Origin of the sequence: Phyllobacterium sp. CCNWLW183 (assembly GCF_037203775.1) — a bacterium.
Lineage (GTDB): Bacteria > Pseudomonadota > Alphaproteobacteria > Rhizobiales > Rhizobiaceae > Phyllobacterium > Phyllobacterium ifriqiyense.
Genome location: NZ_JBBCBN010000004.1, coordinates 114,293 through 224,848, shown reverse-complemented (window position 1 = coordinate 224,848; position 110,556 = coordinate 114,293). Strand labels below are relative to the sequence as shown.

General features: G+C 53.4%; 127 protein-coding genes, 1 tRNA gene and 1 riboswitch (1 of these 129 running past the window's edge). Of the genes, 51 read left to right on the top strand and 77 right to left on the bottom strand.

Features of this window, described 5'->3' with window-relative positions; all coding sequences use genetic code 11:
- Positions 1 to 987, top strand: partial view of a CaiB/BaiF CoA transferase family protein gene (locus tag V9K95_RS11530; RefSeq protein WP_336440907.1) — the 3' portion only. It extends 90 nt beyond the left edge of the window; 987 of the gene's 1,077 nt are visible here — the last part of the coding sequence; the start codon falls outside the window, past its left edge; the stop codon is at positions 985 to 987.
- 109 nt (positions 988 to 1,096) lie between these two features.
- Here the strand turns inward: V9K95_RS11530 and V9K95_RS11525 are convergent, their stop codons facing one another.
- A complete protein-coding gene (locus V9K95_RS11525) occupies positions 1,097 to 1,696 on the bottom strand; it encodes a superoxide dismutase (protein ID WP_336440906.1) in 600 nt (199 codons plus the stop codon).
- Positions 1,697 to 1,850: 154 nt separating this feature from the next.
- Positions 1,851 to 2,729: a branched-chain amino acid aminotransferase gene (locus V9K95_RS11520; protein WP_307283557.1), complete on the bottom strand. Its 879-nt coding sequence runs from the start codon at positions 2,727 to 2,729 to the stop codon at positions 1,851 to 1,853.
- Positions 2,730 to 3,083: 354 nt separating this feature from the next.
- Here V9K95_RS11520 and V9K95_RS11515 point away from each other — a divergent pair, with 354 nt between their 5' ends.
- On the top strand, positions 3,084 to 3,794 hold the full coding sequence (locus V9K95_RS11515; RefSeq protein ID WP_115052201.1) for a L,D-transpeptidase: 711 nt from the start codon (positions 3,084 to 3,086) through the stop codon (positions 3,792 to 3,794).
- A 218-nt stretch (positions 3,795 to 4,012) separates the two neighbouring features.
- Here the strand turns inward: V9K95_RS11515 and V9K95_RS11510 are convergent, their stop codons facing one another.
- Positions 4,013 to 5,545, bottom strand: a complete 1,533-nt coding sequence (locus V9K95_RS11510; protein ID WP_336440905.1) for a helicase HerA-like C-terminal domain-containing protein — start codon at positions 5,543 to 5,545, stop codon at positions 4,013 to 4,015.
- 287 nt (positions 5,546 to 5,832) lie between these two features.
- On the opposite strand from V9K95_RS11510, the gene V9K95_RS11505 reads away from it, so the two are divergent.
- Positions 5,833 to 6,198 carry a DUF2267 domain-containing protein gene (locus V9K95_RS11505; protein WP_115051976.1) on the top strand — a complete coding sequence of 122 codons (366 nt, stop codon included), beginning with the start codon at positions 5,833 to 5,835 and terminating at the stop codon, positions 6,196 to 6,198.
- Between the two features lie 56 nt (positions 6,199 to 6,254).
- Here the strand turns inward: V9K95_RS11505 and V9K95_RS11500 are convergent, their stop codons facing one another.
- Positions 6,255 to 7,019 carry an SDR family oxidoreductase gene (locus V9K95_RS11500; protein ID WP_336440904.1) on the bottom strand — a complete coding sequence of 255 codons (765 nt, stop codon included), beginning with the start codon at positions 7,017 to 7,019 and terminating at the stop codon, positions 6,255 to 6,257.
- A 188-nt stretch (positions 7,020 to 7,207) separates the two neighbouring features.
- Here V9K95_RS11500 and V9K95_RS11495 point away from each other — a divergent pair, with 188 nt between their 5' ends.
- Genes V9K95_RS11495 through corA form a run of 3 tightly spaced genes read left to right on the top strand, consistent with a single transcriptional unit; the run spans position 7,208 to position 11,772 of the window.
- On the top strand, positions 7,208 to 8,641 hold the full coding sequence (locus V9K95_RS11495) for a methylmalonyl-CoA mutase subunit beta (RefSeq protein WP_336440903.1): 1,434 nt from the start codon (positions 7,208 to 7,210) through the stop codon (positions 8,639 to 8,641).
- Between the two features lie 4 nt (positions 8,642 to 8,645).
- Positions 8,646 to 10,778 carry a methylmalonyl-CoA mutase gene (scpA, locus tag V9K95_RS11490; protein WP_115051979.1) on the top strand — a complete coding sequence of 711 codons (2,133 nt, stop codon included), beginning with the start codon at positions 8,646 to 8,648 and terminating at the stop codon, positions 10,776 to 10,778.
- Position 10,779: 1 nt separating this feature from the next.
- Complete coding sequence (corA, locus tag V9K95_RS11485; protein ID WP_115051980.1) at positions 10,780 to 11,772, top strand: magnesium/cobalt transporter CorA; 993 nt, start codon at positions 10,780 to 10,782, stop codon at positions 11,770 to 11,772.
- A gap of 262 nt (positions 11,773 to 12,034) precedes the next feature.
- Here corA and V9K95_RS11480 read toward each other — a convergent pair whose 3' ends face one another.
- Together V9K95_RS11480 and V9K95_RS11475 are read right to left on the bottom strand one after the other, a co-directional pair.
- A complete protein-coding gene (locus tag V9K95_RS11480; protein WP_336441010.1) occupies positions 12,035 to 12,508 on the bottom strand; it encodes a GreA/GreB family elongation factor in 474 nt (157 codons plus the stop codon).
- Between the two features lie 91 nt (positions 12,509 to 12,599).
- Positions 12,600 to 13,622, bottom strand: a complete 1,023-nt coding sequence (locus V9K95_RS11475; RefSeq protein WP_115051981.1) for an asparaginase — start codon at positions 13,620 to 13,622, stop codon at positions 12,600 to 12,602.
- Between the two features lie 92 nt (positions 13,623 to 13,714).
- On the opposite strand from V9K95_RS11475, the gene V9K95_RS11470 reads away from it, so the two are divergent.
- Complete coding sequence (locus V9K95_RS11470; protein WP_307286451.1) at positions 13,715 to 14,452, top strand: DUF3750 domain-containing protein; 738 nt, start codon at positions 13,715 to 13,717, stop codon at positions 14,450 to 14,452.
- A gap of 133 nt (positions 14,453 to 14,585) precedes the next feature.
- Positions 14,586 to 15,257 carry a class I SAM-dependent methyltransferase gene (locus V9K95_RS11465; protein WP_336440902.1) on the top strand — a complete coding sequence of 224 codons (672 nt, stop codon included), beginning with the start codon at positions 14,586 to 14,588 and terminating at the stop codon, positions 15,255 to 15,257.
- Positions 15,258 to 15,266: 9 nt separating this feature from the next.
- Here V9K95_RS11465 and V9K95_RS11460 read toward each other — a convergent pair whose 3' ends face one another.
- Positions 15,267 to 16,433, bottom strand: a complete 1,167-nt coding sequence (locus V9K95_RS11460) for an acetyl-CoA acetyltransferase (protein ID WP_336440901.1) — start codon at positions 16,431 to 16,433, stop codon at positions 15,267 to 15,269.
- A gap of 153 nt (positions 16,434 to 16,586) precedes the next feature.
- Here V9K95_RS11460 and betI point away from each other — a divergent pair, with 153 nt between their 5' ends.
- The 4 genes from betI (at position 16,587) to betB (ending at position 21,991) form a co-directional block, all read left to right on the top strand.
- Entirely contained in the window at positions 16,587 to 17,189 is a 603-nt protein-coding gene (gene betI / locus V9K95_RS11455; RefSeq protein WP_307283527.1) for a transcriptional regulator BetI, read from the top strand.
- Entirely contained in the window at positions 17,186 to 18,706 is a 1,521-nt protein-coding gene (gene betC / locus V9K95_RS11450; RefSeq protein ID WP_336440900.1) for a choline-sulfatase, read from the top strand. Before betI ends, betC begins: the two co-directional genes overlap by 4 nt.
- 7 nt (positions 18,707 to 18,713) lie before the next feature.
- Positions 18,714 to 20,363 carry a choline dehydrogenase gene (betA, locus tag V9K95_RS11445; protein WP_336440899.1) on the top strand — a complete coding sequence of 550 codons (1,650 nt, stop codon included), beginning with the start codon at positions 18,714 to 18,716 and terminating at the stop codon, positions 20,361 to 20,363.
- Between the two features lie 164 nt (positions 20,364 to 20,527).
- Positions 20,528 to 21,991, top strand: a complete 1,464-nt coding sequence (gene betB / locus V9K95_RS11440) for a betaine-aldehyde dehydrogenase (protein ID WP_336440898.1) — start codon at positions 20,528 to 20,530, stop codon at positions 21,989 to 21,991.
- Between the two features lie 76 nt (positions 21,992 to 22,067).
- Here the strand turns inward: betB and V9K95_RS11435 are convergent, their stop codons facing one another.
- On the bottom strand, positions 22,068 to 24,314 hold the full coding sequence (locus V9K95_RS11435; protein ID WP_307283516.1) for an AGE family epimerase/isomerase: 2,247 nt from the start codon (positions 24,312 to 24,314) through the stop codon (positions 22,068 to 22,070).
- A 188-nt stretch (positions 24,315 to 24,502) separates the two neighbouring features.
- Here V9K95_RS11435 and V9K95_RS11430 point away from each other — a divergent pair.
- The 7 genes from V9K95_RS11430 (at position 24,503) to V9K95_RS11400 (ending at position 27,358) form a co-directional block, all read left to right on the top strand.
- Positions 24,503 to 24,579 (top strand) — tRNA-Pro (locus V9K95_RS11430).
- A gap of 72 nt (positions 24,580 to 24,651) precedes the next feature.
- Positions 24,652 to 25,002, top strand: a complete 351-nt coding sequence (locus tag V9K95_RS11425) for a hypothetical protein (RefSeq protein ID WP_336440897.1) — start codon at positions 24,652 to 24,654, stop codon at positions 25,000 to 25,002.
- Positions 25,003 to 25,005: 3 nt separating this feature from the next.
- Positions 25,006 to 25,728: an SOS response-associated peptidase gene (locus V9K95_RS11420; RefSeq protein WP_336440896.1), complete on the top strand. Its 723-nt coding sequence runs from the start codon at positions 25,006 to 25,008 to the stop codon at positions 25,726 to 25,728.
- A 56-nt stretch (positions 25,729 to 25,784) separates the two neighbouring features.
- Positions 25,785 to 25,967: a hypothetical protein gene (locus V9K95_RS11415; protein WP_336440895.1), complete on the top strand. Its 183-nt coding sequence runs from the start codon at positions 25,785 to 25,787 to the stop codon at positions 25,965 to 25,967.
- 174 nt (positions 25,968 to 26,141) lie between these two features.
- Positions 26,142 to 26,648 carry a hypothetical protein gene (locus tag V9K95_RS11410; protein WP_336440894.1) on the top strand — a complete coding sequence of 169 codons (507 nt, stop codon included), beginning with the start codon at positions 26,142 to 26,144 and terminating at the stop codon, positions 26,646 to 26,648.
- Positions 26,649 to 26,720: 72 nt separating this feature from the next.
- Complete coding sequence (locus tag V9K95_RS11405) at positions 26,721 to 27,002, top strand: DUF982 domain-containing protein (RefSeq protein WP_336440893.1); 282 nt, start codon at positions 26,721 to 26,723, stop codon at positions 27,000 to 27,002.
- Between the two features lie 173 nt (positions 27,003 to 27,175).
- A complete protein-coding gene (locus tag V9K95_RS11400; RefSeq protein WP_336440892.1) occupies positions 27,176 to 27,358 on the top strand; it encodes a hypothetical protein in 183 nt (60 codons plus the stop codon).
- A 139-nt stretch (positions 27,359 to 27,497) separates the two neighbouring features.
- On the opposite strand, the gene V9K95_RS11395 is transcribed toward V9K95_RS11400, so the two are convergent.
- From V9K95_RS11395 to V9K95_RS11330, 14 genes are all read right to left on the bottom strand, one after another.
- Complete coding sequence (locus tag V9K95_RS11395; protein ID WP_336440891.1) at positions 27,498 to 28,259, bottom strand: hypothetical protein; 762 nt, start codon at positions 28,257 to 28,259, stop codon at positions 27,498 to 27,500.
- A 426-nt stretch (positions 28,260 to 28,685) separates the two neighbouring features.
- Positions 28,686 to 29,540: a glycoside hydrolase family 108 protein gene (locus V9K95_RS11390; RefSeq protein ID WP_336440890.1), complete on the bottom strand. Its 855-nt coding sequence runs from the start codon at positions 29,538 to 29,540 to the stop codon at positions 28,686 to 28,688.
- Between the two features lie 377 nt (positions 29,541 to 29,917).
- Entirely contained in the window at positions 29,918 to 31,051 is a 1,134-nt protein-coding gene (locus V9K95_RS11385) for an acyltransferase family protein (RefSeq protein ID WP_336440889.1), read from the bottom strand.
- Between the two features lie 71 nt (positions 31,052 to 31,122).
- Entirely contained in the window at positions 31,123 to 32,871 is a 1,749-nt protein-coding gene (locus tag V9K95_RS11380; RefSeq protein WP_336440888.1) for a hypothetical protein, read from the bottom strand.
- Positions 32,871 to 33,089 (bottom strand): hypothetical protein, encoded by a 219-nt coding sequence (locus V9K95_RS11375; RefSeq protein WP_336440887.1) that lies wholly within the window; start codon positions 33,087 to 33,089, stop codon positions 32,871 to 32,873. Before V9K95_RS11375 ends, V9K95_RS11380 begins: the two co-directional genes overlap by 1 nt.
- Before the next feature lie 53 nt (positions 33,090 to 33,142).
- A complete protein-coding gene (locus V9K95_RS11370; protein WP_336440886.1) occupies positions 33,143 to 33,460 on the bottom strand; it encodes a hypothetical protein in 318 nt (105 codons plus the stop codon).
- On the bottom strand, positions 33,457 to 33,930 hold the full coding sequence (locus V9K95_RS11365) for a hypothetical protein (RefSeq protein WP_336440885.1): 474 nt from the start codon (positions 33,928 to 33,930) through the stop codon (positions 33,457 to 33,459). The genes V9K95_RS11370 and V9K95_RS11365 overlap by 4 nt, the downstream gene beginning before the upstream one ends.
- Before the next feature lie 3 nt (positions 33,931 to 33,933).
- Positions 33,934 to 34,386 carry a hypothetical protein gene (locus V9K95_RS11360; RefSeq protein ID WP_336440884.1) on the bottom strand — a complete coding sequence of 151 codons (453 nt, stop codon included), beginning with the start codon at positions 34,384 to 34,386 and terminating at the stop codon, positions 33,934 to 33,936.
- Positions 34,387 to 34,737: 351 nt separating this feature from the next.
- Positions 34,738 to 35,166 carry a hypothetical protein gene (locus V9K95_RS11355; protein WP_336440883.1) on the bottom strand — a complete coding sequence of 143 codons (429 nt, stop codon included), beginning with the start codon at positions 35,164 to 35,166 and terminating at the stop codon, positions 34,738 to 34,740.
- A gap of 6 nt (positions 35,167 to 35,172) precedes the next feature.
- Positions 35,173 to 37,791, bottom strand: a complete 2,619-nt coding sequence (locus V9K95_RS11350) for a phage tail protein (RefSeq protein WP_336440882.1) — start codon at positions 37,789 to 37,791, stop codon at positions 35,173 to 35,175.
- 36 nt (positions 37,792 to 37,827) lie between these two features.
- Positions 37,828 to 38,262, bottom strand: a complete 435-nt coding sequence (locus tag V9K95_RS11345) for a GNAT family N-acetyltransferase (RefSeq protein ID WP_336440881.1) — start codon at positions 38,260 to 38,262, stop codon at positions 37,828 to 37,830.
- Entirely contained in the window at positions 38,262 to 38,942 is a 681-nt protein-coding gene (locus tag V9K95_RS11340) for a hypothetical protein (protein ID WP_336440880.1), read from the bottom strand. The genes V9K95_RS11345 and V9K95_RS11340 overlap by 1 nt, the downstream gene beginning before the upstream one ends.
- Positions 38,943 to 40,052: a carbohydrate binding domain-containing protein gene (locus V9K95_RS11335; protein WP_336440879.1), complete on the bottom strand. Its 1,110-nt coding sequence runs from the start codon at positions 40,050 to 40,052 to the stop codon at positions 38,943 to 38,945. It abuts the gene before it with no gap.
- Positions 40,053 to 40,059: 7 nt separating this feature from the next.
- Positions 40,060 to 42,252, bottom strand: coding sequence for a tape measure protein (locus V9K95_RS11330; protein ID WP_336440878.1), 2,193 nt, complete (start codon positions 42,250 to 42,252; stop codon positions 40,060 to 40,062).
- 14 nt (positions 42,253 to 42,266) lie between these two features.
- Here V9K95_RS11330 and V9K95_RS11325 point away from each other — a divergent pair, with 14 nt between their 5' ends.
- Entirely contained in the window at positions 42,267 to 42,443 is a 177-nt protein-coding gene (locus V9K95_RS11325; RefSeq protein ID WP_336440877.1) for a hypothetical protein, read from the top strand.
- 202 nt (positions 42,444 to 42,645) lie between these two features.
- Here the strand turns inward: V9K95_RS11325 and V9K95_RS11320 are convergent, their stop codons facing one another.
- The 15 genes from V9K95_RS11320 to V9K95_RS11250 all read right to left on the bottom strand — a co-directional run bounded on the left by V9K95_RS11320 (position 42,646) and on the right by V9K95_RS11250 (position 53,226).
- Complete coding sequence (locus V9K95_RS11320) at positions 42,646 to 43,005, bottom strand: gene transfer agent family protein (protein WP_336440876.1); 360 nt, start codon at positions 43,003 to 43,005, stop codon at positions 42,646 to 42,648.
- Positions 43,005 to 43,457 (bottom strand): phage tail tube protein, encoded by a 453-nt coding sequence (locus V9K95_RS11315; protein WP_307280155.1) that lies wholly within the window; start codon positions 43,455 to 43,457, stop codon positions 43,005 to 43,007. The genes V9K95_RS11320 and V9K95_RS11315 overlap by 1 nt, the downstream gene beginning before the upstream one ends.
- A gap of 23 nt (positions 43,458 to 43,480) precedes the next feature.
- Entirely contained in the window at positions 43,481 to 43,885 is a 405-nt protein-coding gene (locus tag V9K95_RS11310) for a DUF3168 domain-containing protein (protein ID WP_336440875.1), read from the bottom strand.
- On the bottom strand, positions 43,882 to 44,289 hold the full coding sequence (locus V9K95_RS11305) for an HK97-gp10 family putative phage morphogenesis protein (protein WP_336440874.1): 408 nt from the start codon (positions 44,287 to 44,289) through the stop codon (positions 43,882 to 43,884). Before V9K95_RS11305 ends, V9K95_RS11310 begins: the two co-directional genes overlap by 4 nt.
- Positions 44,289 to 44,636, bottom strand: coding sequence for a phage head completion protein (locus V9K95_RS11300; RefSeq protein WP_336440873.1), 348 nt, complete (start codon positions 44,634 to 44,636; stop codon positions 44,289 to 44,291). Before V9K95_RS11300 ends, V9K95_RS11305 begins: the two co-directional genes overlap by 1 nt.
- Positions 44,620 to 44,802, bottom strand: a complete 183-nt coding sequence (locus tag V9K95_RS11295) for a hypothetical protein (RefSeq protein ID WP_336440872.1) — start codon at positions 44,800 to 44,802, stop codon at positions 44,620 to 44,622. Before V9K95_RS11295 ends, V9K95_RS11300 begins: the two co-directional genes overlap by 17 nt.
- Before the next feature lie 30 nt (positions 44,803 to 44,832).
- Positions 44,833 to 45,498 carry a hypothetical protein gene (locus V9K95_RS11290; protein ID WP_336440871.1) on the bottom strand — a complete coding sequence of 222 codons (666 nt, stop codon included), beginning with the start codon at positions 45,496 to 45,498 and terminating at the stop codon, positions 44,833 to 44,835.
- Between the two features lie 26 nt (positions 45,499 to 45,524).
- On the bottom strand, positions 45,525 to 45,818 hold the full coding sequence (locus V9K95_RS11285) for a head-tail connector protein (RefSeq protein ID WP_336440870.1): 294 nt from the start codon (positions 45,816 to 45,818) through the stop codon (positions 45,525 to 45,527).
- Complete coding sequence (locus tag V9K95_RS11280; RefSeq protein WP_336440869.1) at positions 45,818 to 46,828, bottom strand: hypothetical protein; 1,011 nt, start codon at positions 46,826 to 46,828, stop codon at positions 45,818 to 45,820. Before V9K95_RS11280 ends, V9K95_RS11285 begins: the two co-directional genes overlap by 1 nt.
- Positions 46,828 to 48,177, bottom strand: a complete 1,350-nt coding sequence (locus V9K95_RS11275; protein WP_336440868.1) for a phage portal protein — start codon at positions 48,175 to 48,177, stop codon at positions 46,828 to 46,830. The genes V9K95_RS11280 and V9K95_RS11275 overlap by 1 nt, the downstream gene beginning before the upstream one ends.
- A gap of 3 nt (positions 48,178 to 48,180) precedes the next feature.
- Complete coding sequence (locus V9K95_RS11270) at positions 48,181 to 48,423, bottom strand: hypothetical protein (RefSeq protein WP_336440867.1); 243 nt, start codon at positions 48,421 to 48,423, stop codon at positions 48,181 to 48,183.
- A gap of 69 nt (positions 48,424 to 48,492) precedes the next feature.
- Entirely contained in the window at positions 48,493 to 50,460 is a 1,968-nt protein-coding gene (locus V9K95_RS11265) for a phage major capsid protein (RefSeq protein ID WP_336440866.1), read from the bottom strand.
- A gap of 11 nt (positions 50,461 to 50,471) precedes the next feature.
- Positions 50,472 to 52,148, bottom strand: a complete 1,677-nt coding sequence (locus tag V9K95_RS11260) for a terminase large subunit (protein ID WP_336440865.1) — start codon at positions 52,146 to 52,148, stop codon at positions 50,472 to 50,474.
- A complete protein-coding gene (locus V9K95_RS11255) occupies positions 52,145 to 52,549 on the bottom strand; it encodes a hypothetical protein (RefSeq protein ID WP_336440864.1) in 405 nt (134 codons plus the stop codon). The genes V9K95_RS11260 and V9K95_RS11255 overlap by 4 nt, the downstream gene beginning before the upstream one ends.
- 302 nt (positions 52,550 to 52,851) lie before the next feature.
- A complete protein-coding gene (locus tag V9K95_RS11250) occupies positions 52,852 to 53,226 on the bottom strand; it encodes a hypothetical protein (protein ID WP_336440863.1) in 375 nt (124 codons plus the stop codon).
- 403 nt (positions 53,227 to 53,629) lie between these two features.
- Between V9K95_RS11250 and V9K95_RS11245 the strand changes: the two genes are divergently transcribed.
- Positions 53,630 to 53,812, top strand: a complete 183-nt coding sequence (locus tag V9K95_RS11245; RefSeq protein ID WP_336440862.1) for a DUF2158 domain-containing protein — start codon at positions 53,630 to 53,632, stop codon at positions 53,810 to 53,812.
- Positions 53,813 to 54,006: 194 nt separating this feature from the next.
- Here V9K95_RS11245 and V9K95_RS11240 read toward each other — a convergent pair whose 3' ends face one another.
- From V9K95_RS11240 to V9K95_RS11150, 19 genes are all read right to left on the bottom strand, one after another.
- The gene (locus tag V9K95_RS11240; RefSeq protein ID WP_336440861.1) at positions 54,007 to 54,198 is read right to left on the bottom strand and encodes a hypothetical protein; all 192 of its coding nucleotides are present in this window, start codon (positions 54,196 to 54,198) and stop codon (positions 54,007 to 54,009) included.
- The gene (locus tag V9K95_RS11235) at positions 54,195 to 54,407 is read right to left on the bottom strand and encodes a hypothetical protein (RefSeq protein WP_336440860.1); all 213 of its coding nucleotides are present in this window, start codon (positions 54,405 to 54,407) and stop codon (positions 54,195 to 54,197) included. The genes V9K95_RS11240 and V9K95_RS11235 overlap by 4 nt, the downstream gene beginning before the upstream one ends.
- Positions 54,408 to 54,636: 229 nt before the next feature.
- Complete coding sequence (locus V9K95_RS11230) at positions 54,637 to 55,287, bottom strand: DUF6362 family protein (protein WP_336440859.1); 651 nt, start codon at positions 55,285 to 55,287, stop codon at positions 54,637 to 54,639.
- The gene (locus tag V9K95_RS11225; RefSeq protein WP_336440858.1) at positions 55,284 to 55,538 is read right to left on the bottom strand and encodes a hypothetical protein; all 255 of its coding nucleotides are present in this window, start codon (positions 55,536 to 55,538) and stop codon (positions 55,284 to 55,286) included. Before V9K95_RS11225 ends, V9K95_RS11230 begins: the two co-directional genes overlap by 4 nt.
- Positions 55,535 to 55,990, bottom strand: coding sequence for a hypothetical protein (locus V9K95_RS11220; protein WP_336440857.1), 456 nt, complete (start codon positions 55,988 to 55,990; stop codon positions 55,535 to 55,537). The genes V9K95_RS11225 and V9K95_RS11220 overlap by 4 nt, the downstream gene beginning before the upstream one ends.
- A complete protein-coding gene (locus V9K95_RS11215) occupies positions 55,983 to 56,156 on the bottom strand; it encodes a hypothetical protein (RefSeq protein WP_336440856.1) in 174 nt (57 codons plus the stop codon). Before V9K95_RS11215 ends, V9K95_RS11220 begins: the two co-directional genes overlap by 8 nt.
- Entirely contained in the window at positions 56,153 to 56,488 is a 336-nt protein-coding gene (locus tag V9K95_RS11210) for a hypothetical protein (RefSeq protein ID WP_336440855.1), read from the bottom strand. The genes V9K95_RS11215 and V9K95_RS11210 overlap by 4 nt, the downstream gene beginning before the upstream one ends.
- Positions 56,485 to 56,790: a hypothetical protein gene (locus tag V9K95_RS11205; protein ID WP_336440854.1), complete on the bottom strand. Its 306-nt coding sequence runs from the start codon at positions 56,788 to 56,790 to the stop codon at positions 56,485 to 56,487. Before V9K95_RS11205 ends, V9K95_RS11210 begins: the two co-directional genes overlap by 4 nt.
- Positions 56,787 to 56,912 carry a hypothetical protein gene (locus V9K95_RS11200; RefSeq protein WP_336440853.1) on the bottom strand — a complete coding sequence of 42 codons (126 nt, stop codon included), beginning with the start codon at positions 56,910 to 56,912 and terminating at the stop codon, positions 56,787 to 56,789. The genes V9K95_RS11205 and V9K95_RS11200 overlap by 4 nt, the downstream gene beginning before the upstream one ends.
- A gap of 401 nt (positions 56,913 to 57,313) precedes the next feature.
- Positions 57,314 to 58,777 (bottom strand): replicative DNA helicase, encoded by a 1,464-nt coding sequence (locus V9K95_RS11195; protein WP_336440852.1) that lies wholly within the window; start codon positions 58,775 to 58,777, stop codon positions 57,314 to 57,316.
- Positions 58,774 to 59,451: a hypothetical protein gene (locus V9K95_RS11190; RefSeq protein WP_336440851.1), complete on the bottom strand. Its 678-nt coding sequence runs from the start codon at positions 59,449 to 59,451 to the stop codon at positions 58,774 to 58,776. Before V9K95_RS11190 ends, V9K95_RS11195 begins: the two co-directional genes overlap by 4 nt.
- Positions 59,452 to 59,482: 31 nt before the next feature.
- On the bottom strand, positions 59,483 to 59,695 hold the full coding sequence (locus V9K95_RS11185) for a hypothetical protein (RefSeq protein WP_336440850.1): 213 nt from the start codon (positions 59,693 to 59,695) through the stop codon (positions 59,483 to 59,485).
- A gap of 109 nt (positions 59,696 to 59,804) precedes the next feature.
- Positions 59,805 to 60,125, bottom strand: a complete 321-nt coding sequence (locus V9K95_RS11180; protein ID WP_336440849.1) for a hypothetical protein — start codon at positions 60,123 to 60,125, stop codon at positions 59,805 to 59,807.
- On the bottom strand, positions 60,122 to 60,553 hold the full coding sequence (locus tag V9K95_RS11175) for a LexA family protein (protein ID WP_336440848.1): 432 nt from the start codon (positions 60,551 to 60,553) through the stop codon (positions 60,122 to 60,124). The genes V9K95_RS11180 and V9K95_RS11175 overlap by 4 nt, the downstream gene beginning before the upstream one ends.
- A gap of 5 nt (positions 60,554 to 60,558) precedes the next feature.
- Positions 60,559 to 61,134 carry a hypothetical protein gene (locus V9K95_RS11170; RefSeq protein WP_336440847.1) on the bottom strand — a complete coding sequence of 192 codons (576 nt, stop codon included), beginning with the start codon at positions 61,132 to 61,134 and terminating at the stop codon, positions 60,559 to 60,561.
- A 12-nt stretch (positions 61,135 to 61,146) separates the two neighbouring features.
- Positions 61,147 to 61,509, bottom strand: coding sequence for a hypothetical protein (locus tag V9K95_RS11165; protein WP_336440846.1), 363 nt, complete (start codon positions 61,507 to 61,509; stop codon positions 61,147 to 61,149).
- Positions 61,510 to 61,821: 312 nt separating this feature from the next.
- Positions 61,822 to 62,253 (bottom strand): hypothetical protein, encoded by a 432-nt coding sequence (locus tag V9K95_RS11160; protein WP_336440845.1) that lies wholly within the window; start codon positions 62,251 to 62,253, stop codon positions 61,822 to 61,824.
- A gap of 3 nt (positions 62,254 to 62,256) precedes the next feature.
- A complete protein-coding gene (locus V9K95_RS11155; protein ID WP_336440844.1) occupies positions 62,257 to 62,940 on the bottom strand; it encodes a hypothetical protein in 684 nt (227 codons plus the stop codon).
- A complete protein-coding gene (locus tag V9K95_RS11150) occupies positions 62,937 to 63,131 on the bottom strand; it encodes a transcriptional regulator (protein ID WP_336440843.1) in 195 nt (64 codons plus the stop codon). The genes V9K95_RS11155 and V9K95_RS11150 overlap by 4 nt, the downstream gene beginning before the upstream one ends.
- 30 nt (positions 63,132 to 63,161) lie before the next feature.
- On the opposite strand from V9K95_RS11150, the gene V9K95_RS11145 reads away from it, so the two are divergent.
- From V9K95_RS11145 to V9K95_RS11025, 25 genes are all read left to right on the top strand, one after another.
- Entirely contained in the window at positions 63,162 to 64,043 is an 882-nt protein-coding gene (locus tag V9K95_RS11145) for an XRE family transcriptional regulator (protein ID WP_336440842.1), read from the top strand.
- Positions 64,040 to 64,240, top strand: coding sequence for a hypothetical protein (locus tag V9K95_RS11140; RefSeq protein WP_336440841.1), 201 nt, complete (start codon positions 64,040 to 64,042; stop codon positions 64,238 to 64,240). The genes V9K95_RS11145 and V9K95_RS11140 overlap by 4 nt, the downstream gene beginning before the upstream one ends.
- Positions 64,240 to 64,719: a hypothetical protein gene (locus V9K95_RS11135; RefSeq protein ID WP_336440840.1), complete on the top strand. Its 480-nt coding sequence runs from the start codon at positions 64,240 to 64,242 to the stop codon at positions 64,717 to 64,719. Before V9K95_RS11140 ends, V9K95_RS11135 begins: the two co-directional genes overlap by 1 nt.
- A 527-nt stretch (positions 64,720 to 65,246) precedes the next feature.
- Positions 65,247 to 65,612: a hypothetical protein gene (locus tag V9K95_RS11130; RefSeq protein ID WP_336440839.1), complete on the top strand. Its 366-nt coding sequence runs from the start codon at positions 65,247 to 65,249 to the stop codon at positions 65,610 to 65,612.
- On the top strand, positions 65,609 to 65,863 hold the full coding sequence (locus V9K95_RS11125) for a hypothetical protein (protein WP_336440838.1): 255 nt from the start codon (positions 65,609 to 65,611) through the stop codon (positions 65,861 to 65,863). The genes V9K95_RS11130 and V9K95_RS11125 overlap by 4 nt, the downstream gene beginning before the upstream one ends.
- Positions 65,860 to 66,063 carry a hypothetical protein gene (locus V9K95_RS11120; protein WP_336440837.1) on the top strand — a complete coding sequence of 68 codons (204 nt, stop codon included), beginning with the start codon at positions 65,860 to 65,862 and terminating at the stop codon, positions 66,061 to 66,063. Before V9K95_RS11125 ends, V9K95_RS11120 begins: the two co-directional genes overlap by 4 nt.
- The gene (locus V9K95_RS11115; RefSeq protein WP_336440836.1) at positions 66,060 to 66,242 is read left to right on the top strand and encodes a hypothetical protein; all 183 of its coding nucleotides are present in this window, start codon (positions 66,060 to 66,062) and stop codon (positions 66,240 to 66,242) included. Before V9K95_RS11120 ends, V9K95_RS11115 begins: the two co-directional genes overlap by 4 nt.
- Before the next feature lie 142 nt (positions 66,243 to 66,384).
- Positions 66,385 to 67,362 (top strand): PD-(D/E)XK nuclease-like domain-containing protein, encoded by a 978-nt coding sequence (locus V9K95_RS11110; RefSeq protein ID WP_336440835.1) that lies wholly within the window; start codon positions 66,385 to 66,387, stop codon positions 67,360 to 67,362.
- Positions 67,363 to 67,364: 2 nt separating this feature from the next.
- On the top strand, positions 67,365 to 68,747 hold the full coding sequence (locus V9K95_RS11105; RefSeq protein WP_336440834.1) for an AAA family ATPase: 1,383 nt from the start codon (positions 67,365 to 67,367) through the stop codon (positions 68,745 to 68,747).
- Positions 68,744 to 68,953 (top strand): hypothetical protein, encoded by a 210-nt coding sequence (locus V9K95_RS11100; RefSeq protein ID WP_336440833.1) that lies wholly within the window; start codon positions 68,744 to 68,746, stop codon positions 68,951 to 68,953. Before V9K95_RS11105 ends, V9K95_RS11100 begins: the two co-directional genes overlap by 4 nt.
- Positions 68,953 to 69,342, top strand: coding sequence for an HNH endonuclease (locus V9K95_RS11095; protein ID WP_336440832.1), 390 nt, complete (start codon positions 68,953 to 68,955; stop codon positions 69,340 to 69,342). The genes V9K95_RS11100 and V9K95_RS11095 overlap by 1 nt, the downstream gene beginning before the upstream one ends.
- Positions 69,339 to 69,965 carry a DnaJ domain-containing protein gene (locus V9K95_RS11090; protein ID WP_336440831.1) on the top strand — a complete coding sequence of 209 codons (627 nt, stop codon included), beginning with the start codon at positions 69,339 to 69,341 and terminating at the stop codon, positions 69,963 to 69,965. Before V9K95_RS11095 ends, V9K95_RS11090 begins: the two co-directional genes overlap by 4 nt.
- On the top strand, positions 69,962 to 70,153 hold the full coding sequence (locus tag V9K95_RS11085; RefSeq protein ID WP_336440830.1) for a hypothetical protein: 192 nt from the start codon (positions 69,962 to 69,964) through the stop codon (positions 70,151 to 70,153). The genes V9K95_RS11090 and V9K95_RS11085 overlap by 4 nt, the downstream gene beginning before the upstream one ends.
- Positions 70,150 to 70,410, top strand: coding sequence for a hypothetical protein (locus V9K95_RS11080; RefSeq protein ID WP_336440829.1), 261 nt, complete (start codon positions 70,150 to 70,152; stop codon positions 70,408 to 70,410). The genes V9K95_RS11085 and V9K95_RS11080 overlap by 4 nt, the downstream gene beginning before the upstream one ends.
- Before the next feature lie 4 nt (positions 70,411 to 70,414).
- A complete protein-coding gene (locus V9K95_RS11075) occupies positions 70,415 to 70,747 on the top strand; it encodes a hypothetical protein (protein ID WP_336440828.1) in 333 nt (110 codons plus the stop codon).
- Between the two features lie 229 nt (positions 70,748 to 70,976).
- Complete coding sequence (locus tag V9K95_RS11070) at positions 70,977 to 71,588, top strand: hypothetical protein (protein WP_336440827.1); 612 nt, start codon at positions 70,977 to 70,979, stop codon at positions 71,586 to 71,588.
- Positions 71,585 to 72,301: a DNA cytosine methyltransferase gene (locus tag V9K95_RS11065; RefSeq protein ID WP_336440826.1), complete on the top strand. Its 717-nt coding sequence runs from the start codon at positions 71,585 to 71,587 to the stop codon at positions 72,299 to 72,301. The genes V9K95_RS11070 and V9K95_RS11065 overlap by 4 nt, the downstream gene beginning before the upstream one ends.
- Positions 72,302 to 72,330: 29 nt before the next feature.
- Positions 72,331 to 72,894 carry a hypothetical protein gene (locus V9K95_RS11060; RefSeq protein ID WP_336440825.1) on the top strand — a complete coding sequence of 188 codons (564 nt, stop codon included), beginning with the start codon at positions 72,331 to 72,333 and terminating at the stop codon, positions 72,892 to 72,894.
- Complete coding sequence (locus V9K95_RS11055; RefSeq protein WP_336440824.1) at positions 72,894 to 73,160, top strand: hypothetical protein; 267 nt, start codon at positions 72,894 to 72,896, stop codon at positions 73,158 to 73,160. Before V9K95_RS11060 ends, V9K95_RS11055 begins: the two co-directional genes overlap by 1 nt.
- On the top strand, positions 73,157 to 73,333 hold the full coding sequence (locus V9K95_RS11050; protein WP_336440823.1) for a hypothetical protein: 177 nt from the start codon (positions 73,157 to 73,159) through the stop codon (positions 73,331 to 73,333). The genes V9K95_RS11055 and V9K95_RS11050 overlap by 4 nt, the downstream gene beginning before the upstream one ends.
- Positions 73,330 to 73,917: a hypothetical protein gene (locus V9K95_RS11045; RefSeq protein WP_336440822.1), complete on the top strand. Its 588-nt coding sequence runs from the start codon at positions 73,330 to 73,332 to the stop codon at positions 73,915 to 73,917. The genes V9K95_RS11050 and V9K95_RS11045 overlap by 4 nt, the downstream gene beginning before the upstream one ends.
- Entirely contained in the window at positions 73,910 to 74,167 is a 258-nt protein-coding gene (locus V9K95_RS11040; protein WP_336440821.1) for a hypothetical protein, read from the top strand. Before V9K95_RS11045 ends, V9K95_RS11040 begins: the two co-directional genes overlap by 8 nt.
- On the top strand, positions 74,168 to 74,317 hold the full coding sequence (locus V9K95_RS11035; protein WP_336440820.1) for a hypothetical protein: 150 nt from the start codon (positions 74,168 to 74,170) through the stop codon (positions 74,315 to 74,317).
- Positions 74,310 to 74,780 (top strand): hypothetical protein, encoded by a 471-nt coding sequence (locus V9K95_RS11030; protein ID WP_336440819.1) that lies wholly within the window; start codon positions 74,310 to 74,312, stop codon positions 74,778 to 74,780. Before V9K95_RS11035 ends, V9K95_RS11030 begins: the two co-directional genes overlap by 8 nt.
- A gap of 193 nt (positions 74,781 to 74,973) precedes the next feature.
- A complete protein-coding gene (locus V9K95_RS11025; RefSeq protein ID WP_336440818.1) occupies positions 74,974 to 76,107 on the top strand; it encodes a tyrosine-type recombinase/integrase in 1,134 nt (377 codons plus the stop codon).
- 460 nt (positions 76,108 to 76,567) lie between these two features.
- On the opposite strand, the gene V9K95_RS11020 is transcribed toward V9K95_RS11025, so the two are convergent.
- From V9K95_RS11020 to V9K95_RS10985, 9 genes are all read right to left on the bottom strand, one after another.
- A complete protein-coding gene (locus V9K95_RS11020; RefSeq protein WP_115051992.1) occupies positions 76,568 to 77,254 on the bottom strand; it encodes a response regulator in 687 nt (228 codons plus the stop codon).
- Positions 77,251 to 79,941 (bottom strand): sensor histidine kinase KdpD, encoded by a 2,691-nt coding sequence (locus tag V9K95_RS11015; protein ID WP_336440817.1) that lies wholly within the window; start codon positions 79,939 to 79,941, stop codon positions 77,251 to 77,253. The genes V9K95_RS11020 and V9K95_RS11015 overlap by 4 nt, the downstream gene beginning before the upstream one ends.
- 13 nt (positions 79,942 to 79,954) lie before the next feature.
- On the bottom strand, positions 79,955 to 80,524 hold the full coding sequence (gene kdpC, locus V9K95_RS11010) for a potassium-transporting ATPase subunit KdpC (protein WP_336440816.1): 570 nt from the start codon (positions 80,522 to 80,524) through the stop codon (positions 79,955 to 79,957).
- An 11-nt stretch (positions 80,525 to 80,535) separates the two neighbouring features.
- The gene (gene kdpB, locus V9K95_RS11005) at positions 80,536 to 82,584 is read right to left on the bottom strand and encodes a potassium-transporting ATPase subunit KdpB (protein ID WP_336440815.1); all 2,049 of its coding nucleotides are present in this window, start codon (positions 82,582 to 82,584) and stop codon (positions 80,536 to 80,538) included.
- An 11-nt stretch (positions 82,585 to 82,595) separates the two neighbouring features.
- Positions 82,596 to 84,305, bottom strand: coding sequence for a potassium-transporting ATPase subunit KdpA (gene kdpA / locus V9K95_RS11000; RefSeq protein WP_336440814.1), 1,710 nt, complete (start codon positions 84,303 to 84,305; stop codon positions 82,596 to 82,598).
- A 171-nt stretch (positions 84,306 to 84,476) separates the two neighbouring features.
- Positions 84,477 to 84,563, bottom strand: a complete 87-nt coding sequence (locus tag V9K95_RS23690; protein ID WP_115052002.1) for a potassium-transporting ATPase subunit F — start codon at positions 84,561 to 84,563, stop codon at positions 84,477 to 84,479.
- A 217-nt stretch (positions 84,564 to 84,780) separates the two neighbouring features.
- Positions 84,781 to 85,977, bottom strand: a complete 1,197-nt coding sequence (locus tag V9K95_RS10995) for an extracellular solute-binding protein (protein ID WP_370878813.1) — start codon at positions 85,975 to 85,977, stop codon at positions 84,781 to 84,783.
- A gap of 31 nt (positions 85,978 to 86,008) precedes the next feature.
- Positions 86,009 to 87,025 (bottom strand): amidohydrolase family protein, encoded by a 1,017-nt coding sequence (locus tag V9K95_RS10990; protein ID WP_336440813.1) that lies wholly within the window; start codon positions 87,023 to 87,025, stop codon positions 86,009 to 86,011.
- Entirely contained in the window at positions 87,022 to 87,759 is a 738-nt protein-coding gene (locus V9K95_RS10985; RefSeq protein ID WP_336440812.1) for a glucosamine-6-phosphate deaminase, read from the bottom strand. Before V9K95_RS10985 ends, V9K95_RS10990 begins: the two co-directional genes overlap by 4 nt.
- A gap of 116 nt (positions 87,760 to 87,875) precedes the next feature.
- Between V9K95_RS10985 and V9K95_RS10980 the strand changes: the two genes are divergently transcribed.
- Positions 87,876 to 89,069 carry an ROK family protein gene (locus tag V9K95_RS10980; RefSeq protein WP_336440811.1) on the top strand — a complete coding sequence of 398 codons (1,194 nt, stop codon included), beginning with the start codon at positions 87,876 to 87,878 and terminating at the stop codon, positions 89,067 to 89,069.
- Between the two features lie 79 nt (positions 89,070 to 89,148).
- Positions 89,149 to 89,511, top strand: a complete 363-nt coding sequence (locus tag V9K95_RS10975; protein WP_115052010.1) for a DUF427 domain-containing protein — start codon at positions 89,149 to 89,151, stop codon at positions 89,509 to 89,511.
- 6 nt (positions 89,512 to 89,517) lie between these two features.
- On the opposite strand, the gene V9K95_RS10970 is transcribed toward V9K95_RS10975, so the two are convergent.
- From V9K95_RS10970 to V9K95_RS10930, 9 genes are all read right to left on the bottom strand, one after another.
- Complete coding sequence (locus V9K95_RS10970) at positions 89,518 to 90,297, bottom strand: ABC transporter ATP-binding protein (protein WP_336440810.1); 780 nt, start codon at positions 90,295 to 90,297, stop codon at positions 89,518 to 89,520.
- Positions 90,294 to 91,088 carry an ABC transporter ATP-binding protein gene (locus tag V9K95_RS10965; protein ID WP_336440809.1) on the bottom strand — a complete coding sequence of 265 codons (795 nt, stop codon included), beginning with the start codon at positions 91,086 to 91,088 and terminating at the stop codon, positions 90,294 to 90,296. The genes V9K95_RS10970 and V9K95_RS10965 overlap by 4 nt, the downstream gene beginning before the upstream one ends.
- Positions 91,085 to 91,879, bottom strand: coding sequence for an ABC transporter permease (locus tag V9K95_RS10960; protein WP_336440808.1), 795 nt, complete (start codon positions 91,877 to 91,879; stop codon positions 91,085 to 91,087). The genes V9K95_RS10965 and V9K95_RS10960 overlap by 4 nt, the downstream gene beginning before the upstream one ends.
- A complete protein-coding gene (locus tag V9K95_RS10955) occupies positions 91,876 to 92,856 on the bottom strand; it encodes an ABC transporter permease (RefSeq protein WP_336440807.1) in 981 nt (326 codons plus the stop codon). Before V9K95_RS10955 ends, V9K95_RS10960 begins: the two co-directional genes overlap by 4 nt.
- A gap of 191 nt (positions 92,857 to 93,047) precedes the next feature.
- Complete coding sequence (locus V9K95_RS10950; protein ID WP_336440806.1) at positions 93,048 to 94,661, bottom strand: ABC transporter substrate-binding protein; 1,614 nt, start codon at positions 94,659 to 94,661, stop codon at positions 93,048 to 93,050.
- Between the two features lie 12 nt (positions 94,662 to 94,673).
- The gene (ppaT, locus tag V9K95_RS10945) at positions 94,674 to 95,792 is read right to left on the bottom strand and encodes a pyridoxamine--pyruvate transaminase (RefSeq protein WP_336440805.1); all 1,119 of its coding nucleotides are present in this window, start codon (positions 95,790 to 95,792) and stop codon (positions 94,674 to 94,676) included.
- 168 nt (positions 95,793 to 95,960) lie between these two features.
- Complete coding sequence (locus tag V9K95_RS10940) at positions 95,961 to 96,839, bottom strand: transglutaminase family protein (protein WP_336440804.1); 879 nt, start codon at positions 96,837 to 96,839, stop codon at positions 95,961 to 95,963.
- A gap of 15 nt (positions 96,840 to 96,854) precedes the next feature.
- On the bottom strand, positions 96,855 to 99,269 hold the full coding sequence (locus V9K95_RS10935) for a circularly permuted type 2 ATP-grasp protein (RefSeq protein WP_336440803.1): 2,415 nt from the start codon (positions 99,267 to 99,269) through the stop codon (positions 96,855 to 96,857).
- A 166-nt stretch (positions 99,270 to 99,435) separates the two neighbouring features.
- Complete coding sequence (locus V9K95_RS10930) at positions 99,436 to 102,771, bottom strand: transglutaminase family protein (RefSeq protein WP_336440802.1); 3,336 nt, start codon at positions 102,769 to 102,771, stop codon at positions 99,436 to 99,438.
- Between the two features lie 543 nt (positions 102,772 to 103,314).
- A riboswitch (cobalamin riboswitch) is annotated at positions 103,315 to 103,528 on the top strand.
- A 270-nt stretch (positions 103,529 to 103,798) separates the two neighbouring features.
- Here V9K95_RS10930 and V9K95_RS10925 point away from each other — a divergent pair.
- Genes V9K95_RS10925 through V9K95_RS10915 form a run of 3 tightly spaced genes read left to right on the top strand, consistent with a single transcriptional unit; the run spans position 103,799 to position 106,566 of the window.
- Positions 103,799 to 104,608, top strand: coding sequence for an ABC transporter ATP-binding protein (locus V9K95_RS10925; RefSeq protein ID WP_336440801.1), 810 nt, complete (start codon positions 103,799 to 103,801; stop codon positions 104,606 to 104,608).
- Entirely contained in the window at positions 104,605 to 105,552 is a 948-nt protein-coding gene (locus V9K95_RS10920) for an ABC transporter substrate-binding protein (protein ID WP_336440800.1), read from the top strand. The genes V9K95_RS10925 and V9K95_RS10920 overlap by 4 nt, the downstream gene beginning before the upstream one ends.
- Positions 105,553 to 106,566 carry a FecCD family ABC transporter permease gene (locus V9K95_RS10915; RefSeq protein ID WP_336440799.1) on the top strand — a complete coding sequence of 338 codons (1,014 nt, stop codon included), beginning with the start codon at positions 105,553 to 105,555 and terminating at the stop codon, positions 106,564 to 106,566.
- Between the two features lie 131 nt (positions 106,567 to 106,697).
- Here the strand turns inward: V9K95_RS10915 and cysQ are convergent, their stop codons facing one another.
- Genes cysQ through cysD form a run of 3 tightly spaced genes read right to left on the bottom strand, consistent with a single transcriptional unit; the run spans position 106,698 to position 110,383 of the window.
- Complete coding sequence (gene cysQ / locus V9K95_RS10910) at positions 106,698 to 107,516, bottom strand: 3'(2'),5'-bisphosphate nucleotidase CysQ (RefSeq protein ID WP_336440798.1); 819 nt, start codon at positions 107,514 to 107,516, stop codon at positions 106,698 to 106,700.
- Positions 107,517 to 107,528: 12 nt separating this feature from the next.
- Entirely contained in the window at positions 107,529 to 109,478 is a 1,950-nt protein-coding gene (gene cysN / locus V9K95_RS10905; RefSeq protein WP_336440797.1) for a sulfate adenylyltransferase subunit CysN, read from the bottom strand.
- Entirely contained in the window at positions 109,478 to 110,383 is a 906-nt protein-coding gene (gene cysD, locus V9K95_RS10900) for a sulfate adenylyltransferase subunit CysD (RefSeq protein ID WP_115052206.1), read from the bottom strand. Before cysD ends, cysN begins: the two co-directional genes overlap by 1 nt.
- Between the last annotated feature and the right edge of the window lie 173 nt (positions 110,384 to 110,556).

Below are 110,556 nucleotides of genomic sequence, written 5' to 3'. Positions count from 1 at the left end.
CTTCTGGCAGATCTTGGTGCAGATGTTGTGAGAATTGAGCGGTTGGGAGGCAATGGCTGGCCCAACCCCGTTCAAGATCGTGGCCGTCGCATTCTGCAACTGGATATACGTGCTGATTCGGGGCGCACTCGGTGTCTCGAACTAGCGGCAAAAGCGGATGTGCTTATTGAGGGTTATAGGCCCGGCGTGATGGAACGGCTTGGCCTTGGACCAGATATTTTGCGAGCTCACAATCCCCGTCTGGTTTATGGCCGCATCACGGGCTGGGGACAGACTGGCCCGCTCGCTCAGACCGCCGGACACGACATCAATTATATCGCTCTTGCGGGGGCGCTTGCTTCGATGGGCACGAGCGGCCCTCCTCTGCCGCCACTCAATCTGGTTGGCGATTATGGCGGCGGGTCGATGCTTCTGGCCTTCGGTGTTCTTGCTGCACTGATCGAGCGGCAAAGTTCAGGCAGAGGACAGGTTATCGATGCCGCGATTATAGATGGCGTCTCGTCCCTGATGAGCCTTTTTACCGGGCTTGCAGCGACGGCAAGCCTTTCCATGGAGCGTGACAGAAATCTTCTCAACGGAGCGGCGCCCTATTACCGCAGCTATGCCTGTTCTGATGGACGCCACATTGCTGTTGGGGCGTTAGAGCCGAAATTCTTTGCCGAATTATTGGAAAAGCTGGGCATGGATACACGGTGGCTGGCATTGCAGAACGCCTATGAAAACTGGCCCGAACTTGAAGCGGAATTTACCCGAATCTTTGCCATGCGAACGCAGGCAGAATGGTGCACATTGCTCGAATCCACGGATGCCTGTTTCGCACCGGTGTTGACGTTAAGCGAGGCACCGCATCACCCGCATATGCAGGCGCGCAAGACCTATATTCAAATGGATGGACAGCAGCAATCTGCACCGGTCCCCAGATTCTCCCGAACACCGGGCGAAGCAAGGTCTTCGGTTACGCTGAAGCCGGAAGATGATATTTGGTAATTTCAGGCTTGCGCTGAATTGCCGTTGCGGTTCGCCAAACCAAAACAGACAGCTCAAAATAAAACGGCCCCGATAAACGGAGCCGTTTCAGACCGTTTATGAAACTGGTTTATCTGGCTTTTTCGTAAAGCTCGGCAACATAGTCCCAATTGATCAGGCTATCGACAAAGGCTTCCAGATATTTTGGACGGGCATTGCGATAATCGATGTAATAGGAATGTTCCCACACATCGACGCCTAGAATTGGCGTTGCGCCGTGAACCAGCGGGTTTTCGCCGTTTGGTGTCTTGGAAATTTCGAGCTTGCCGTCTTTGACTGAAACCCATGCCCAACCCGAGCCGAACTGTGTTGTGCCAGCTGCGATGAAATCCGTGCGGAACTTGTCATAGCCGCCAAGGTCGGATTCAAAAGCCTTTTCCAGAGCGCCGGGAAGCTTCTTGCCGCCGCCGTCTTTCTTCAGCCAGTTCCAGAAATGCAGATGGTTGTAATGCTGACCGGCATTGTTGAACAGGCCAGCGTTCTTTCCATAGGATTGCTTGACGATTTCCTCAAGGGAAAGGCCCTCAAGACCGGCTTCGGCAGCCAGTTTGTTGCCGTTATCGACATAAGCCTTGTGGTGCTTGTCATGGTGATATTCGAGCGTTTCGCGGGACATAAAGGGTGCGAGCGCGTCATAATCATACGGCAGTGCGGGCAATTCGAAAGCCATGGAAGTCTCCTCTTCGATCTATATCTGTGACGGGATAGGCTGCCCGTTCGGGTGATGACCTATCCTGACAAAACCTGCCTTGGTTACATAGGTCCGTATTTGTTCGGGAGCAATGCGAAACGGATCAATATTTCGGCTTGACCGCATTATCGGGTCAAATTTTCGGCCCGGCATGGGCGAACTCCCAATAAAGCTCTCTCGCCTTGCGGGCTATCGGACCGACTTGCAGCTCACGGTCCTCAATTTTGATAACGGGCACAACCTTCGAATGGTTCCCCGTGGAGAAAATCTCGTCCGCCTGAAGGAAATCCTGAACCGTCAACGTCGTCTGCGTGGTACGGAAACCATAGTCAGCCAGAACATCGATAATACGCGAACGGGTAATGCCTGAAAGGAACGTGCCGTTTGGTGCCGGGGTGAAAATATGCCCGTCCTTGACCATGAATATATTGGAGCTGGCCGTTTCAGCCACATTGCCCAGCATGTCGAGAACCAGCGCATTGTCAAAACCGCGCGAACGCGCTTCCAAAATGGCCCTGCCATTGTTCGGATAAAGGCAACCGGCCTTGGCATTGGTCGGCATGGTTTCAAATGTGGGGCGGCGGAAGGGCGAAACGCTTAGCGAGAAGCCGGTCGGTTCAAGCATGGGCGCTTCGTAAATGCTCAGGCAAAAGCGGGTGGACTCAGGATCGGCCGGTACGCCCATATAGCCGCCATGTTCGCCCCAATACATGGGCCGGATGTAGACCGCTGTCTTGCCATCGAATTTTTTCAGGCCATCATGGGTCAATCCGACGATTTCGTCGGCACTCATCGTCGGCTTCAGCCCCATGGCAATGGCTGAAGTGTTGACGCGGGCGCAGTGCAGATCGAGATCGGGCGCCACGCCCTCAAACCAGCGCGCGCCATCAAACACGGTAGAAGCCAGCCACATGGCATGGGTGCGCGGACCAATCAGCGGCACGTTTCCCTCATACCAATCCCCGTCGACATAGGTCCAGGTTGCGGTTTGCGCTGCTGAATTAACTGCCATGATGCTGATTCCGTTCGTGCTGATTGTGTTGAAGCAACGAAAAGCCATTTAGCGCTGAGGTCAATAGCCGTAATCGACTGCCCCACCAATAAACGGATTGCATTGATGTGATGCGTGGTTCGCGAACCACGCACAATATTAATGCAATCACCTTTCCTCACGAAGTGTTTATCATCAGACAAGCTTGGAAAGCAGCGGATGCACCGCGTTTCTGTTGCCCGCGCGCAACAGTTGTGAGCTTGCCTTGTTTATGCCCTATTGCTAACGGTTCATCGCCATATTCTTTGTGCGTTTAGAGCATGTTACCAATAGTGACTGCGTGCTGAACTTTCCCGCCACCAACCTGGTTTAATGATGCAAAACACACTTACACGTCGCGGCTTCCTCACGGCAATGACTGCAACTGCAGCAGCCGGCCTCGCAGGATGTGCACAGATCCGCGGTGATATGCCGGTCATCAAGGTCGATGATTATGGCAATCCGCTAAGACCCGGAACTGACGTTGATCCGGCTTTGGGCTCCTATGAGGCCATGTATTCAGCACGCGAAGATGGCGGCTTCCAGCTACCGGCCATACCGGTAAAAAAGATGGACCCGCGTTATCTGCGCCAGATCGTGCGCGATCCCACGGGCGAACAGCCGGGAACCATCGTCGTCGATACAAACACAAAATTTCTTTATCTGGTGCGCGAAAATGGCGAGGCCATCCGTTACGGCGTTGGTCTTGGTCGTGAGGGTTTTGCATGGTCAGGCCGCGCCATTGTTCAGTGGAAGCGCCATTGGCCCAAATGGACTCCACCGGATGAGATGATTGCCCGCCAACCGGAATTGGCTCAATATAGCTCTGCAAATGGTGGCATGGCGCCGGGTCTGAACAATCCACTGGGCGCGCGCGCGCTTTATATTTTCCAGAACGGCGTGGACACGCTCTACCGCCTGCATGGATCACCGGAATGGTGGACAATCGGCAAGGCGGTTTCGTCAGGCTGCGTGCGCTTCATCAACCAGGATATCATCGATCTTTATGATCGCGTTCCAAACAAGACGCCGATTCTCGTTATTTAAGTTTATGCCGCTCAAACAAAGGCCGATGGAGCAATCCATCGTCCTTTTGGGTGCTGATGACAGTACTGTTACACTAAGGTCCTGCCTCGGTGTTCAGCAGTTAAAAAACTGCACTACTGCAATCGAGCATCATCACAGGCCCAGGAGGGGTTCGCGGGAGGGGCGCAATCGCCCACTCACCATCTTTGCGCGTGTTCGGAATTCCGAAGGCGTTGAAACTAGCGTTTGCTGAGGCTTCCCAAAATCCCTCGGACCAGCGCGCGTCCGAGCGAGGAGCCGACGGAGCGGACAACGGATTTCATCGCGGCTTCCGCTACAGTTTGGCGACCACGGATCTGGCCACCGCGCGGACCGGTCTTGGTTTCACCGCCGAGAAAATCGGGAAGCTTCCAGCCGCCTGTACTATCAGCCTCTGCCTGCTGCGTTTGCGCCTCTTCTTCGGTTTTCGTCTGCACTGCCTTCTTCTGCAAAAGCTCATAGGCGGATTCGCGGTCGACCATTTCATCATAGATACCGGCAACTGGGCTGGCATTGATGAGTTTCTGACGCTCATCAATATTCAACGGACCGATGCGCCCCGATGGCGGGCGGATCAATGTCCGCTGGACCATGGAAGGCACGCCCTTTTCAGCCAGCGTGGAAACCAAGGCCTCGCCCGTGCCGAGATTGGTGATTGCTTCGAATGTGTTGAAGTCCGGATTGGCGCGGAATGTATCGGCAGCCGTCTTTACGGCATTCTGCTCGCGCGGCGTATAGGCGCGCAAAGCATGCTGCACGCGGTTACCAAGCTGTGCCAGCACCGTTTCAGGCACGTCCAGCGGGTTCTGCGAGATGAAGAAGACACCAACGCCCTTTGAGCGAATCAACCGGACAACCTGCTCAACGCGTGTGAGCAGAGCTTTGGGCGCTTCATTAAAAAGAAGATGCGCCTCGTCGAAGAAGAAGACCAAACGCGGCTTTTCCGGATCGCCGATTTCCGGCAATTCCTCAAAAAGCTCGGAGAGCAGCCAAAGCAGGAACGTCGAGTAAAGGCGCGGATTCATCATGAGCTTGTCAGCTGCAAGAATGCTGACCTGCCCGCGCCCATCGGTTCCGGTACGCATAATATCGGTGATTTTCAGTGCGGGTTCTCCGAAGAACTTCGTGCCGCCCTGCTGTTCGAGCACCAGTAGCGAACGCTGGATCGCTCCAACCGAAGGCTTGGTCACATTGCCGTAGCGTGCCGAGATTTCCTCAGCCCGCTCCGCAATATTAACCAGCAGCGATTGCAGGTCCTTCATGTCGAGAAGCAGAAGCCCTTCTTCATCGGCGATCTTGAACGCGATATTCAAAACGCCTTCCTGCGCTTCCGTCAGATTCATCAGGCGCGAGAGAAGAAGCGGACCCATTTCAGAAATAGTCGCGCGGATCGGATGACCCTGCTCGCCGAAAATATCCCAGAAGATAACCGGCGACGAAGCCATTGTGTAAGGATCGAGTTTTACGTCAGCTGCGCGTTTGACGAGAAAATCCTTCTCCTCGCCTTTGGCTGCGATCCCCGACAGATCGCCTTTGATGTCCGAGCAGAAAACCGGCACTCCGGCTGCGGAGAAGCCTTCAGCCAAAACTTGCAGCGTGACGGTCTTACCAGTGCCGGTTGCGCCCGTGATCAGACCATGGCGATTACCGAATTTGAGCAATAACGACTCGGCCTGATTATAGCTGTCATCCGGCTTGCGGCTTGCACCAAGGAAAATACTGTCTGCGGCCATGTCGTTCTGTCCTCGTCACTGTCGTCACTTGACCCATGGTATAAACAGCCAAATCCCGTGCGACAATGGCAGAACGTCGATGTTACAGAAAAGCACAAAATGGTGAGCGTCCCCTTCAATGCCGATGCGATTACGGGAAAACAGGCGATGCAAGAGAATCTTCACCTGCAATTACATTTAGTTGTGTAGGGTTGAAAACATGCCCCAGATGAAAACGAACACTTGTGTGATATGAATTTCACGCATATTACGTAAACGTAATTCAAGCCAGTTGGGAGATTGCACTTATGGATGAACTTATCGCTCGTATTACCGCCAATGTCGGCACCGACCCTGAAACCGCGCGCAAGGCGGTCGGCCTCATTCTGGCGTTTTTGCAGAAGGAAGCCCCTGCCGATAAGGTTGATCTGCTGATTGCTGGCGTACCCGGCAGCGAAGAGGCAATTGCTGAAGCCAAGGGTAGCGGCGGGTTGCTTTCCGGCCTTATGCCCGGCGTTATGGGCCTTGGGTCGAAGCTGATGGGTATCGGTCTCGGCATGGGCGAAATCAGCGGCATTTCCAAGGAAACCATTGCGTTTGCACGTGAAAAGGCTGGAAGCGGCCCGGTCGACGAGGTCGTCAATTCAATTCCGGGTCTTAGCCAGTTCGTTTAAAACGGTCATTTTCGGACGCCGTGAAAACGCGCGCTTTAAAGCGCGCGTTTTCGTTTTTACGTGCGGTTGATCGATACGCCGCCATCAACAAGCATGGCCGAGCCTGTTGTAAAACTGGACGCATCAGAAGCGAGATAAAGCACAGAGCGAGCGATCTCCGCTGGCATTGCCCTTCGCTTAAGCGCATGCAGCCCTTCCACAAAGGAGAGTTTTTCCGGCGTATCCACCCAAGCTTCCGCCATTGTTGTTTCTGTGCCGCCGGGCAGAATCGCATTGACGCGAATACCTTGCGGTCCAAGTTCAGCAGCCAGCGATTTCATCAAGCCAATGACGCCCGCCTTGCTTGCGCCATAAGCAGCCGTTCCGGGAAATCCCACGGTGTAACCGACAAAGGTCGACGTAAAAATCAGCGAACCAGCCCCACGTTTCTGCATCGCCGGAATTTGGTATTTCGCACCCAGAAAGGCGCCTGTGAGATTGACGTTCAGCGTGTCTTGCCAGCCTTTCAATGTGATGTCGGGGGTCGCTCCCATCTCGCCATTGATACCCGCATTATTAAATCCGATATCCACCCCGCCAAAAGTGTCCTCCGCCAGCTCCACCAATGCCTTGGCATAGGGTTCGTCTGCAACGTCTCCCGCAAGAGCAACCGCTTTGCCGCCCGCAGCTTCGATTTCCGCAACAAGCTTATAAAGCTCGTTTTGACGTCTTGCTGCCACAACAATATTCGCACCTTCGCTCGCCAGGAGCTTTGCTGTTTCATAGCCGATGCCGGAACTTGCACCTGTGATAATGGCCGTTTTTCCGTTGAGGATTTTCATAATTTAAACCTTTCGCCTGTTCGTGACGGCCAAGCTTTCATGGATCACCAATGCCAGCCACCCGAAACCGGCGGAGAGGAAAATTCATTTTATTTTCAGTGCGTTGCGCTAGCGGCACTTTGCTTTGTTGCGAAGCAGCATGGTTCCACCTAAAGTCACAAACAAAGAACAGACTGCCGGGAGAAAGCATGGACGCGTCACTGCTCAAGGAAACTGAATTTGCGCAGACGACCCACGAAAAATGGGTCAAACTTGCGCAGAAAGCCTTGAAAGGCGCTGATTTCAACGAAACCCTGGTTTCCCGCACCGATGATGACATTGCTGTCGGCCCATTGTATCAGCGCGCCAGTAAGGCGCAGCTCACTCCGCGCAAAAACCCCTCCCAAGTCTGGCACATCGTACAGCGCATTGATGATCCAGATCCTGCCCGGGCAAATAAGCAACTATTGGAAGATCTGGAAAACGGCGCGACGGGAATCGCACTGGTTTTCGAAGGCGCACCCAATGCTTTCGGATATGGACTGCCAGCCACCCGTGAAGCTGTTGATCAGGTTTTGCGAGGCGTCCATCTCGACATGATTCACCTGCGGATGGACGTTCATCCAAAAAGCCGCGCCTGTGCTGACTGGTTCGTCGACTATATGCGGCCACGCGATGTCAATCCGAAGACACTGAGCTTTTCCTTGGGTATCGATCCGGCCGCAACTTTGGCGGGAACGGGGCGTTTGCGCATGAGTATCGCCGCGCTGAAAGCTTCGCTGCCGCAGGCACTTGCCGGATTTTTCTCCGATGATCTCCCCGGTATTGTGCTGGAAGCCGATGGCCGCGTTTATCACAATGCCGGAGCCACCGAAGCGCAGGAGCTTGGTGCCATGCTCTCCATTGCTGCGGGGCATTTCCGGTTGTTTGAGGAAGCCCGCCAGCCCATTCACTATGCCGCGCCGCATATCGGTTTTGCGCTGTCAGTCGATCAGGATCAGTTTATTTCTATCGCTAAAATACGCGCGCTGCGCCGTCTCTGGGCGCGCTTGCAGGAGGCCTGCGATATCACCCCGTCTGCGGCGATGATCCATGCGGAAACCTCGATGCGCATGATGACGAAGCTTGATCCGGAAACCAATATTCTGCGTACCACCATAGCGTCCTTGGCCGCCGCTATCGGCGGTGCAGATACGATCGCTATTCTCCCGCACACCATTACGCACGGGCTGCCGGATGGCTCTGCGCGCCGCCTTGCCCGTAACACCCAGCTCGTTCTTGCGGACGAAAGCAACCTTGCTTTTGTTGCCGATCCTGCCTGTGGTTCCGGTGCAGTCGAAAGTCTGACCGAAGCGCTATGCGAGGCAGCATGGAAAGAATTTCAAACCCTCGAACGTGAGGGCGGCATTCTGCAAAGCCTTGTTGACGGCAAGCTCCAGGAGCGCATCGTCAATGCTCGCCATGCCCGGGCCGAGCGGTACAAATCCGGCGAGCGTTCGATCATCGGCACAACCGTCTTCCCGGCCGCCACCGAACGCCCTGTGAAAGTGCTGGACGCTCCGCACATGCCATTGCCAACGGACGGCGTGGTGCACTGCGAACCGCTGACATTTCCGCGCATCGACGAAACACTGCAGGCTTGAACCGATGAGAATTCCCGATTTTACCAAGATCGATTGGCAAGCACCGAAAAGCGCAGCCGCAAAGCCGGATGCTGCTGTCTGGAAAACGCCTGAAGATATCAAGGTCAGGCGCTCTTATGGCGATACGGCCTTGCGTGGCCAGCCACACCTTGATTCATTTCCCGGCGCTGCGCCCTTCATACGCGGCCCCTACCCGACCATGTATGTTCAGCAGCCCTGGACCATTCGGCAATATGCTGGGTTTTCGACGGCAGAAGAGTCCAATGCCTTTTATCGCCGTAATCTGAAAGGCGGACAGAAAGGGCTTTCCGTTGCCTTCGATCTCGCAACACATCGCGGGTATGATAGCGACCACCCCCGTGTCGCGGGCGATGTTGGCATGGCGGGTGTGGCCATCGATTCCATTCTCGATATGCAACAATTATTCGACGGCATTCCGCTAGGCGAGATGACTGTTTCGATGACCATGAATGGCGCAGTGCTTCCCATTCTGGCGCTTTACATCGTTGCTGCGGAAGAACAGGGCGTGCCACAGGAAAAGCTCGCCGGGACCATTCAGAACGATATTCTGAAAGAGTTCATGGTGCGCAATACCTACATCTATCCGCCCCAGCCATCCATGCGGATCATTTCCGATATTTTCTCCTACACATCGGAGAAGATGCCGAAATTCAATTCGATCTCGATTTCCGGTTATCATATGCAGGAAGCCGGAGCGACGGCAGATCTCGAGCTTGCCTACACCATTGCCGATGGCATTGAATATGCCCGCGCTGGCGTCGCTGCCGGTCAGGACATTGATACATTTGCGCCAAGACTTTCATTTTTCTGGGCAATCGGCATGAACTTCTTCATGGAAGTGGCCAAGTTGCGGGCGGCACGACTGCTTTGGGCTGTTTTGATGAAGAAGAACTTCAATCCCAAGGATGAGCGTTCGCTATCGCTGCGGACCCATTCGCAGACATCAGGCTGGTCGCTCACGGCGCAAGATCCGCACAACAACATCATGCGCACCATGATTGAGGCGATGGCTTCAACGCAGGGGCATACGCAGTCTTTGCATACAAATTCCTTTGACGAAGCCCTGGCTTTGCCAACCGACCATTCCGCACGCATAGCGCGTAATACGCAGCTGATCCTGCAAAAGGAGTCCGGAACAACCCGGATTATCGACCCGTGGGGTGGATCGGCCTATGTTGAACGGCTGACCTATGATCTGGCGCGGCGCGCCCTTTCGCATATTGAAGAGATCGAAACGCTGGGCGGCATGGCCAAGGCCATTGAACAGGGCATTCCTAAAATGCGTATCGAAGCAGCCGCAGCCCGCACACAAGCGCGTATCGATAGTGGCCAGCAACCGGTGATCGGCGTCAATTCCTACCGCCCTACCGAAGACACGCTGGTCGATGTGCTCAAGGTCGACAATGCCGAGGTGCGCGCGCGCCAGCTTTCCAAGCTTCAGCAACTCAAAGGCACGCGTGATGTTGCAGCCGTCGATGATGCGCTTTCCGTGCTGACTTCGGCTGCCAAATCAGGAAGGGGCAATCTGCTTGATTTGGCGGTTAAAGCCGCTCGTGCAAGGGCAACAGTGGGTGAGATCTCACTGGCGCTGGAAAAAGCCTATGGCCGTCATGTTGCAACCATTCACACGATTTCCGGCGTTTACCGCAAGGAAGTTGGAAAGAGCGAAGTTGTTGACCGCGTTCAGGCCAAGTGTGCAGCCTATGAAAAGCGGACCGGTGAAAAGCCCCGCATTCTCGTTGCTAAAATGGGGCAGGATGGGCACGACCGCGGCCAGAAGGTTATCGCCACCGCGTTTGGTGATCTTGGTTTCGATGTGATCGTTGGAGCGATGTTCCAGACGCCCGAGGAAGTTGCGGAACTGTCAGCGGAAAGCAATGTGCATATTGTTGGCGTTTCATCGCTTGCTGCCGGACATCTGACTTTGGTGCCTGAACTCAAGGAGTCATTGAAACGTCACGGCCGCGAGGACATATTGGTCATCGTCGGCGGGGTTATTCCGCCGCAGGACTATGAAGCTGTTCTGCAAGCTGGCGCTGCTGCGATTTTCCCTCCAGGGACTGTCATAGGCGAAGCCGCAGAGAAACTGATTGATACGCTGTTGGATTCACTTTGAAATGATTACAATTTATACGCTTGATGGCGACCGTCTCGTCTCTCACATTGCGCAGGCTGGCGATCCGGCACCGGACAATGCGGTCTGGATCGACCTTTTGAATCCAACCCATGAAGAAGATGTTCAGACCGAGAGCTGGACCAAGGCCTCCATCCCGACCAAGGAAGACATGATCGAGATTGAGGAATCCAGCCGGTTTTATGCCGATAATGGCTCGCAATATCTTACAGCATCGATCCTTCACTCAACTGAGAATAAACACCACAGCATTGCGCCGATCACCTTCATACTGACCGGCCCTATGCTCGTCACAGTGCGTTACAGCGAGCCAAAAGCCTTCGCGCTTTACATCAGCCGCGTCAGCAAAGCTGGCAATGGGCTGATCAATGTCAAGTGCAGCGGCGTCACCATTTTGCTCGGCATCATCGAAGCTGTAACGGATCGTATTGCCGATATTCTCGAAGGTGTTGCGGGTGATATCGACCACAATTCATTTGCAATTTTCCGCCGGTCGGAAAAAGACCGGCCAATGACAACCAAGAATTTTCGTGACAGCCTCACCCGTATTGGCGGGCAAGGAGCGTTTCTTTCCAAAATTCGTGAAAGCATAGCGGGTGTAAGCCGTTTGCTGGTCTACATGACGGCAATCACCGACCAGAACACCTACAAGAAAGAAACGCGAGCCTGGATCAAATCACTTGAACGCGATACGCAATCGCTGAGCACTTATGTAGATTTTCTTTCCAACAAGATTACCTTCCTGCTCGACACAGTGGTTGGCCTCATCTCCATCGAGCAAAATGCCATCATCAAGATTTTTTCCGTCGCAGCAGTGGCTTTCATGCCGCCTACGCTGGTGGCCTCGATCTACGGCATGAACTTTCACTTCATGCCCGAACTCGACAAGGTTTGGGGCTATCCCATGGCGCTTGGCGTTATGATCGCCTCCGCCGTTATTCCACTGCTCATTTTCAAGAAGAAGGGCTGGCTTTAGATAATAGCGGTTAGCTTGACGGTTTGATGTATGGTCGCTGTAATCGAGCTTATATGACGGGGCCAAATTTACGTTATTGCAGATGGAGGATGAGTTGGTTTCATCTTTCCTGCAGAAATTATTGCCCGCTATAATTTAAAAGTGGACGACGAGGTGAGATTAATTGAGACGAAAGAAGGGTTTCAACCTACGCCCGTTGCCACACCTTCAAAAGAAACGGAATAAATCCTCTTTGAGAGGGTAGTTCGCGGCTCGCCCATAGTCATTCGTTTATTTGAATTTTCACAATTTCCCACTCATGACCATTCAGCACAAAGCTGTCGCCGATTGATTTGCCAAACATCAGATTGGCAATAGGGGATATATGCGAGATTTTTCCGTGACTTGCATCGGCTTCGTCCTCGCCGACTATCTTCCAAACCTGCTTCTTGTCGTCCTCGTCGGCAATCGTAACCGTCATGCCGAAGCGCACAACATCGCTATCCGGATCAGGAATTGAGAGTTCAGCCGTTTCGCGCCTGGCCGACCAATAGCGCAGATCGCGGGATGCGCGGGCAATTATATTACGGTCTGCCTCGGCGTTTCCCTTTGCCAATTCGCCATGAGCCGCCGCCAGTTCTGCATCAATCATTGCCAATCCTTCGATTGTCACCAGATTACGATGCGTACTTAATGGGCGCTCGCCAAGATCAATCGATGAATTGCTGTCATCTTCTTTGGTAAAAGCTCTACTCATGAGGTTAAAGTAGGTACTGCGAGGGCTACCGACAAGTACGATGAGATAAGCCACCAATCCGTTGGCAAATCTCATCAGTTAGGAAAACAGATCAGTTGATCATCGCATCGGTCAGTGCTGGCGTTGGGCTGACCACACCAAAAGTCACGCCATTCCAGTTGCGCATTTCACGGTCAGCGAAGCGATCGAGCTTCGATTCCAGTTCGCTTTCATTGCGATAGATGCGGGCGAGCACTGTGGCAATGATTGCCTCGGAGGCCCGCGTCGTACCATCATCGCATTTAACGGCGATACCAAGTCCCAGTTCGGGCAGCGCGCCCACAAACACGCCTTCCGCACCAGTCTTGACGAATATGCGGCCCGGAGCCATTTCCATCAGTTTTGTGCAGGCACGCCCGGTTCCAGCAACGTAAAACGGCGCGGCCATGGCAGCGTCGAGCAGCCGCTTTGCAGCCTGTGCGCGGCGGGGCTCAAATCCGGTTCCGGTCGCCATGCGCGCAAACCCATGCGCCAGATTACGCAATGGAATTGCGTAAGTCGGGATGGAACAGCCATCCGTTCCACAATGATCCAGCGTGTGGGCTGCGCCAGTCACGCTTTCCATGGCGTCGCGTACCATGTCCTGCTCGGGCGAACCCAAAGCGGAATAACCCTGTGTTTCGATACCAAGATGCTTGCAGGTGCACAAAAAGCCCGCATGCTTGCCGGAACAATTATTATGCAAAGGCGTTGGCTGTTGCCCGCTTCTGGCAAGGTCAATCAGCACGGATTGTTCAAATGGCCAGTGGGAACCACACTCAAGCGCTGTCGAATCAAGCCCGGCGCGGGACAGCATTTCGCCAGCCTTTGCGACGTGCAATTGCTCACCAGAATGAGAGGCACAAGCCATGGCGAGTTCCTCATTCCCAAAGCCATAGGCGTCCGCAGCACCACTCTCCACGAGTGGCAAGGCCTGTATCGCCTTGATTGCCGAACGTGGAAATGTGGGGCGCTCAATATCGCCGAGCGAGAACACAACCTTGCCATCCCCATCGGTGACAACAACTGCGCCGCGATGGCGGCTTTCTGACGTTTCGCCCCGAAAAACTTCCACCAGAACCGGATTGCTCATGATACCTAAATTTTCCCATCAATAGGGCTGAAATCGGCCCGAATTTATGCCGTTATAGATTGCTCCGTGTATCTTTCCAATGGAGAAACTGCTTGCTGAAGCTCTTCCGCCGTCTTGCGCTGTTTATCTTTGTGATGTTTCTAGCGCCGGCCATGATGGCAACAGGGTGGTGGATGACGCAGACCCACGCGGCGAACTGGCGTGATGCCGACTGGAGTTCAAGCGGTGTTCTGCTGGCTCAGCCTGCCGCCAACGATGCTGCAATCTATATTATGGCGGCGCGGACTGGCGGTCTCAAAGGCGCCCTCTCCCTGCATAGCTGGTTGGTACTGAAGCGGCCCGGGGCTACCAATTATGATCGTTACGATGTCGTTGGCTGGGGTAATCCCGTACGCAAGAACGCCTATGATGCGGACGGAAACTGGTATTCCAACAAGCCCACCATTATTCATGAGATTCACGGCGAGGAAGCGGCATCCCTCATCCCCCGGATTGAGGCTGCTATTACCAACTATCCTTACGCCGCGCACGGCAATTACGTTATCTGGCCCGGCCCCAACTCAAACAGCTTTGTGGCGCATGTCCTGCGAGCCGTGCCGCAAATCGGGATCGTCCTGCCTCCTAATGCAATTGGTAGGGATTTTCCTACGGAAGGCAGGCTTTTTGCTATCGATGATGACTGGCAAAATTTCCACGCAAACCTTTTCGGCTATGCAGGGATTTCAGCTGGCGCTCGCAGCGGTTTCGAGATTCAATTCATGGGCTTAGTTGCAGGTCTGGATATTTTGAATCCGGGACTTAAAGTTCCTGGATTTGGCAGAGTGGGCTTTTAAAGCAACGGGTTTTTTGCAAGGCAATTATTGTCCTCAAAATTCATGCGTCTTGAATATCAGCTTATATGTAACATATATAGTTACATGATTTAGAGTACATTCCTCTTGGCTCTGCTCCCTAAGGAGATTTTGAATGGCATCCTTTTGCGACCCCGATATTGTTTCTGGATATGCGGCAAGAACCGAACAGCTCGTGCCGGGCCTTCGCCATCTGCATAAGATGACCGGCCTGCTTTTGGCGGAAAGGGCTCCTGCCGATGCGCGAGTGCTGGTGCTTGGAGCTGGCGGAGGAATGGAGCTGAAAGCGCTTGCGGAGCTGCAACCGGAATGGCGCTTTGATGGCATTGACCCGTCAGCGGAGATGCTTCAACTGGCCGAAACGAATCTCGGTTCTCTGGCTTCCCGCGTGACATTCCAGGAGGGCTATATCGATAAAGCGCCGGAAGGCCCTTTCGACGCTGCGACCTGCCTTTTGACGCTTCACTTCCTGCCGCGCGGGGAGCGGCTGCAAACATTGCGCGGCATCCAACGTCGACTGAAGCCAGGGGCACCTTTCGTCGCTGCGCACCACAGTTTCCCCACGCAAGGAGCGGAACCAGACAAATGGCTGACGCGCTTTGCGGCTTTTGCATCCTTATCTGGGGTGCTTGCCTTTCAATCTGAAAACAATATCAGGACCATGAAGGAGCGGTTGCCGGTCCTCTCGCCTGAAGAGGATGAAGCCCTGCTTCGCGAAGCAGGGTTCTCCAATATCGAGCTGTTTTATGCTGGACTGACGTTCAAGGGTTGGGTTGCCTATAAATAGCCCGCCCCCCTATTTGATCCGCTCAAGCACCGAAACGTAGTTTGCCACGGCAGCGCCGCCCATATTGAATATGCCGGCAAGCTTTGCGCCCGGCACCTGAATGCCGCCTGCTTCCCCGGTCAGTTGCATCGACGAAAGCACATGCATTGAAACGCCACTTGCGCCAATTGGATGGCCTTTGGCTTTTAGCCCGCCAGATGGGTTGACTGGCAAGCGGCCGCCCATTGCGGTCTGGCCTTCGAGGGCAACCTTTGCACCCTCTCCCGGCTTTGCCAGCCCCATCGCCTCATATTCTATCAGTTCAGCGATGGTGAAGCAGTCATGGGTTTCGACGAAGGACAAATCGTCAATTGTAACCCCTGCCTGATCAAGTGCCCGTTTCCATCCTTCCGCGCAACCTTCAAACTGCAATATGTCGCGCTTGGAGATCGGCAGGAAATCCTGCACATGGGCGGCGGCACGGAAAGCAACAGCACGGCGCATCTTCAAGGCCGTCTGTGTGTCGGTCAGCACCAGCGCCGCGGCACCATCGGATACCAGTGAGCAGTCCGTGCGTTTCAACGGACCGGCGACAAACGGGTTCTTGTCACTCTCCTGACGGCAGAAATCATAGCCCAAATCCTTACGCATCTGCGCATAAGGATTATTGACGCCATTCTTGTGGTTTTTGGCAGCAATAGTAGCAAGGGCATCGGACTGGTCGCCATATTTCTGGAAATATGCCGCTGCAATCTGACCGAACACACCGGCAAATCCCGCTGGAATATCACCTTCTTCCGGCAGGTAAGAGGCCTTCAACAGGTTCTTGCCAATCTCCGGCCCCGGCGTGGAGGTCATCTTCTCAACACCAACAACCAGAACAACTTTTGCAGCACCGGCGCGAATGGTCTTGATACCTTGATGGACGGCCGCCGAACCTGTCGCGCAGGCATTTTCTACCCGTGTAGCCGGTTTGAAACGAAACGCATCGCTGGCTTGCAGAACGAGACTCGCGGTGAAGTCCTGCGGTGAGAAACCCGCATTGAAATGGCCCAGCACGATTTCATCGACATCTTCGGGGCCGATGCCCGCATGATCCAGCGCGCCCAGCGCCGCTTTGACGATTAGCGTTTCCACAGTTTCGCCTTCGAGCTTGCCAAACGGCAAGTGCGACCATCCAACGATGCAGGCTGTCATTTCATTCCTCCACAAAATGTCATGTACTTCAGCTAAACATGGACCTCCAGTCCTTCAAGGTAAATGTCGTATAAACACGTAATATCTGCATAAATTTTTTATTGATTGATCAGTCAATCAAGAATAGTCTTTCTTTCGAACGAGGACACTTTCATGCCAAAAGTCGGAATGGAACCACTGCGAAAACGCGCATTGATCGATGCTGCTATCCGCACGATCGGCGAGCGCGGTTCTTTGGATGTAACGGTGGCCCAGATTGCCCAGGAAGCTGGCGTTTCGGCTGCATTGGCGCATCATTATTTCGGCGGCAAGGAACAGTTGATCCTCGCCACCATGCGGCATTTGCTGAACGAGCTTGGCCAGGACCTTCTTGGCGCGCTACACAATGCACGAACGCCATCGGCACGCATCGCAGCTGTTATCGCTGTCAATTTTTCTGCGGCGCAATTTGCGCCGCAGACTATCGCTGCCTGGCTGACATTCTACGTTCATGCACAGCAGTCCGATGAGACGCGCCGTCTCCTACGGGTCTACGCGCGGCGCATGCATTCCAATCTTGCTTATGCCTTGCAGCAACTGACAGACAGGGAAACCGCGCTCCAGATAGCCGAGGGAACAGGCGCAATGATTGACGGACTTTATATCCGCCACGCGCTACGCAATGGCGCGCCTGAAGCAGCCAAAGCCATAGCCCTCGTGGAAGATTACGTTACCACCAAGCTTGCCGCCTCCGAACGCTCAAGAGCCGCCCTATGAAGCCCAATATTCTTGTCATCATGGTAGATCAACTGAACGGAACGCTGTTTCCTGACGGCCCGGCCGATTTCATCCATGCGCCGCACCTGAAAGCCTTGGCACAGCGTTCGGCACGCTTTGCCAATACCTACACGGCTTCCCCGCTTTGTGCGCCTGCTCGCGCCTCGCTGATGTCTGGCCAATTGCCATCGCGAACCCGGGTCTATGACAATGCGGCTGAATTTGCCTCTGACATTCCGACCTATGCCCACCATCTGCGCCGCGCCGGCTACTATACGGGTCTGTCCGGCAAGATGCATTTTGTTGGGCCGGATCAGTTGCATGGACTTGAAGAACGGCTGACGACGGATATCTACCCTGCCGATTTCGGCTGGACGCCGGACTATCGTAAGCCGGGGGAGCGCATTGATTGGTGGTATCATAATCTTGGCTCTGTCACGGGTGCTGGCATTGCCGAGATAACCAACCAGATGGAATATGATGACGAAGTTGCGTTTCACGCACGCCAGAAACTCTATCAGCTATCGCGCGAGTCCGATGATACGGCCCGCCGTCCGTGGTGCCTGACCGTCTCGTTTACCCATCCGCACGATCCCTATGTGGCGCGGCGCAAATATTGGGACCTGTACGAGAATTCGCCTGCGCTTGATCCGCAAGTCGCAGCGATCCCTTTTGACCAACAGGACCCGCACTCGCAGCGCCTGTTGCATGCCTGCGATCACACGGCGTTTGATATTACCCCTGAGCAGGTGCGCCGTGCGCGGCGGGGTTATCTCGCCAACATCAGCTATATTGATGACAAGGTTGGCGAGCTTATCGAAACCCTTGAAACCACCCGGATGCTTGACGATACAATCATCGTCTTCACCTCCGACCATGGAGATATGCTGGGCGACCGCGGCTTATGGTTCAAAATGAACTTCTTCGAGGGCTCCGCCCGTGTGCCGCTGATGATCGCGGGCAAGGGCATCAAGCCTCAATTAATCAAGCAGCCTGTATCGACCCTCGACCTCAATCCGACTTTGGGCGCCCTTGCCGGCATTGATATTGCTGAAATTCTCCCCTGGACCGATGGCGAGGATTTGACCCCGCTGCTCAGCGGCAAGGATCGCAGCGGACCTGTGCTCATGGAATATGCTGCGGAAGGTTCAAACGCGCCGCTCATATGTATTCGCACCGGCAAATATAAGTTCGTGCATTGCGAGATCGATCCGCCGCAACTCTTTGATCTTGAATCCGATCCGCATGAATTGACAAACCTTGCCGATGACCCGGCCTTCGCTGCCACAGTGGCAAAATTCATGGCTGACGTGCGGGAGCGCTGGAATCTCAAGGCCTTTGACGCTGCTGTGCGCGAAAGTCAGGCGCGGCGATGGGTTGTCTATGAGGCGCTGCGCAATGGTTCTTATTATCCGTGGGATTATCAGCCGCTGCAAAAAGCCTCCGAGCGCTACATGCGCAATCATATGGATTTGAACGTTTTGGAAGAGAACGCCCGCTATCCGCGCGGCGAGTGAGACAGTCGTGGAAGCAGATTTCATTATAGTCGGTTCGGGTTCGGCAGGTTCCGCCATGGCATATCGCCTGTCGGAAGATGGAAAATATTCAGTGCTGGTCATCGAATTTGGCGGCACTGATATCGGCCCGTTCATCCAGATGCCTGCAGCACTCTCATTCCCGATGAATATGAGCACCTATGATTGGGGCTTTACCTCAGAGCCTGAACCGCATCTGGGTGGGCGCACGCTCGTCACCCCTCGCGGCAAGGTCATCGGTGGATCATCCTCCATCAACGGCATGGTCTATGTGCGGGGCCATGCTCATGATTTTGACCACTGGGCCGAAAGCGGCGCAACGGGTTGGTCCTATGCCGATGTGCTGCCTTACTTCAAACGCATGGAGCACTCCCATGGCGGTGAAGCCGGATGGCGCGGAACAGATGGCCCGCTGCATGTCCAGCGCGGACGCCGCGACAATCCCTTATTTCATGCCTTCGTCAAAGCAGGGCAAGAAGCAGGCTTCGAGGTTACTGAGGACTATAATGGTTCCAAACAGGAGGGCTTCGGCCCGATGGAGCAGACCATTCACAATGGTCGCCGCTGGTCGGCCGCCAATGCCTATCTGCGCCCAGCCCTGAAGCGCAAAAATGTGAATCTGATCAATGGCTTTGCCCGGCGCGTGATCATTGAGAATCAACGGGCCGTTGGTGTCGAAATCACGCGGCGCGGCAAGGTTGAAACTATTCGGGCACGACGCGAAGTTATTATTGCGGCCTCATCCATCAATTCGCCAAAGCTACTCATGTTGTCGGGGATCGGGCCAGCCGCCCATCTAAAAGAACATGGTATAAATGTCATTGCAGACCGACCGGGCGTCGGCCAGAACCTGCAAGATCATATGGAAGTCTATATCCAGCAGGAAAGTCTGAAACCGATAACTTTGAACTCCAAGCTTGGGCTGTTTTCAAAGGGACTGATCGGCGCGCAATGGCTCTTCTTCAAGACAGGTGACGGCGCGACCAATCATTTTGAATCCGCAGCTTTCGTGCGGTCCAAACCCGGTATCGATTATCCGGATATCCAATATCACTTCCTTCCTGCAGCAATCCGCTATGATGGGAAGGCCGCGGCCAAAGGCCATGGGTTTCAAGCCCATGTTGGTCCCATGCGCTCCAAATCGCGAGGCAGCGTTACGCTCCGCTCCTCCGATCCATTCGAGAAGCCCAAGATTTTGTTCAACTACATGTCGCATCCCGATGATTGGAAGGACTTCCGCCATGCGGTACGGCTTACGCGTGAGATTTTCGGCCAGGATGCTTTGACGCCCTATCGGGGCCGGGAAATTTCTCCCGGCGCTCATATCCAGTCGGATGATGAAATTGACGATTTCCTGCGCGAACATGCAGAAAGCGCTTTCCATCCATGCGGCACATGCAAGATGGGCGCGACAAGCGATCCAATGGCAGTGGTCGATCCGCAATGCCGTGTGATCGGCGTTGAAGGTCTGCGCGTTGCGGATTCATCCATTTTCCCGCGCGTTACCAATGGCAATCTCAATGGCCCATCGATTATGACCGGGGAGAAGGCCTCAGATCATATTCTTGGCCGCGATCCACTACCCCGTTCCAACCAGGAGCCTTGGATCAATCCACGGTGGAAAGTGAGTGATCGATGATCTTGCAGTACCATTATGCGTGGTTCGACAAGCTCACCATGAGGAAGGTTGATACTTTGCAAGGCGCCGCCGAGTTTTGCTGGTGCCATCATCCACCTTCCTCATGGTGAGCTTGTCGAACCACGCATAACGCCTATGCTACTTTTTAATTCAAGGAGAACATCATGCGCGCGCAGCCAAAGGCATCGCATTTCATCAATGGCCGCTTTGTAGAAGACAAGGAAGGCAAGCCGCTCGACGTGATCTATCCGGCCACCGGCGAAATCATTGCCAAACTGTATGGAGCAACGCCAGCGCTCATCGAACAGGCCGTACAAGCCGCTGCCGCTGCCCAGCCCGCATGGGCTGCTTTAAAACCTGTTGAGCGTGGCCGTATCCTTCGCCGCGCCGCCGACATCCTCCGGGAACGCAATGCAGAAATTGCGCATCTTGAAACCTTGGACACCGGCAAGGCCATTCAGGAAACGCTGGTTGCTGACCCGGCATCTGCCGCTGATGCGCTGGAGTTTTACGGTGGCATCATTGCTGGTTTCAATGGCGAGATGATCGAGCTCGGCGGGTCCTACGCCTATACACGCCGCGAGGCACTGGGCGTATGCGTTGGCATTGGGGCATGGAATTACCCGATTCAGGGTGCAGGTTGGAAATCTGCTCCCGCTTTGGCAGCAGGAAATGCCATGATTTTCAAGCCATCGGAAAATACACCGCTTTCGGCCTTGGCGCTTGCCGAGATTTACAAGGAAGCAGGCTTGCCAGACGGTCTGTTCAACGTCGTCCAGGGCTTTGGCGATGTTGGCTCGCAACTCGTGGATCATCCTCTTGTTGCCAAAGTATCGCTGACGGGCTCCGTGCCGACAGGAAAGCGCGTGCTCGCACAGGCTGGCTCGCATATGAAGCACGCCACAATGGAACTGGGCGGCAAGTCTCCCTTGATCATCTTTAACGATGCAGATGTCGAAAACGCTGTCGGCGGCGCGCTCTTGGGCAACTTCTATTCAACAGGACAGGTTTGTTCCAACGGCACCCGCGTTTTCGTACAAAGCGGTATCAAGGATCAGTTTCTCGACCGGTTGACCACGCGAACAAAAGCTATCCGCCTTGGTGATCCGCTTGATCCGGAAATTCATCTCGGCCCGCTTGTTAATGCTGCACAGCGCGACAAGGTCGTATCCTATATTGAAAAGGGCAAAACTGAAGGGGCGACATTGCATTTCGGTGGCGGCGTGCCTCAGATGCAGGGTTTTGAGGGCGGCTGCTTCGTCGAGCCGACCATTTTCACCAATGTGACTGATAATATGATCATCGCGCGTGAAGAAATATTCGGCCCGGTTATGACGGTGCTGGACTTCACTGAGGAAGAAGAGGTCATTGCCCGTGCAAATGACTCGGAATTTGGCCTTTCCGCTGGCGTTTTCACCAAGGACCTTTCCCGTGCCCATCGAGTGATAAGCCAAATCAAAGCCGGTACCTGCTGGATCAATACCTATAATCTGGCGCCGGTGGAAATGCCCTTTGGCGGCTTCAAGCAATCAGGCGTCGGACGCGAAAATGGCCTGGCAGCACTGTATCACTATAGCCAGATCAAGTCGGTCTATGTCGAGACCGGAAATGTGGAAAGCCCTTACTGAGGATCGTTGCGAGAACTACTAACCTCGCCGTCATCCTCGGGCTTGATCGAGGATGACGGCGAAGTAAGAGTTTAACTTACTGAGGGCGCTTCCCAACATAGTCGACATATTGCGTCAGGGCGCTGACCAGATGATAGAAGATCGAAGCTGGAACCTCTTCGGCTTTGGCTCGCCCTTTCTGATCAATAAGATCAATCCACAACCCCTTCGGCGCAGGCTCAATATGCCAGCGGAAGAGCCGTCCAACACGGGCCTCCACTTCAGGTTTCAGATCGGGCCCGCCATTTCCGTCAAGCGCGATAGCGGCCTTGACGGCTTCCGTTTGCGGCCAGCTGCGAGAGTTGGTGTCAAGTGGCAGGCCATGCCGTGAGACCGCACCATAGGCAAGTTCCGTCGAACGGTTCAGGCCATTGGCAATGGCTGAGGCGTAGAGCTTGCGGGCATAACGGATTGCATCCTTTTGGCCCGAAGATGCGGCGAAGGCCGAGAGCAAATGTGCCCATTCAAAGTGATGGCCCGGCTCGGTCCACTCGCCCTGCTCGCCCGGTGCTCGGTCCCAGTCATTGCTGAAATACTCGCCAAGCGTCCATGTTTCCGCATCGAACATGTGATGACGGAAAAGATCGACGATACGCGCGGCCCGTTGCAGATAATCGCGATTGCCGGTTGCACTATACCAGGCAAGGAAAGCTTCAAGCAGGTGCATATGCGGGTTGGAACGCCGCAGCCCCTTATCGTCAGGCATTTCCAAAAATCCTGTCATGCGCGAATCTGCCAGATATTCGTCGATGAAAGCGAAGGTCTCCGTTGCCAGCCTCAATGCTTGCGGATGCCCTGCCTTATGCGCATGGGCCAGCGCCAGGAGAACGAAGGATTGGTCATAAGTGTCCTCCGAGGCATCAAGAATGCTGCCATCCGGATTGAATGTCTTGACCCAGCCGCCCCGATCCGTGCGCCCTTTGGTAATGAAACTCAGCCCGTGCTCGATAAGGTCATGCGCCGGTCCATCCCAGCCCATTTCCTTGGCCACGGCAAAGGCATATATCTGCCGCGCCATCGTCCGCATGCGCTTGGTCTTGTTGATAGGAATTGCGTCAAACGACATGGCTTCATGAAAGCCGCCATGGCGCGTATCGACGCCCACCGTTGACCAAAGCGGCAATGTTTCGTCAAAAAGCCAATGTCTCACCCGGTTTCCATAAGCGCCAACTTGCGGCAACCGGTCTTGTGAAGGCGTGAATTTGGTTTCCAATCGGCCAGTTTTTTCAAGCTGTTCGACGATTTTCCTGACATTTTGACTCTCATTGACCGGAGCGACGAAGGTCGCGTCGGCGGTTGCTACGACAGCCGTATCGCGCAAGCCGACGGCCGAGAGCAAGCGGCCTTCGCTGCGCAAATAGCTGTGCTCGCAATCAATGGCCACGACATCGCCGACCAGCACATTGCCATTGCCGTCAACCGAGCCCACTTCCAGCAAAGATTGCCAGGAACCAAGATCATTCCAGCGAAACTTTGCTGGTACCAATGCGATATCTTTCGCGTGTTCCATGATTGCGTAATCGACGGATATCGACGGTACGGCGGCATAAAGATCATGCGGCAAATAAGTGCCCGATATATTGGTGCTCGCCTCATTCAAGGCTGCAACAGCCTTGTCCCAAATCTCCGCTGCATGTTGCCGGAAAGCGTCGCGCATCACGCTGGCGCGGAAAAGAAAGATACCAGCGTTCCAAAGGAAGTTTCCCGACGCAAGATATTTCGTTGCAGTCTCCTCGTTCGGTTTTTCAACAAAGCGCACGACATCGCGTGTCTGTGTTGTCTCAGGAGCCACTTCAATATAACCGAATCCGGTTTCCGGGCGATCCGGCTTGATACCGAACACAACAATGCGTCCCGCCTTGGCCGCCTCGACACCGGCTTCAACAGTGTTCCAGAAATCGCGATCGGTTGTTATTTCATGATCGGACGGCACCACAAGCACAAGCTCATCGCCATGTTCGCGCAAGGTTATTTCTGTCGCCAGCACCACTGCGGAGGCTGTGTTACGCCCCATTGGTTCAAGAATGGGACGCCCGCCCGCCAGATCCGTTCCCGCCAGATCCTGATTGATGCGGTCCGAATGACGCTCCGATGCCAACAAATAAACGGGAACTGTCGTGTCGCTGCGTGCCGCCATGCGCTTGATTGTGCGCAGCAGCATGGAGCCCTGACCCGACAAATTGTGAAACTGCTTGGGAAAATCTTCGCGCGACAATGGCCAAAGCCTTGAACCTACACCGCCGCTCATAACAAAGCTGATGATTGTTGCTTTTTCGATTGTCATTTATGCCCCGTTATTTCAGCATTTCAGAACTTCTTGGTCAACGAATACAAGACTTATCCTAATGATCACAGAACTAAAGTCTTAACTAATCACGCCTCACGAATTTCGCGCTTCTATAATTAAAAAAGTGCTTCTGAACCATCTTGCAGCGCTTTAGTGACGGCGTTATATACCGCCCTTACTGGTCGCGGAGTGTAGCGCAGCCTGGTAGCGCACGTCGTTCGGGACGACGGGGTCGGAGGTTCGAATCCTCTCACTCCGACCAGTGTTTTCAGGGGTTCACCCAAACCCGACGCACCACCTTCGCACCAAAACGATTGATTCGAGGTTTTTTGAGGTGAGTTATTCCATCACATGGGAAAGAACTGTCATCGGCGGCGAAACAGCGCCGGGCGACTTTATTGCCATTGTCGAGGGTGAGACTATCGGCAGGATTTTCCCGCACATATCGGGCTGGCGTAAGGACGCTTGGGAGTGGTCGTTCCAACTTGGACATGGTGAGTTTCGCAAAGCGCAGTTGAGAGGGATTGAAGATTCGAAGCAAGGAGCCGCCAATCAGGTCAAAGAGGCCTTTGCTCGCTGGATCGAATACCCGGAAGAAAAAGGTGGCGGGAAAGACCTTCCTGTTGAATTATGGCCCCATGGAGCCAATCGCTTGGCGTGGCGCGCAAAGCACAGAGGGGGATGATTGATGTGCGGGCGATTCACTCAGTTCTACACATGGGCGGAAATTCACGCCATGTATTCGATTATCCCTGCGACGCCGCGAAATCTACAGCCGAGGTATAATATCACGCCAACCCAGCAAGTCGGGGTTATTACTAAAGGCGATGACGGCAGCAATCACTATTCCGAAAAGCGTTGGTGGCTTGTGCCCGGATGGTGGTCAAAGACGCTGAAAGAGGTTCCTGCAACGTTTAATGCCCGCGATGATTCCGTTGCTGAAAAGCCCATGTTCCGTAACGCCTTCAAAAAGCGGCCCTGCCTAATCCCGGCGTCCGGTTTCTTCGAATGGACCGGCCCTAAGACCGATAGACAGCCGTGGTATATTTCGGCAGCAAATGAACGGCCCCTCACCTTTGCAGGACTGCATGAGACTTGGACAGATCGGGTGACAAATGAAGTGATCGAAAGCTGCACTATCATCACAACCGAAGCCAACGACTTCATGAGCAAGATACACACCCGTATGCCGGTCATCCTGGATCCGGCAGATTGGGCAGAATGGCTGCAAGAGCCAAACAAACGGTTCCTGCGACCTGCCCCCGAGGAAACGCTTCAAGCGTGGCCGGTATCGAAGGAAGTCAATAAGAACAGCTATCACGGCACCGATACAACGGTTCCAGTCCAGATCAAGCCTATTGCTCCGCCAGATACGGCAAGCATCACCGATGCAGAGCCGCGACTGTTATGATGGTCATCGTACCCAAGCGGAACGGGCCATACCCGGATCGGGAAACAGATTGCCAAATGGCTGTAGAAGATTTGGTGCTGGAGATTGTAGACGCCGCTCATCTTGCGGGATGGGGGAAGGCTGAAATCCTTGCCGCCATAATAGACGTGGCAGACAACACATCGCTTGCGCTAGATAAGACTGTGGCCGAGTCGGTCAAAATGCATATGTCGAAACTTATGAAGAAACCCGATGTCTGAAACGCCGCCCTCGCCCAAGCCTGAATACCCTGCTCATATGGAATCCGCACCTGCCGGGTTGTTCGTGCATTGGTGCGATCATAAAGACTGCAAGGCGTGGGGGAGCTTTGGTTTCTCAGGGCGGTATGGAATTGTCTGGTACTGCGGCGAGCATAAGCACGAAGGCAAGATATAGTGGATGGTATCTGGGAGGCTATAAAGGGCATCGGCTCAATTGTCGGTCTTCTGACTGGCGGTTTCGTAGTCTGGGACAGGTTTTTAAGCTCAGCTCCGTCAATGATTATTCGTGCAAAACCTCTGCTTACAGGTTCAGTTGAGAAATGGCCGATTCTAGATGTTACGAACAAGGGAGATAGGCCCATTATTATCAGATGGAAGAATGGTGAGCGATTAAATTCTTTCGGATTAGCAAAAGACAATTCCACTCGATCAATAGTAGAATCATTAGTACCGGGTTCGTCCGCTGTGAGCATCGACACTGGTGAGAGCCTCAAGATTGAAATGTTCCTTCCAAGCAACTTGGAGGCGATTGATGACGGCAACCAAATTGAGGTAGAAGTTTTTTGGAGCTTTGCTCAGCCGAAAATCTTCAAGCGCTTTAGAAAGCGTCGCGTCACAATTTCCAAAAGCAATCTTCACGCACTATTGGGGAAGAACAGCCGCTTCAAAGATGATGGGTAATCGCGGAACTGATTCGTCGCAAGAGTCGTTCACTGACTCATGGAAGATTTACCGTTCAGAGAAGTAACCGTTATGACCCGCCAGCTCGGCAAGATGAAGGTAATCACCTCCATAATGCAGGCGGCAGAGTTCATTGTGAACGAATGGCCGGGAACGGATACTGAAAGGCTTGACATCGCCAAGCACGCACTACTGGAATGCTACGATGGCAAACTGTCACCCGGCGTTGCGCGCATGGCTTTCATTGAAGCTGCGAAGGAAGCCGAAATTTACGTCGAGGCGGCAGGCCGTCCGGTATCAACTGGCAAGCTGGAGCGGTGGGGAAAGCGAAAACCTGCGCGGCGCAGGGCTTAGCTCGCCGCACTTCTACCCCCGACCAATCACGTTTTCGAATGACGATTGGCCATTCTTTACTGGACTGGGAAGGTAAAGTGCTTATAGAAAGCCAAGATGCCCTTGGGCAGACCCACGACCGATGTGATATCCCTCAACAGTTCAATCGCAATCCTTGAAGGCCCAAGGAAATCATGAAACTACAGCTCATAGCTCGCCACCTGCGTGATAATGTCGACCATGTCATCGACGAGGTGGACTCTGAATCCAGCATCGATCTCCTTGTCGCCAGTATGAAAACTGAAATCGAGACCAATCATTCAGAACGTTCCAACTGGCGCTACTACATTAAGCCAACTGAGGAAACCTACAATTAAGGTTAGCAAAGTCTTTGAAACATTTGGAAGCGATTTAACCTCGGCACCGTAATAACCACGTAGGAGATCGACACGCCGCCCGTCCGCGAGGACACCGCGGCGGAATTGAACTTGTGCATTCTTGGCACGAGTTGATCAATTACGGCTGGGTAATTCCCTGCCGCCGGTCACGCTCTATTCGCTCCAGCCGATCTAACACTTGCATGTTCAAATCACGCTGACCGAAGAAGCCGGATTGTGTCTGCTTTACCTCATCGAGTTGACGCTGCAAGTTCATGTTGGCAGCAATACGCGCCTCACGATCAGCGGCGAGTTGGGCATCGTAGGATTGCCACACACGCTCATGTTCCTTGCGGGGCACCTGATCATCCTTGATCTTGTCTATATCGGTCCTCATCGATCCGAACTTATCAATGTTCTCTTGGCGAGAAACGATCCTGTTATTTTCATAGGAAGATCGGAAGTCTTGAAAGGCCGCCAATGGAACTGAGTTCTTGGTGATGTCACTCACTGAGGTCTGCACAGCATCGGACAGCTTCGTTATTGCCATCTGAGTTATTTCAGTGCTTTTTATGATGGCAGAGTCCAACCGGGATTGTTCCTTGTTCAAGGTTCCATAGACAAACGTCATGATGGCTGACAGAATGACGAAACAGACGCCGGCAGCAGTCCAGATAACAGGCCATGGGGTTTCCGAGTTCGCCCGCAACTCATTTGATAAAGTGCCGATACTTGCACGCAGCTCGTTTGAGATCGTGCCGATGCTGGCATTTACCGATTGGAACCCGGTATTCATGTTGGAACGAAGGTCAACTATGTCTTTGCCTTGGTTCTCTACCCGCTCCGAGAGCCGGGCATACTGTGCCATTGGATCGAATATTCCATTGTTACTGTTAGGCATGTCCGCCTCCATTCTTCCCATTCCCCATGCCCCGTAAATGCGATGCTATTGCCAGCAGCCTTGGGATTTCCCGAAGCTATTATGTGAAGCAACCTGATTGGCGAATGGCCGGTCGCTCTTGAGGATAGTGACAGTGGTTTCAAGGTTCGGAGTTAGTTTCCCGAATCCGTCGCACACATTCTGCTTGGTCATCGACTGACAACCCGTATTCAGAGCACAAAGCAGAAGCATCGGTAGTAGATACCGTTTCATCGATTTCATTCCTTTTGCGGAGAACTTTGACAGAGGTTTCAAGAGCTGAGACAGCAGCTTGCTGAGTGCCGACACGCTTCCCATAGAGGTATGAACCAGACACGAGTACAAACGCTGCCAGTGCCCAAATCAGTGCGGTTTTGATAGGTCCGGGGATAAGTGCGAGTAGAGCGGTCATAGCGCCACCGGATCAACATCGAGAGCATCCGCAAGCTGAGCCTTCTTGCGCCGCGCATAGATGCCATAGCCAATACCACCGAGCGTGATCACAACCGATGCCACGACAAGGATTGTGTAAATGTTATCGATGATTGAACTGCTGCCAACTATAGGCGCAATCGAATCCTTGGCTTGATCAATACCGGATGCGCCAGAGAAGCCACCAACACCAAGGCCAGCCGCGGCATCGCCGGCCGCACGATTAGGAGCTTTCTTGGCATCAGCAAGAAACGCCTTGCCATCCATGCCATCCTCATAAACAGGCTCGGGACCAACCGACCCGGTTGCCCATGCCTGCCCGATCTTCTTCACCTGAGCAACGCGGGAGGACCAGCCTCGCCCAAAGGTCTTCCATGTCTTCAAAGCCTTCATAAATGCCAGACGATGGGCACAGATACGGGCCACAAGCGCATCATTGTCCCCGATGGACTTGAGCGCTGCCAGAGTCCCAACGCCTATGGAGCCATCTACAGCACCGCTGTATGCCACGCCCAGAGCACGCTGCAGCCATTTGACGGCTTGGCTCACCCCGGAATTAACGGCGCCATCAAACATCGCATAGTCAACGCCGGCCGGAAGCTGGTCGCCTTTGATTGGATCCCAATATTGTTTCTTGTAGATCGCACTGCGCTCTTGAACGCTAATGTTCTTCACGGTCTGGGTTTTCTTGCCAAGACCTTTGCGATATCCATCATAGACGCGCTGTGTAACGCCATACATCGTCGCGCCGCCGGGATCAGCCGGATGATTTGAATAGCCGCCCTCATGGACGAGCACGGCCGCCAGCGCAGCCGGAAACTTCGCTTTCATAACAGATTTCCTTGTTGTGGATTAGCGGCGCACGAAGCGCAGGAGCCATAGGCTCAAGTCACTGTTGAATTTTGAGATGACTATCCGGGCAGATACATCTATAGGATGTCAGTGATTTAATGGTTTAGCGGTACGCAACTCAGAGACGGGAAACCCGATGCTAGATTTCCTGACGTTCCCTTTTCGTATGATCAGGGCTTTCTACAATCCTTTTGGAATCCATAAGGATGGTTTGTGGCACAAGTGCTCTGAACCTCTGTTTGTGAACTTTATGAAGTCCTTTGACGGTACAAAGATGCAGATTGGTGGCCAAGTCTGGCGTCGTTGGAACGGTCAGAAATGGGAATACAAACAAGAGCAAGAAACTCTGGAAGACTTTAGTTGGAGGCAGTGGTAGCCACTGCCGATCTCGTATCAGCGTTCGGCGCGCGATCCATCCAGACAATTGTACTCTTAGGTTCTTTCAAGAGTATTGCCCTAGCGAGCTTCAAGATCGGTCTTTCAATTCTGTAATAACTGAAGAAACCAACACTGATTGCGATAATGATAAACCCAGCGCCGAGCACTTTGCTGGGCACGGAATCCATCCAACCCATTTTTGTACAGGCCATTGCGAGGCATGCGAAGATCATTTGATGCCATATATAGACTGAATATGATGCGTCACCGAGACGTTGCCAGGGCTTGGCAAACGTCCACCCTGATCTCACCTCTACCGCAACAAACCCATAAACGATAAAAGCGCTTGGGATGCCAAAACACGCCATCCGATACCATGATGGCATTGAGAACCAGCCGCCATGCATCCGGAAGAACGCCGCACCGACGAGCAAAGATAAAACACCAATTGCAATAGAGGATATGCCCCATCCTGCAATTTTTCGTTCGATCAGCCAACCAATCGCCATGCCAAACAAAAAGTCATACAGCAAAGAGGTAAACGCCGTCATCAGCATCCAATCCTTGCCGAGGAGAAATGCCAAAGCAATTGCCGCCGTCACCACGGCAAACCATATCGAAAAGCCGAGAACGATATGTCTTGGTAAAATCAGAATTACCAAAGCCGCAACAGCATAGAAGTACATTTCCAGAATAAGTGTCCACGCGGCTAGAATGCGATTATTCGGTTGCGAGACCAGCAAAAACAACTCCAACCACGGCTTCTTTTCAAGCCAATCTGGGGCAAGTTCTACATACCCCATGATCAGTGTCGCTACGCCAAAGGCGATCCAATAGACAGGATAAATTCGGATCAATCTCTTTACGACAAATTCCCAGAAGGCGAAAAACCGACCTTTGGTTTCTGCAACTTTCCCTGACCTTTTGGCCATAAGGTAAATCACAAAACCGGAAATGACGAAGAATAGGTCTACCCCAGCTGGACCAATTGAATCTACAAACTCCTGTGACCAATGGGTTCTAAGAGGAAGGATCGGCCAATATATATGGCTGACTGTAACCATTAGGACGGCAACGGCCCTGAGGCCTTGAATGTTGATATAGGTCTTCACATCAGCCCCTGAACAAACTCTAAGTCGAACGCATACATAATTACATATGATTGTTCAACCTTAGGTGGTGGCTAGTGTTGGTGACCTATAAACCAAGTCCATGCCGATGATCCATGAACGGTTTTGTTGGCTCCTCCGTCAGAACGGGCGTAGACTTGATAGGCATCGGTTCCGTTTGCCACATCCTCTATTGATATTTGCATGCTCTGAAAACCTGTTCCATTCACCACTCCAAGAACCGTCTTAAACTCCACTCCGTTTTTGAAGATGGAAATTCCCATTAATGCGCCATCAACCAATCCTGCGGTGAACGTAACTGCAGCTCTCATACTGACCACGCCTGCTCTAGGAAGGAATCGAGAGTTAGTCGTGTCGTATGCTCCCCCAAGATTATAGGCGGGCGTCGCCAGCGGAATGAAATTCCAAGCGCCGGCGGTTATTGTATAGTCGACAAAATTTCTATGAACTGAGAAACGCGGCCCATAGTCAAACCTGCCCCCACCATCTTCAACGCCAGGAGAATTACCCGGCAAGAAGTTTGGATCATCAGTACCAGTTCGTATCGCTCCACCTAGGTGCGTGAGAAACCGTCGACCGGTTGCCGCACCGCTAAACGTGAGGTTGACCAATGCGATCATTGATTTGGCACACCCGGCAAACTGTCCCGTAAATGCTGGAGTTCCCGTCAGCGTTACGGTTCCAGATGCGCCCGTGAACTTTATGTTGCCGCCTTCTGTAGCGTGATAATGATTTAATGCCCCGCCTGTAATTGGGTATCCGGTGTCGAAAGTTACGACCGAGCCAAGCTGGGAGAATATGTGATCAGCAGAGGAAGCACCAAAACTCCAATTACCAAAGTTGACATTGGTCCCTGAATCTTCCGTGAAAATATGATAGCCATCAGATCCGGTTGTTACGGTTCTAAATCCGTGCAGGTCTACACCCGCTCCACTATTGGCGGTGATGCATTTGCCGCTGGATGGAGCAATCACCACGTTTGCTGGCGTGCCAGTATCTCCGGTTAAATAAATCGGGAATTTCTGACCAGACTTGCCCGCCCATGCTGGACGGCCAGAGAAGGTAAGATTTTCTACGTATGTGCCAGCGCGCACCACGATAAAAACTGTAAAATTGCGAAGGTCTTGCTTAGAGTACGCTGCATTGATTGCGGCGTTGATTGTGAGGAACGCACCAGTATTGTTGTCGGCAAGTCCCGTATTGGTGTCATTGCCATCCTTGCGCACATAATAGGTACGATTGGCGGCAAGTTGTTCTGGCAATCCAAGAACCGCCAACTGAGCTAAAGCGCTAGTTGCGCCAACTAACCCCCGGCCCGCAGGGGTCAGATCGAACAGCGCAGCGGTATTTGCATCTGTGAAATAAACGCCATTGTTTGCAGCAGGTGTCAGAGAAAGAAACGAAAGCGCCCAAGTCTTAAAGTCGGCGAGCGCCATTGTCGTGGCACTGGTGAAATAAGGAATCTTGTTGGCGGCGCCTGTAACAGCTTGTAGCGCAGCCAATGACCCGCCGCCAATTGCAGTAACCAAATCGCGAAGAGCCGCAGTAAATCGCGAGCCATCGGGCTGATATCGGATCCGGTATTGTGCGGCAGCGAGCGTCGCACCAGTCCATGGTGAGGCAAGCGTAATGGACGTGGCGCTGTTGACCGATGCCACGATAGCATCAAGGTTCTGCACCTTGAACGTATCGCCAGGCTGAATATCGGCTGCTATCCAGTTGGCCCCACCAGCCCCGACGAGAGCTGTGGTTCCAGCAGTGATCGACGCTGTTCCAGCTTGATAGTCTGGTTTGATAGCCATTATTCAGTTTCTCCGGACTTCTCTGCAAGCTCATGCTCAAGTGCGGTATTGGCATCAGCCAATTGCTGGCGCAGGACTTCAACGGTGCCAGACAGCTCATGAACTTGCTGGGCAAGAACCAAGACGCGATTTTCATAGAAGCCTTTGATGGCTGCGTATTCGTTCAGCGCGGCCTGAGGCGCGATGGCGACTTTGCCGTCTTCGTTCGGTGTGGACATAGGTTCTCCTCCCCGCCGAGGCAGGTGGTTCAGAATTGGGAATGTGGATTTGGCTAAAGGCTGGCTATGATGGCGTCGATTTCAGCAGCGCTTGTCGCCGCATCGATCTTGGCTTGAGCCATTTGGCGTTCTGTTTCGATTTTGGCGATGCTCTTTGACAATGCGTCGAAGCGGTCAATGATGTCTTGTGCATTGTCAGACTTGCTTACAAACCCGATACCCACACCCGCCAAGGCTGAATGCGCCTTAGCCTGATACAGCGCGAACTTAGGACCCATGGCCGCATTCACTTTGGGGATGTAGACAGCATCGATCGCCGCCCTGCCCCGTAGACGTTCGGCCTCGATGTTCTTCTTGCCGGTGATCTTCATTTCGCCACCACCTTCACGCGCCAGTCGACAAATGGAAATCCTGCCTCGAACAAATATGTGCCGGCGTCCTTTGTCGCGAAGTGCAGAACACCTCCCTTGACTTCATAAGGCTCACCGTCAATTCGGATCACACAAGGTCGTGGAAGGCCATTGAGCGTATATGTGTCTTTTCCATCTGCTTTGATCTCAACATCGCCAGTGGGCAGCGTTGGGCGCTCCACAACCTTGCCATCGACAACCATGTGAAAATCATGCGTGGCAACCGGAGTGGTATATCCGGGGATTTCCTTCTTGACCTTGCCGTCCTCAATTAGCACTCGACCGTCTTTGTCGCGAACTGCAGCGGCTGGCAGTGGTAGGCTTGGGAGGTGAATGTATCCACCCATCGCCATAAGATTGGACAAGGCTTCGTCATCCGGGTCGCTTTGAATAAGGTCAATTCGCCCGCTTTCCGTGTGGTGTATCAGCATGACTTATGCCCCAAACCTGTAATCGAGTACCGCGTAATGAATCGTGAAGTTGAAGGAGCTGGCTGCACTGGACATTTCAAACCTCAGCCTATCCAACTGAACTTCGACTCCTAGCCTTGTCCAACTCAATGAAAAGAAGCTGTGCGGAGTGTTGCAATCGGATAGCGTCTTTGCTTGGAACCCTTGATTTGGATAACTCCCACCGGAGCTACCTCCACTGGTGTTAATGGCAAAAACAAACACCATCGGTTTTACTGTGAATGTTTTTCCATACATTGCTTCAATGGTAGTTGTTCCGTTTCCACCGCGAGAACCTGATACACTGCCTTTAATAAACTTGGCTGTGCCTGCGTAGTTGCTATTGAATAGAAGATTGACATCAGATGCCGTTAAAACATTCTGACCAGACTTGGAAATGCGAAGTACGCCCGGCTCAGCCCAAACACGATTTGCCATTATGGTCGCACCGTCTTTGTCACCACATAGTAACAAGTTCCAGAACTTGTACTGAAATTGTCAGGATCATTTCGTATTCTTGCGCTGCTTGTCGTTAAATACTGCAAGAGAAATCGCTTAGGCGAGAACGACGCCAGTATTACTGGGTAGTACCCCAAATCAGGCCATGAAAAAGTTGGACTAAAAGAAGTGTCACCCGGTATCAAAACCGAACCAGAGGACACTATTTGCAGAGACTCCCAACTTGATGACCAAGACAATTGGAATTTGTTGGCAGTCCAAACATCGACACCGAGCTGGGAAACAAATCCACCCATACCAAAAGTCGGGTGATCGCCGATAAGAACGCGATTAACCATTGGTAAGGCTCCTGATAACAACATAAGCCACGGTGAATGTGCCTTCGGTATCGTAATTTTGGCCGAAGAACGTCAGTCCGGTTGTGCTGGCGATGCAGTGCCAAGTTCGATAAAGGTTGTCACTTGTACTGTCGGCACCCATTTGGCTTTCTGTTGCGCTTAATTTCCGCCAAGATAGAACAAACGGTATCTCTGGGAGGGTCTCACCAAAGCTTAGGGATGTTGGAGATGGCCCATTCGAACTATCGCCACCAAAAACAGATGCCGTACCTGTACTATAAACAACTCCTCCGTCCTTCCAGGCACTATCAAAAGCTAACTGCTCAGGTTGGAGCGCGGCGGTGACATCGAAGCCAGGCTTTGAAACCCGAATACGATAATCACCACCGCCGAAGTCACCAATCAGCGTTCTATTTGTCATGTCATGCTAGTCCGCAATTAGAATGCGACGATTGGTCAAGTCGACTTGGAATTTGCCATCTGAGGACTGGAGCATGCCCGCCGTAACGTTGTTGATACGGGCAGCATTCATTGTCAGCACCCCGCTCTGAAAGATAAACGGGAACTGCGCTGACTCACCGGGATTTGATATGACGAGGCGATCAGCAATCAGGTTAATGGTCGAAATGCCACCAGTCTTGGCGCTCAGGAAAATCGCCGCCTGAGTGGTCGCTCCACCAGCCGTAGCAGCAGCACTAAGGCCAATGGTAGAAAGTGCGCCTGACTCCGTTGCTACCGTTTCAACGCGAAACAAACCACTGGCAGAGAAGTTGCCAACGGTAGATGTAAGGCTTGTAATTGCATTGGCGTTTGCTGTTATCTGTCCGCCTTGGTTGCTCACAGTGACGGTTAGAGCATCCACAGCAGTAGACACCGCAGCTATTTGGCCCGGCACACCATCAAGTTCGACTTCAAGCGTCTCCACTCGAGAAACCGCTGCTTCTAGGCCGGTAGCAACAACAAGAATGTCTCGCGTATAGGAAGCCGTTACATTGCCGATCGACGCCAGCAACTCAAACTTGTCAGTTGCGGATTGCGCGCCTGTTTCAGCCGTCAATGAGTTTAGGCGTTCAATCTCTTCCGTAAGCCAGCGAGTAGTATCACCAGCCCACTCCAGATGCTCTCCTATCTGCTCGTTAACCTCATCAACGATGTCATCTACGTAAATATCATCGCTGCCAAGAAGAACATTTGGAGTAGTAACCGGAAGCCAGCCCGACCACAAAACAGAACGTGCTGTGCCGGGGATATAACGCCCACGAACACCGTAAAGAGTGTTTGGCAGCAAGCCTTGACTGATAAGCAATACACCAACCTCAGGCTGGTCCATGCGACCTTGGTAGATAGTCACCAAGCTGGTGGCCAAGCGCACTTCAAACTCAATACCAATTACGTCAACTTGATCGCCGTCCCATGTCAGTCGAATTGCTGGCCTTCTTGGGTTGCCATTGTTGTCATTAACAACCGCACCTTCAGCAAACCAATCCACGATAGGCTGTGGAGCTGGTCTGCCGGGGACAATCGGAACGAAAACAGGTGGCGTATAGTCGTTTTCCTGATCCCAGTCGTAATCGGCAGGATCGACTTCTGTCATATCCAGCGTTACGTCAAGGTTGGCGTGGTCTGCCACACCGTCAATGCGGAATAGCTTTGTAGCGTAACCGTTGCGCGCCGAAGTCCACTGGATGATATCGCCGGGCTCAAGCACCCAAGCGGACGGTCCCAATGTTATCGTATGGCGACGCGCCCTACGTGCTTCCTGCAAGGCAGATCGCATAAGGCGCTGCACCTGAGAAGAGCGATAGACCATATCCAGTTGGATATCAGCCATCAGTCGACGGTTGCCGTCTTGCGCCTCAAAAGCTGCGTTGAGCAAAGCGGGTGCAGCCTTCATGTTCCAGCTTTCAGCCGGTTCAGGATAGGATGCGTTTACACCGTTGATCGTGTCAGCCAATCCGAAGAATGGCGTAAAGGTTTGCTCTTCTGTCGACAGAATGTCGTCGTCAGAAAACGCAAATACTGGAGCATCTGGAGCACCTACGAATATCTTGTATGTTCCGCCAGCCTCGCTCAGCCGACCTTGGCACCCTGTAAGAATGGCCTCGATTGCTTCTGTGACCTGCGCACCGATGGCAATCTCGCCACCAGTCAGGTATGTAGGCTCAGGTCCATCAGGACCGTCAATGAGCGCCCGGCACTTGTTAATCTGTGCGATCCAGTGCGCATTTGGCAAACGCGCGGCTGCAAGCCCCTGAAGCCCATAGAACCAATCTGTGCCATAGCGAATGCCGCGCAGCAGATTGTAAATCTGAACAGCCGGCAGATCGTCACCGTCTCCGCCCCATGTGGATGGAGTGTCGTATCGCTGCGGTCCAACACCACCAGCCGTAGTGTCCCTCGAGGGGTCGTAAAGCTTGATGCCTTGCAGTTCGAACTTGAACGCCGGGAATCCCGTAAATAGTTCAGGATCAATCTGCGAAGTCAGAATTGCGTAGGCTACACCTTGGCCTATACGCGTTGGCTGCCATGGATTGTTCGAGGTTGAAACTGTATCGGTGAGGAAACTGTCAGCGGATACCTGAGTGCCATCATGAAATTTGATCCAGAGATGGTTGTTCCCACCACCTGTTTCGTACTCCGTGATGCGGTTACCCTTACCATCCGGATCTAACGTGCCGATCGTGACAGCTTCGCCGTTGACGAAAAGCTGCGAAACGCCAGAGATCGGAATGTCAGAAAGCGCGATAACCTGCGTAAAATACGCATTGGGTGTCTTGCCTGAATTCCCCCAAGTATTGGCGTAAACCAGTGAGCCTGCGGTAACTGTGTGGCCCATGATGAACGAGCGCGGAACGTCACCGCCGGATTGCATCTGGCCGTTGATGCTGAACGGTGTTTCTTCCGGCTTACCTGCCAGCGCCTTGGCTATCAGGTTTAACCCGACACCAACTGCAGCCTGCAAGACAGCTCCGACAACAGCAATACCAGCAGCGCCCAAACCTAGCGCACCGCCAATAGCGGTGGCTATGGCGGTAAATACGGCCATATCTGTATCCTAAATTTTCGGGTATCTGCCGTGTGGCTAGAGAGGCTTCATGAAATGGCGCTCGGTGGCACTGTAGCCTCGCCGCTCATACATCCGTGTTGTGACTGGATCAGCACCAAGACCAACCATGTTGACGAACTGGCAGCCTTGTTCCGTGGCCCATTCCTCATACTTATCCAGCATTGTCTTTGCCGCGCTTCCGCGATGACTTGGCTCAATCCACCAAATAAGCTCACTGGCGGCTTTCACCGGAGCGAGAGGCAATATTCCAGATTGGGCGGCCAACACGCCACAAGGGCCGTTGTCATCGAGAACAAGGCACAGCATTGTCGGATTACTGATCAGAGTATCGAACAGCATTGAAGCATATGCAGCGTTGAATGGTATTGGCAGTCCGGATGCGACCTGAAAGCTGCGAGCCATCATCAGGACACGAGACTTGTCCTGAGGCAGAGCTTTTCGAACAAGCATCACGAACCTTTTAGCGCGAGAGCTTGTTTGAGCTTCCATGCCGCGCTTTGCTTGGTGTCTAGTTTCCCCTGCTTTGCTCCCCAGAAGAATTCCTTCTCCCCGACGGTAGTCACGTCCTCATAAAACCTGTCTGTTGACAGGCGGCGTTTCTGACTGTCTGTGGATCGGGTATCAGGGTTTCCTCGGGTCATTTCCTGAGTATGGCTAGCGCACGTGAGTTCTATGCTGCCTGCCTCATTCTCTTTTGGTGTAGTGATAGTCACGTTGTCGACGAAGCCAACAAACCGGCAAAACGCAGAGTCAACCAACAGGCGCGTATCTGGATTAAATAGTCCCCGGTAAATCTCTATGCCTGCCTGCTTCATGTCGTATCCGCGGGCAATGTTCTCCACCGCAGGGTCAATCTGGTTCAAAGCTACATTCACATTCTGGACTGAGATGTTTGAAACAGCCGGAATATTGTCTATTGCGATAAGACTGCCAGAGCCTTCAAAGTTTCGAGTGTTCGGAAGGCCTGTATCTGGATTGAGCACGGGCGCGCTGATGTCTCCCCAATCATTCCAAAATCCATATGCGAATGGAGCACCTGCGAGCGTCCGGACTTTCAACCAAATGAAATCTCGAGCAACAAGCCGCCTCGCCTGTAAAAGCGCTAAATTACCAGATGAAATGTTGCGCATTTATCGGCTCTCTATAGCTTGAAAGGTTATCGATCCTCGACCTGTACTCATTTCAGCAGTTGAGGAAAAAGAGCCAGGGACCAGAGTCATAAGGCAAGATGGTCGAACGACAGACACTGTGTCATTTACAGCCGATGTCGGCCAAAGATGGGGTCTTATTTCAAACTCTCCAGAAACGCCGGATGAATTAGCTGTAAAGTCTTCCATGACTTGATGCAGGTTGCTTCCGATCTGGATGTAGTCTCCTATTTTACCGGCATATCCGCCATTTAACCCTTTTAGAGTGATCGCTTTACGGTTGGAGTTGATGGAATTCACCTGTGCGTTGAGTCCAGTGAACGTCTCGTATCGGGCAACAGAAACATCATCCACTCGTAGAGTTTGAAGCGAACCGGACGTTGCGAAGACGATATAAGGGAGAACGCGGGTAGCGGTAGCAGGAGCGACAGCATTTCCGCTAACCTGTGTCCAAGTTGTGCCAAATCCGGAGTTCACCACAATTGACGATGTTGATATCACTGCATTTGCGGCGTTACGCCATTGAAGGCTTAAATACGCTCCGGCTGCAGAAGTGCCCGCAGCAGAGCTTAACCACGCAGACATCCGATATTGCTTGCCCGCTTGAATACCGTCTATGACTTGAAGTGTTTCGCGTTGCGTGCCTGTCCCAGCGGCAGCCGAACCTTTGTCCAAGACAACAAACTTGGTTCCCGTATGCCCGGTGCCAGTACCAAGCGAAATGCCAGCATTCGGAAACCACGGGCTGAGTGTTGTATCCTCAAAACTGGGATTTATTACGAGGTTGGCAAAGCTATCGCTGCCGAAGAAATTCCCACCCGGATAAGCAATGGGATAGCAACGGGACTTTGGCCGCCCATAGAACTGGTTTAAGCCATTCTCCAGCAGTTTGAAGCGGGCGCGCCAGTAATCCAGATCGTTTGGTTTCAGATTAATGGACTGATATGTCGCAGCCCACAGCGGTGAACCCAAATCCTTTACAAACGTGCGCCCCCCTGCTGCTCGGCTTTGTTCCTGCCTCCACATCAAATCAAAGTCGACGCTCCAGCCTGGGAAGTCTGTCAAGATGTCATAGGGAAATGTGATTGCCATGCTATCCCTACCTCAACTTCACATTGGTTTTATTGGCCTTGCGTATAGCTTTAATGGTGTTTGCCTCGAACGAGGCCCTATCCTTGGCTAAAGCAACCTCAAGTCGCGATACGGCCTCAGCGGAAGCGCCTCGATTATCGATGACTGGCGCATAGGTAAATGTGCCGACACCACCGCTACTGCCACTACCAGACCGGAGAGACGGCATAATTGGGGCACGCAACTTATGGTTTGGTATGATCTGGGCGCCCTTCGGGACATTCATCAATTCCGGGCCTTTTTCACCCACAACAGATAGACCGCCAGGAGCGTTGTTCGTGCCCTTGGCAAACCCCAGAACCTTACCGATGCTACCAAAAATACCACCAAATGCACCGCCACTAGACGAGCCAGAAGCAGGCTTGAACAAACTGTCGAATGCTGCGTTGAGCAACATATCGCCAAGCTTCTTAAGCACCCCAGACAACGCGTCGCTCAGGCTTTCCGCACCAGTAATGGCGTCAATCACCCCAGATTTGAAGGTGTCGTAGAATTCGGCCGCGGCTTGCTCGGCCTTATCTTGCGTCTCTTGAACCTTGCGCAACTGATCGGCCTGCATTGCATATGCTGCGGAGACAGCATTGATCTGTGCAACCTGTTCTGGTGCAAGCTTGATGCTATCCAGATCGGTCTGGCCTTTTTTGCGGGCTTCCTCGCGCAAATCTGCCAACGCAGATTGTTCGAGGTCCAGGGCCATCTTTCGCTGCTCTTGGGCAAGATAAGACTGGCCTACAAGTGCGGTTTCCTCTGCGAGCGCAGCGGTTCTGTCTTTGATGGCTTGGATGTCGTCGTTGAATCGACTTTCAGCCGTCCTTGGTACAGATTTAGCGCCCTTGGCTTTCTTCTTCTTTTTGTCGTCTTCAGTTTTGTACTTAGGATCGTTGATAGATATCTGATTGATACCTAGGCTATCGTCTTTCGTGCCCATAGTCGGGCGCATAACAACAGGCTGTGTATCGCCAAGCTGTCCGTTTGGGTAGGTCTGAGGGAGGCTGGACATGGCCCCTTTGATGCTATTGATTGCCGCCTGCACTCCAACCAACCTAGCCAAGGCCTCGGTAGTATCTATTCCCAGCTTGGTATTGTTTTCAATGACAGCCTGCAGGTCTTTGACCTCACGCTCAAGTGCTATAGCCTTATCTTCAGCCTGCTTTGTCTCAAGGTTGATCATCCGGCCTTCGCCGTCTGTGTAACCTAGGGCCTTGTTCAAATCTTCGAATACGCTGGCATTGCCAATTGTATTCAGGAAAGATTCAAACGCTCCGCCAGCTTCTTGGATTTTGGCAATGAAGCCAGCGATATCAAAGTCACTGATAGCTTGGGCAACAACATTAATTCCGTCTGCAAACTTGGCGCTGGCTCCAGTAGCAGTATTGAACTCTCGCGCCGTATCAATAAGCGCAGTCTGCAAATTCTCCATTGCCTGACCAAACGTCAATTGAACGTTCTTGACGCGCTCCTCAAGAGAGGCGGAACCTGCAATAAATCCATCAAACAGAGCCTTGGATGACAAACCGCCATCCAGCATGATCTTGCGCAACTGCGCGACACTGCCACCAGCTTCTTTGATCCCGCGTGAAGCAGCCTGAAGGATTGTTGGTGCGCCTTCAACGATGGAGTTGAACTCTTCAGCGCGAACCACTCCGGATCCCAAAGCTTGGCTTAACTGAAGCAATGCACCCGAGGATTCTTGGGCAGACTTGCCGGATACTCGAAGCGCCAGAGCCACTTTGTCAGTGAATGAAATAAGCTGCTCGCTCGATACACCTAGTTCTTTCTGAACCAGTGAGGCGCGACCATAAAGTTCTACAAGAGATTCAAACGGGGCAGCATTTTTGACGGCGCTGTCACGAAGCTTACCATAGACCTGCTCTAGTTGCTCACCAGAGAGTCCCGCAACCTTAAGTGCATTATCGATGCGTGTAGCAGCTTCGGAAAACTTTACCGCGCCTTTAGCCAAAGAGGCGCCTGCGAATACCCCACCGATCTTCGCTCCTAAACCTGCGAAAGATGAAGACACATTGGCGTTCATCTTTGTGAAACGTCGCTCAATGCGTTGAGCATTCTTGTTGGTAATGCCTTGGGCGCGATTTATGGCATTTTCGTATTTCTTGATGTCCGCGCTAAGCTGAACTACAAGTCTCTCTAAGTCTTGCGCCATTAGGGGTCCAGTCAATGAATTTTTTACTCGGGATATTGTCAGTGGCACAAATTCTGATGGCCGCTCTTATCGCTTTGTTCGCCGTATCGGCGATCCATCAGATACTTGCCGCTATCCTGTTCGGATTCGGAGTATTAACAGCCGCTCTCGTAGTATTGATCGTCGCTGTTGAGCGCCCGCAACGCAGCTAGATACCAATCCAATTTGCCATTTCGTCTTTTTCAGATTCCGTCAACTTACCAGTATCTTCAGGTGAGTTAGCTTTGATGTAGCCTTCCACTGCGGCTAGAAACTGCCACATGGACATCTTGTTCACCTCTTGAGGTGTAAAGCCCATCACGGCGCCATTGGCATAGATCGCAGCAAAGCGAATTTTACCGTTTGGTAGATCGTCTAGGCGTTCGCCAGATCGCTTTGCTGTTTTGGTTTTCCCACGTCCTCTTCAGGCGCCCCCTGCAATGCCGCCGAGAGTATTGCCTGTGCGAATAGTACGCTTTCCAAGGGCGGTCGCTCTTCGACGTAATCCCTGACAAGCTTTAATGCCTCACCTGGCTTAGTTTCTCCGCCGATCAAACCCCAGCGAATAACTTCTCGGATGTCATTTAAACGCCAAGAGTTATCGTACAGGCGTTGCAACACTACGTAGGGTCCGGCGTCACACGCTTCTTGTACCTTGGCAAGTTCGCCCCACCCGAGACGGAACGTATAGGTCCCGTCCCCAAAGTTCAGTTCAATCGAAGCATCGCGGCTCATTATGGAGCAACCACGCGAACCATTTCACCGTCTGACTGCATAGAAACCGTGAGAGTTGCACGCTGGCCGTTCGGAGCTTCGGATTCAACACTTTCCACCTGCATGTAGCCGGTCCAAGTGACGGTCTTGGCTGGGAATTCCCATTCAATCTTGACTGGGACAGACTCAACGCTTTCCCAAGCGTCAAGCCAGTCCTCAACGGATTCCGCCGCAAGAACACCCTCACCTGAAACTCCCATCGACAGACTGGTGGCATCGCGGCCTACCCAATCTACTTTATCGGGATCTTCGCAGTCTGGAATATTAACTTCTTCCAGATTTTTGGTGAGTGTGATCGATCGGGACGTGAAGCCGCAAGGCGCAGCATATGTGATCGGATCGGCAGGTAGAGCGCCGGGAGTGCCCAGCAGAACGCGTACCTTGCCGCCTTTGATAGTTGTAGCTTGTGCCATTGGGGATTCTCCTATGATGGCGATCAGGGTTGTTCCGCAAAAGCCTGAAAGCTGATGGCGGCATGCGATGTGAGCCCATCGGGATCACGGAAAACTCGGGTTATTCGGTGAGTGAAATAGACGATGGCATTGTCAGTAATCGTCAGATCGGTATCGACCAGGGCAGCGCGAACCGCGTCACTGATCCGACGCACCTCGGGAAACCCGACAGCACGAGACCAACAATCGATCTGCATAGTGATTTCAAAGCCAGTGATACAATCAACGTCATCGCTCAACTCATCGGCCGGGCCGAAACCTACATAAGGAAACGTGGGATTTGCTGGGACGGCGTCATAAACACGCCCTCCGATCAGACCATTAACCGTAGTGTTAGCTTTCAAGCGTGCCACGATGGCAGCCTGCAATTCTAAAACCGGAGATGTCATGATGCAGCAACTTTCCTCGCGGCTTTCGTCGTTGCCCGACTGATCCGGCTTTTTGTGCGTTTGCGTAAGGCCCGATATGCAACGAAGAAGAATGGTTGAGCCGACTTCTTCTGGGTTCCAAATTCGACCCAACGCGCATAATAAGCAGCATCACTACCGGCGTAGATCGTAATCGTCATGTCTGAGGCGGTTGCAACAGCCACCACAACCGACCCGTCGGGAGCCTTGTCCCAAGTCCATCCGATGGATTCAACTAGTTCGCCACTATCCTTGGGAACAAGTGATTTCATAAGTGCGACGATTTCGTCTGCACTTTTAGCCATCGCGTCACGGATGGCGTCACGCGCAACTTTGGGTAGAAGCGCGAACTTCTTGTTTAATCTCTTAAGTCCAGAGATCGCCATCAGAGCGCTACGCCAGCCTCAACCAGAATATCAATGAACTGGCGATCAAGCAGAGGCGTGACATCGCGGACTGCGAAATACTTCAAATCTCGCTTGTCTTGTGCGTACCAGTCACTTTTGATTTGCCGCGTCTGTGAGGTAGAGCGAACACGAATGATCTGTGTGTGCTTTCCCTCAAGGCGTCCCGCCAGCACGCTTTCTCCACCTCGGAGGTGAATATAGCCCGCCCGTTGGGAAAACTGCTCCACGAACGCGCCTTGCGTGTTTCCGTATTCGTCTGTGACTTCTTCCCGCTTACCGAACGCAACGGAATAGAATAGATCGCTGGCACTAGGCTTTTTCGCCATTGTCCGTTTCCTTGCGGGGCTTATCCATTGAGACAGCCTTGCCGGCAGCAATGGCCTTGTCAGCGCAATCCTGCTTAACAGTTTCTTCCCTGCCCGCGAGATATCCAATCGTGATGTTTGGAGTCGGTTTGTAATCGAAATCATGGGTGAATTTTACACGTGCCATCAGGATGCATCCTTCTGTATGGAGAGACGGCTATGCCGCGATTACGGCAGCAGTCGCAGCACTCGTCGCACTCGCATTGCCGGCAGAGTTCGTGCCTGTAACTGTGACAGTAATAACCTTGCCTACGTCGCCTGCTACCGGCGTGTATGTAACCGCTGTAGCGCCAGCAATATTAACTGCATCAGCTTTCCACTGGCGCGTATAAGTAGGAGTCGGCGTTCCAGTCCAAGTACCGTTAGTGGAGGTCAACACCTGACCAACTTGAGCTGTACCGGTAATTGTTGGAAGAGCCGTATTGGCTGGCGTCTGGGTAACAGCGGCAGTGGCGTTACTGGTCGCGTTGGCTGAACCTTCGGAATTGGTAGCTGTCACAACACAGGTAATAACCTGACCTGCGTCTGCGGCAACAAGGGTATAAGTTGTAGCGCCTGTCCCAATATTGGTTGCGCCTCGTTTCCACTGACGCGTGAATGTTGGTGCAGGATCACCCGTCCATGTTCCGTTCGTCACTGTCAGAACTTGGCCGACACGAGCAGTGCCGGTAATGGCTGGGGCCAATGTGTTTACTGGAGCAGAAGACTTAACGAACGACCAGCCAAAGCCGTGTTCGCTCTCCAACTCTACTTTTTTGCTACCGGTCGTGCCGAATGACCAGCCGAATCCATTGTTTGACGTCAGTGTAATTTTCTTGGCCATTAGGATTTTCCTTATGCGCGAATGGTTTATGCGAGCGCCGGATCTCGGAGGTGATAAATCAACGCGGTGACTGGATATGGCAGCGTGCCTAGATCAAAGTCCTCGTCCGGATCACCATCGCGATTCTTATAGAGATATCCGACGAGCAAAATGGTAGAAGCTACCACTGAATCCGGCACTGGATCGGGCATCTCAGTTTTGATGTACCCGGAGATGCGGTCAGAAGCAGCTTTGAGAAGAAGTGTCAGATATTCGTCGTCATCATCGAAATCGACAATCAAGGCGGCCTTAACCTGTTCGAGCGTAGCAAGGTCAGCCATTACTTGCCTTCCTTCTTGCTGGGTGTGCCAATGCTTACGATCGGCTTGTCCCCGACAGTTCTTACGACGCCATCTTTGCCGTCCCGTCCGCGCTTAACAGCCAGGCGCCACGCCTTGGATGCATCAGGCTTCTCAGTTGTTTCTTGATCACAATGCCAAATCGAACCGCCCCATGTGACGGTGTCGCCCTTCTCGTACGTCTCGCCTTCTTTGAAAACACCGCGATAGATCATCGTAGGCACGCCAATCTCGACGCTATATGATTGATCAGAGCCATCTTCGAACTTGAGAAGGATTGTCCGTCCATCGGCCATAAGCTCAGCATCGAAATGCTTTAGCGAGAAGCCATCTTTGCCAGGCTTGCCAGGATCGCCGTCTTTGCCGACAATAGGCCCAAGGTTTTTTGCCTCGCCATTGGTCAGCGTGACAACCAGTTCGCCGGATCGATCAATCAAAGCACCGGCCAAACCGATACCATCTTTTCCGTCTGCACCATCTTTTCCGTCTTTGGCCGTAGGAAGCTCGCTGACGCGTTTTTCGACCTCGGCAGCGATCAGCGGCGCAACATCGTCAACAGTCACGCTCTTGCCGTCCTTTGGCGCAGGAATAGCTTTTACAGCTTCCTCTACCAGAGTTCTAACGAATTCTGGGTCAGTATCCTTGCCGTCAATGCCGTCCTTTGGCGCAGGAATTTCCGCCACCACCATTCGGACGACTTCTTCGATGCTCTTTTCCATGTCATCAACCGACAGTCGAGCATCGACAGCAGCGTCAACCATCGCTGGAATATCAGGTAATTGTATTTCGGGAAGTGCCGGCAATTCGGGAATGACGATGGCTTCGACTGCGGTTTTCAATGCGGCCAAATCATCCGATAGATCGACGGGATCCGGGATATCCTTGATGCGCTGCTCAAGGCCATCAATACGTGCCAAAAGCGGAGTTACCGCCTTATCGACATAGCCCTTGACGATTTCGACGATCTCCGCGCCAAAAGCTTGTCCATCCATCAGGAAAGTCCCTTCCGAATTGTATTGAGTGCCGCCAGCTTCTGGGCATTATCATTTGCAGCAGCCGCTTCCGCTTCTGCCGTAACTAATGCGTTATCCGTAGATGCTGTGTCTTTTGCGAACGGATCAGCTTGCGCATCTCGTTTGGCTAAGGCCTCAAGAGAGAAATTCTGCTGCTGAAGCATCGGGCTGTCCCCGCCGGTCTTCGGCTTAAGGTCCAGCTTTTTCCGTTGCTCGTTTGGCGACATGATGCCCTTGGACTTGTCCAGAACTTCCATCTGGGTAACGCTGTCCATACGAAGCAGGTTATCTGTATCAAGCTCGGTTCCAAGTCCCTCGCCGATACCCAGCCCCTCATCAAGACAGAGTTCAATGGATTCGATCAGGATTTGAAGACACTGGGTGTAATACTCAAGGTTCAACGCCTGAACGTTGGCATTTGCCGGAACAGCGCCAACACCGATCTTGTAAGGCGGAACATGATAGGTCGAGCAAACCACCTCGGCAGTCCACTTCAACTGCTCGATTGTTTGCGAGTCCACGGCTTTGGCCGTCATCGGTGTGTATTGCAGACCATCGCCGAGAATTGCGACGTTTCCGGCATTTTTGCCGGTGAACTTCTCTTTCCATGCTTCTTTCAGGCGGTCGGCGGTTTCTTTGCCAATTTCACCTGGAGCAGTCAAAACACCGCTTGGCTGAGCGCCATTAGTAAAGAATGAGGTTGAGCTGTTCTGAATTGCCAGTCCATGCATGGCGGCCAGACCGCCGGCAAAGATCGGAGAAAGACCAACGAGGGGATGAAAGAAGCAGTTAAAGCGATCGTGAATAATTTCTCGGGCTGGAACAATAATACCGTCCTCAATCCCGGACAGATTATCTGTAGCCAACTGGTAAAAGACGCTACCATCATCAGCGACAAGCGGAGTTGTCCGGGTTGGATCCAACACATACAGCTTGACTGGAACACCACGCATATCGCGCTGTTTTAAAATATAAGTGTTGCCCTTTTGAAGCTTCGACAGAACCCAGCTTTCCATGAACTGGATGCGGTTCTGAAAGTCATTCGGCTTGCGAAGAACCGGGGAATAGGCAGCACGCTTGGTTTCGCTCCAAATGCCGTCTGCATCCTGCTCGACGAGTTTGATACGCAGTTTGGCGATATCGGAGGCGATCAGCGTCCGGCACGCAAAATCTGCATGATAGGAGAGAACGGAGTCATATTTGACTTCGACATTCTGTTGCCACGCACCGGGAAAGAACTCGCGAACCACTGGCCACCATCCGCCGCGATTGTCGACGCCGGAAAGCGCCTTCTCGCGCGTGATGTTGAGGCCAAAGGGGAGACGCATTCATTATTCTCCTTTGGCGGCGGTGATCTTGGCGCGAAGCTCTTTCGCATCCCAGCCGTTGAACGGCCGCTTACCAACAACACGCTGATATTCTGCGCGTAGCTCGGTCAAATCTTCTGATTTAGCCGGTGCAACCTGCTCAGCAACCATATCGGAGCGATTATATCCAAGCTTTGAAAGAACTCGGGCAAAGCGCGGATCATTCGATTTCAAGGCGCGGGTCATGTAGCCGTTACCAGTTTTCATTGCGATCACTCCTGTTCAAGGAACTGGCCGGAGATTGCCCCGGCCAGAGCTTTTGATTGTCGACGTGGCTTACGGTGTGGTTGGCTGGCCCCAGGCAACGCCAGACAGAACCTGTACGGCCTGCGGGCGGCGCTTCTGCCAGTTGATCCAGCGTTCAGCGCGGATCGCCACGCTGTTGGTCTGGAACATGGACACAACCGATGTCGCTGTAGCTGGGTTGGATGCATTGGTTGGTGCATCGTCCATCTGCAGGGAAGCCTCACGGCTGGCATCGATGACAACCTGGCCATCGTCCGCAAGGAAGATATCCGAGGCATTGGCAAGGATGACAAAGCCATCTGGTGTGTATTCAGTGACAATCACTGGCATGCCCCAGAATGTGCCGCCGTTCATGGTAACGCCGGGGAACTCTGGCTGTCCGAGTGGATTGGTCAGCATCGAAAGAGCAAGTGCAGTTGTTGCTGACATGATCCAGACGCCGCTGGCTGGTGTCATATTCGCGGCGATGTATGCTGCAAAGAGAGCCTGAACATCAGCGCGGATGGCATCAGCATCATTGCCACTCGAAACAATTGGTGTGACACCGTTCGTAATCGAAGCCGGAGAGACGTTGGCCACGGCAGCCTTTGCCGGATCAAGGAAGTCAACGTCCAGTTTGGCAATAAGAGCAGCTGCGAGCTGATCACGGACAAGCGCTTCGGCCGATGGATTGCTGAAACGAAGCAATTCCTCGGTGATAACAGCGATGTTGGCAACCTTGGCCCAACGAAGCGTCACCTCATTGAAGTCAAACTTGGTCAATGGCTTTGGCTTGCCTTCTCCAACCCAGTAACCCGCTCCACCCGAAGTCTGGCCGACAATCGAGATGTTGAAGGGTACGCGGCGAAGAGAAGGAACACCGTTGGAGCCGAAACGGCCAATAACCGTCTGCGGACGCAAGAACTCAACGAAATCACCAGCAAAGCGCTGATAAGTATCGACGAGTGGTGCCGCCCATGTTGCGTCAGTAGTTGTGCCAGCATTCACGGCAGCCTTGAGCGAAACGTTCAGGGCCTCATTGTCGCCGAAGCGAGATTTGGCAATCTGTTCAGCCTGCATAAGGTTGCCCTTCGCAGCGCCAAGGCAGATAGCGAACTGAGCAAATTCAATGCCCTTTTCAAGCTGCCGTGGAGCCTTGACAGTGCCTGCCCGCACATTTGAGCCGTCATCAGTGGTTTTTACACCGTTGACAGGCTTAGCGGATACCGCCTTGACGGTTTCCATGTCGCGTAGACGCTTCAGGTGGTTATCGACAGACTTCACCTCAGAGGCAAGTGTGTCATATTCCTGTTCCTGTTCAGCATCGAGCGTTTCACCGCTCTCGGCTGCTGCGTCCATGATTTCTTCCATGCGAGCAGCCTTAGCAACGCGCGTGGCTTCGAATGCGGAGATCTGTTCCGCGAGTGATTTAGCCATTGGTTTTCTCCCTTCTGGCTTTACGAGTTTGACTGTTTTGTGGGTGGTTTTCCCCGTAACGCCGGGAGGCACAGGCCGATCACTGTCCTTTGGCTCATTGCCTGTCGCGGCGAGCACTGGGGCATCAATCGACTTGATCAGTGAAATGGTGGCGTCGGCATTGGCCGGAATCGTCACCAAAGAGAGTTCGTAAACCTCGGACTTCATGAAGCGGATGCCGCCGTCGTCGAGGAACGCATATTCAATTGCGCGGAAGCCGATAGACACAGCTGCGACCAGACCGGCTTTAACCGACTGCCAAGCCTCGTCGACACGATCTTTCAGCGCCCCTGCTTCTTCAATCTTGGGAAGCTCAGCCTCAAACGTAATCCCGTCTTTGGTTGGCTTGTCGAACTTCACCAGACCGACCGGCTTGTCGTTCTTGTGTTGCCACAACAGTGGCATGGGGTTCTTGAATGCGACGCCAAGGGGATCGACGATATCCCCTACCCGGTCAGGGCTGGGTGTGGTGGCAGTGCCGCGTATGATACGACGGTATTCATCGACCGCTTTCACGGTCATGATGGAATAAGCGCGGTTCATGTGGGTATCTCCTAAGCGGCAAAGATCATCTGGTAGGTCGGCTCGCGCTTCACTTCCGGATTTCTGCTCATCACGGTCACGGCATCGAACAGAGCCATGACCGGATCAATCTTGGCGTCACCGGCATTTTGCTTTGTTGCCCGGATAGCCGTTGCTGTTGGTTCAATCTTCAAGTTGCTGACGCACCAAGACATGAGCGAGGAACCACTGTGTACCAGCGTTCCGTTGGTCAACTTGCGCTCTGCTGTCTTGATTGCGTTCATCATCGCGTAGCCTTGAGGAGCGCCGACGAGCAGCCCATCCTCTTGCGTCACGCCTATTTCGTCCAAAGCCTCGATCATTTCCCCAAGGCCAGCCGGATCGACCGCTACCGAAGCCAGCAATCCTCGGGTTTTCACATCCTTGATGATCTCGATTATTGCCGAGATATCTGCGAGCTCGTCGTCGACGATCGTCAGTTCGTCAGCCTTGGCAAAATCCTTGAGGCGGGCAGCGATTGCCTTGCGGCGCTCCAATACTCCTTTGTGGCACCAGGCATGGGCCCAAGCCATCCAGACCTTGCTTTGCTTGTGGCGCCCGACAACAGTCATTCCAAACAGATCGTCGAGGCCACCGCCATCTATCCCAACGACAACCGCTTCCGACTGCTGCAGAACACTCTCCAGCGTGATGGTCTTCTGACCTCGACGCTCCCAGAAATCCGCTCCTGCCCATCGGTTGGCGCGAAGGTTCATTCCAATTTCGACGTTCAGGTGCTTGGCGAGGTAGGTCCGCTTGGTGTCGCCATCACCAGCCAATTCCTTGACCAACTCATCCTCAAGCCATTCCTGGCTGACAGACCGGCCAAGATTTGGGTTTGTGATGTAGAAGTTTGCCGGGTCGAGGTATTCCTCGTTATCCAGCATCTTCTTTGGAAACTCATAGAGAACTCCAAGGCTCTTGCGATCTGGGATAACCCCGTCACGCACATCCCTGAAATAGTCCAGCTTCTGTTTGAACACGCCTGCCGGCGGTGCATCCGATTGCGTGGACAGATAGATGACAAAGCCTTCCGGCCGAGAAACCAGACCGCCGGTAGCTTCTCTCAGCATAGCATCTGCATTTGGCTTCTTACCGAACAGCCAGAGCTCGTCGACGAGAACGAATGCCGCCTTCTTACCGCCAACCGTATCACTATCCGCTGCGACCACTTTCAAGACCGCTTTTGTGATCCGATGTGTGATCTGGCGAAAGTTGTCCTGAATATGCAGCAAGTCGGTCAACTCAGGATCGGCCCGAACCATATCAGCGGCTGGTTTGTACGAGTTGTTCGCGACTTCCAATGTAGGCGCCAGGATCAGCAATTCAGCCGAATGACGCCAGTTCCGTATCAATGCCGTGAGCATAATACCGGCAGCTATCGTCGACTTCGAATTCTTCTTACTGATCAGGAGGAAGAAATCGCGAATAAGACGTGTCGCCGTCTCCGAATTATACGCCCCGAAGATAGAGGCGACGAACTCAAACACCCAATCTTCGCATGCCTCGCCAAATGTCGGCTGGCCCGGCGCATCAACAATCCGCAATGACTTGAACACATCCAGAGCAGCATCAGCCTCGTCGACGAACAATGGCTCCAGCGGAATAAGCGTTTCCCCTGCAACTATGCGCCGCTCCCAATCAGGAACAGCCGTCGACCACTCTTTCATTTGTTGTCGATCACCAATCTGGGCGCTTCTGGCACCGCAAACTTGTTTCCAACCTTCTTGGCAGCGATTTTCTGCTGTTCTTTCTTGCCAATCTTCGGTGCTGCGGGCTGCCGCGGTACACCCACCTTCACCGCGCCAAGCTGTTCAAGCATCTTATTCTGAGCCGGTATCTTGTGATCCTTGGCTGCCTCATAGCGCGCCATCCACATTTCTGCGGTCACTTTCGCAACTGCAATCTCCATGTCGTCAGCAAAATACTTCTTCAAAGTGTTGACTGCGAGGCCCATAGCCTCCGCAATTGCCTCGATCGACATACCTACGGCCTTGAGAACACGGACCTTTTCACGATCTGCATCAGTCGGCTCATATGGAGCTCGACCGGAATTCTCATTGCCTGCCATGACCGAAAATCACTGCTCCATCAAAAAAATTGTGCGAATGCCGGTGACGCGGGTCTAGGGAGGAGGGCAAAGGGGGATTTCTTCCTCCCCCCCCCTCTATCTAATTGGATGGTCCGCCGCGTTAACGATCTGGCATGGCGATAGCTACTTCGCATCACGCGACGGGCGCCTTTGCCAAGGGCGGTATCGATAGTATAGCCGCACACCACATAGACGACAAAGGCTCATATCAGCCCTCTGAGAGGCGTTCAGACTTTCGCCTTGTTATGCACGTACCAATCACTTGCTGCGTCTGGATGGGCTTACACAAGGTCAGATGTCCGCACTACCTTGATGTCCGTTCCCTTATCGAGAACGACTACCTTGGCCTTGCGCCCTATAGCCTTGACTACATCTTCGAACATGATCTGGATGCGGTTGGCTGTATCAATTGAGATACGCTCATCGATCGTTACCACTATGAGGTCGCCATCCTTCGCTTCTAGCAGCCTGATCCTGTCTACCAACGTATCAGCATTCATGGAGGCAGGCGCATCTGGCCTAGTCACAACCTTGGATGGTTCGGTGTTCACGCCACCCTTGCGGTAGTCACGTGTCAGCCAGTCTGTGCAAAACACCACATATGCAACAGCAAGAGCGGCAACGATCTGAAGGGCCATCATCATATTCGGTGTCATAACCTGCGCTCCATCTTCTGTTTCGTACTGTCATGACAGGGCTTGCATAGGGTCTGGAATGGACCAGCCCAGAATGCTTCCTCGTTACCGTGATGCTGCTCGACGTGGTCACACACCAACTGCGAGGTGTTGGGTTCCATCTTCCTGCATATCTGGCAGGTGAAGAGATCGCGGACTAACACGCTCATCCTCAGCTTCTGCCATCGGGCAGTCTTATACCACTTGCGCCATGCCTGGGTCTCATCCCGGTAGCGTGAGCGTTCGTTCTCATCACCCGGCGCATATCGCTTTAGCCGAGGGGCAAGCATAGCTACCTTGGGACGAAGGGTCTTGAGGACCATCTTGATTTCCCCGTGCTTTCGATATTGAGTGTGAGGAAACAACAGTACGGGGAGAACGAGACATGACAGACAAGATAGTAGTGGGAAGCACAGTCGTACTAAAATCTGGCGGTCCGCTAATGACTGTGTCCGCGATTGTGGAGATGGGCGGCATTCAATCGGCCAAAACTGACTGGTTTGATAGCAAGAACGAACCCCAGAAAGCTATCTATCCTCTTACCTCTTTAGAACCGGCCGAAGAGTAAATCCCGCTTCCCCGATTAACAGCCCGTCTATGATGATTGCGGCGGCCGTTGCTGGCGATCCAGCATGATCGGAAGGCTTGTCCCGTCTGCGGGTGGAGACAGTTAAAGGAGCGCCGCTTATAGAAGTCCGTGTCGTTTATTCGTGCGCTGCATATTCATGATATGGCGCTCAAAACGCTTCATTTCTTCATCCATCATTGCTTTGATCTCGGTCGTGTCGATCTTGAGCGTAGCGTCTCTGATACGCGCTCACCAACAATGGGTTTGCTCTTGGGGACAATGCCACCGCTCGCCAGCTTTGCGGGGTTCTCTGCCCTTGGCAGTGCAGCAGCAACACCAACTACAGGTGCAAAGCCGATGAGCGCGAGAAGGCTGCGACGGTTCATGATGAGTACCCGATCATTATGGCAACGATTACTGGCAGGCCAACCATCAGAAGAGCCGTGAACAAGGCATCGATCCCGATTGAATGTTCCCTACGAATTTCTGAAGCATGAAACTTCCAGCCCCAACCTTCTTCCGGCGATTGCTCACGACGCGGTGGGATTTCTGTGTTGGGAAACGCCGCCTCAAGCTGCTTGCGTGCAAGGCGCATGACGCTCTCCGATGTTGAAATGGAAACGGCAGCCCGAAGACTGCCGCTTTCGCACCAATGTGCGGGATTATAGGGGCTGGTATTTGTCAAGCGTTTAAGCTTGGCTACTGACCAGTTTCGCATCCCCAAGGCATCTAGGCGTCTTCACTCTTTCGAGCACTTCCACTCTGCCACTACGGTTGCGAGAATCTGACAGACGGCCTCGGTCGCAACACTGTACCGCTGTATGCTATGCCGCCTGCTTCTTGAGCATTGCTGCTCTGCGCTGGCGTCTCTGTTCGTTTCGCTTGTCTGCCCACGAGAAGTCGTGTTTGGCTCCAGCGATGAATGGTTGGAATGCCTCATCATCAGCCCATGACATGATGCCATTTGTTTGGCGCGGGTCTGTGATCTTATCTGCAAAGTAGTCTGTTTCGGGGTCATCAAGCAACAGGCCATCCGGGCCGATATTGTTATGCAACAACACATTACCGCGTAGTGTTGATAAAATAGTTGCAATTGCCCGGTCTTTTCGCCGTCTGCCTGTCTCCGGGTGAATACCCATTTTGAAGCATACTTCCTTGAATACCCGATTGGAAGCCATGCAGTAAGCCCATTCAGAAAGGCAACGTCGCTCTACCTCGTTCTCGACTAGTGAGAGCCATTCTAACGCCTCCTCGGCTTCCGATACCTGTCGGGCTGTCGGTTGACGTGTCAGGCTTTCAAAGAACTCTTTACGCTCTTCCGCTAGGCGTTCGCTGCCCCAGCCAATCTTATCAGCGTGGTCATGGAGATATGGCATTGCCTGAGCCTTGAGCGGCTTGGGGCCAACCTGATCACCACTGTTGCGGCGTATCTCGTATGCCTCGATGAGACGTTCTGCGATGTCACCTTCGTTCATTGCCCTGCCTCATTTTGCTTGAGTAGCATATCTCGGGCTTCATTCGATATCCCGGCGATAACTGAATTGTCACCGTCCTGCGGGGATTTGGAGAACTCTTTGAGTGCCCATGGTTCGAACTTCGCTATGGACTTTAGCGCGCGAGCAAGGTTTGGCTCGCTCACCATGTTTCTGCCCTCTGGGGAATCTGCCAGATATTGAAGTGCCATAATCTCTGTCGATGTCAGTTTCTCTAACTTTGCAATAGTCATGGCATCCTCCGTCGATCGTCAAATAGGTCTGGCTGTGTCGCTTTAGGTCCGAACCGGCGATAGATGCGCTCGGTCAACATTCCTGCCAGTGAGTGTCTAAGCTTTACCACACCACGAAGGCATTGGTTATTCACATACTGCAGCTCACCCACAGGCATTGCATCGAAACAGGACAGCCAATCGCTTGTTTCATTCTCCACAAGCTGGGGAAATGCCCGTATCAGATCGGATACACACCAGAGCGATACCGCGTCCAGGCTGGCTTTGTTGTTATCAGTCTCGGCCAGTGTTGAAAGCACCATGCGTAAATGCCCTTCCCCATATGCATTCAGGATATGCAATAGCGAGGCCACAGCGCGTGTTTCCCCCGGCTCTGGGTATTTGCTCTTACCAATCAGAGAAACCTCGTACTCGGCTGCTATGGAGGCAATGCGCATATCCGCTTCAGCCATCTGCCACCTTCCCCAAGGCTTTCTCGATCTCAGCCATACATGCTGATGCTGCTTTGCCTTGCCGGTATTCGGTTATGATCTTGCGGACAGACTGAACAATAGCCTTGGGCTTTCCAGCGTTGCCACGTATCCGGTCTCTGTCTGACTTGGAGGTGGGATGGGTCATTCCAGTGCCTCAAATGTAGCGAGAAATCGGATTGCCATATCATTGCCCTCGGATGCCTTACGTTTCGCGATCTCGAAAACACCTTCACTCTCATCTTCACCTTCAAACATGGGCATGAATGGCTCAAGAAGTTCTGCGGTGATCTGGTCGACTCTTTCCTGTTCATCAATCCGTGATCGGAGGTCGATATAAGCCCTCTCTAAGTCTTTGATCGTGACTTTGGGAAACTTCGCGCAAACTGTCTCAAGCAGCTTAGAGGAGTCTTGGAAGTGCGATGAATCTAAATCCATCATGAAGAATACAATCGCATTGTGTGTAGCTGCGTCGATCATGGCCTTGCTCCTACCCGTTCCACCTGCACCGGCTTACGTCCTGCCTTGCGGAGTATTGGTTTAAACAATGCCTCTGCCTCAGAAATAGCCGTGGAGAGCGTTACGCCGCACCGCTGATAGTCGCCATTCATATAGGCCAGAAGGTGCTTGATGGCCGTCTCTGTGGCTTCCAGCTTGCATGGCAGGACAAGTGGTTTGTTGCCCACGTCCATTACGGGCTTCGGGTGGCCGTCCTTTGAGAACCGGAGCATTACGCGCCATCCGCCAGGAACTGGTTGTGTGTAGGCTGAGAACTCGTTCAAGATGCTGCTCCCGTCAAATGTGTCCACATCTGTCCAACCTGAATGCGCGTCACGGTTGAATAGGCAACCTTGTACTTGTCGCGATACTCGTAGCGGGTGAGCCTTGCAGAAAAGATGTCCAACACTTGCTCTTCGGTAAGAACGGCGTTGTATCTATTGACCCCTCGCGGACGAGCAACCCGTTGTCGCCGCTCTCGGTCAGACATGTTTTGTATCTGATCACCTAAGTACAGATGGTCTGGATTAACGCAGTAGGGATTATCGCACTTATGCAAGACGAGTTTGTCTGTTCGTACTGAGCCATAGTGCAAGGCATAGCTTATGCGGCTCGCCTTGCGGTTTTTGGAATTTATAGCGATACGCGCATATGATCCTCTATCAACACTTCCCAGCCATATCCAGCATCCTGAATTCGGTTCTGGAATGTACTTGTCGTCAAACCTTTCCTGAACGGCTGGTTCGATCGACAATGCCTCGCATCGCAAGATAGGGTTAGCTTTTCTTCCGCGAATTCTTTTCATGGCTAAAAGAGTCCCATTGGATTTGCGACAGCCTCCGGACGCGCCAGTTGATCGAAGTCGAAGTTGGTTGAGCCAACCTCATAGAATGTCGTTGTGGGTCCGTCCCATCCGCAATCTACATCTGCAGGCCATCTGGCTTCTCTCGACAGGGCAAGCACAAGCTTTGCCTTGTCCCTCTGATCCGCAACCATCAGTTCCCAGATGCCGTGAAGCTCGGTTCCTGTTGTCGGCTCATGCTCCATGAGGAACACTGACGGGCGGAATGGAATAATCACATGATCCGCGTCCCTCTCGACTGCGCCGATCAAATCCGTGTAGCGCGGCCGGCGTAGCAATATCTGTTGCAAGAACTTTTCATTCAGTGGCCCGCGGTTCTCGTTGAACACGTTCTTCTTAAGCTGGGCGCAGCCAATAACAGGGCAATCCAGTTCCCGAGCCAAAAGCTTGAGCCGCATCGTGGCGACCTGTCCGAACTCCCAATCAGCGAGGTTCTTTTCGTTCTTGGAGCGATCGAGCAGGCCGATGTGATCGATAATGATCAAGCCTTTACCCTTCTTCTGAACGAAGTTCCGGCAGCGCTCCATAACCATGTCGAGGGTTAAACGCTTCTGTTGAATGTAGATTGGCTTGTCCCGGTTATCGTTCCGGAACTGCATAAGGCGTTCATAATCGGCTTCGATCACCTTTCCGCGCTTCTGGCGATTAACTGAAACCTTCGTTTCCCGGCTGGATTCGCGCATTGCGATTTCTTCGGCCGTCATTTCAGCGGAGTAAAACCAGACTGGCGTTCCTTCGGTAGCCGCGCCCATAGCGATCTGACCTGCCAGGGCAGATTTTCCCTGTTTTGTCGCGCCACCCAGGATAATCAACTGTCCGCCACACATCGGGCCTATGAGACGTTCCAATGGTGGAAGGCGGTAATTCACACCAACGGGCTTCTTGCCACTGTAGGCTTGGTTTGTGTTCGCAAGAGCGTTGTCCAAAGCCTCACCAAACGATGTTGCACCGTATATGGTGTCTTCATCCGATATCGCGTTGGTTATCGCTGTAATCGCTTCCTCGGCGATATCTCTTGGCGTCATGTCCGCGCTGCGGTTTGTCACCTTTGATTTCAGCGTTTCACCGATACCGAATAGCATCCGATCGATGGCCAGATCATAGATTTCATTGGCATAGGTTGGTGCCATCATCGCCGGCATCGCTTCGGCAGCAAGGTTCGCCAGATACTGTGACAGTGTCATGGAACCTACCTTGGCGTTCTCATCCAGATAGGATTTGATCGTTACCGGGTTCGCAGCTTTACCGCTGCGGATCATCTTCGATGTCACATCGTAAATCTCACGATGAAGCGGCTCATGGAAATGCTGTGGGAGCAATTGACCCGATACCAGACCAAACGCCTGATTGTTGATGAACAAACAACCCAACAGCGCCTGTTCAATTTCGATGTTGCAGATATCGCTCATGCCGCCACCTGCAGAGGAAGCTTGGCCTGCCGCTTCTTGGCGAGTGCCTTTGCCTTCTTGTCGGCCCGCTTGCGTTCCTGCTCTTCCTTGCCGCCCTGCATAAGCCAGAACATCATTCCCAAGGCGTCGGCTTCATTGTCTGATTTGGGATTAAGACCACGGCGCTTGCATTCGGCCAGCACCGCCTCTTTGATCCATGCCCGGCGCGCTGCATAGCGTTTATCATCTGGCAGACCGGCGCCAACTTCCTTTGGCGCTTTGCAACAATCTATGAAATATCCCCTCCAAGAGTCCGGCGGGCAGGTTCGGGGATAATCAAGGCGCTTTCGCTCGCACATCATCTCGACAACCGTGAGCCACAATGCAGCCATTCGCCGTCCCGCTTCACTCTTTTGAGAACCGTAGGACTCGCCCTCAAGGATTATCTCTATATCCTGTCCTTCAATCCCATGGGTTCGCACCAAAGTATTAAAGCAGGCCCAGAGGTTCCAAGCATATTGACCGCGGCGCGTGCACTTCTTGCCGTGCTCGTCTCGGGTTAAATCCCATGTGCCATAGAACAAAAGCTCACTGGTCAGGTATGGCGCGTCATCTGCGCGTGCTGGCAGATATTCTGGATCCAGATAAAGGCAGTAGCCGAACACAGTAGATGGATCGAGTGTGAGCTTATGCATCATCTCTTCCTTTCAATAATAAACGACCATGTCATGCCGCACCTGCCTGCCGTCGTTTGATCAGCGCTGCGTTTGTTGGTGGAAAACGAACTGGATATGGATTTGCTTTGCCCAGACATTGAGACCGAAGCTTAGTGATCTCGCAAAGCACATCAGACTCACGGCGACCGGTCATTCTGGCAATGTCTACCGTGTCATATCCGTTGCGAAACAGATCAAGAGCGTCTGGGAAATAGGTGCTCATAGCCTCGCACCCCCAGCAAACAGACCAAGAATGATCAGCCCAACAAGAGAGACGGACAGAGCGAACAAGACGCCCCATTCCCAAGGGCGAATGCGGAGGTGATTGTCGTTCATGCCGCGACCTCACTTACATCCATCGGATGGGATATGAACGCGCGTGTTTCATCAGGTAGAACAAACCTTACATATTGACGGTCGCTGCTTATGAAGTGGGCTAGCTTTCCACCAACTAAGATTTTGCGGCCGTAGCCTTCTGGTGCATCACCTCGCCGAACGACGCTGATCTGCATGAACTCTTTGAAAGTCACATGGCGGTAAGAGCAATAAGAGTGCCAAGCTTGTACGCGGGCGGCTCCGGGCGAATGCGCATCGTACGAGTGGGCAGGGAAGCCGCTGACAGTGACTTGATAGCGCTTTAACAAGAAGGTCATGCCGCTTCCTTCACCAGTACGATTGATCTGGAGCGATGGGCCATGAGGCGAACAATGCCCCGCTCTTCCATGCGCTTGACAAGATTGAATGCTGCCACTCTCGACACACCGATAGCTTCACCGATTTCGGAGTAGGTAGGGGCGATCCCGTGTTTGTTATGGAAGTCTTCAATGAACCATTTGACTTGGTTCTGACGCTTGGTCATCGTTGGCGTAAGTGTCTTCTCGCGCGCTAGATCTGCAATTGCTCTGGCAAGGTTAGGATTGATCTTGAAGAGGATTTCCGCCCTCTCCTTTGTCGTACAGCCGGAACGCGCCAGAAGCGTTCTCAGCGCCTTCCTGAGCATCTTGGCATCACTGCTGGGCTTTACCCGAGGTTGGGCAAGTTCATACCCAGCCCTTTCCTTGCCTGCGTAAGGGACCAGCATAGCCGTTACTCCGCAGCGTCGGCGAAGTCTGGGTCTTCGTCTTCCATGGTGGCGTTGATTTTCTCCATGGCATTCTGGAGATTGTCTCGCATGATGGCTTGGCCGTTCGACCAGCCGCGAAGCCATGCCAAATCTTCGTTTGATCCAAGGTCATAAGGGCTCTTGGCATCCAGACCGGCAAGTCCAGCCAATTCACCCTCGCCTTCGATACGCTCGATTGCCGGCGCCCTATCCCGAAGCAGATCGGTCTGAAAGCCTGGAACCAGATTAAGCCAAGACAACACCTCGCCATGTGCGATGTATCGGTCTGTAACCGTAACCTTGTCGTCTGCGTTCAGCGCCTTGATGGCATAATCCAGATCACCAAGGACAATTCCGTCAGCCTGAGCGGTCTTGCCATCCGCCTTCTTGGCGGCGTTAAGCTCTGCCAATTCGGCATTGTGAGCCATCCGCTTGCGCATGTGGTGGAAGAACAGGCTCTTGCGCTCGTTCTCAGTGAGGTTTTTGCTGTTGTGTCCTGCCTCGGCCATGCTCAGTTCCTCTTCCGTTGTTGCCACTGCTCCCATTTGAGCAACAGCCATTCGCGAGCCCGCTTACGCAGACTTTTGATGAGCCTCATTTGATTTCCTTAGTGCTTGCCGCTGCTCGCGCATCGCGTCGGCGGCATTCTCGTTTCGCTCACATAACTCCTCATATGCGAGCATCAGTGACCGGTAGACTGAACCAGCCACGTCCTTCATCTCTGCTGTCTTGTATTGAAGACGATAGAGATAACTTTCTGGTACACCCGTCTTCTTGGAAACACGGTATCTGACCGGCCCGTCGCGATCCTTGCGGCCGCGCCATTCGGCGTCCATCAGTGCATCTGCCCAAGTTTTTGCTTCACTTAACGCGGTGTTACTCATGCTGCCCTCGGAAACCCTTTTTCCGTTTTCGGAAACTCTTTTGCCGTACATTTCGAATGTCCCTTGCTAGGTTTAATCCCAGCGAGGACGCGGATTTGACCGCGATTTGTGGAAAGTGAAGAAGATGAAGAAGCGCACCCGAAAGAACTGGAAAACCTCGACAGGTGTGCAGCTAAGTTTGTTCTCGTGGGAGTCATCATCTCCCTCGCAGAAAGTTCGCAAGGCCAAGGACGGTGGCGCCAACCACCGTAAGAGGCCAAGCCAAAATGAAGATCCATTCACGCAAGCCCGCGGGCGCATCCCTCTGTACGGAAGCGCAAGCGCCGATTACCCCGATTAAGTAGAGAGACGCGGCCAGCATGGTTATGCGGCCTTCTCGTTGCGGGCTGAGATATACTCTCGAATTTCCCCGGCATGTGATCGGCAGCCCTTGGCCATATCTTCAAGTTGCGAAGCCCGGCTGAAAAGTTCGAAATCACTGCACTGATCCACCGGAACGAGAACGGATTTTCCGTCTCGCATCATCGGATAGGCTTTTGCCAAATGCTTGAATCCCGGCAGCAATACATCTGCATCGGTTTTGCCCTTCGGGTCATACTTGCCGATCACGCTTCTAGCTATGCGCTTAAGATCGTTGAACGTGTGGACTCGATAGAAAGCCGCATCATCACCTTCAAGGCTGTCACGGTCATTCATCATTTCAATGACGAGATTTTCAACCTCAACAACTGTGCCATTTTCCAGCTTGTCAGCTACAAATTCATGCATTTCCGAGCGGATTGTAAAATCATCCATGTCTCATATCCTTGTGATGATCTGGTCGTGGATTGTGTCTATTGCGGCGATAGCCTTGCGCACCCGCGCTCGCTCACTGTCGATAAGGACTGGTATGATTGCGCCAATCTGAATCGCTTCGATATCGCGCTGATAGCCTTCGAGCGCCTGCACGAAATGCATGGACTTATTAAACTCGCCAGGATCACGTCCTTTGAGGTCAATGATTGGTTGTGGTGCTGCCTTCTTGCCCTGCTCTGCCAGTTTCGTAACTGTCGGCGGGTTGGCGCTTTCGACTTGTCGCTCGAAGTCTGGTTCTGGAACATTGGCAACGCGGATCGCGGTGACTTGCTGTCTCTTGGACATTCCAGCCTGTTCAGCGGCGTCCCTTCTCGTCAAAACTTTAGTGTCGGCAGCGGCACCAATGTTTTGGTTCGCGCCATGAGCAGGTTCGATCTGCTTAAGCAATTCACCGGCCCGTCGAATGGCACGATCCCGAATGCGGGTAGCCATCTTCATAAGCTCGCCGTCGTTGGCCTGTTTGGCATAAGAAGCGAGCGCAGCGGCCTTATCGGCCCAACTCTGGCACTCGTCTATGCTTGCGCAACTGGCGAGTGCCGTTTTTGCATTCTCATAGCTGGCTGGGAGTTGAGCCGTGGCTGGGTTGATGATTGCGGGGGCTTTGGCTTCTACGCGGATCATGTTCACGCTGCCTTCTCCCCGAATAGATCGGGGCGCAACTCATGGCGCGAGATACCGGACACTCGCTCGATGTCGAGAACGCGCTCCGCAGGAACGCGCTTCCACGAGTACATTGCGGTGTGTTTGATGCCGAGTTCACGTGCAAGCGAAACTACGCCTCCCGTCTTCTCTGCTGCTTTTGCGACGATCTCAATCATGTAGGTATTGGTAGGCCATACCTACCTACATTGTCAAGCGCTGATGTAGGTGATTTTTACGTAGGAAGAAATTACAACGTGGATATGAGTACAATCGGCGAAAGAATACGTTCCGCAAGGGACATGAAAGGACTGACACAACAAGACGTTGCCGATCATTTCGGCATTGCTCGCGTGTCTGTAACTCAATGGGAAAGCGGCATTACTCAGCCTGGTAGAGATAAATTCTCTGGGTTGGCAGAATTGTTGGGAGGTAGTCCGGATTGGTACATGACCGGCAAAGGACAAATCCCTGTATCTGATCTGTTGAAAAAACGCATAGACGAACAAATCGCTAAAACGAAACGGAAGCTTTCCGCCGACAGCTACGATCCCGACAACCACGATGCGCCGATGGATGAAGAGCAAATGACCATCGGATCTGAAACTGGCACTCGCGGCATTCCAGACGATGCTTCTCCCCAGATCGATATCACAGCTGGTATGGGAGCCGGCGGATTCTCTATCACCAATGAAGGCGTGCCAGGTAAACACGGGATGACCTTCGCCGCCGATGCGGTTAAGGATTACTGGCGCCTTCCCCCGGCCATATTGGTAACGCTTGGCCTTGCTTCAAAAGACATTGCTATCTTCCCGGTTCAAGGCGATTCCATGCAGCCAACTCTCGAGGAGGGTGAAGTCGTCTTTGTCGATATGAGACACCGAATCCCCTCACCCGACGGCCTTTACGCGATCATTGATGACTTTGGCGGATTGGCAGTAAAGCGCCTTGAAGTTGGCAATGATCCGGTTAATGGCGAGATTGCTGTATCCATTATCTCGGACAATCCTCGCCACAAGATCAGATACAAGCGCCCAGAAGATTTGTTTATAGTCGGGCGGGTCCTCAAGAAATTCGGCAACTTGAAATGATCGACAAGCCCGAGTTTGTCCGGCCTGACATTATCAATCAACTCAAGGACGCGCATGAAAACCTTGAAACGATGTCCCCAGATGAAATCAGGACCGTTCTGGTTGAGGCGATTGAGACGATGCGGACGTTCCGCACATTACTTGAAATACGAGACGACATACTTCTTGAAGATATGCCTACTGAAGGCAAGGCTTAATGGACCCAGCAGTTGTGCCTGACGGCTGGACTATCAAGGCTATCCAAGACTTCGCGTCATCATGGATCGGCCTCATCCTACAGATTGCGACACTTATAGGTATTCTCATCGGCTGTGTGAAAGTGGTGAGAACATGGCTGACAACAACACCTGCTTATGAACGGAAGAACCTAGGCCCCTGTGAAATTTTGACTTTGAAGCCGACAGATGGGCATTTCTGGTGGATAGTTTCGGTGTCGGCAGATTTTGTATTCGGTGTTCCACAGTCCTTCACTGATGACGGATATGGGAATGTTGTTCCCACCGACGTAAAACAAACTAAGAAATATAAGCCTTCAACAAAATCGGATACTTTCTGTTTTCAAACGCCGGGCGGATTTATGGAGCCAAGCCCAGACTGTCGATTCGTGTTCAAGGTCCGTCGTCGAGGTTATTTTCGCGTCAGGCGAATTGTGATGTATGTCAGACAAATGGTTTGAAACAAAACCGCGATCTGTACAAACAAGAAACTCGAATCTCCGCACATAGAACCATTCCTTCTCTCTTGTGATATCAATCTACGTTATCAAGGTTATTTCTTGTTTCAGAAGTCTGGTGAGGAAGGGTTCGAGGCCAAAGATACCCCCTACCCCATGAAGTGATTAAACCTCATGAAGCCGGGAGTATCTTGGCCAGTCTCAGAAGGCCGGAGCCGGAATGGGACATATGCCAGAATTGCCTCTCGACAATTCGCCCTCTGTTTCTGGCAGCACCTTAGGGTGATCTAATACCCGCGCTTGTGGATTCACCAGCAAGGGGAATTGCACCCCCGTATACCACTCGATTTTTGGAAACCTGCGAACAGGTGATTTGGTAGGCTTAACTCTCTCTGCCTACCTACGTCAAATTATTTTTGTAGGTACTGCCTACTTTTTGTGTTGACAGGTAGGTAAGCAACGCCTACGTTAGCCCTAGAAACACCGAGCACCGGCCTTGCCGCTCTGCTCCAACATTCAGGGCGAAACAGATGAACACGCAGAACCTCACAGATGCATTGAACATTCTCGGCATTCGTCACGAGCCTGCTGGCATTGCCGGCAAACGCAACTGGTTTGGTCCAGATGGCGAGCCTCTTGGCAGCTATGACGCGCATGAGGGTTGGGCGAAGCTCAAGGAATTGAGAACAGCCGCAAACACCGTTTCCATAATGGAAAACGGCATTCAGCTTGATGTAGCCTTGGCAGACGCAAATCGATTAGTTGAAGCTGGTTTTATCTACGATTGTGAAGAAGGCTACTACAGCCTCGATAACGACTTCCTTGACGCCAACGGCGGCGACAATGAACAGGCGTTTGCTTTCATACAGAAGTTTTTGACTGGCGGTGCAGCATGAACACGCGCCTTCAAGAACTCCTCGGTCTGGCGACGATTGTAATTCTCGTCACGACCTCACTGCAGCTTACCGGCTGTGCGATGCTAGAAAAGATTCCACCGGCTCAAGCCTATGCACCTGACGCTCAGACCAAATGCATTGAAAACCATGTCTGGGGTGAAACTGTACTCGGCAGTGCCGGACCAAGTATAGCGTCATGTGCTGCTATTGTCTGGTCTCAAGAGCGTAAAGCTTTGGACGGTGCGATATGAACCCCGCCCTCGCAAACGCAGCCTTCCATGCTCTCAACACTGCACTGACACCAAGCCTGCAGGATCAGTTGGAAGAAGCTGAATACCGTCTGGCAATCGCTGAGCGCCGTTCTGACCCGTACATGCATCAGCGTGAAACCTCGCGTTGGTCTGCAGAGATTAAGCGCATCAAGGCTTTGATGGAAGGGGCAGCATCGTGAAACGCTATCGCATCCTCAACATCGATACCGGCGAAGTCTTTGCCGACGGTATCTATGGCAAGCGTACCGCGATCGACAGCGCGACCGGCCTGCATGAACGCTACGGCCACAGCTACATCGTGATCGAAGTTTCAACAGAAACGGTGTTTCGCACCGAACAGTCCGCGAGGGCAGCATGATGGACAACCGCATCTTCTTGCATGAAGCCGACATTATCCGGACAGCCTGCGAAAACCGCGCCAGACGCGCCTTTTGGGCAGCGTACATCCTGCTTGCGACCGCTGGCTTTTCTTTCATCATCCTTTTTCTCGGGAGAGTCGCATGAACAAGATTGTCGATACCGACAGCATGCAATCCTTGGGCTCACTCACAGACAAGATCATTAAGAACTTGTCCAAAGAGCGGATTTACGACGGCAAGACAATTGATCAGCCAGGTATCCTCAAAGGTGTACCTATGTCGGTTTATCATTCGGATTGCTGTGCCGGCCCTTCAATTTCCTCAAGCGGACTTCGTGAGATCGCGCCACCGGATGGCTGCCCGCTTAAGTTCTGGGACAACAGCTATATGAACCCTGATCGCGCTGAGCAGGGTGAGAAAGATCACTTTTCCCTTGGCCGGGCTGTGCATACGCTGTTGCTGGGTGAAGATGGCTTCAAGAACGAGTTTGTCATTCGTCCTTTAGAGTTCCCAGATTACAAGACGAAAGCCGCCCGCGAATGGCGTGACAATCAGGTTAAGGCCGGTAAGTCCGTTCTTAAGCCCGAAGCGCTTGAGCAGATTGAGGGCATGGCAAATCGTGTCGCCAATGACCGAGACTTTCTCGATCATCTCCAAGGGCGCGTTGAGCGCACAATTGTTTATCAGGACAAGAAGACTGGCATCTGGGTTAAGTCCCGCCCTGATAGCATCCCAGCCGATACGATCATTGCTGATCTCAAAACAACAGCAGATGCAAGTGAGCGCGGTTGCCTGAACGCAATCAAGAATTACAACTATCACATGCAGATGGCGCTTGCTGGCACTGCACTGGAGATAGTGACCGGCCAGCGTATCATGGACCACGTCTTGCTGTTCATCGAACCAAAACGCCCGTTTGCATACAACATCAAGCCAATTGACAATCAGTACATCTGGATAGGCGCCAGACAGAACCGCGCCGCCCTCGATATCTTTGCCGATTGCTGGGAGCGCAAGCACTGGCCGACCTATTACGGCTCTGGCCTTACCGCTTCACCATCCGATTATTTCGAAAAGCAGATCGAAAACGAACCTTCGATACCTGCCGAGGCTGCATGATTATGAGAATTGAACGAGCAATACGGGAAAAGACATTCACCCTCACCTCAATCGCGGGTCCATCTGGCTCAGGAAAGACCTACAGCGCGTTGCTTTATGCGCGTGGCCTTGTGGGACCAGAAGGCAAGATCGGCTTCATAGACACGGAGAACAAGCGCTCACGCTTCTACGCTGATGTTGCTGGCGGCTTTGATGTCATTGATTTGGATCCACCTTTCACCTCATCGCGTTACATCGAGGCGATCAAGGATTTCGAAAAGGCTGGATATACGGCAATCGTCATCGATAGCATTTCTCATGAGTGGGAAGGCACCGGCGGCGTCTTGGAGCAAGCCGAGGCAATCGAGCAAAAGACAAATCGGGCTGGCTTGCACTGCTGGCAGAAGCCAAAGGCTGGTCACAAGAAGCTTATGAACGAATTGCTTCAAACCAGAGCCCACCTGATTTTCTGCTGCCGTGTCAAGGAGAAGGTCACTCAGGCCAAGGTCAACGGTAAAACTGAGATCATCAATGAAGGCTTCGTTGTCGTTCAGGAGAAGTCATTCATCTACGAAATGACAATCTCCATGATGCTGTCAGAAGGAACGCACATTCCTACGCTGCAGAAGTGCCCCGGCGATCTGCTTCCTGCATTTCCGGAAGGCCAGAAGATCACATCAAAGATTGGCGATTCTGTCCGTGAATGGAGCGACAAAGGCGAGGCTATTGATGAAGAGTTTGAAGCGGCAAAACGTGAAGGCCTTCTCGCCGCCAATCAAGGTATGAAGTTCCTCGCTACGTGGTGGAATGGTCTGGGCAAGGAACAGCAGAAGCGCCTCGCGAATGTCAAGGAAACATTCAAATCTGTTGCGGCTGCAAATGACCAGATGATTGCTGATCAAATGGACGCTGGAGGCGGCGATGCTGGCGAACGCCTAAAGCATGCCCGCGCTCAGTCACAGCAGGACGGAGACAGCCAAGAAGGATTCAGGAAGGATTTCGTAAGCGAAACTCTTGGATCGCTCTCTGGTGGCTCTGAAAATGAGAATGCAGAACCGTCAACATCTGTCGCCCCGGATGTTGATGCTGGAGGCGGGACCGACAACCCCCACGATCCCGCCTCCGAGGATTTCAACAATGATTTTGACGAGCCTATTGATGAAGCCGAATGGCTCAAGGGTTTCGCAAAGATCATGGTGAAAGCCATTGGCGACAACGTCGATGAGTTTGATCAGATCAGAAGCAATGAGCTTATCGGTGGCTTGTCCGATGAGGTTTCGAAATTGGCTTTTGGTATCGGGCAAGACGCGAGGAAAGCTTGCGGCGCCGAAGATGATGTTCGTCAAATCTACATCAAGTCAATTGCCAATCGCGCCGGAGTTTCTGAGAAGGAACTTGTCGGATGACAACATTCCGCACCGTAACGCTCCACCATGCCGAAGACGATGTGCCGTTTAGTGAAATCCTTGTGCTGCCTGACACGACAACGACGGATCAACTTTTGCTCGACCCTGAAAACGCAGAAGTTGTTTGCGAATGTTTCAGCGACGAAAACGCCGATCTGATCGTTGAACTTCTAAACAAGCACTACGCCCGTATGGAGGTTAATTGATGTCACGCACTGTCACCGAGTGGATCGGTAAAACCGACGATACGAAGGCTCCGCCCCGTGTACGCCAGCGCATATTCGACCGTGACCAAGGCAAATGCCATGTGTGCGGACTGCAGATCAAAGTTCCTTTTGAGACATGGGAAGCTGATCACGTCAAAGCCCTGATCAATGGCGGAGAGAATCGAGAACTTAACCTGGCTCCAGCCCATTCACATTGCCACATCGGAAAAACCGCTTTGGATGTGAAGGAAAAGTCCAAGGTTAATAAGGTTCGCGGCAAGCATACCGGCGCCAAGCGCCCAAGTTCAAATCTGTCCGGCCGCAAATCTCCCAAGCCCCCGCTGACAAAGACATTGCCGCCACGCGCCCTATTTGGAGAACGCTCATGACGGTTGCATACCCCCTACAGTGGCCCGACGGGTGGCCGCGTACGCCGTCCTCAAAGCAGAGGGATTCAAGAAACCGTTGGGGTAAGGGTGAAGGCAACCGGCGTCGTCCATGGACCTTCTCGGAAGCTCGGGATGAGTTGTTTTCTGAGTTGGAACGTTACGGCGCTAAGAATTTGATACTTAGCACAAACTTCCGCCTCACTCAGCACGGGCTTCCGTCTAAATCCTTCGGTGTGCCAGATGATCAAGGCGTAGTTGTCTATTTCACCTATAACAATAAGCAAATGGTGATGGCTCAAGACGGGCATACCAGGGCAGAGGAAAATCTCAGGGCTGTAGCCTTGGTGTTGAAATACCTTCGTGGTGTCGCGGACCTAGGCGGCGGTACAATGATGGAAAAGGCGTTTGCTGGGTTTGAAGCGTTGCCCGCCCCAGGTCAGACCACCACCCGGTCTTGGTGGCAAATCCTTGGTGTCAGTGAAACGGCGAGCGAAGCTGAAATAACAGCCGCATTCCGAAACAAAGCGAAATCATCCCATCCAGATGGCGGCGGTTCCCATGATCACATGGCTGAACTTAATGCTGCTCGTGATGCTGGATTGAAAGCGAGGAAAACCTCATGACCCTACCAGCAAGCGAAGAGACAGTGGTGCCAGCTACGGGTCCGACCATCCAAGACCTTAGCCTATCGTTCATTGAAGAATGCCTTCGGGATTACGCCGCCGCCATTACAGATGGTCGGATAGAAGGAAAGTTCACACCGACCGATGTTCTGGACGAAGCTGACCTCATTGAGGAGCTTACAGCATGACGAAGATAGCGGATGAGCAGCGTCGCAAGCTGGAAAGTCTGATGTTGGACATTCCAATTCCAACCCAACACGCGATCAAGGATTTCGTGTATGCCGCCCTCCACGCCACCCGCGATCAGGCGGTGAGAGAGTGTGCTGAGATAGCGGCTTCCGACGAACGGTCGGATATGGCCAAAGAGCATAAGTATCAGCCCCATTGGTTCATTCACGCCAAGCGCATCGAACAGCGCATCCTCTCCCTTATTGATCGGAGGTGAAGACATGAGCCCCAACCTAAAAATATATCCGCCAGCCACAGACCACGAAATCAGGCTCATGCAAGAGCGGTGGGAACTGTATCAGGATTACGTGACTATAGGCTCTCTGATTGAGCGCATCCGTATTCTCAAGCAGCACATTGCGACTATGCAGGAACCAGTTACAGCGGGTTTGGAGAAGGCGCTGGAAGCATTGGAGCCATTTGCAAGGGCAGCGGGCGAGCGTCAAGTCATGTGTGACGACACAGAACGGGTGACATGGAGCGCTATCACCGTAGGCGACCTCCGCCGCGCTGCATCTGCACTCGCCGCCCTGAAATGGGAGAGACCCAAATGAGGTACGTCGCTGTATTTCACGAATGGTTCATGGGAGATGGTACATTCACCGTTAAGCCTATTTCCGCACCTTCATTAGAGGCAGCGGAACATCGGGCGCAATCCTCAGCGTACCGAAAGACGCAAGCCTTCAACTATTGTGCGGTTCACGTTCTGGAAATCGGCAGCAACGAGCATTTGGTGCACCGCCGATTGACGTGGAAAGAACGCATAACAGGGAGGATCGTGCCATGACCACCCCGGAGCTTGTGGCGTGCCCGATATGCACAGTCCCGTTCAAACCTGCCGATACTTGCGCAACCGACATAGAAATGGGAATTTGCCATGCTGCATGTTTGGAAGGCGCGCCAACTGTCGACCTTGAGACTGGCGAGCCCACAGACAGGCCGATTGAAACATACCGATATGACAGCCTTGGTGAGACGGTAGAGCTTGATTTGGCGGAGGCGCTGGATCCTTTCTACCAAGAATTAAAAGGAAAGGTCGGCGCCCCGTTCGCAGCGCACCTTATCGGTGGCATCAACGAAATGGTCGAGTCTCGTATCCGTTCCGAACGCGAGCAGGCCGTAAGAGAATGTGCTGAGAACGTATGGAGGCCCATCGAAACGGCTCCGAAGGATGGAACAGCAATCTTGGCGTTTAATAGCCGACACATGTCCCACGCTCCGGTAGTCGTCGAGTGGAAGGAAGTTGAGTTAGATCCCGACCTTGGACCAGAGCCGCATTGGGCCGATTCAGCGACCGCTAGTGGAACTGCTCTGTATTATAACGGCCTTTATTTTGACTATTGGATGCCAACCCCTGCATTCACCTCCCTCTCTCAAGTGAGTGCCAAGAAATGACAGAGATCACCGTGCTCGACGTTTTCTCCTGCATCGGGTTCCACTCCATTGGCTTGCAGCGCGCTGGCGATTTTAAGATTGTCGCGCTTTGTGAAAGCAATGAACGCCGTCGCCAGGAACTTACACGCCTTCACCCGGAGACACAGATTTATGATGACATCCGCACCATGCCCCCCATTTCTTCCAACGTCTGCTTCGGTGGACCACCATGCCAAGAAACCAGCGTTGCTGCCGCTATTCACGGATATAGAAGCGGAAACAGCCTCTGGAAGGAAATGCTTGAAATCGGGCTCCGTTCCGGCGTCGAATGGTTTGTCGTGGAGCAGCCCACGGGTGCAAAGGAATGGGAAGAGCAAGTCACTCACGACCTTTCATCGGCTGGCTACCACGTCGCCAGATTTGAGTTCGGCGCTCATGACGTTGGTGCGCCTTATCCAAGAAGGCGAGTGTACCTTATTGCCGGCACCAGCTTGCCGCGACTGGAGGTCGCCTGGCAGGCGGGACCATCCGCGATTGAGCGCGTCAAGAGGTCAGCAGCTTCCAGAGGTGATTGGGACCCGTGTTCCATCCCAGCTTTCGATTTGGATACTTGGCGCTCCGAAGACGTGCATGAGCGAAAAGAGCGAATAGAGGCACTTGGGGATAGCAATCCTCCCGCAATGGCCGAGGTCATCGGCCACATGCTTATCGCAGGAAGTGGATTTTCAGCATGAGCCAAGCAGCGATAGAAATCACAGACGCAATGGTTGAAGCAGGTTGCGAAGCCTATCAGCAGGCTATGTCCAAAATGGATTTTGATCCTAATGGACTCAAAAATCTGATGCGCGCGGCACTCACCGCCGCTCTCTCCGCCCTCCATGCCAAGGCAGGGGTGAGCGTGGAGAATGAGGCGCTTAATTATGTTGCCGAGATATTGCCGCATCAAGACAGGGTAATATTGGATGGAATTTATTACAGCGTTGATAAGCTCCGCTCCGCCCTCTCTACGAAGCTACAAGAGCCGGTGGGGTGGCGCTGGAGGTCTGGATTTTGCGGTGAGAAAATTCAAGATGATTGGGCATGGATGATTTCAAGCGTGAAGCCGGAACGTCAAGGTAACGCAACAGACTTCCAATGCGAACCGCTCTACGCATCGCCAACCCTCGCCCATCAACCAGTTACTGCGGGTTTGGAGAAGGCGCTGAAAAACTGGCAGGAAGTTTATGAAGCTTGCGAGACGGAGGACGGAGACAGGCGCGGCATACTTCAATTAAAGCGCGTAACAGAACGCGAATTACTCGCCGCCCTGAAATCGGAGGGCTTGTGATGCGTGTCATGGAGTTGAGAGAAGCGCTCGCCAAGATGCCAGGGGAAATGAATGTTTTCCTTGTCGAGGGAACAGGCGTTCGATCCGCAAAGCATATCTTCAAAGCCAATCTGGTCGGCGTCGAGCAGTTCTGCGAATTGTGCAGTTACACGGAACAGCATACACCGGACTTTGAGGACGCGCTGATAGAGCGCCATACAGGGTTCAAAAATCGCGTCGAACTGATTGAGGCTTATGTGGCCCTGAAATCTGAGGGCCGCAAATGAGCTATTCAGAGTGGAAGCCTGTGCCGGAAAGCTTCAATTTCAAGTGCCGTGAATGCGGTTCTCTGGATGTTGAGTTTCAAGAATACGAAAGCCCTTGTGGCGGCTATGAGGATTATTTCTATCATTGCATGGGCTGCGACCGGCGCTGGCATGTGGAAGGGGCAGACGCATGACCACCACCCCTACGCCGGAGCTTGTCAAGCGGTTGCGTAAAGAAATTCCCTATAACGCAGACGGTTTTAGTGAACTTCGCAACCTTGCAGACGAAGCTGCCGCCGCCATCGCAAAACTGACAGCGGAACGGGATGCGCTGCAACGCTGGAAGGATATAAGGGCGGCAGAGATAACCGACGATCAAAAGCGTATGGCCGCACTAGAGGCCGAACGTGATGCCAGTGGTGATGAGTTGGGCCGCGTCGTCTTGGCGTGTCCGATGTCACCGCGATACAGGATGCACCCTACAAGCGCAGGCGTTCGGAACCTTCGCAAGGATTTTGAAGCTGGCGAAGCCTCCAACAAGCTCCTCTCCGAGCGGGTAGCGGTGCTTGAGAAAGAGTGCGATCGTTGGAGGGACCGATACCTGTTTATGAGCGAATGCGAAAAGACAGCCGTGCGAAAGCATACTCAATTGTCTGGAATGCTCGATGCGATAGTCGATAACGACCCCAACGATACTTCCATATCGGATAGTGGCGGAAGTATCCTAGATTTTGTTCAGCACGAATACCGACAGTATCGGGAGAAGCGCCATGGATGATCTTCTCCTCACATCAGCATTCCGGGCGCACTCTGCTGGAAAAGACACCTTCACACGGCGCATGGCAATCGCAATAGCTGACATGGTTGATGCCAGCCCAAAGCGTGTCATCGTCCGTCTAGAGCAGCTTGAATTACTCAAATATGGCGCGTGGGACTGGTTTCAAACCAACGGGGGCATTTCAAAAGCACAAATCGAGGAAGTCCGTGCTGACCTCCGCCGCGCGCTAGCAGCACGGGAGGCGAAGTAGATGGCTATGACCCGCGAAGAATACACGGATGCGGTAGCTCTTGGCATGCTTATTTCGGCATGCTTGCTCACCGATAATCCAAAATACAAACAGCTCCATGAAGAGTTTCACAAGAAGCGTGAAGAACTCAAGGACCCCTCACATGGATAAGCACAAGGCGCTGATCGAGAAGGTTGCGAAAGAGATTGCAAAAACACACCATGGTGGTGCCGATATAAGCAGCTATTACCTTTATGGATTGGATACAGGTGGCAAGGTTTTTGTTGACTACGCGACAGTAGCCGTCAACGCTGTCTATGAGGCTTTGAAAGAGCCGAGCGAGGAGATGTTACAGGCGGCAATAAGCGCCAAGATAATTGGTGAATGTGATATCTCAGACTATATCCACCTATCAGCGGAGGACGCTGTAGACTTGGGTGTAGTGCTTTCCAAGGGCAAGGATGGCAATCCGAGATTTCATTGGTATTCGGATATCGCCATAGATGAAAACAATGATGCCTACGTGAAGATATTGACACCTATATTCAAAGCCATGCTCTCCGCCTCCGCCCTCTCCAATCCGTTAGGGAAAGGTGAGAGACAGCCTGTGAATAATGGGGAGCGGCATTCATGAAGCCAAACCGAACAACAATTCCGCTTGACGATGACGAGCCTGTCACGCTTCAAGAGGCTTGTCTTCTATTCTTCGGTGGTCGCTTAACTCCATCGTCCTTGCGTACCGAAGCTGAAAAGGGCAACCTTGAAATCCTCCAGATCGCGCGAAAGGACTTCGTGACGAAACGGAACATTGACGAAATGAAGGAACGATGCCGCAGACCAAGAAAGGACCCCGACTCTTCAAACGAAAAGAAACCAGTCGCCGAACTGGCATCGTTACAGTCTCATGGGTCATCAAGGATGATGGACGGCAAATCCGCACAGGCTGCGCTGAGAGCGATGTTGAGCAAGCCGAAAGAAAGCTTGCCGACTACATCACATCGAAATACACGCCAATCCGCGGTGGTTCTTCCAATCAAGTCTCAATAGCGGATGTTTTGATCGTCTATAAGACTGACAAAGCGGACACGACAGCACAACCAAAAGAAACCGAAGCCCGGATTGCCAGATTAAATGAATTCTTTGGCACCAAAGCCGTGGCTGATATCAAAGGCAAGCTCTGCCGCGAGTTTGTAACTTGGCGCAAGACCGCTGCCGGCGCTCGTAGAGACCTTGAAGTTCTCCGGGCCGCAACGAACTACTATCATGCCGAACACGGCCTAGACGTTCTCCCCAAATTCACATTGCCAGAGAAAAGCCAACCACGGGAGCGGTGGCTTACCCGTCATGAGGCAGCATTGCTGCTTTGGGCTGCACTTGGCTGGGAAATCGTTCGGGATGAGAAGACACACAAACCCATTCTGAAAGCAGACGGAACACCACTGTGGATCCGCAGACGGGATCAGAAGCGCAAGCACCTCTCACGGCTTATTCTCATCGGTCTTTATACAGGAACGCGTCCTGGTGCCATTCTGGGGCTGCAATGGATTGCAAACACCGAAGGCGGATGGATTGATCTGGATCGGGGAGTATTGTTCAGGAAGGCCGAAGGAGAGCGTGTGGCGCATAACAAGCGCAAGACGCCGGTTAAGCTCGCAAGGCGTCTGGCAGCCCATATGCGGCGCTGGAAGAAGGAAGACAAAGGTCTTCGCTATGTTGTCAATTACAATGGGGAAAGCCCCACTAAAATCAATAAAGCATTTAGATCCGCAATAGCTGCTTGTGGACTGGACAGCACAGTTACGCCACACGTCCTGCGGCATACCCGCGGAACATGGCTCGCCAACTCTGGCGTCTCATCGATCGAGGCTGCGGCTTCCCTTGGCTTGACGCAGGAAGAGTATGAACGTACCTATCTGCACAGCCATCCGGATTTCCAGAAAAATGCGGCTGACGCGTACTGAGAACAAAAAGAGACGCCGCACCAGCTCTGCACCAAATCAGCCCGATAAGCGTGAACGGACATGGAACAAAGCCATTGAGTTCGACCAATTTCATTGAGGTTTTTGGGAGACAATGACGTTCGGGACGACGGGGTCGGAGGTTCGAATCCTCTCACTCCGACCAGAAATCGAATGAAATCTTTGACGTCTTAGCCCAGATCACGCTTGGAACGAGACGTAGAGCCAGAGTAAAAGCGGGGCAATCAATGAAATTGCCAACACGCTCCAGAAAACCCGCCAGCCAGTGTTCCGCGTACCGAACTTAGCTATAAGCAGAAAAATCAGGATCACTGTCAGAGTAACAGGCCAGAAGTGTCCAAGGTAGAATACAGCTATTACCCAATATGATATCGACATGTTGCCTGATTACCTTAAGCTGAAAGTTGCAGCAACACGCCGTCGCGGCATGGAATAAGCGTCTTCAGTTTGCAATGAACCTGTAGCCCACACCGGGCTCGGTACGAATGAAATGCGGTTGATTGGGATCCTGCTCAATCTTGGCGCGCAATTGCCCTACGAACACGCGCAGATAATGCAAATCCTCAAGATGCGCCGCGCCCCAAACTGACGCCAGCAGCTGGCGGTGCGTAACAACCAGACCCGGGTGCAAAACCAGATGCACCAGCAACTGATATTCTTTGCGCGTCAGATGAACCTCTTCCCCATGGAGCGTAACCGCGCGCTTGACCATATCGACAACGAGGCCATTGCTTTCAAATATCGACGGCACGCTGGCACCCGCCGCCTTCTGCCGCAAGGCTGTGCGGACGCGGGCTAAAAGTTCGCCAATTCCAAAGGGCTTTTCGACGTAATCATTTGCCCCAAGATCAAGCGCCGCAATTTTTTCCGCCTCCCGATCGCGCGCCGATAAAACAATAATCGGCACTTCGGAAAAGGCTCTGACAGTCCGAATGACTTCCTTGCCGTCCTTGTCCGGCAGACCAAGATCCAGAATGACGAGATCCGGCGCGCTGGTCGCGATCATCCGCTCTGCATCAGCCGCCGTTGCTGCCGTCATGACATCGTAGCCGGACGCCGTCAGCGCTGGATGCAGGAACCGCTGTATTTGCGGCTCGTCATCGACAATCAGAATGCGGTTCTCGTTCATCGGCTTGCTGTCTCGCCTCCCGCTTTTTCAAATGTTGGAAGACTGATGACAAACCGCGTACCACGCTTGCGAATGGCCGGGCTTTCCGCCTTGATTGTTCCGCCCATTGTCTCGACAAATCCACGGGCGATGGAAAGTCCAAGCCCCGTCCCTGCTGCCCGGCCATCACTTTTTACGCGCCGGTAGAACTTTTCGAAAATACGATCGAGATCTTTTTCAGGAATACCTTTTCCTTGATCAGTCACACTGATGACGACCCGCCCCGCATCGTTCTTGGCATAGACCGCAATCGGGCTGTCCCCGCCATATTTTGCTGCATTGTCTAGCAAGTTAAACAGAACTTGGCCGAGCAATCCGGAATCGCCGCTGACAACTGCAAGGTCCGTGGCAATGCTTGTATCGATTGCGATCCCGGGCTTGAGCCGTTTCATTCGCTCAATCGCCGAAACAATGACGTCCGCAGCGTCAACCGGACTACTTTTGACTTTCAGCGTTCCAGCTTCAATACGCGTCATGTCGAAAAGGTTGGACACAAACCGGGTAAGACGGCCCGCTTCCTCCTCAATGGAAAGCAACAGGTCATCGCGGCTGCTTTGCTTCATTTTTCCGCCGAGTTGCCGCAGTGTTGTCACTGCGCCGGTAATGGAAGCAAGCGGCGTTTTCAAATCATGTGACAGTGACGAGAACAGAGCTGTATGGAGCTTTTCGCTTTCCTGTAACGCCGCTGTCTTGGCGTTTTCGCGCATCAGCAAAGCGCGGTCGATAGCGATGGCAGTCTGGTCCAGAATGGCCATCAGCTTACGATCTTCGTTTTCACTCAGTGAGCCCGAATGATCCGCCATGGAAATGCCGGTTACGCCGGCAACGCCGTGTGACGTGACGATGGGCAGAAATTGCCATGAAATCTGCGGCAGCGTTGCCGTATCGTGCCCGGCACGCTCATTCTTGTCGAAAGCCCAACGTGCGGCTGTCATATCCGTACTGTCGAGAGCCATATCGGGCGGCCACGCGGCCTGAAGGAGTAGTTCATCATCTTCCGGCAAAAGGATCACCACGCCGGTTTCCAGCGTCGCGTGAAGATGCGTCGCACCGGCCACCAGAACATCGTCAAGCCGCGCTGTGCCGGAAAGTTTCCGCGAGAACTCGTAAAGCGCCTGCGTGCTTTTCGCCTGATTGCGCGAACGGGCGACCTGATCGCGAAGCCGTCCCGCAAGATCGCCTATCATCAGCGCCACTGCGAGGAAAATGATCAATGAAAACAGCTGGTGCGGCTTGGCAATGCTCAAATTGTGGATCGGTTCAATGAAGAAATAATTGTACAGGACGAAAGACAGGCAAGCCGCAATGATGGCTGCAAAGCGTCCGCTCGACATTGCCGAGAGAATGACGGCAACCAGATAAAGCATCGACAGGTTCTGCAGATGGACAATATTGCTCGCCCCAAGTCCGAGCAGAGTGGTCGCACCTGTGGCCAGAACCGGAATGGCAATGGATTTTGCCAATTCAATTCTTGAGCGTCGTTGCGGAGGCGGCGCGACATAGGCTGTATCCTCCTCACTGCCGGTGACGATGTGTACGCCGACATCGGTAAGGCGCTTCATGACCTCATCGGGCAAGGAGCGCCGGAAGGGATTGGAGAAGGCCTTGCCTCTTGGGCGTCCCAGCACAACCTGCGTGATATTTTCGCGCCGGGACAATCGATAGATTTCTTCGACAAAATCCCGGGCGATGACACGGCGGGTTTCAGCGCCAAGCCTTTCGGCCATATCCAAAATCTTGTCGATGCGCTGGTTGGCGGCAACGTCCATGCCTGCCGTACTTGCATTGGTCAATGAAACAACCAGCCAGCGCGCATTGAGACCTGAAGCAAGACGGCTCGCCGTGCGTACAACCTTTTCCGACAGACTGTCAGGCCCGACACAGACCAGCAATCGCTCTCCCGACGCCCATGGCCCCTCGATCGCATTTTGCCGCAACAGATCAATCATCTGGTCGTCAACGCGATCCGCAGTTCGGCGCAGCGCCAATTCGCGCAGCGCAGTCAAGTTTTCGGGCTTGAAAAATCCTTCGGCAGCACGTTCCGCATTGCCCGGGAGATATATCTTTCCTTCTTTTAAACGCGCGATGAGTTCAATAGGTGAAAGATCGACCAGCAGCACATCATCGGCCCGCTTGATGACGATATCGGGCACGGTCTCCCGCACTTTCACGCCGGTGATATTTGTCACCAGATCAGACAGGCTTTCCAGATGCTGGACGTTCATCGCCGTCCAGACATCAATGCCGTGCCAGATCAGCTCTTCAATATCCTGATGCCGTTTCGGATGACGGCTGCCGGGTGCGTTTGTATGTGCGATCTCGTCGAGAACAAGCACGGTTGGCTTACGCGCCAGAGCTGCATCCAGATCGAATTCTTCCAGCGGGCGACCGCGATAGTCGATCTGTTTGCGCGGAAGAACTTCAAGTCCTTCGAGCAATTCTGCGGTTTCGCTCCGTCCGTGCGTCTCGGCAAGGCCGATGACAATATCGACGCCATCTTCCTTGAGCCTACGCGCACGCTGGAGCATCGTATAGGTTTTGCCGACGCCAGGAGCCGCGCCAAGAAATACAGTAAGCTTGCCGCGCTTTTCACGCGCGGCAAGCTCCAACAATTTATCAGGATCAGGTCGGTGACCATATTCGGCCATAAATGCCTCGGGTTTATTTCTTCAGATCATCGAGTGCCAGGTTCAGCGCCAGAACGTTTACCCCAACTTCACCGAATATACCAAGCACAGCTTGCCGCGTATTGGCTTTGACCTGTTGAGAAACTGCTTCCGGGTCCAAACCACGGGCCTGAGCGACACGCGCCACTTGCAGCATTGCGTAGTCTACTGAGATATCCGGATCGATCCCCGATGCGGAACTGGTCACTGCATCGGCTGGAATGGCCGTCGTTACACCGGCTGACTTGAAGGATTCGACCGATGTTTTTACCCGCTCAACCAGTGCTGCCGATGTTGGGCCAAGGTTTGAACCGCTTGAGGCAGCAGCATTATAAGGGTCGGGGCTGGTGGCGGATGGGCGCGGCCAGAAATAGATATCGCTGGTAAAATTCTGGCCGATCAGACTGGAGCCGACAATAGTATCGCCGCGCTTTATCTGGCTTGAATTTGCCTGTGCCGCAAACAGAGTCTGGCCGATTCCCGTCATGGCAAGTGGATAAAGCAATCCCGTGACGACGGTCAAAATGAGCGTGAGTACGATTGCTGATCGAATTTGGTTTAGCATCGCAATTTCCTTTAAACGAGGTTGAGTGCGGCGACGATCATGTCAATCGCCTTGATGCCGACAAACGGCACCAGCAGCCCGCCGAGCCCGTAAACCAGAAGATTACGCCGCAAGAGAGCAGATGCGCCGACTGGCTTGTATGAGACACCTTTCAGAGCCAGCGGTATAAGCGCGATAATGATCAAGGCATTGAAGATGACAGCCGAAAGGATTGCCGATTGCGGCGAGCTCAACCCCATGATGTTGAGTGCGCCAAGCTGCGGATAGGTTACAACGAACAGCGCCGGAATGATCGCAAAGTATTTGGCTACGTCATTGGCAATTGAAAACGTTGTCAACGAACCCCGCGTCATCAGGATCTGCTTGCCGATTTCGACAATCTCAATCAGCTTGGTCGGACTTGAATCGAGATCGACCATATTACCGGCTTCACGCGCAGCCTGCGTACCAGACTGCATCGCAACCCCGACATCAGCCTGCGCAAGTGCAGGCGCATCATTGGTGCCGTCGCCGCACATGGCGATAAGCCGTCCGCCCTGTTGTTCCTTGCGGATATAGGCAAGCTTCTGTTCAGGGGTGGCTTCCGCCATGAAGTCGTCAACGCCCGCTTCAGACGCGATCGCGGCGGCAGTGACAGGATTATCGCCCGTGACCATGACCGTCCTGATGCCCATGGCACGCAGGGCGGCAAAGCGCTCCTTGATATCCGGCTTGACCACATCCTTCAGATGGATCACGCCAAGCAGTTTTCCATTATGTGTCACACCAAGAGGTGTTCCGCCTACGCGAGCGATGGAATCGACCGCCTTCTGGAAACTTTGTGGGGCAGTGTCTTTTGTCAGACCTGCAACATTCAAGATTGCATCGATCGCACCCTTGCGGATTTGCTCCTTGCCAATATCCACCCCGGAAATACGTGTCTGGGCGGCAAAAGGTATGAACGTTGCCTGCTTGCCATCCAATACTGTGTTGGAGAGCCCGTAATCGGCTTGAGCCAAAGCCACGATGGAGCGGCCCTCTGCTGTTTCATCAGAGAGCGAGGCTTGAAGCGCTGCATTTGCAAGCTCTTCTTCCGCAATACCGTCAACTGGGATGAACTCGGTTGCCATACGATTGCCGAAGGTAATCGTGCCGGTTTTGTCGAGCAAAAGAGTGTCCACATCGCCAGCGGCTTCTACCGCGCGCCCAGATGTTGCTATGACGTTGAAGCCGATAAGCCGATCCATGCCGGCAATGCCGATCGCAGAAAGCAGGCCGCCGATTGTCGTCGGAATGAGCGTTACGAAAAGCGCTGCAAGCACGGTAACAGTCATGATCGTGCCGGAATAAGCGGCAAGGCCTGAAACAGTCACAACTGCGATAAGAAACACAAGTGTCAGACCGGACAGCAGGATCGACAAGGCTATTTCATTTGGTGTCTTCTGCCTCTCCGCGCCTTCGATCAGTGCGATCATTCGATCAACGAAGGTTTCGCCTGGCTTGGTTGTAATACGCACAATGAGCCAGTCGGATAAAACCTGCGTGCCGCCTGTTACCGCTGATCGGTCACCGCCGGACTCGCGGATAACAGGTGCCGACTCGCCAGTGATGGCACTTTCGTTCACCGAAGCCACACCTTCAATGATTTCACCATCGCCGGGCACAAGATCATTGACCTCGATATAGACAAGGTCGCCGACTTTAAGGCTTGTGGCGGGCACGACATCATAGTCCTTGCCATTGGCAGACTTCAGCCGTTTGGCCACAAGGTCCGATTTCGTGCGCTTCAAACTGTCCGCCTGCGCCTTGCCGCGTCCTTCGGCGATCGCTTCCGAGAAGGTCGCGAAAATAACGGTGAACCAAAGCCAGGCGGCAATCTGCCCGGAAAATAATGGTGTTCCGCTTCCGCTTATCATGTCGCGCAACCAGAGAAGCGTCACCATAGCCGCGACGACTTCGGTGGTGAAGATGACCGGATTATGCACCAGCTTCATCGGATTGAGCTTGATGAATGATCCTTTCAGTGCCTGAACCAGAATGGCACTGTCGAACATGGATATTGATTTTGCCTTTGAAGACATTTTGCTGATCCTTAGAACGTCTGACCGGAGAGCATCAGGAAATGCTCGACGATGGGACCAAGGGCGAGAGCAGGAAAATACTGCAAGCCGCCGAGAATGATGATGATACCGATGAGCAGACCAACGAAGAGCGGGCCATCGGTTGGGAATGTTCCTGCGGAAGCTGGAACCTTCTGCTTGCCGACAAGTGATCCCGCAATTGCAAGAACCGGCACGATATAGGCAAAGCGGCCGAGCAGCATGGCAATGCCAAGTGTCGTATTGTACCAGATCGAGTTAGCCGTCAGGCCGGCGAAGGCAGAGCCGTTATTGCCCGCAGCGGATGAGTAAGCATAAAGGATTTCCGACAGACCGTGCGGACCCTTGTTAAGCAGTCCGGCAAGACCTACGGGCAATATTGCAGAGATTGCAGTAAAGCCGAGGATTGCCAACGGCAGTACAAGAACGGCCAGCATCGCAAATTTCATCTCTCTCGACTCAATCTTCTTGCCGAGAAATTCGGGGGTGCGGCCAACCATCAGCCCTGCAACGAACACTGTGAGAATTGCAAAGATCACCATGCCGTAAAGCCCGGAACCGACACCACCCGGCAATACTTCGCCAAGCTGGATAAGGAACATCGGAATAAGACCGCCAAGCGGCGTCAGCGATGCGTGCATCGAATTCACGCCGCCATTGGAAAGGCCGGTTGTCACGGCGGCGTAAAGGGCGGTGCCAGCCTGACCAAAGCGAATTTCCTTGCCTTCCATGTTCCCTTGCAAGGAGTCCACTCCCAGTTGGGTCAGGATAGGATTGCCGCTTGTTTCCGCCCAGTAGACCGCACCAATGCCGATGATGAGCAGGATCGCCATTGCTGACAGCAGCGCCCAGGCTTGGCGGCGATGGCCGGCAATCTGCCCGAATGCGTAGACCATTGCCGATGACACGACGAGCATCGAGAACACGCCGAGATAGTTCGAAAAGGCGTTCGGGTTTTCAAACGGATGTGCGGCATTGACGTTGAAGAAACCACCGCCATTGGTGCCAAGCTGTTTGATAGCTTCCTGGCTGGCGACCGGCCCTGTTGAAATGATCTGCTTTGCGCCTTCCAGCGTTGTGGCTGTAAATGAACCATCAAGCGTTTGGGGCATGCCGAGCGCGATAAAGAGCAGTGCAACAATGACGGCCAGTGGCAGCAGCACATAAAGCGTCGCTCTGGTCATATCGACCCAGAAATTGCCAAGCGTGGTCATGTTTGAACGCACGAATGCCCGAGACAAGGCAACAGCGATCGCCATTCCAGTTGCAGCAGAAAGGAAGTTCTGCACGGTGAGTCCTGCCATCTGGCTGAAATGACTCATCGTGGTTTCACCACCATAGGACTGCCAGTTGGTGTTGGTGATGAAGCTGACCGCCGTGTTGAAGGCGAGGTCAGGTGCAACACCAGCAAATCCCTGCGGATTAAGCGGCAAGATGTCCTGTAGTCTCAATATGCCATAGAGAACCAGGAAGCCCGCAGTGCTGAAAAGCAGAACACCGAATGCATAGGAAATCCAGTTCTGCTCGCGACTTTTGTCTATTCCGGCAACAGCGTAAAATGCCCGTTCAACAGGATTGAGCACCGGCGAAAGAAGCGTTCTTTCCCCAGCAAAAACATGGCTCATATAAAGACCAAGCGGCTTGATCGCCAAAAGAACGGCGAGCAGCGTCAGGCTGATTTGCAGCCATCCGACAAGTGTCATTGGTAGTCTCCGAAATGGAAAATGGGGAATTCAGCGAAAGCCTGACAATCGTTCAGGGTGAGCCGAAAATGGTAGGGTTTGAGAACCGGAGCGGAGTGTACTTTTTTGTATGTGAGCACCGGATCGCAGAACCCTGCCATTTGCAGGCCACCCTGAACGATTTTCAAGCCGCTAGAAGCGCTCGGGCGCAACAAGGGTCACGACCAAATAAGCGCAAAGGCCGGCAGCAACGCCAAGGCCGAGAATAAGCTCAAACACGGCTTAATGCCTGTGCGTAGAGGCCCAGAAGCAGCAAGATACCGCAACCGAGCGCAACGAAGATAAAGTCCAGCATGTCAGTTATCCATTTGGTTTAGCTGGACCCAACATGCGCTTATCGGCGTCAGTTATCGATTGTGAATAGAGATGCTGCACATAAGGAAAACATAAGGAAAATGACAACGGGAATGCGATGACATTCCCGTTGTCCTCAACATTACTTGGACTTTTTCGCGCCCACAAGTTCATCCCACTTCCTGAATGCAATGACCATCTTGTCAGGCTTCAAGGGCAGTTCGATTGGATTATTGGCAATAAGGTCAGCATATTCCGGCCGCCCGAATTCCTTGATAACATCCTGGCTGCGTTGCGGAGCCATGGATAAAGGCACGTTTTTCACCGCAGGTCCGGGATAGAGATATCCCTCGTCATAGGAATAAGCCTGTGCTTTTGGTGTTAGCAGAAACGCCATCAGGTCGAGCACGACTGCAACCTTATCCTCAGCTATTCCCTTGGGAACACACATGAAGAAAGCATCAGAAACCCAATGGAAGCCCTTAAGTGTGCCGATCTTTGCGGTTTCCGGGACAATGCCAAGAGCACGCGGATTTATGTCCCAGCCGGTTGTGCTGATGATGATATCGCGCGAACCCTCGCCGAATTCCTTCATCGTCACGCCGGTTCCTGCCGGATAATAATCGATATATTGACCGATCTCGGCCAGATAAGCCCAGGTTTTCTCCCAGCCATCCACCGGATCGGAAGGATCCTTATCGCCGAGGAGATAGGGCAATCCCATCATGAATGTGCGGCCCGGGCCTGAATTTGTCGGACGGGCATACATGAAGCGGCCTGGATTTTCCTTGGCATAGGCAAGGAGTTCCTCGGCAGTCGTGGGAACTTTCTTCACGCGCTCCGGATCATATTCGAGCAAAGGTCCGGACGGGTAATAATTGATAACAACACCATAGCCATCGCCCTGCGCCTTCAAAAGATTTAAGGCGGCGGGTTCGTAATTCTCTTCAAGGTTTGGAAATGTCGAAGAGAAATCGGGTAGAATTTTCATCCAGGTTTGATTGACGAGACCCGCGGCAAGCCCGTCACTTCCGGTCAACACAAGGTCAATATCAACGCGATTGGCGCTTTGTTGTGCCTTTAGTTTTCCGGCAAGTTCAGTGACCGGGGCTTTGGCGAAAATGATCCGCGATGCGCGCTCAGGATAAGTCTTTGCATATTCCTCAAAAGCCGGCTGACTCAAAGCCAGCGCACCGCCAACATCCATAACGGTGATGACAACCGGCGATGCAGGCAGCGCTGGTGCTGCCGCCCGTGCTCCGGTAATGCCTGTGACAACAGTGGCCGCCATGCCACCCAGCACTGTGCGGCGATTCAATCGAAAGAAGTCGTGTGTCATTCCATTCCCCTTTTTGTTTTTGGATCGATTATCAGAAAAACCGTTCTTCGTTGCCGATACGAACCCGCGTCACATTCATGGATTGAGACCATTCAAGTTCGCTTAACGCCAAGCTCACCCCATGCGCCTCCAATACCGGAGCAAGCGCTTGCAGCAGCCTGGTCGAAGCCATTTCCACGGCCTGTTCAAAGGTGGCGATGTTCCAGCGCACAAGATTGCGCACCGCATCGTCCAGGCAAAGCGAAGACCCGGCCAAGCCCGAAGAATCGCTCTGGCTGACCACACCGTATTCCGACCGATCAACCTGCATACCGGCAAATGGATAGGTTCCAGCAGGGGCAGCAGCGGCGGCAACGGCGTCAGTAACCAACGCCGAGCGCTCAAATCCTTTGGCTCGGATCAGGCTTTTCAACACATAAGGCGGCATATGAATGCCGTCGGCAATGAAGGTTGCGAGCAAACGGTCCTCTGCCAGCTGTGCGAATAGCGGATTGTCGAGCTTGGGCAATATTTGCGGCAAGCCATTGCCAAGATGGGTGGAAAGCCCCGCACCCGCATCTGCCGCCGCCGCGATAATATGATTGTCGGCTGACGAATGACCAATGGAAACGAGCCTGTTGCTGGCACGCATCGCTTTTATAAACTCGAGCCCGCCATGAATTTCAGGCGCGACCGTCACCAGCAGAATTGGCCGCTCGATTATTTCCTGCAATGCAGTGACAAGCGCAGGATCGGCTGCCGTCATGGCATTGGCTGGATGGCATCCGGAAAAACCATCGGCAGGATTGAGAAATGGACCTTCAAGATGATAGCCGGGACACATGAGCGGTCCAAGGCGGCTTTCGCGCACAGCCCTGTCCAATGCCATGAAACGGACTTCAAGCTCATCACGGTGTGCAGTGATTATCGTAGGCAGGCAGGTCGTAACTCCCGAAGCCAACATGGCTTCAAGAGCAAGGTCCAATGTCTCAGGCGTAATGCCGGGATCGTTGAAATCAACCCCGGCAAAGCCATTTACCTGAATATCGACAAGGCCCTTTGTAATCATGAAAGTTTCGATGCCGATGCGGGATCAAGGAAGAGCACGGTATGAGGGTGCTTCTGCACAATGGACGCTGGGTGCACCGGATCAATCTTGCCTTCCACTGCATCCTTTACCGCCTGCGCCTTACGTTCGTCCGGCACGGACAGGATGATGAGTTTGCTCTTCAGAATCTGTTTGATGCTCATGGAAATGGCTTTTTCAGGCACAGCCTCAAGGGTCGGAAACCATCCCTCCCCCATTTGCTGTTTGCGGCAGGCTTCATCAAGCGTCACAACAATATAGGGCTTGTCCGTCTCAAAATCGGCAGGCGGGTCATTGAAGGCAAGATGGCAATTCTCGCCGATTCCAGCAAAGCAAACATCAATGTCATGGTCGGCAATCAAGGCGCTCATGCGCTCGGCTTCTGCTGGTGCATCGACCTCGGCATTAATTGGATGAAATGCAACGACACCGCCCAGAGGATCGACGAATCGCTCCTGCAGAAACTTTCGGAAACTTGCCGGGTGGGCAATGTCCATTCCAACATATTCATCGAGATGAAATGCCGTCACCTTGGACCAATCGATACCTTCAGCAGCCACCAGATTCTGCAAGACCTCGAACTGGCTGGCACCTGTGGCCACGATAATAGACGCTTTGCCTTTGGCTGCAATTGCTGCGCGGATTGCTTCTGCACCCAGTTTGGCTGCCGCTTCACCCAAAACAGCCTTGTCGGCTAATTGTCTTATATCGATCATATTTTATCCCTTGTGGACGTGTCATCGGCTTGCTCTCATAGTAAGCACAGCTTTATATGACACGGCAAGGTATTTTCGAATATTGAAGTTCAAAAATAGAAACGGGCAGAAACTCCATGTTTTTGACGATTGACGAAACCGCATATGACGACGCGCACCAACGCGATTGCGCGCGCGTCTCGGCCCTGCTGTCCGGCCCGGGCCCACATTCGCGAGCCAGCGTCGCTGACCAGTTGAAAATGACATCGACAGCCACCTCTCATGTGGTGAGCGATCTGACGGAGCGCGGCCTGGTTAAAGAGCGGCCGGGAACGAAGATGGGCCGGGGTCGTCCACCAGTAGAAATAGGGCTGAATTTTCAGCGTCTGGGTGCCTCTGTCATCCACATTTCCAGCCGCACTTTGCTCGGCTTTCTTCTGGATCTCGGCGGCACCACCCTTGAACACAGGGCCGTGGAAATCCCCGCCGATGCGGACAATGCCGTCATGGCTGATGCAATGCGCCAGCTGGTCAAGTGGCTGATTGCACAATGTCCGGCTGGGATGATTCATATGGGAACTTCCGTTGCCGTGCCCGGCGTTGTCGATGTCCAAGCCCGAACATGGCTCATAACCTCCCGCTGGCCAAAAGTGCGCAATCTCGACATTGGCAGCGCGCTTGCTTCGGCGACACCTGTTGCAACTGTTTGCAGACACCTTGATGCAGAACTTGACGCTCGAACGACGCAGGAATCGGCCTATCGCAGCGGCAATACGCTGCTGATGCACTGGGGATGGGGCATTGGTCTTTCCTGCAGTATCGCTGGTCAGCCATTCCTGCAAAATGGCGGTCCATTCGGAGAGATTGGCCATTGGCGTTTTAACGCCTTGAGCGAGCGCGAATGCGATTGCGGTAATCATGGATGCCTGGAAACGGGGGCCGCTTTATGGGCTCTTCTACCGCGTCTGCGGGAATTATGGCCTGACCTTTCGGACGAAGAGGAGTTGTTGGCCGGGCAATTGGCAGGCCTGCCCCTGGTCGATGTTCCTGAAGTGACGGAAGCCATAAAACTCATGGCACGCTCGCTGACAAATGTATGCCGCCTCCTGTTTCCCTCACGTGTTATCGTAACGGGCCCGTTTGTAGCCAATGAGGATGTGTGGCAGGCATTCACAAGCGCATTCAAGACGGAGGGGCTTATCGGTTCGCTGGAATTGCCAACCTTGATCGCCGACAAGTTCAGTCAAGACTATGTTATTCATGGTGCGTGTCTGCCGCTGTTGAATGCAGGACTGGAAACATTCATCAGGCAAAACAAGCGCGCCGCATAAGGCATGTTCATAGCCGGGTGCGGAACAAAATCTCTTACCAGCTATTGTTCTTTGAAATCCTCTGCAAAGGAGTTTCCCAATGGGCCTGCCCATCACCATACATGCGTTTCCCGACCCAGTGACAGTGCGATTTCTTGATGTCGTTATAGCATCCACAGACAGGGCTCTGGAGCTGCGTGAAGCCGGGCATGAACCGGTGCTCTATATCCCCTTCGACGACATCTACTTCGTCCATCTCGAAAAAACGCAGACGCGAACGCACTGCCCTTTTAAGGGGGACGCCTCCTATTGGCGGATAACCGGTCAGGGTGAAGCTGCCAATGATGCTATGTGGGCTTATGAAGAACCCAAGGCCGAGGTGGCTCAGATTGCAGGACACGGCGCATTCGACCCCCGCAAGGTAACATTTGAAGGCGTGAAGGCCCGGCAGGTTCTGTCCTGATCAGGGTTAAATCACCAAGCGCGGCACTGCATCTATCAATACTTGTGTCGCAATGGCTTGTGGATTTACCAGCACCTCTTCCGTATAGCCCTCTTCGGCAATACGGCCCTCTTCCATGACAATCATGCGGTTCGCGAAAGCGCGGACCACAGCCAGATCATGGGAAATAAACAGGTAAGAAACGCGGGTTTCCGCTTGAAGGTCCAATAATAGATTGAGGATTTGAGCACGCACCGACACATCAAGCGCTGATACCGGCTCATCCAGCACGATCAGTTGAGGCTTGGTGAGGATTGCGCGCGCAATGGCAACCCGTTGGCGCTGGCCGCCGGAAAGTTCCAAGGGCAGACGTTGCAGATATTGCGTGCCGAGCCCAACTCTTTCCAGCGTCTGGGCGAGAATATCGCCATATTCACTCTTGCTCGCAAAGCCATGAATGCGCAGTGGGTCTTCCAAAATGCGCTTCACATTTGCTCGCGGATTGAATGCCGCCAAAGGATCCTGAAACACCATTTGGAATCGTGGCCTCATGCGGCGCAAGGCGACGCCGCCCATATGCGTTATGTCCTGCCCCAAGAGGTGAATGCTTCCCTCGTCAGGCCGCGTTAACCGCATCACCAGCCGGGCCAATGTCGTTTTGCCCGAACCCGAGCTGCCAGCAATAGCCAAGGTTTCGCCGTGCATGAGCGAGATATTGATATTCTTCAATCCGTCATGGCTGCGGTCGCCAAAACGCTTGGCGACATTCCTTAGCTCCATAAGGGGAGATGATGAGCCATCCATCATGGCAAATCCGCCATGTTCAATTCCGGAAGGCGGGTGCTGCGTGGCCGGTCCAGCGAAATATAGGTGTCAATCAATGCCTTGGTATAGGGGTGCTTCGGCTCCCTCAGCAATTGGCTCGCCGCCCCAGTCTCCACTAGTTCTCCCTGATAGAGCACAGCAATTTCGTCAGCCCGCTCCGATGCAAGGGCAATGTCATGGGTCACGAACAATAGCGTCAAGCCGCCATCTTTGACCAACTCATCCAGCAGATCGACAATGTGCCGCTGGATAACCGTGTCCAATGCGCTGGTCGGCTCATCCGCGATCAAAATTGAAGGATTTCCCGCAAGCGCCGCTGCCAAAGCGATACGTTGTTTCTGACCGCCCGAGAATTCATGCGGATAGCTGTTGAGACGCGATAATGCCTTTGGAATTTTTACCCGGTCCAGCAATTCGGCGGCACGCACCCGCGCGGCTATCCAGCTCATGCCGAGATGCGTCGCCACAACTTCGGCGATCTGATCTCCAACCTTCATAACCGGATCGAGGCTGCCGCTGGCATCCTGAAACAAGACACCAATTTCACTGCCAAGTTTCGGGCGGTGACCTGCAAAGTCAATTGTACCATCGATACGTGCTTTTTTTGGCAAAAGACCAGCGACAGCCATGGCCAAAGTCGACTTGCCCGACCCGCTCATACCGATCAATGCCAGCCTCCCACCCTTTTCCAATTGCAGCGAGACATCTTTGAGCGCTGTTGTGCTGCCATAGCTCACATTCAGATTCCGCACATTCAGGTAACTATCTGTCATGGCTGCAACCTTTCCGTGCGAGAAAGCCCGCGCCCGATCAGATGAACACTCAGAACAGTGACAACCAGCGCGATACCGGGCACGATTGAGAGGTAGGGAGCCGCTCGTAAAACCGTGCGGCCTTCTGCAATCATGCTGCCCCAGGTCACCCGGTTCGGATCGCCGAATCCGAGAAACGACAAGGCTGCTTCAATGAGGATCGCAGTAGCAACGGAAATAGCTGCTAGCGATGCTGTCGGCCCGAATGCATTGGGGAGTATTTCCCTGAAGGCAATCTCGAACGGGCGCATGCCGAGTGTCCGTGCAGCCGCTACGAAATCGCGTTCACGCAATGATAGGACTTCGGCGCGCGTGACCCGGGCGGCTTGCGTCCAGTTGCCAAGGCTGATGGCCAGAACAAGCGTGGGCACGCTTGGCCCGGTAACGCTGATCGTGGCAAGCGCCAATAGAAATCCCGGCACGGTTTGAAACGCTTCGGTGATCCGCATCAGCACAATATCGGTAATTCCGCCGAGAAAACCGGAAATGGTTCCAACAATGCTGCCAATGATGAGGGCGGCTGCGGCCGAAAAGAATGCCACAAGCAACGTCGTGCGCGTTCCATGCACCAGCCCTGCAAAGACATCCCGTCCAAGCCTGTCGGTGCCAAGCAGATGCGCCTCCGATTCAAAAGGACGCAGCATAGCCTGCCCGCTGATTGCCAGCGGGTCACCCGGCGCAATCACCGGCGCGAACAATGCCATCAGCACGAGCAGCAAAAGCAGGGCAGCGCCGATCCTGAACGAACTCATCGCCCGATCCTCACGCGCGGATCAAGTTTGCCATAGGCCAGATCAACGAGCAGATTGGCGATAATCACGGTAATGGCGCTACACAGCAGGACTCCGAGCAATAAAGGCGTATCGCGGCGCGCCACAGCTTCCGCTGCCAGCCGGCCAAAACCGGGAATGTTGAAAACGCTTTCAACCACCACGCTGCCACCGAGCATAGCAGCCGATTGCCAACCAAGCATCGTTATCGCCGGCAGGACCGCGTTGCGGGCAACATGACGCCAGACGATACGGCGGCGGCTCAAACCCCTCGCCTCAAGGCCTTTTACAAAGGGATCGTGCCAGATTTCCGCCATGCGATCGCGCATCAAGCGGAGGTAAAGCGCGAGATAGACCATCGCCAGCGCGCAAACGGGCAAAATGAGATGCACCGCAATGTCGCCTAGTCGTGCAAGGCCGGTTTTGCCGGAAGCAATGCTCTCAATTCCGCCAATTGGCAGCCAGCGCAGATCAACCGCAAAGACCACGATCAAAACCAGCCCCAGCCAGAATCCCGGTACGGCATAAAGTGCCAGGGAACCCGTCGACAATATCCTGTCGCACAACGATCCGGGCCGGGCACCCGCCGCCACCCCCAGCAATGACCCTAAGAAAAATGCCAGGCCTGTCGCGATGCTCATCAAGAGCAATGTGACGGGCAGCCTTTCCGCGATGACTAATGTTACCGGGCGCTCAAATGCTGTTGACCACCCAAGGTCCCCATGGGCGAGCGTTGATATATAGGCCCCAAAACGATAGAACGGCCCTTTATCCAGGCCCCACTCCGTGCGTAGCTGCGTTATTTGCTCGGCATCCATGGCGCCGGAACGCGCTATATAGGCATCCACCGCATCGCCTGAAGCTGCCTCAAGCAGCAGAAAACTGCCCACCAGCACGATGAACAAAACCGGCAGCGCAGTGAGCAGGCGTTTCAGGAAAAATGCGGCAAGAGGCGGCAAAGGGTATCCTTCAAGAATTATCTGGTTGCTCCAAACTTATGCGTGGTTCGACAAGCTCACCATGAGGGAAGTGGTAGCATTGCAAATCGGAGCGCACTCCGACTGCGATGATGCAGCCAAACCACTTTCCTCATGGTGAACTTGTCGAACCACGCATAACAGTAATGCAACTATATAATCAAAACTCGAAGTTATATTGCCAACCAGACATTCGACCAGTTCGATACCGCCCAGCGCGGATTATCCGATACATTCCGCACCGTGTCCCTCGCCACTGTAATGAATGAAAACTCCGCCACATTGATCAGCGGCAGGTCGTCCGCCACTTTCTTTTGAAGTTCTTTGTACAGGTCGGCTCGCTTCGCGCCATCAAGCTCGGAAGCCGCGCTTTTGATAAGCTTGTCGATTTCCGCATTGGCATAGCCATACTGATTGGAGAAAGGCACGCCGGAAGGCAAACCGCTTTCAAAAAGGATCGTCGTTGAAATTGCCGGATCAGAACGATAGACCGGCGTTGCGACCGTGATATCGAAATCATGATCAGTATAGACCGCCTTCAGGTGCGCAGGCGTATCATTGCTGACAACCACCGCATCAATGCCGATCTTACCCAGAGCCTGACGAAGGTAATCGCCGAACTGCTTGGTTTCGTTGAAGAATGGCGCTGGAAGCAGTTTCAATTTAAAGCGGTTGCCATCGCTGCCGCGCTTATAGCCAGCCTCGTCCAGCAAAGCTTCAGCCTTTGCCGGATCAAAAGCATAGGTCGCCGTTCCCGGCTCGTAAAAGGTCTGGTCATAGGCAGGAACGGGTCCTGTCGATGATTTGGCAAACCCGAGGAAAATGGTCTTCACGACAAAATCGTGATCAATGGCATGCGCAATGGCTTGGCGCACTTTCACATCCGCCAATTCCTTGCGCCGATGATTGATCTCGACAATCAACTGGTAAGTCAGTCCCTCATAGCCGTTCGCATAGACCTTCAGGCCTGAAGATTTTGAGATACGGCTAAGATCAGCAAGGGGAACTGCCGAAAATGCCGCCAGTTGAATTTCCTCTGCCTCCAGCGCATTTCCGGCTGCCGCCCTGTCAGGAAGAAACTGATAGACGATCTCGTCAAGCAGCGGCTCATTCTTTTCCCAATAGGCGTCATTGCGCTTCAGCAGGAAATACTCACCCGGCTTGTATTCGCCAAACTTGAACGGGCCGGTTCCGACCAGCTTCTGATTGGCCGGGTTCTTGGCAATATCCGTGCCTTCATAAACATGCTTCGGTATAACTGATGTTACGACGGGTAGCGCGTTGCGGATAAGTTGGAAAGGCGTGGGCTCCGAGAACCTGAAGATCGCAGTATGTTCGTCCGGCGTATCAACGGCCGCCAAATTCTTGAACACGACGCGCCCGAGATTTTGCAGTTTCTTCCAGACCTCGAGGGCAGAAAAAGCAACGTCCGCCGAGGTGAAAGGCTTGCCATCATGCCAGGTCACCCCTTCCCGCAATTTGAACGTCACCGACAGCCCATCTGCAGATCCTTCCCAGGACGTAGCGAGCCGCGCATCAAGCCCGTCCTTTCCCTCGTAGGATTGTTCAGCCAAAGGTTCGATTACCTTGCTGGCGACGAAGAAAACACCATTTGATGCGACGATGGCCGGATTAAGATTGGCAGGCTCGCTATCGCCTGCAACCACAAGCCGTCCACCCTTGACAGGCGCATCCTGCGCGAAGGCCAGTTGCGGCGTCAGGATTAGAGCGCCAGCGCTGGCGCTTATCTGGAGAAAGTTACGACGATTCAACAGGATGCGGGACATTGTTGGAATCCTTCAATCAATGGATTGGGACAGAATGGAGCTTAATGCTTCGATTGTCTTGCGAGCAAAGTCGGGTTGCGCAGATGCACCCATATGTGCAATGCGCAAAACTTTTCCTGATGTGTCGCCGCGCCCGAGCGAGAGCAATATACCGTACTCATTCAAAAGCCGGTCGCGCAGTTCCACATCGGTAAAGCCCTCCGGCAGACTGAAAGCCGTCGCCGTGGGCGCGCACCAAACCTCTCGCTTCGGCCATAGCGCAATGCCCAGTTCAAGCAATCGCTTGCGAGCGATGGCAGCCGTTTCGGCGTGACGCGCCCAGACGTTTTCCGGCCCCTCTTTGGCATATCGGTCGAGCGCGGCATCCAATGCATAAATTTCGGCAATTGAGGGCGTCACGGGGAAAGTCCTGCCGGGTATCGAAGCATCTTTCCACGCGGCAAGACTGAGAAATGACCCACGCGGAGCATCGCTATTGCGCTCAATTTTTTCCCACCCCCGCTTGCTCACACTGATCAAGCTAAGACCGGGCGTACTACCCAGACATTTGGATGGTGAAGTGATGAAAATATCTGCATGAGCACTCTGCGGGTGCACGTCCATGCCGCCAAAGGAAGATACCGCATCCACAATAAGATAAGCGCCATGCTCGGCAGCTATCGCGCCGATTTCATAAAGCGGATTGAGCGTGCCGGATGGCGTATCGTGATGGCACAGTGAAACCACGGAAATATCGGGTCTTTGGCGAAACGCATCCCTCACGGCTTGCGGGTCGATAACCTCATCGAAGGGAACCGCCAGTTCAATCACTTCCTTGCCATATCTTGCCGCCCAACCTTCAAATCCCTTGCCATAAACGCCGGATACAAGATTAAGCACCACGTCATCCTTGGCAATCAGAGCAGCAGCGCCGGCCTCAATGCCAAGGATTGCTTCTCCTTGCATGATTACCGGCGCTATATCGGTTCGAAACGCAAGCCGCAGCTTCTCGACAACAGCCGCATAGAACTCTTGAAAGGTTGGATGGTAATCATAAAGAACGGGCGCACCCAGCGCCTTGAGCACTTCGGGGTAAACCGGCACGGGTCCCGTTGTCAGCATCAATGGTGGAACAGAAAGAGGCAATAGCACTTTGGAATTTCATCCCGCATTTTGAACGCTGACGGCTCAGAACATGAACCATATTCCGCAGCCTACCGAAACCCAAGAAAAACCATTCCAATAATCTTGTCACGGATGCAAATCTGTTGTGAAAACCAGAGTTATAATGTTTTCGCAAAAACATTATAACTCGCTTGGCTATTCCAGCGGGATGACATCCACCGATTGTTTGCCCTCTTGTGAGCCGCTTGTCTTCAAAACACCGACAATGGGCGAAACATCGGCATAGTCACGGCCGCAGCCGATCGTAATATGATCATTGCTGGCAGCCATATTGTTGGTCGGATCAAATTCCAGCCAGCCCGCTTCCCGTCCACACCAGGCACGTACCCATGCATGCATGGCGTCAGCGCCTTCAAGCCGTTCCTTGCCCGGCGCCGGTATGGTTCGCAGGAAGCCGCTGACATAGCCAGCCGGAATGCCCAACCCTCGCAAGCCCGCGATCATAACATGGCTGAAATCCTGGCATACACCAGCCTTGAGATCGAAGGCCTGACGAGCATTCGTGCGCACATCCGTGGCTGCGCCATCATATTTGAAATCCGCGTGGATTCGGCGGTTCAAATCGCTCACCGCTTCCGTAACGGTTCGGCTACTGGTGAGGCTCAACGCAGCATAGGCAGTAATATCCGGATCAATGGCCGCATATTTGCTTGAAGCGAGAAAATGATGCGGCGCGTCGGCCGCTATCGACCACACACTGCGAATTTCCTTCCTCAGCCCTGCAATATCGGGTGAAACATCAAGCATGACCGGAGGGCGCATGACATTGACGCGCGCGGTCATGTTTACATCAAGTGTCTCGTGCGGATTGCGATAAACGATGGACGTAACCGAATTGGAGAAGAAATCGATGAACTCCGAGCGCTCTGCCGATACGGGATCGAATGACAGACTGGATGCAATAACACGCTGAACACCCGGCAATGTCTGCGGCATGACCCGCACATGATGCCGCCCGGCAGCCGCTGACCGCGCATAATCATAATGGAGATGAAGGCGGATATTATACAGCATCAGTTCTGGACTCGCTCACGCAAAATACGTCTCGGAAATTGCATCGGCCAAAGCACCAATGTCATAGGCGACCTTGTGAAGTGTTTCCGGCGTCAATTCATGCGGTTCTGAAATGGCCAGTTGCGTGTGCAATCGTAACACATCCTTGGAGAACATTTGCATGCCCGCCGGTTTATTCCGGCCCATCTCACGCGTTGGCAGCAAGCTGAATTCCGTTTTCAGCGCGTCAAGCTGAAAGATGATCGAACGCGGATTGAGCGGGTCCAGCGCCAGAAGATCCAGAATGCTGATCCGCCCGGAATAAACACTATACTGCCGGCGATGCGTCATCACACTATCGCCGATCTCCAACAGCATTTCCAGCGAGCCTTCCGCGGCATCATGCCGGGCAAGGCGGGCAAGCATGCTTGCCATCTGGATGCCGCGCTCAATCCTGCGGCCTATTTCGAGAAAGCGCCAGCCGGTAAACCGGTACATGTTTTCGTGGACGAGACCGGAAAATCCGGCAAGCTTGCGCAGGATAATCGTCATGGCGCGGGTGGTGTCATCGCCGGGTGACACCACATCGGAAAAGCGGTGCACGGTCTTTGATAGATCGTGCAGTGCCAGCCAGCCATCGGGCGAAAACCGGTCGCGAATGCGTCCAGCCGAAAGCATCGCGCCGTCGATTGATCGTTGCAAGCCCTTGGGAACCGCCTGATCCAAATCAACGCCAAGTGGTTTGAGATAGGCGCGCATTTCGGTCAGAAGCGGCAATTCCTGATTGGGTGCCTCGGCAAAGCGCGCATGACAGGCGCGCAGTATGCGTGCGGTTCCTTCGGCGCGCTCAATATAACGGCCCATCCATAGCAGGTTTTCAGCAGCGCGCGCAGGAAGGGTTCCCGGCACATTGCGCTGGAAAACATCATCTTCGCGGGGAAGCAGCGTGTCCTTTGCAACCGGCCCCTTGCTGGTGATCCAGACATCCGCCGCCTGCCCGCCGCGCTGCATGGCAATTGCCGCCGTATCGAGCGTAAAGCCGACGCGCGCAAAACCACCTGGCATAAAGCTCCAGCCATCCTTGTGACGCGCCGCAAAGACACGCAGCACAAAGGGTCTGGGTTCCAGCTTGCCATCGACATAGACGGGGGTCGTCGAAAGCTTGACAGCTTCCTGACCGACCAGCCCGCGCCCGTCATTCTGCAATCGGGCAAACAGTTCGCTGCGTGCTTCAGGATCAAGATTTGATCCCAGCACAGTTGCCTGCTCGTCTTCAAATGGCAAACGTGTTGAAAGAGCCGGGCCCACCATCATCTGGTCAAACCGGTCCATGACATGCTTGCGCTCTTTTTCCTGCCCGCACCACCACGTCGCTATGCTTGGCAGCGCCAGATCCCGCTCATGCAGGGCTTTTGAAATGGCTGGTAGGAAAGCCAGCAAGGCGCGGGTTTCAAGAATGCCCGAACCAATCGCATTGACCAGCGAGACAGAGCGTCTGCGCAAGGCACCCACCATGCCCGGCGTACCGATCCACGAATCTGATTTAAGCTCGAGCGGGTCCATATAGGCACCATCCATTCGGCGCCAAAGCACATCAACCGGCTTCAGTCCTGAAACGGTACGCACCATCACCCTGCCCTTGGCAACCGTCAGGTCGTCGCCTTCAAGCAGCATGAAGCCAAGATAGCGGGCGATATAGGCGTGCTCGAAATATGTTTCATTGTTGGGACCGGGCGTCAGGATCGCAGCACGGGCCTGCGGATCGGTGACCAGCGACTGCATCGAGTCACGGAAATCCTTGAAGAAGCCCGCCAGCCGATGCACATTCATTGAGGCGGAAATATCGGACAGAGCGCGGGTGGTTGCCACACGATTTTCCAGCGCAAATCCTGCGCCCGACGGTGCCTGTGTCCGGTCGCCCAGCACCCACCATTGGCCATTTGGAGCGCGACCCAATTCAAAAGCACAAAAATGCAGGAAGCGTCCGCTTGCCGGTTTTATACCGGCCACCGGGTGCAGAAATTCCGGGTTCGATGCAATCAGGTCAGGCGGCAGCACGCCATCGCGTACAAGCTTTCCTTCGCCATAAATATCGGAAACGATATCTTCAAGCAGATCGGCGCGCTGGGTCAAACCAGCGGTAATCGTATCCCAATCTTCCTGATTGATAAGCAGGGGAATATGGGCAAGCGGCCATTGGCGTTCCTGCGTGCCCGTCTCGTCATAGATGCGGTAGAATACGCCAGCATCCAGCAGATATTGATTGGCGCGCGCAAAACGTGTCGCCAATTTTTCCGGGCCGATTTCATCCAGCGCATGCAGCAGCGTTTCCCAGCCGGGCCGAACGGCACCCGCAGGATCAATCATTTCGTCGGCAATTCCCGGCAAGGGCTTGTAGCCCGCCAGCAGGCTGGGAATTACGGGTGCCTTGGTTTTATTCACTTGCGACATCATCAATCTATAGGGTGTTTCATATCCGCTGCATACTTATTGTGCGTGGTTCGACAAGCTCACCATGAGGAAGGTTGAGGATTGCATTGAGTAGTTCTACGATCTCACAGCTACCTATGAAGCCAAACCACCTTACTCATGGTGAGCTTGTCGAACCACGCACAACTCAACCACGCGGCCTTCTTAAATCCAGCGTCATCGGGAATTCCGGCGATGCCTGTTCTTTTCGCAGCTCATAGGCTCCAGCCGTGTGGCCGCGGGGCTCGAACCGCGCGAGCCTGCGCGCCTCCGCTTCATTGGAGTTAACCGGGAATGTGTCGTAGCTGCGCCCGCCCGGATGGGCGACATGATAGGTGCAGCCTGCAATAGCCCGTCCCGACCATTGATCGTAAATATCAAACACCAGCGGCGCATTGACCGGGATCATCGGATGCAGGCCGGAGCGCGGCTGCCAGGCTTTGTAGCGAACCCCTGCAACAGCAACACCATTGGTCTCAGTCATTTTCAGCGGCACTTCGCGGCCATTGCAGGCAACGCTGTAACGCGCGGCATTATAGCCTTCGACCCTCACCTGCAAACGCTCGACAGAGCTGTCAACAAAACGCACCGTGCCACCAATAGCGCCCTGTTCGCCCATCACATGCCAAGGTTCAAGCGCTTGCCGCAATTCCAGTCTGACGCCTTCATTGACGATTTCACCGCAGAAGGGAAAGCGGAATTCCAATTGCGCCTCAAACCATTCCGGACGGAAGTCAAAGCCGTTCTGGCGCAGGTCGGCCAGCACATCGAGAAAGTCCGCCCAGACGAAAGCCGGCAGCATGAAGCGGTCATGCAATGTCGTACCCCAACGCACGAAGCTGCCTTCGATCGGGTTGTTCCAGAAGCGGGCAATCAATGCCCGAACCAGCAATTGTTGTGCGAGACTCATGCGGGCATTGGGCGGCATTTCGAAACCGCGAAATTCGACGAGGCCAAGCCGTCCGGTTGGACCATCTGGCGAGAAAAGCTTGTCAATGCAAATTTCCGAACGATGCGTATTGCCGGTAACGTCCACCAGGAGATTGCGGAACAGCCGGTCCACCAGCCAAGGCAGAGGCGGCGTACCACGACCTGGCAGAGGCACCTGCGCCATGGCGATTTCCAGTTCGTAAAGACTGTCGTGCCGCGCCTCATCGAAACGCGGCGCCTGACTGGTCGGGCCAACGAACATGCCTGAAAACAGATAGGACAAGGATGGATGTCTCTGCCAATGCAAAACCAGACTTTTCAGAAGGTCCGGACGGCGCAAAAACGGGCTGTCATTGGGTGTTTCGCCGCCAACCACCACATGATTGCCGCCGCCAGTGCCCGTATGCCGCCCGTCAATCATGAATTTATCAGCGCCAAGCCTTGTCTGGCGAGCTTCCTCATAAATCGTCTCGGTTGTTGCCACGCATTCGCGCCAGTTCGAAGCCGGATGGATATTTACTTCAATCACGCCAGGGTCGGGAGCAACGCGTATCACGCTGATGCGCGGGTCCTGCGGTGGTCCGTAACCTTCGATATGAACCGGCAAGCCGAGTTTGGTGGCAGCAGCTTCCGCCGCCCCGACAAGTTCAAGATAGTCCTCAAGCGCCTCAACCGGCGGCATGAACACGCTCAACCGGCCATCGCGCGGTTCAACCGAAATGGCTGTACGCACCGCGCCGCCAATCTCTCCCAGTTCCTGCTCCACACGCTCTTGGGCATTACCTTCGGCGGCGGTGAACGAAGCAACCGCTTGCGGCTCGTCTCTCACATCAATGCCGGTTAATGCCGGCGAATCCGGCAAAGGACCCCGCTCTACGGAAGGGTCAACCGGCACGATGAAGGGAAACTCGGAAGGCGGCACATGTGGCAGAGCGCCCAGCGGCAGGCGGTAACCGACAGGAGAGTCGCCCGGAACCAGAAAGAGCTTGCCGCGCCGCGTAGTCCATTTTTCACTGCGCCAGCGCGGACCTTGCGCAGCCTGGCTGTTCCAGCGCTGTACCGGCAATACAAATCCTGTTGGCTCTGTCAGTCCCCGTTCGAAAACACGCGCCATGCGGCTGCGCTCTTCCGGGTCTTTCAGCATGGAGTTTGAAGGATCAACATTCTCCGGCAAATTGCCTTCTTTGACGATCCATTCTGCGGGGTCCTCATAGGCGGCGGCAACCATATCTTCTTCAACGCCCAATTCGCCAGCCATCTCCACCAGCAGTTTGCCCGCATCTTCCGGTTTGACATCCGCCTTGCTGTTTTCCACGGCGATAAGATCAGGATTGACCCAGATGGGCTGGCCGTCTTTTCGCCAATAGAGTGAGAACGTCCAGCGCGGCAGGCTCTCCCCCGGATACCATTTTCCCTGCCCGTAATGCAGAAATCCGCCCGGCGCGAAACGATCACGCAAGCGCCGGATCAGCTTGTCAGCTTTTGCCCGCTTGGTTGGGCCAACGGCATCGGTGTTCCATTCGCCGGATTCAAAATCGTCAATTGAAACGAATGTCGGCTCGCCGCCCATGGTCAGGCGAACATCCCGTTCCTTGAGCAGCGCATCGACTTTGTTGCCAAGCGCATCGAGCGCGTCCCACGATTCATCGGAAAATGGCTTGGTAATGCGTGGATGCTCCGAGACGCGCGTTACCCGCATGTCAAAACCGAATTCGACATTGGCCGGTTCAGCCATGCCTGAAATCGGTGCAGCATTGCGATAATGAGGTGTTGCGGCCAGCGGGACATGACTTTCGCCAGTCAGCAACCCCGATGTCGGATCAAGGCCAATCCAACCGGCACCCGGCAAGTAGACCTCGCACCAGGCATGTAGATCAGTAAAATCCGTCGTTGTCCCGGCAGGCCCATCCAGCGCCACCAGATCGGGCTTTAACTGGATGAGGTAGCCGGAAACAAAACGCGCCGCCAAGCCAAGATGACGCAAGGTCTGGACGAGAAGCCAGCTGGTATCACGGCACGAACCTGTACGGACATTCAACGTGGTTTCCGGCTCTTGGACACCGGTTTCCATGCGGATAACATAACCAATCTCGCGCTGGATGCGGGCATTAAGGTCCACGACGAAATTGACTGTATTGGTGCTTGAGCGATCAATCGTTGCCAGAAAATCCGACAGAAGCGGCCCAATCGGCTCCGGCTTCATATATATGGAAAGATCGTCGCGTATATCTTCGGGGTAAGCGAATGGCCAGATTTCCCCGGCAGGTTCGACGAAGAAATCAAACGGATTATAGACGGTCATATCGGCAATGAGATCGACTTCGATCTTGAGCTCCGTGACGGGCTCAGGAAAGACAAAACGGGCCAGAAAATTACCGTAAGGGTCCTGCTGCAAATTGACGAAATGGTTGGATGGACTGACCTTCAACGAGTGGCTCAGCACTTTGGTTCTCGAGTGCGGAGCTGGTTGAAGGCGGATGATCTGCGGCCCGAGCATGATGGGGCGATCATATTTATAGTGAGTCAGGTGATAGACTGCTGCGTGAATTGCCATGTCGCCCCAAAATTCAATAAAACATCGATGTCGCCAAAGGCTACATGCGAAGCCTAGCCTACTCCATCGGCTTGTTCACGCTTAAAAAACTTATTCTGCCATTTATTTTAGCACGTACTGAATCTGCACCTTAAACGGGCTGGCAAAATGGACGACACAACCAAATCCAAGAGAGGGGGTAATATAATTTGCATTAGGCTTGCTGCGTGGTTCGACGGAGCTCACCATGAGGGAGGTTATTATTTGCAGGAAGTCACTTCCTGCAAGGTTATCGACCAATGTGCAATCAAACCACATTCCTCGTGGTGAGCCCCGTCGAACCACGCAGAAACTCAATGCCAACAAAGGGTAGCTGCTGATTATCACCCTGGAATTGAAAAAGACCCGGACGAGCTGGACACTCACTATCCGGATCTCCATTCATTAAACCAGAAAACGGGAGGTGGGCGATAGCCTCCCTCTCACTCCTGAGGGAAACATAGCATTCTTCTATTTTTTCCAAGTGCTATCTCTTTTACCCCATTTCATTTTCACTTCGGTTCAACTACTAATCATCGTGATGGTTTCTCCGGCTAGACAATGCTGGAGATGAAAAGGGAACACGGTGAGGCGTACCCAAAAGGGACCGAAACCGTGGCTGCCCCCGCAACTGTAAGCGGTGAGCGACGCCTGATGATGCCACTGATCGCAAGATCGGGAAGGTAAGGCTTTGCCAAGACCCGTGAGCCAGGAGACCTGCCATCATAATTGAAATTCGAACCGGACGGGGTGTGCCGGGAGCGATGCGATGACCTCTGTCCGCATTAGCGGCACCCGAATGCTTTGAATAGCTTCCGGTTCATCGTCTGCGTTCTCTGTCCTCCCCTTGAAAGTTGGCAGGTATGAACGTTTCGCGCATCGTCACTTCGACCCAGCATCATATTATCTACCCTCTCAAACAATCGGCATTGACGATTGTTATAACATTACGCTATCTCTTACCCATGTCGAAGTCCTCAGAATATTTCCACGGCATGGGAGCGCGCCCGTGAGCCATATACAGCTTGATGCAACAGCCGTGAGCTATAAAACCGGAACCCATATTTTGGTTGATGCTGCGTCGGTCGGCATAAGATGTGGCGCAAGGCTCGCTATTATCGGGCCGAATGGCGCTGGAAAATCCACCTTGCTGCGCATGCTGGCCGGGCTGCTGCCACCGACGTCCGGCGGAATAAGCTTCAACGGCAAAATTATCGGTACAATGTCGCCGCTTGAGCGGGCCCGGCAATTTGCCTTTGTCGGCCAGACCGATGCCCCCGATCAACAGCTTCTTGTCGAGGATTATGTATCTCTTGGCCGCATTCCCCATCTGGGCGTCTTAACGCGCACGGTCGACCGGGAAATCGTCGAAGATTCCATGGAGCGCGCGCGGATCAGCCATTTCCGCCGTCGTACATTGGGTTCATTGTCAGGCGGCGAACGGCAGCGCATGCAATTGGCGCGCGCCCTCGCCCAGCAACCGGCCATCCTGTTTCTTGATGAACCGACCAATCACCTCGATCCAAAGGCGCGCAGCGAACTGCTCCTGCTGGTTGCCGGACTTAATGTCACGACCATTGCCGTTCTGCATGATTTGCCGCTTGTTGCGCCCTTTGCCACCCATGTAGCAGTCATGCACAGCGCTCAGCTTGTAGCATCAGGCACGCCCGACGAAACGCTAACCCCGCGCATTGTCAGCGATGTATTTGACCTTGATGTGCTGCGCCTCAGGCACCCATCCCGCCAACGCGATCTTATGGTGTTTGAAGCACCCGAACCAAACCATGACGCCCATTCTCACCCCCGGAGTATTTTATGAAAAAATCCCTTTTCGCCTTGGCCTTTACGATTCTATCGGCCCCGGCATTCGCCTTTCCAGTAACTGTCGACAGCTGTGGCAAAACCGTAAGTTTCGATGAAGCGCCCAAGCGCGTTGTCGTCAATGATATTAACATGAGCGAAATGGCTTTCGCGCTTGGCCTGCAATCTTCAATGGTTGGCGTGACCGGAATCACCGGCTGGTACAAGCTCGATGATGCCTTCATCAAGCAGCAGGGTTCCATTCCGGAACTTGCACCAAAAAATCCGACACTCGAGAATATTATCGCCGTGCAGCCTGATTTCTTCTTTGCCGGATGGAATTACGGCATGCGCATCGGCGGCGAAGTTACCCCCGATACACTTGCGCCCTATGGAATCAAAACCCTCGAACTGACCGAGAGCTGCGTCCATCTCGATAAAAACCGCCCTGCCGCTTCCATGGAACTTCTCTATGGCGACATCGAAAAGCTGGGCAAAATTTTCGGCAAGGAAGCAGAAGCTGAAAAACTGATTTCCGGCTGGAAGACCCAATTGGCACAGATCAAAAAGAAGGTCGGCACCAACAGCGGTACCCGCGTGTTCCTTTATGATTCCGGTGAAGACAAACCATTCACCGCTGGAAAGTTCGCCATCCCTTCAGCGATGATCAGCGAAGCTGGCGGCGTCAACATCATGGATGACCTGGAATCCAGCTGGGCCACCACCTCTTGGGAAACTGTTGCATCGCGCAATCCGCAGTTTCTCGTACTGCTCGATTATCAGGATGATGTTGGATATAAGAAGCTTCTCGATTTCCTGAAGAGCCATCCGGCGATGAAGGAAACCGATGCAGTAAAGAACGAGCGCTTTGTCGCCCTTCGTTATGCGGAACTTACGCCGGGTCCTGCGAATATCGAAGCCATCGAAAAGATTGCCAAGGCAATGCATCCGGAAGCATTCTGAGTGCATTTTCCGGCGGGAACAAAACTGACTTTAGCGGTAAGCACGGTGCTGGTCATCGTGCTTGGGCTCCTTTCCATTGCCTATGGCTCAACATTTATCGCGCTTGGCGACGTGTTGAATGCCTTGGCGCATTTTGCAGGGCTCAGCGATCTGGCCACGACTGTGCCCATAGAAAGAATTATTGTCGACCTGCGTTTGCCCCGCGCCATTCTCGGCCTGTGCGTCGGTGCTGGCCTTGGCATCATTGGCGCAATGTTGCAGACCGTTACCCGCAACGATCTCGCCGACCCCTTCCTGTTTGGTCTTTCCTCGGGGGCTGCTGCTGGCGCGGTATCGGTTATAAGTCTTTTCGGCGATCGCTTCGGCGTATGGACCCTGCCCATTGCTGCGTTCAGCGGTGGCATGCTCGCAGCTATTATCGTTCTGCTGCTGGTGCGCCGCGTACAAGGTCAAGGTCCCGAGCGCATGATCCTTGCTGGCCTTGCCGTATCCTTCATCTTCACGGCGCTTGCCAATTATATGGTGTTTTCCGGCGATCAACGCGCCGCCCATTCGGTATTGTTCTGGACGCTTGGAGGACTGGGAATTGCGCGTTGGGATAATCTGCCGCTGGCATTGATTGGCCTCGCCTCGATCCTCGTCTTCGCGCTTTATAACCACCGCAATCTTGATGCGTTTTTGGCGGGCGAAAACACCGCGGAAAGCCTCGGCGTCAGGGTCAATCGAACCCGGAATATCGTGTTTATTGTTTGTGCCTTTTCAACCGCGATCTTTGTTTCAGTATCGGGCGTTATCGGCTTTGTCGGGTTGATGATTCCCCATATTGCGCGGCGTTTTTCCGGCCAGCTCCATGCCGGACTGATTGTAACTTGCGCGCTTTTCGGAAGCATACTGCTCCTTTCAAGCGACCTCATCGCAAGACTGCTGCTCGCGCCGCAGGAATTGCCGATTGGCGTCGTCACCAGCTCCATCGGTGCGTTCTTCGTCGTCACCTTGCTGCTGCGCAAAGGATGAGATGATAATTTACTGCAGACCAAAGCCAAATGGCATTTGTTAAGGCATATGCCTGTGCGAGAGGCACTATTCTCGTGACAAACAATCTAAAGGATTTCAGCCGGGTTCCAGGTCTTAAAGCTGAAAACTGGCTATAGTCTGCCCCGAGCGACGAATCCGGGATTGGCAAAATCAGCATCATCCGCCTGATTGCGGCGACCATAGCTCAGCAACTTGCCATCCAGCGTGAGCGTCGTTCCACCAGCGGCGCGAAGCACTGCATCCCCGGCAGCCGTATCCCATTCCATCGTCCGGCTCAGGCGTGGATAAATATCCGCCTCGCCCCGTGCCAACAGGCCGAATTTGATCGACGATCCAACAGAAACACATTCTTCAATATCAAAATCTTCCAGATGCGCATCGGTTTCCGGCGTACGATGAGAGCGGCTGGCGACGGCGATCATCTGCTGCGGTGCCTTGCGGCAGGAAATTTGCCGTGCCGAAACAATGCTGCCCCCATGATCCAGCGTTATTTCCCTCGCGCCATCCGGGCCACCTGTAAACAGCCAGCCACGAACCGGAGCATAGACAACGCCCAAGACCGGAATACCATATTCGATAAGAGCAATATTGACTGTGAAGTCGCCATTGCGATTAACAAACTCGCGCGTTCCGTCCAGCGGATCGACGAGATAAAACCGGTCGCCGAGATCCCCCGGCACATGTCCGCCGGAAATTTCCTCTTCCGCAACAATGGGTATATGCGGCGTTGCCCGGCGCAATGCTTCCAGGATAATTGCTTCAGCCGCATGATCCGCAGCAGTGACTGGCGACTTATCGTCCTTAAGCGCGACGTCGCAACCTTCTTCGTAGATGCGCAGGATTTCGAGGCCGGCTGCAATCGCGGTTTTCTCGAATATGGATAGCAACGATGCGTAGTCGATCGTTGTAGGTACTGGATTTACTGTCACGTTCAGCCCTGCCTAGATCGACCACGAACTATGATCGAAATTGAAGATGATTCCGCGATCAGTGAGCAGCTTTTCCACTTCCGAGGCAAGCTCTTCGGTTGTCCGTCCCACGGTTTTCAGATGAAGCTCCGGATTCTCCGGCACTTCATAAGGCGAATCCACACCGGTGAAATTCTTGATTTCACCGCGCAGGGCCTTCGCATAAAGACCCTTTGGATCTCGCCGCGCGCATTCCTCAAACGGCGTATCAACGTAAACTTCCATGAACTCGCCATCGCCAAGCAATTCGCGGACCATGCGCCGCTCGGCGACGAATGGCGAGATGAACGAGACCAGCACGATCAAACCCGCATCAACCATCAGCTTGGCAACTTCACCAACGCGGCGGATATTCTCCACGCGATCTTCTTCGGTAAATCCGAGGTCACGGTTAAGACCGTGGCGGACATTGTCACCGTCAAGAATATAGGTGTGCTTGCCAAGTGCAGCCAGACGCTTTTCGACAAGGTTGGCGACTGTCGATTTTCCAGAGCCCGACAGGCCGGTAAACCAGACGACCGCAGGTTTTTGATCCTTCTGGTTTGCGCGCGATGCCTTGTCGACATCAAGTGCCTGCCAATGGACATTGGAGGCGCGGCGCAGGGCAAAATCGATCATACCCGCACCGACCGTCGCATTGGTCAGCCGGTCTATCAGAATAAAGGAACCGGTCGAGCGGTTGGATTTATATCCATCGAAAGCAATCGCCTCCTGCGTCGAAATATTGACGACACCAACCTCGTTCAGATCAAGCGATTTGGCCGCTTCCTGCGCGAAACTATTGATATCGACTCGATATTTCAGATCAGTGATGGTTGCCGTTACCTGATCGGTCTCGGTACGCAAAATGTAAGAGCGTCCGGGGATCAATGGCGCTTCGGAAAACCAGACGAGATGCGCGGCAAACTGATCGGCCACTTCGGGGCGATTATCCGGCGAGACCAGCATATTGCCACGGGAAACCTCGACCTCGTCCTCCAGCACAATGGTGACGGCCTGCCCTTCTCCCGCTTGGTCAAGGTCGCCGTCCCACGTCGCAATTCGTTTCACGCGCGAAACTTTGCCGGATTTGGCCACCACAATCTCATCACCCGGCGAGACTGTGCCGGAAGCTATGGTGCCTGAAAATCCGCGAAAATCGAGGTTGGGGCGATTGACGAACTGAACAGGAAAACGGAACGGACGCGTTGCATCGGCATAATCCAGAGCCACATTTTCCAGATGTTGCAGAAGCGACGGGCCTTCATACCAGCCCAAATTTCCCGATGGGCCGATTACATTATCGCCAAAGCGAGCGGATAGCGGAATTGCCTGTATGGTTTTGAATCCGAGTTCGCTTGCAAACTCCTGATATTGTTTGACAATCGTCTCGAATACATCCTGCGAATAATCAACCAGATCGATCTTGTTGACCGCAAGCACGATGTTGCGGATACCAAGCAGGGACGCGATGAAACTATGCCGCCTTGTTTGACGCAAAATCCCTTGCCGCGCATCGACAAGCACAATGGCCAGGTCAGCCGTGGAGGCGCCTGTTGCCATATTGCGCGTATATTGTTCATGGCCGGGCGTATCTGCAACGATGAACTTACGCTTTGGCGTCGAGAAGAAGCGATAGGCAACGTCGATTGTGATGCCCTGCTCGCGCTCGGCCTCAAGCCCATCGACAAGGAGAGCAAAGTCGATATCTTCGCCATTGGTGCCATGTTTGCGGCTGTCATTTTGCAGCGCTGCAAGCTGGTCCTCGAAGATCAGCTTGGTGTCGTATAAAAGCCGGCCGATGAGCGTTGACTTGCCGTCATCGACAGAGCCGCAGGTCAGGAACCGCAGCAGCGACTTCTTTTCCTGCTCTGCCATGTAAGCGCTGATTTCCTCAGCTGCGGATTGTGCAACCGAAGTTTCGATATGGGCCAGCTTACTCATCAGAAATAGCCCTCACGCTTTTTCTTTTCCATCGAACCGGCCTCGTCCCGGTCAATCATGCGCCCTTGGCGCTCTGACGTCCGCGAGATCAGCATTTCGCTGACAATTTCGGGAAGCGTTGCCGCTTCGGATTCAACTGCGCCCGTCAGCGGGTAACAGCCAAGCGTACGAAAGCGCACCATTTTCTCCTGCAATACCTCGCCCGGCAAGAGCTGCATGCGCTCATCATCGCGCATGATCAGCATTCCGTCACGCTCGACAACGGGGCGCTTGGCGGCAAAATACAGCGGAACAATCGGGATATTCTCCTGCATGATATATTGCCAGACATCCAGTTCGGTCCAGTTTGAGATAGGAAACACACGGATCGACTCGCCTTTGGCGACGCGCGTATTGTAAATTTTCCACATTTCAGGACGCTGGTTCTTCGGGTCCCAGGAGTGCTGTGCATTGCGAAATGAGAAAATGCGTTCCTTGGCGCGGGCCTTTTCCTCGTCGCGCCGTGCACCGCCAAAGGCTGCGTCAAATCCGTATTTATCGAGAGCCTGACGCAGGGCGACGGTCTTCATGATATGGGTATGCGTGTTTGATCCATGCACGAAAGGACTGATGCCCTGCTCAATGCCTTCCTGATTGCTGTGAACGCGCAGATCAAATCCGAGACGATCAGCCTCTGAATCACGAAACGCGATCATCTCCTTGAATTTCCACGTACTATCCACATGGAGAAACGGAAAGGGCGGCTTGGCGGGATAAAAGGCCTTCATCGCCAGATGCAGCATAACGGATGAATCTTTGCCGATGGAGTACATCATCACCGGATTGGCAAATGTAGCGGCAACCTCACGAAAAATATGGATCGCTTCGGCTTCAAGACGCTGCAAATGCGTCAAATTCTTGGTCATGAAAGTCATTACCCACTCATGTCGCCAGGCATCATACCTGTAACAAATATCGCCTGATCCCAAACGCAGTTCAACACGTTTGGTCAGCGACCGCAAACATAGTGTAGCGCCCTGCCTTAGGGAAAGGATAGTTTCTCAGGCCAACCCAAATCCGCGCCAATTTGTTGCCGTGA

Bases quoted from the DNA above. Each gene is read 5' to 3' on its own strand.
- V9K95_RS11090 (WP_336440831.1), top strand. From the start codon at position 69,339: ATGACGGTTGCATACCCCCTACAGTGGCCCGACGGGTGGCCGCGTACG.
- V9K95_RS11295 (WP_336440872.1), bottom strand. From the start codon at position 44,802: ATGGCACGTGTAAAATTCACCCATGATTTCGATTACAAACCGACTCCA.
- V9K95_RS11325 (WP_336440877.1), top strand. From the start codon at position 42,267: ATGAATTTTTTACTCGGGATATTGTCAGTGGCACAAATTCTGATGGCC.
- cysD (WP_115052206.1), bottom strand. From the start codon at position 110,383: ATGACCAAGAATTTGACGCATTTGCAGCGTCTTGAAGCCGAAGCGATC.
- V9K95_RS10970 (WP_336440810.1), bottom strand. From the start codon at position 90,297: ATGATGGATGGCTCATCATCTCCCCTTATGGAGCTAAGGAATGTCGCC.
- V9K95_RS11480 (WP_336441010.1), bottom strand. From the start codon at position 12,508: ATGAGTAGAGCTTTTACCAAAGAAGATGACAGCAATTCATCGATTGAT.
- V9K95_RS11515 (WP_115052201.1), top strand. From the start codon at position 3,084: ATGCAAAACACACTTACACGTCGCGGCTTCCTCACGGCAATGACTGCA.
- V9K95_RS11195 (WP_336440852.1), bottom strand. From the start codon at position 58,777: ATGAGCGATATCTGCAACATCGAAATTGAACAGGCGCTGTTGGGTTGT.
- V9K95_RS11015 (WP_336440817.1), bottom strand. From the start codon at position 79,941: ATGGCCGAATATGGTCACCGACCTGATCCTGATAAATTGTTGGAGCTT.
- V9K95_RS11360 (WP_336440884.1), bottom strand. From the start codon at position 34,386: ATGGCAAATCGTGTTTGGGCTGAGCCGGGCGTACTTCGCATTTCCAAG.
- V9K95_RS10935 (WP_336440803.1), bottom strand. From the start codon at position 99,269: ATGTCGCAAGTGAATAAAACCAAGGCACCCGTAATTCCCAGCCTGCTG.
- V9K95_RS11175 (WP_336440848.1), bottom strand. From the start codon at position 60,553: ATGCTGGTCCCTTACGCAGGCAAGGAAAGGGCTGGGTATGAACTTGCC.
- V9K95_RS11075 (WP_336440828.1), top strand. From the start codon at position 70,415: ATGAGCCCCAACCTAAAAATATATCCGCCAGCCACAGACCACGAAATC.
- betC (WP_336440900.1), top strand. From the start codon at position 17,186: ATGAAGCCCAATATTCTTGTCATCATGGTAGATCAACTGAACGGAACG.
- V9K95_RS10980 (WP_336440811.1), top strand. From the start codon at position 87,876: ATGTTTTTGACGATTGACGAAACCGCATATGACGACGCGCACCAACGC.
- V9K95_RS10940 (WP_336440804.1), bottom strand. From the start codon at position 96,839: ATGCTGTATAATATCCGCCTTCATCTCCATTATGATTATGCGCGGTCA.
- betB (WP_336440898.1), top strand. From the start codon at position 20,528: ATGCGCGCGCAGCCAAAGGCATCGCATTTCATCAATGGCCGCTTTGTA.
- V9K95_RS11310 (WP_336440875.1), bottom strand. From the start codon at position 43,885: ATGACATCTCCGGTTTTAGAATTGCAGGCTGCCATCGTGGCACGCTTG.
- V9K95_RS11260 (WP_336440865.1), bottom strand. From the start codon at position 52,148: ATGAAAGAGTGGTCGACGGCTGTTCCTGATTGGGAGCGGCGCATAGTT.
- V9K95_RS11395 (WP_336440891.1), bottom strand. From the start codon at position 28,259: ATGCCTAACAGTAACAATGGAATATTCGATCCAATGGCACAGTATGCC.
- V9K95_RS11275 (WP_336440868.1), bottom strand. From the start codon at position 48,177: ATGCGTCTCCCCTTTGGCCTCAACATCACGCGCGAGAAGGCGCTTTCC.
- V9K95_RS11290 (WP_336440871.1), bottom strand. From the start codon at position 45,498: ATGGCCAAGAAAATTACACTGACGTCAAACAATGGATTCGGCTGGTCA.
- V9K95_RS10995 (WP_370878813.1), bottom strand. From the start codon at position 85,977: ATGACACACGACTTCTTTCGATTGAATCGCCGCACAGTGCTGGGTGGC.
- V9K95_RS11435 (WP_307283516.1), bottom strand. From the start codon at position 24,314: ATGACAATCGAAAAAGCAACAATCATCAGCTTTGTTATGAGCGGCGGT.
- V9K95_RS11375 (WP_336440887.1), bottom strand. From the start codon at position 33,089: ATGTCCACACCGAACGAAGACGGCAAAGTCGCCATCGCGCCTCAGGCC.
- V9K95_RS11350 (WP_336440882.1), bottom strand. From the start codon at position 37,791: ATGGCCGTATTTACCGCCATAGCCACCGCTATTGGCGGTGCGCTAGGT.
- V9K95_RS11270 (WP_336440867.1), bottom strand. From the start codon at position 48,423: ATGAAAACTGGTAACGGCTACATGACCCGCGCCTTGAAATCGAATGAT.
- V9K95_RS11255 (WP_336440864.1), bottom strand. From the start codon at position 52,549: ATGGCAGGCAATGAGAATTCCGGTCGAGCTCCATATGAGCCGACTGAT.
- V9K95_RS11215 (WP_336440856.1), bottom strand. From the start codon at position 56,156: ATGACCCATCCCACCTCCAAGTCAGACAGAGACCGGATACGTGGCAAC.
- V9K95_RS11510 (WP_336440905.1), bottom strand. From the start codon at position 5,545: ATGGCCGCAGACAGTATTTTCCTTGGTGCAAGCCGCAAGCCGGATGAC.
- V9K95_RS11300 (WP_336440873.1), bottom strand. From the start codon at position 44,636: ATGGCGAAAAAGCCTAGTGCCAGCGATCTATTCTATTCCGTTGCGTTC.
- V9K95_RS11420 (WP_336440896.1), top strand. From the start codon at position 25,006: ATGTGCGGGCGATTCACTCAGTTCTACACATGGGCGGAAATTCACGCC.
- V9K95_RS11465 (WP_336440902.1), top strand. From the start codon at position 14,586: ATGGCATCCTTTTGCGACCCCGATATTGTTTCTGGATATGCGGCAAGA.
- V9K95_RS11460 (WP_336440901.1), bottom strand. From the start codon at position 16,433: ATGACAGCCTGCATCGTTGGATGGTCGCACTTGCCGTTTGGCAAGCTC.
- betI (WP_307283527.1), top strand. From the start codon at position 16,587: ATGCCAAAAGTCGGAATGGAACCACTGCGAAAACGCGCATTGATCGAT.
- V9K95_RS11365 (WP_336440885.1), bottom strand. From the start codon at position 33,930: ATGCTGATACACCACACGGAAAGCGGGCGAATTGACCTTATTCAAAGC.
- V9K95_RS11340 (WP_336440880.1), bottom strand. From the start codon at position 38,942: ATGCGCAACATTTCATCTGGTAATTTAGCGCTTTTACAGGCGAGGCGG.
- V9K95_RS11110 (WP_336440835.1), top strand. From the start codon at position 66,385: ATGAACAAGATTGTCGATACCGACAGCATGCAATCCTTGGGCTCACTC.
- V9K95_RS11080 (WP_336440829.1), top strand. From the start codon at position 70,150: ATGACGAAGATAGCGGATGAGCAGCGTCGCAAGCTGGAAAGTCTGATG.
- V9K95_RS11045 (WP_336440822.1), top strand. From the start codon at position 73,330: ATGACCACCACCCCTACGCCGGAGCTTGTCAAGCGGTTGCGTAAAGAA.
- V9K95_RS11050 (WP_336440823.1), top strand. From the start codon at position 73,157: ATGAGCTATTCAGAGTGGAAGCCTGTGCCGGAAAGCTTCAATTTCAAG.
- V9K95_RS11130 (WP_336440839.1), top strand. From the start codon at position 65,247: ATGAACACGCAGAACCTCACAGATGCATTGAACATTCTCGGCATTCGT.
- V9K95_RS11230 (WP_336440859.1), bottom strand. From the start codon at position 55,287: ATGAACGAAGGTGACATCGCAGAACGTCTCATCGAGGCATACGAGATA.
- V9K95_RS11280 (WP_336440869.1), bottom strand. From the start codon at position 46,828: ATGGATGGACAAGCTTTTGGCGCGGAGATCGTCGAAATCGTCAAGGGC.
- V9K95_RS11025 (WP_336440818.1), top strand. From the start codon at position 74,974: ATGCCGCAGACCAAGAAAGGACCCCGACTCTTCAAACGAAAAGAAACC.
- V9K95_RS11055 (WP_336440824.1), top strand. From the start codon at position 72,894: ATGCGTGTCATGGAGTTGAGAGAAGCGCTCGCCAAGATGCCAGGGGAA.
- V9K95_RS11405 (WP_336440893.1), top strand. From the start codon at position 26,721: ATGACCCGCCAGCTCGGCAAGATGAAGGTAATCACCTCCATAATGCAG.
- V9K95_RS11320 (WP_336440876.1), bottom strand. From the start codon at position 43,005: ATGAGCCGCGATGCTTCGATTGAACTGAACTTTGGGGACGGGACCTAT.
- V9K95_RS11040 (WP_336440821.1), top strand. From the start codon at position 73,910: ATGGATGATCTTCTCCTCACATCAGCATTCCGGGCGCACTCTGCTGGA.
- V9K95_RS11415 (WP_336440895.1), top strand. From the start codon at position 25,785: ATGGCTGTAGAAGATTTGGTGCTGGAGATTGTAGACGCCGCTCATCTT.
- V9K95_RS10930 (WP_336440802.1), bottom strand. From the start codon at position 102,771: ATGGCAATTCACGCAGCAGTCTATCACCTGACTCACTATAAATATGAT.
- scpA (WP_115051979.1), top strand. From the start codon at position 8,646: ATGAGAATTCCCGATTTTACCAAGATCGATTGGCAAGCACCGAAAAGC.
- V9K95_RS11165 (WP_336440846.1), bottom strand. From the start codon at position 61,509: ATGTACGGCAAAAGAGTTTCCGAAAACGGAAAAAGGGTTTCCGAGGGC.
- V9K95_RS10990 (WP_336440813.1), bottom strand. From the start codon at position 87,025: ATGATTACAAAGGGCCTTGTCGATATTCAGGTAAATGGCTTTGCCGGG.
- cysN (WP_336440797.1), bottom strand. From the start codon at position 109,478: ATGAGTAAGCTGGCCCATATCGAAACTTCGGTTGCACAATCCGCAGCT.
- V9K95_RS11355 (WP_336440883.1), bottom strand. From the start codon at position 35,166: ATGACAAATAGAACGCTGATTGGTGACTTCGGCGGTGGTGATTATCGT.
- kdpB (WP_336440815.1), bottom strand. From the start codon at position 82,584: ATGTCTTCAAAGGCAAAATCAATATCCATGTTCGACAGTGCCATTCTG.
- V9K95_RS10985 (WP_336440812.1), bottom strand. From the start codon at position 87,759: ATGATCGATATAAGACAATTAGCCGACAAGGCTGTTTTGGGTGAAGCG.
- V9K95_RS11085 (WP_336440830.1), top strand. From the start codon at position 69,962: ATGACCCTACCAGCAAGCGAAGAGACAGTGGTGCCAGCTACGGGTCCG.
- V9K95_RS11135 (WP_336440840.1), top strand. From the start codon at position 64,240: ATGGACCCAGCAGTTGTGCCTGACGGCTGGACTATCAAGGCTATCCAA.
- V9K95_RS11225 (WP_336440858.1), bottom strand. From the start codon at position 55,538: ATGACTATTGCAAAGTTAGAGAAACTGACATCGACAGAGATTATGGCA.
- kdpA (WP_336440814.1), bottom strand. From the start codon at position 84,305: ATGACACTTGTCGGATGGCTGCAAATCAGCCTGACGCTGCTCGCCGTT.
- V9K95_RS11150 (WP_336440843.1), bottom strand. From the start codon at position 63,131: ATGATTGAGATCGTCGCAAAAGCAGCAGAGAAGACGGGAGGCGTAGTT.
- V9K95_RS11505 (WP_115051976.1), top strand. From the start codon at position 5,833: ATGGATGAACTTATCGCTCGTATTACCGCCAATGTCGGCACCGACCCT.
- V9K95_RS11020 (WP_115051992.1), bottom strand. From the start codon at position 77,254: ATGAACGAGAACCGCATTCTGATTGTCGATGACGAGCCGCAAATACAG.
- V9K95_RS11065 (WP_336440826.1), top strand. From the start codon at position 71,585: ATGACAGAGATCACCGTGCTCGACGTTTTCTCCTGCATCGGGTTCCAC.
- V9K95_RS11495 (WP_336440903.1), top strand. From the start codon at position 7,208: ATGGACGCGTCACTGCTCAAGGAAACTGAATTTGCGCAGACGACCCAC.
- V9K95_RS11285 (WP_336440870.1), bottom strand. From the start codon at position 45,818: ATGGCTGACCTTGCTACGCTCGAACAGGTTAAGGCCGCCTTGATTGTC.
- V9K95_RS11185 (WP_336440850.1), bottom strand. From the start codon at position 59,695: ATGAGCACCTATTTCCCAGACGCTCTTGATCTGTTTCGCAACGGATAT.
- V9K95_RS11060 (WP_336440825.1), top strand. From the start codon at position 72,331: ATGGTTGAAGCAGGTTGCGAAGCCTATCAGCAGGCTATGTCCAAAATG.
- V9K95_RS11170 (WP_336440847.1), bottom strand. From the start codon at position 61,134: ATGGCTGTTGCTCAAATGGGAGCAGTGGCAACAACGGAAGAGGAACTG.
- V9K95_RS11180 (WP_336440849.1), bottom strand. From the start codon at position 60,125: ATGACCTTCTTGTTAAAGCGCTATCAAGTCACTGTCAGCGGCTTCCCT.
- V9K95_RS11345 (WP_336440881.1), bottom strand. From the start codon at position 38,262: ATGCTTGTTCGAAAAGCTCTGCCTCAGGACAAGTCTCGTGTCCTGATG.
- V9K95_RS11335 (WP_336440879.1), bottom strand. From the start codon at position 40,052: ATGGCAATCACATTTCCCTATGACATCTTGACAGACTTCCCAGGCTGG.
- V9K95_RS11525 (WP_336440906.1), bottom strand. From the start codon at position 1,696: ATGGCTTTCGAATTGCCCGCACTGCCGTATGATTATGACGCGCTCGCA.
- V9K95_RS11210 (WP_336440855.1), bottom strand. From the start codon at position 56,488: ATGATCGACGCAGCTACACACAATGCGATTGTATTCTTCATGATGGAT.
- V9K95_RS11070 (WP_336440827.1), top strand. From the start codon at position 70,977: ATGACCACCCCGGAGCTTGTGGCGTGCCCGATATGCACAGTCCCGTTC.
- V9K95_RS11380 (WP_336440888.1), bottom strand. From the start codon at position 32,871: ATGGCTATCAAACCAGACTATCAAGCTGGAACAGCGTCGATCACTGCT.
- V9K95_RS11265 (WP_336440866.1), bottom strand. From the start codon at position 50,460: ATGAACCGCGCTTATTCCATCATGACCGTGAAAGCGGTCGATGAATAC.
- V9K95_RS11035 (WP_336440820.1), top strand. From the start codon at position 74,168: ATGGCTATGACCCGCGAAGAATACACGGATGCGGTAGCTCTTGGCATG.
- V9K95_RS10950 (WP_336440806.1), bottom strand. From the start codon at position 94,661: ATGTCCCGCATCCTGTTGAATCGTCGTAACTTTCTCCAGATAAGCGCC.
- V9K95_RS11235 (WP_336440860.1), bottom strand. From the start codon at position 54,407: ATGCGCCTTGCACGCAAGCAGCTTGAGGCGGCGTTTCCCAACACAGAA.
- V9K95_RS11245 (WP_336440862.1), top strand. From the start codon at position 53,630: ATGACAGACAAGATAGTAGTGGGAAGCACAGTCGTACTAAAATCTGGC.
- V9K95_RS10965 (WP_336440809.1), bottom strand. From the start codon at position 91,088: ATGACAGATAGTTACCTGAATGTGCGGAATCTGAATGTGAGCTATGGC.
- V9K95_RS11095 (WP_336440832.1), top strand. From the start codon at position 68,953: ATGTCACGCACTGTCACCGAGTGGATCGGTAAAACCGACGATACGAAG.
- V9K95_RS11500 (WP_336440904.1), bottom strand. From the start codon at position 7,019: ATGAAAATCCTCAACGGAAAAACGGCCATTATCACAGGTGCAAGTTCC.
- V9K95_RS11240 (WP_336440861.1), bottom strand. From the start codon at position 54,198: ATGAACCGTCGCAGCCTTCTCGCGCTCATCGGCTTTGCACCTGTAGTT.
- V9K95_RS11370 (WP_336440886.1), bottom strand. From the start codon at position 33,460: ATGAAGATCACCGGCAAGAAGAACATCGAGGCCGAACGTCTACGGGGC.
- V9K95_RS11120 (WP_336440837.1), top strand. From the start codon at position 65,860: ATGAACCCCGCCCTCGCAAACGCAGCCTTCCATGCTCTCAACACTGCA.
- V9K95_RS11330 (WP_336440878.1), bottom strand. From the start codon at position 42,252: ATGGCGCAAGACTTAGAGAGACTTGTAGTTCAGCTTAGCGCGGACATC.
- V9K95_RS11140 (WP_336440841.1), top strand. From the start codon at position 64,040: ATGATCGACAAGCCCGAGTTTGTCCGGCCTGACATTATCAATCAACTC.
- V9K95_RS11030 (WP_336440819.1), top strand. From the start codon at position 74,310: ATGGATAAGCACAAGGCGCTGATCGAGAAGGTTGCGAAAGAGATTGCA.
- V9K95_RS11220 (WP_336440857.1), bottom strand. From the start codon at position 55,990: ATGGCTGAAGCGGATATGCGCATTGCCTCCATAGCAGCCGAGTACGAG.
- V9K95_RS11520 (WP_307283557.1), bottom strand. From the start codon at position 2,729: ATGGCAGTTAATTCAGCAGCGCAAACCGCAACCTGGACCTATGTCGAC.
- V9K95_RS10920 (WP_336440800.1), top strand. From the start codon at position 104,605: ATGAAAAAATCCCTTTTCGCCTTGGCCTTTACGATTCTATCGGCCCCG.
- V9K95_RS11125 (WP_336440838.1), top strand. From the start codon at position 65,609: ATGAACACGCGCCTTCAAGAACTCCTCGGTCTGGCGACGATTGTAATT.
- V9K95_RS10975 (WP_115052010.1), top strand. From the start codon at position 89,149: ATGGGCCTGCCCATCACCATACATGCGTTTCCCGACCCAGTGACAGTG.
- V9K95_RS11390 (WP_336440890.1), bottom strand. From the start codon at position 29,540: ATGAAAGCGAAGTTTCCGGCTGCGCTGGCGGCCGTGCTCGTCCATGAG.
- V9K95_RS11250 (WP_336440863.1), bottom strand. From the start codon at position 53,226: ATGACACCGAATATGATGATGGCCCTTCAGATCGTTGCCGCTCTTGCT.
- V9K95_RS11160 (WP_336440845.1), bottom strand. From the start codon at position 62,253: ATGGATGATTTTACAATCCGCTCGGAAATGCATGAATTTGTAGCTGAC.
- V9K95_RS10960 (WP_336440808.1), bottom strand. From the start codon at position 91,879: ATGAGTTCGTTCAGGATCGGCGCTGCCCTGCTTTTGCTGCTCGTGCTG.
- V9K95_RS11100 (WP_336440833.1), top strand. From the start codon at position 68,744: ATGACAACATTCCGCACCGTAACGCTCCACCATGCCGAAGACGATGTG.
- V9K95_RS11305 (WP_336440874.1), bottom strand. From the start codon at position 44,289: ATGGCGATCTCTGGACTTAAGAGATTAAACAAGAAGTTCGCGCTTCTA.
- V9K95_RS11400 (WP_336440892.1), top strand. From the start codon at position 27,176: ATGAAACTACAGCTCATAGCTCGCCACCTGCGTGATAATGTCGACCAT.
- corA (WP_115051980.1), top strand. From the start codon at position 10,780: ATGATTACAATTTATACGCTTGATGGCGACCGTCTCGTCTCTCACATT.
- kdpC (WP_336440816.1), bottom strand. From the start codon at position 80,524: ATGCTAAACCAAATTCGATCAGCAATCGTACTCACGCTCATTTTGACC.
- V9K95_RS11105 (WP_336440834.1), top strand. From the start codon at position 67,365: ATGAGAATTGAACGAGCAATACGGGAAAAGACATTCACCCTCACCTCA.
- V9K95_RS11315 (WP_307280155.1), bottom strand. From the start codon at position 43,457: ATGGCACAAGCTACAACTATCAAAGGCGGCAAGGTACGCGTTCTGCTG.
- V9K95_RS11190 (WP_336440851.1), bottom strand. From the start codon at position 59,451: ATGCATAAGCTCACACTCGATCCATCTACTGTGTTCGGCTACTGCCTT.